Below are 115343 nucleotides of genomic sequence, written 5' to 3' on the forward strand. Positions count from 1 at the left end.
TGATAGAACTATTATTATTGCTATACTTTAATATACAAAAGAATAAACAGAATAGATTGGAAAGCGGCAAAACAACAATAGCGAAAATTATTAAGAGAAATGAGCCGGGTGGAAGAGTGCCTATCTGGCTAATGCGTCAGGCTGGCAGGTCTCTTCCTGAGTACCGCAAAGCAGTAGAAAATATGAATAATTTTATGGAGATATGCTACAACACATATTTAGTGACAGAATTGACGTTACAGCCGGTGACAAGATTTGACATGGATGCGGCGATAATTTTTTCAGACATTTTAATAATAGCTGATGTTTTGGGTTGTGACGTGAATTTCGTACGCGGTGTAGGTCCAATAATAAAACCCGTGGAAAGTCCTAAGGAATTGAAGGGTCCACAAGAAATTGAAACTAAAACCTTACCAATTCTAAACGCTATAAAAAAAGTCAGAAGCCAATTACCAAAAGAAAAATCTCTCATAGGATTTGCTGGTGGACCATGGACAGTAGCCTCATACATCATAGAAGGTGGGAGCAGCAAAACTTTTTCCAAAGTATTAAATTTTTATCCTTCGTGTTTGAAGGAAATAATTGAACGAATAACGGAAGTAACGATTATTTATCTAATTAAACAGATAGAATTTGGAGCAGATGTTATTCAGCTATTTGACAGTAATGCTGGTGCGTTATCGGAACCATTGTTTAAAGAATATGTTATCGAACCAACAAAGAGAATTATCTTGGCAATAAAGGATAGATTTTCTGATTTTCCAATAATAGGTTTTCCAAGGTCTGCTGGAAATCTTTATAAAGATTACTGCGAACAAACAGGTGTATCTGCAGTAAGTATAGATTATAATGTTCCAATAAAATGGGCGAAAGCGAATCTAAACATCCCTCTACAAGGAAACCTTGATCCTAATCTTTTAGCCTATAATAAAACGGAAGCAATCAAAGAAGCAAAACGTATAATAGATTGCTTTAGAGATTTACCCTTCATATTTAATCTCGGACATGGAGTACTCCCTGATACTCCAGTTGAAAATATTGCTGCGTTGGTAAACCTGGTAAAAAGCTACTAATACAATACACAAAATTCCTAGCTTTTTTGTTGTACGGGGTTTATCATTTAAATTTAGCTTCAGTAAAATATGTCAGACCTTGCAAAAAGAATGTTCCTAATAAAACCATCACCTACGATTGCTGTAACTGATAAGGCAAATAAGTTGAAAAATGAAGGAAAAAAGATCTGTGTTTTAGCTGCAGGAGAACCGGATTTTGATACTCCAGATCATATAAAAAAAGCAGCTATTCAAGCAATAAGTGAAGGTAAGACTAAATATACTGCTGTTGATGGAACGCGTGAGCTGAAAGAAGCAATAATTAATAAGTTAAGAAAGGATAATAACCTCGAGTACACGCTTAACCAAATCTGTGTTGGTACAGGTGCTAAGCAGGTGTTATTCAATTTGTTCATGGCAACAATTAACTCTGGAGATGAAGTTATTATTCCAGCTCCTTATTGGGTTTCATATGTTGATATGGTAAGTCTTTTTGGCGGCTTGCCAGTTGTAGTAGAATGCAAACAAAATTTTAAACTGACAGCGGAATTATTGAAAAGCAGGATAACTAAAAAAACTAAATGGTTAATTCTTAACTCACCGAACAACCCTGCAGGAGCTGTGTACACATGTGATGAATTGAAAGACATAGCACAAATATTGCTTGAATATCCACATATGAATGTCGTTACAGATGATATTTATGAGCATATAATATACGACGAAAAGTTTTTTACTATCGCTCAGGTTGAGCCGAAGCTTTATGATAGAGTTTTTGTAGTCAATGGAGTATCAAAAGCCTATGCAATGACAGGCTGGAGAATAGGGTATATTGCAGGTAGAAGTGATGTGGTAAAAGCTATCTCTACGCTGCAGTCTCAAAGCACTTCTAATCCAAATTCGATAGCACAAGCAGCAGCAGCAGCAGCATTAAACGGTGATCATAGTTTTTTGAAAGAAAGAACAAGGATTTTTAAGAGTCGTAGAGATTTTATGGTGAAAGAGCTAAATTCTGTCCCGGGATTATCAGCGTCTGTTCCACAAGGTGCGTTTTATTTATTTGTCTCATGTGAAGGATTGCTCAGTAAAAGCACAAAAAGTGGTAAGATAATAAATAATGATTTAGATTTTACTGAATACTTACTGGGAGATCATTTGGTTGCTGTGGTTCCAGGAATTGCATTTGGTCTAGAAAATTTTATCAGAATTTCTTATGCAACCTCTCAGGAACAATTAGAAATTGGATGTGATAGTATTACTAAAGCGTGCCAGGAGTTAAAATGAAATAGACTATCCATTAATTACCCATTTCACCGCGTCAAAAATATTCACTAAGGTTATCTTGAATGCTCTAATTTGTGTTTTTCTATGGAAGGCATTTTTATTGATTGAGCAAGTGTCTTTCTAATATTGAATTCCTCATTTTTTTCATTTTGTTGCAGTAAGTTAATGTTATTTATTTTATTTACTAAATCTTTCCCCTTTTCCAGAGTCTTTAAATCACTTTCGTTAATGTGATGTTCATTGTAAAATTCTGCAACAATTTCTTTTCTTTTCGGATAAGTATTTAAAAATTCCAACACCTGATGTTTAGCAACAGCTTGAATAAATTTCTTATTAAATCTTGAATCGTTATATAGATCTTCTAAATTTTCATCGTAGTGTTTTGCTTCATTTACAGCAAGCTTTATTATCTCTTCTATACCACTTAGAAGTTTCCTATACAATTTGTCGTATCTATTGCCTAGCACGTGTGTAGCGAATGTTTGTTCAATGTATTTTGTTATGTAATTTTGCAGCGTATTATCTATCGTGCTTATATTCATCAGCCTGCTTTAATATTATATTAACTATTTTACACATAAAAAGGTTAATATTGAATTAATAGAATACTTCTGAAGTCAAATTTTACTGAAAATTATGGTATTTAAGATATAATTGTCAGCATGAAATAAAAACATAAATAAAATGGATCTTGTAACAAAAGTGAAGCTCAAGATAAAGATGAATAAGGGTAAAATCATAAATATACTTATCATTTGTGGTGTAATTTTTTTTATATACCTTATTCATGAGCCAGTTGTAGATATGGTAGAAAAAATTATAAGTAAAATAAAAGGTCTCTTTTAAAAATAGAAAAAGTGAACTTTTTCCATCATCCAAACTTGAACCTGGAAAATTTAGTTAATGCATAAACTACTTATGTTGGCTATGAGTTCAACTGTATAAAATTCCGGTAAATTAAAATAAGTATTCATAAAAATATTGTTTTCTATAAACAGAGTATCTATAATACTAGCTTTGGGGTAAAGTATTGCAGAGGAATTTTTTAATCTGGTTGTTGGCGTCACTGTTTTATGCATACCAATATATATTACGCGTAATTCCAAATATTATAATTCCTGAATTGGTAGTAAGGTTTAATATAGGAACAACAGAAATAGGACAATTTTGTGGACTGTATTATGTAGGTTATGTGTTAGCACATATTCCTGTAGGTATTCTTTTAGATAGATTTGGTTCTAAAATTGTTATACCGATTTGTATTGCATTAACATCTTTAGGTGCTTTACCTTTAGTCAGTTCTAATGATTGGAGTTATTCTATTATTGGAAGGATAATTACTGGTATTGGATCCTCTGCTTCAGTACTTGGACTCTTTAAAATAATAAGTATTTATTACCGTAGAGAAAAATTTGCCATGATGTTTAGTATATCAGCTATTATTGGCATCTCAGGTGGTGTATTTGCCACTAAACCGTTACATATCTTATTTAATAAGTTTGGGTGGGACTATGTGTTTGTTACATTTATAACACTGGGATTGTTGCTTGCTCTTGTTTCCTTTATGTTTATACCCAAAATTGATACTTCAGAAGAAAGATTAAATATTAAAAGTTTAAGTGAAGTTATATTCAATAAAAATGTTCTATTAATAAGTTTATTTGGTGGCTTTATGGTTGGACCATTGGAAGGGTTTACAGATGTATGGTCTGCAACATTCTTGCATGAGATGTATGCTATAGATAGACAGGTTGCATACAATATTTCAAAATGGATACTGATAGGCTTTGGTTTTGGATATTTATCACTTTCTTACTTACTAGAAAAAAAACCAACCAAACACTATGAGATAATAATTTCTTGTGCTATGGCTATGATAATTGTGTTTTTATTACTTTTTATATGTAACATTAATTCACTTTTAGCATCCATATTACTATTTATAGTTGGTTTTGCTTCTGCGTACCAAATTGTTTTGACTGCCAAAGTTGTAAATCTTGTGAAGGATGATGCGGTAGCAAGTGCAGGATCTGTAAGTAATGCTATAGTTATGAGTTTTGGCTATTTTTTTCATACCGTTATTGCAAATATAATGAATTTTTATTGGGATGGTAAGATCGTTGATGAAAAACCGCTTTATGGAGCCGATGTAATGGTTAAATCTATGTTAATAATACCTATATGTTTACTAATAGGTATGATAGGCTTTTGGCTACTTAAAGTTATAAGCTGTAAAAAGAGCTAAGCAGATTTAGATGATTAATATAGTATTGTTTTTTATAACTAAAGTATCTATAATCCTAAATTTTAGCTGAGATTCATGTTGCAGAGGAATTTTTTAGTCTGGCTGTTGGCGTCACTGTTTTATGCATACCAATATATATTACGCGTAATTCCAAACATAATTGCGCCTGAATTGATAACAAAATTTAACATAAGTATTACAGATGTTGGCCAGTTTGGTGGGTTATACTATGTAGGCTATACGCTGGCTCACATACCTATTGGTCTTGCTCTTGACAAATTCGGGCCAAAATTTGTTTTGCCTATTTGTATTATCTTAACATTTACCGGAACATTACCACTTATATGCTTTGATGAGTGGTATTATTCAATACTTGGCAGAATAGTCGTTGGAATTGGGTCATCCGCTTCAGCAATTGGGCTTTTTAAAGTTGCAAGCATGTATTTTGCGCAAGAAAAATCAGCAAGAATGGCCAGCTTATCTATAATTATAGGAATTTTGGGAGGGATATGTGGCGGGTTACCTTTAGACTTCTTACTCGATAAATTTGGCTGGAATTATGTTATCTATACATTCTCAGCATTTGGGTGTTTACTTGCTCTGTTGCTGTTCTTAGTAACGCCTGAAAGCAATGCTCAACAGGAAAAAGTTAGCATTAGAGACTTAAAAAACATACTTTTCAACAAGCATATTATTCTAATTAGCTTTTTTGGTGGACTCATGGTCGGTCCAATGCAAGGTTTTGCCGATGGTTGGGTGAAAGCATTCTTTTTTGAAGTATATAAAATGAATGAAGACTTGGCATCTTCTCTCTCTTCCGTAATATTGATAGGAATGTTAATAGGATCATTCTCTTTGGCTTATTTATTGGAAAAATATAAAAATAAGCATTATGAAGTAATAATTGCATGCTCATTTGCAATGATCGCTAGTTTTCTTTTGCTTTTTACTCAGATTGGTGGCTTGTATGTTGTATTACCTACGCTTTTTATTATTGGCTTCACATCTGGATATCAGGTGGTTACCATTTACAAAGCGATAAGTTATGTAAATAATAACTTAGTAGGCCTGGCTACAGCTGTGTCAAACATGATAGTTATGGTTTTTGGCTATTTTTTTCACACTGGGATCGCAAAAATAGTAGATTTGTGTTGGGATAGAACAATAATACAAGGAAATCCTGTGTATGGTGCTGAATTGCTGATAAAAGCAACATCAGTTATTCCTGTATGTTTGCTGGTGGCTGTTTTTGGGCTCTTATGGTTAAAAAATAAAGATTTTAGAGAAGTTGATTGTAATAAGTAGATAATTTATCGAAGGCTCGTATGATAAAATCGTTAGATGTACTAATTTAAGGCTCTTGTTATTATGAAATATAATACTTTATTTTACTTTGATATTTTTGTTTTAATTGTAATTGGGTTTTATTAGGTGGTAGGTATGTCGAAAAGTAATTTTTTTGTATGGTTGATAGTATCTCTTTTCTATGCATACCAGTATGTGTTACGTGTCATGCCAAACATAATTGCGCCTGTATTAATAACAAAATTTAATATAAGCATTGCAGATTTAGGGCAATTTAATGGTCTCTACTATGTGGGATTTACACTAGTTCATATCCCTGTTGGTCTTTGTTTTGATAGATTCGGTCCAAAAATTGTTTTACCTATTTGTGCTGTCTTGGTGTCTATTGGAACATTACCTCTTGTGTGCTTTGATGAGTGGTATTATTCAGTATTAGGTAGAATAATTGTTGGGATTGGCTCGTCTGCGTCAGTAATAGGAGTATTTAAAGTTGCCAGTATGTATTTTTCGCGAGAAAAATCAGCAAAAATGGCAAGCATATCTGTTATTATAGGGCTATTAGGGGCAATATATGGTGGTCTACCAATAGAACTTTTGCTTGATGAGTTTGGTTGGAATTATGTAATTTATATTCTTTCAGGGTTTGGTTTCTTACTCGCTTTATCTTTATTTTTAGTTATTCCTTACAATGCTTACAACTTTCGAAAAGAAAAAATTAGCATGAAGGATCTAAAAACTGTGCTTTTCAATAAATATATCATTCTAATTAGTTTTTTTGGTGGCTTAATGGTAGGTCCACTAGAAGGTTTTGCTGATGCTTGGACAAAAGCTTTTTTATGTGAGGTATATCAAATGGCCGGTGATCTAGCGTCTTCAATTTCTTCTGTTATATATGTAGGATTTGCAGCTGGATTGCTCTCTTTTGCTCACATATTAGAAAAATATCCAAATAGACATTATGAAGTTATTATTGTCTGTTCCTTTGCAATGATTGCTAGTTTCCTTTTACTTTTTACACAGGCTGGCGGATTGTATATTGTATTGCCTGCACTTCTTGTTATAGGTTTCGCTTCTGGATATCAAATAGTAACACTGTACAAAGCATTAAGTTATGTAAATAATAACTTAATAGGATTAACTACAGCTGTGTCAAATATGATAGTCATGGTTTTTGGCTATTTTTTTCACACTGGGATCGCAAAAATAATAGATTTGTGTTGGGATAGGACAGTGATACAAGGAAATCCTGTGTATAGTGCTGAATTGCTGATAAAAGCAACATCTATTATTCCTGTATGTTTGCTGATAGCTGTTTTTGGGCTCTTATGGTTAAAAAAGCAGGATAAGCAGTCTTAAAATTGCTTGTGCATCTTAAAATTAAAGCGAGGTTTGATCTATGATGAGTGTTTTAAAAAAAATCTGTGGCTCTAAAAATAGTTTAAAGTCTTTTGATAACGAGGTTTATCAGTCTATAGAAAAAGAATTACAACGCCAAAAATCACAATTGCAATTAATTGCATCAGAAAATTTTGCAAGCAAAGCGGTAATGGAGGCACAAGGCTCTTTTCTGACTAATAAATACGCAGAAGGTTATCCAGGTAAAAGATATTACTGTGGTTGTGAGCATGTGGACAAAATTGAAAGTCTGGCTATAGAGAGACTTTGTAAGTTGTTTGGTGTAAAATTTGCAAACGTTCAACCTCACTCTGGTTCTCAGGCGAATCAAGCAGTGTTTGCTTCACTACTTGCTCCAGGTGATACGATACTTGGATTGTCACTGAATTGCGGTGGGCATCTAACTCATGGTGCGGCACCAAGCCTTTCTGGTAAATGGTTTAAGTCAGTTCAATATACAGTGAATAAAGACACTTACTTGCTGGATATGGATGAGATAGAAAAGCTGGCGCTGGAGCATAAACCGAAATTGATCATAGCTGGTGCTTCTGCTTATCCGAGAAAAATGGACTTCAAACGCTTTCGCGAAATTGCAGATAAAGTTGGTGCTTATTTGCTTGCAGACATTGCTCACTATGCAGGGCTTATTGCAGCGGGCGAATATCCATCCCCTGCTGAATATGCACATGTTATGACTTCCACAACTCACAAAACTTTGCGTGGTCCTCGTGGTGGAATAGTGATGACCAATGATGAAGCATTACACAAAAAAATTCAATCTGCAGTTTTTCCAGGATTGCAGGGCGGGCCACTTATGCATGTGATAGCTGCAAAAGCTGTTGCATTTAAAGAAGCATTAGCACCAGAGTTTAAGACTTATAGCAAGAAAGTCGTGGAAAATGCGAAAGTGCTGGCTCAAGAATTGCAAAAGCATGGACTTGACATTATAACCGGTGGCACTGACTCTCATATAGTGCTAGTTGACTTAAGATCGCAGAAATTAACTGGAAAAGACGTTGTAGATAGCCTTGAGAGAGCCGGTATTACCTGTAATAAAAACTCTGTACCATTTGATACAGCAAAGCCGACCATCACTTCAGGGCTCCGTTTTGGCACCGCTGCTGAGACAACACGCGGACTTGAGGCAGAAAATTTTAAAGAGATAGCTGGTCTAATAAATGAAGTAATTCAAGGATTAATCAGCGGAAATAGCTCAAGTGTCGAAAAAGCAGTAAAAGCTAAAGTTGAAAGGATTTGTAGTAATTTTCCTATTTATTAATTTATGTGGTGTCATCCAAGTAGCTGGTAGAAACGAAAAAACTTACTTGACACCCTTCGCCAGCCCTCTTATCATGAAACTGAAGGTATTCATTTATCTTCAATCTGTGCAGATTAAACGACAACAGTATTACGTAATTGGCGTCTTATTTTTAATTTTTTGCACTATGCGCACCCTACGTCTTCACAACATTTCTGGGTTTTTACCTATATAAGCTGAAACGCGCTTATAAAGCGTTTAAGACAGTATAGCACGCCAATTTGCAGGATTAGAGAGTGACAACTAGCTAATACGGGATTTCTTTTGCCTTTTTTTCTGCTTAGTAAATTTCTTAAACATTTAAACTAAGATGAGTTGCATTTAAAAGCAGCTAAATTGCAGTGTTTAAGACTTAAAAAACGCCAATACTGAAAATAGACAATGACTAGGGCTTCTTTTGCCTTTTTTCGTTTGGTAAATTTCTTAATGTTTGTAGCTAACATGAACAAACATTTGAGAGTAACTTCTGCTAGTAGGGTGTCATCCCAGTGCCCAGACACTGGGATCCAGGAATTTTATTAAGTTGGTAAGCATAAAAGTAGCCGTTTTATGTTAAAATACAACATTTTAATGATTATGAAAAGGCTGGATTCCAGCGTCACGCGCTGGAATGACATTGTAGGGTGTTATCCGAGTCCTTTTTCCGTCATCAGAGGACCATATGACGTCATCCAAGTAGCGTGACTACTTGGATCTAAGCTGTATTACCAAGTCCAATTAAGTGCAGCATCATCACTTGTTGGAGGCTCAAAATACGGTTGTGACATTTCCTCTTGCACAGCTCTTTTAAATTCTGGACTTTGTATGCTTATCTTTGTTACATGCTCTTGTAAGGCTTTCTCAGCAGCTATTTCAGCAGCTGTTGGACTTTTACCATCTGCTCCTGTCTCCCCTGTCTCTCCTTGTGGGCCTTGAGCTCCATCTTTACCATCTGCTCCTTTAGGACCAGTGGCTCCTGTCTCCCCTTTTAGCCCTTTACCTCCTAAGAACACCTTTGCTGTTTGATCATTTTTGTCACCATACGCTGTGTCAGTAGCATCAAGAAATCCTCCTAATTTATCCACTAAAATTGATTTGTCGCCGTCTTTTGCATCAAATATAGCATTCACGACATCTTTCGCTGCAGCTTTTGTTTTAAGCTCTGTAGCTTTAACAAAAGCAGTCTCTGCAGCAGTTTTAGTGTAAACTTCATCGGCTGGAGCAGCTTTAATATATACCTTATTTGTAAAATCAGGAGAAGCAGTTATAGCATCCACAACAGGCTGTTTTACTACTTCTGTTTTTAGCGTATCTGTAAGTCCTAAAGTTTTAACAAATGCATCATCAACACCTTTTTTGGTATAGATACCTTTATCATCAGCACCTTTTGCTAATTCTGGTATTAAAGCATCCACAACAGCTTTTTTTGCAACTTTTGTTGCAAGATCTGCAGTTTTAACAAACGCAGTATCTGCATCATTTTTAGTGTATACTTTATCGGTAAAATCAGTAGAAGCAATTATAGCATCCACGACATCTTTTGCTGCAGCTTTTGTTTTAAGCTCTGTAGCTTTGACAAAAGCAGTATCTGCATCAGTTTTAGTGTAAACATCTGCAGTATTAGCTTTGTTGGCTAGATCAGCTGCACCAGCTTTCTCTCCTAGCTCAGCATCGACGTAATTCTTGTCAGCTTTTTTTGCCAACTCATCATTTACATTTCTTTTAGTGTAAACATCTGCAGTATTAGCTTTCTTTCTCAACTCATCATCCACACCTTTTTTAGTATATATACCTTTATCATTAGCACCTTTATTGAGTTCCACTATCAATTTTCCTAAAAAATTTTTGTTAGTTGCAAGGTTTTCTATTGTATCTATTGTACTCAATTTTTCACTCAACGCCATATCACCCTCCATTAATTACAAAAACCATAGCATGCATGAAAATAGTATAATTTTCGTTAATGTTAGATTTTACATAAGATTTCCTTGAAACTTGTTGTTTCAGAATTCTTCTCTTGTCATTCAAGTGTGTAGCAGATGATGTCATTCCAGTCTGGAATCCAGCCTTTATTATGCAGCCACTTATTTAAAGTTAAGTTTTCTGGATCCCAGTGGGCTTTGTTGCATCGCTAGCTATGATGGATTAAAGATAAAAAAGATAGGGAATATCAGTAGCTTATTATTCTGGTATTTATAACAAGAACGGTCAGTGAATACCTAAATTTGAGTAAAAGAAATTTTACTACCACTCACTAATCTGGCTAAAATTCAAGAATTTCAATGCTTTAGCTATTTTCAATAGAATTAAATTTATTAATATAAATAACAAATTACTATTCTTAAATTTGATCAGATTGATTGCAAAAAAACAAGATTTTCAATAGGTTGCTTATAATCCTAACTATAGTTAGCCTTTCATAAGTAGCGATGCAACAAAGCCATCCCAGTGTCTGGGCACTGGGATGACACCGAAGGGGCTACTCGGATGACAAACCCTGTCATTCCAGGGCGTGACGCTGGTTTCCATCCAAGACGGCAGTGCTTGACACTGGAATGACAAGAAGAGGGCACTGCCCTCCTTGTATGTATTAGATATAGGCCGAGTTGTGGTCGTGATAAATGTGATCGCTTGCGCAATCGAACATTTTCACAAAACCATTCTCTAGATAAAGATTATATTCGTGATGTTGATCTGATAATACAATATTATCTTGCTCCTCTGAATTGAAATGACTTGAATCTGACAGCAATTCGTAATTTGGATTATCTATTTTACTAATGCTGCTTATTACTTTGCCATTACCACTTGATATAGCTAAACTATAACTATCACCATCCTTCATTATCTTGATGGACACCTTATCTTCAGGTAACACTATAAGCTTTTTCGTATCACTATCGTGGATTACGAATTTGCCTTTTTCAAAATAGTATTTGTCTTCCGGCAAAGCACCAACCTTGTATTCTGATGTGTGCAGTTTGTTCCAAAAATCTAACACAGATTGCTTTTCTGCTCCTTCCGCTCTATCATATAAGGCTTTTACATCATTATAATCTATCGTTACATTTGCCTTATGCTTCCCTTCTGAGTCCTGCTCGTAGCTCTTTTCTATTTTGAGAATTGTGTCTTTTAATACTACCTGTTCTTGCTCTTTCTCCTACACTGAAGCTGACCTTTTTGCCCTTGTTGGAATTTGTGGCTGGTCAGACTGCATTTCACTATTGTCGTTTGATGCAGTTTTCTCTTCAGCAGCTTGTGCAACAACATTAGTAGTACTATGAACTTCTGTCTTAGTTTCACTTACTTGCCCTTTTGGACTTTCGGTTTTTGTATATATTCTCTGATAGTCCGTGTAGCCTCTATTAGTATCACCGATATCACCACTACCTTGATCGAAAGTTATTTTTTTACTTCCATTTCCCATATCCTCAATTTCAACTTGAGGAGAAACAGATGCTAGGAAATCGTTATAACTGTAGTTGTAGTCAGCAGAAAAGAATATTTTACCTTTGAAGTTATGGAAGTTATTAGATAACATTCCAATTTCTTCGTCGCCATCAAACAATTTTACTTTAGTGAAATATGTTTGATCTTTTATTCTAACTATTTCACCGCTAGAGTTTCTTTGTATGTGGTAATCATTTGGGTCGTACTTTATAGCAAAAAGTTTGCCAGAGCCATATTTCTCTAAGTTTATAAGGCCCACATTTACATGTTTATGGGAATAATCTCTCTTTTCATATTCATGTGCAAATATTGGATCTATGTATCTATATTCATCTGATATATTTGGCATACCTATTGGATGTTCATTACCATCTTTTGTCACCGGAACAAGCTTATATGCTCCGTCTTTTTCCACTAATTTTAGATGAGTAATACTTTGTGGTAGTTGAAACCTTACATTTGCTCCATGGTCATGAATAAATAGATCACCTTTCTCGGTAATATAAAAGCCCATATTTTTAAATTCATGTAAGCGCTCGTCTCCTTGCTTTACGACAGCTTCATATACATCATCGTCTGTCCTATCTGTTCCCTTATTATCCAGTAATTTTCCTTTTTCCACGATTACTCCATTTGCCTTTTGCTCATCAGAATATTGTGCATGTTCTGAATCCTGATGATTCAAAATTTTGGTACCTCTAAGAAGCAGAGAATCTAAATCTTTTTGGATGTGTCCAGTGCTAGGATGCAACAATTCATTTTCATGTAAATGCGCTTCATCAAAGTATTCATCGCGTTCAACTGTTCTGCCATCTATTAGGGAAGCTTTATAATGACCATTTTCTTTTGTAACTGCCATGTAAGCACCGCCTTCGTATGAAACATTTAAGTTGTGTAATATATCCTCAAAAACGAAAGTTTCTTTAGTTTGGCCTTCAACTTGCTTAAAAAATCCTGATTCGCTCAATAATTCTCCAAGCTTTGTATTTCCGTCATATATAGACAGTGCACCCATATCTCCTTGACCATGAGCTTGCATAGAAAAAATCTTACCTTCTTGTAGATCAATATGATTTGTACCTCTTATCAAGTTTGAATCGATATTGATCATCTCTTCTAACATCTTTTCTACATCGATGTTCTTAGTCGCTTTTACTTGTTCTAAGCCAGTGTTTATGGTTTCATCAAGTAAGGTACTTTTTAATTCCTCATATTTGGAGGGAATTGAATAATATTTGTCTGAATACTCTTCGTAAGAAATCTTCCCTTCGCTATATTCTTTATTTATCTTGGGATATTCCATTTGCCTCTGCTCATCCAGATTTTTTAATGCATCATCATAAGCTTTCTTTAAATTTTCATCATACTTTGATAGCATTCTAAAAGCCTGATTTTTATACTCTAGACTGTTTCGGTACTCATTACCTTGTTGGTCAGAGTAAGTTAGTTTATCTTGTCCATCGGAAGTTTTTACTACCTTGAGGAAATGATATTCCTTTGATATATCAAGTGTATCATTTGTTGCCCTATTTATAGCACGAGCAACATCATAAAATGCAACGTGTTCTACAGGAGAAAAACTTCCAACGTTTTCTCCATCCATTTTTTCTATATTTGCTTTATAGTAGGATACGTTTTTAATTTCTCCACCCACTATTTCTTGACCAGTTGCTATGAAATCTCCTTTTGTAACTTGCAAAGCGTTGAGATGTTCCATTGCAGTTTCTGTATCATTCTCAGCAAGCCAACTTTTGAAGTCAGTATCGTGTCCTTTTATGTCTTTCAAGAAACTTTTTGACTCATCTGAGTTACCTTGACGTAAAGCATCTAGGTAGTCTCTTAATAAACTAGGATCTTTTTCCTGTAAGTACATTATCAACGCATGACCTGTTTTATAAACTAGGCTATTTGCTTCGCTGTCCTTTGAGTATTCTAAACTTAAAATTTTATCTAAATCCAAATTTGCAGCTTCGGTCTTGTCAATACTTGATCCTTGAGAATTGAATTTATGATCTGAATGATGCTCAAAGTAATCTGCAATTCCTTCCATTAATACTGTAGGTAAAGATTTGCCTCCTGTAGCCAAGTAAGTTAAACCATGTGCAAATTCATGCTGAAGATTATGAACGCCACCTTGCTGGTAGACGTACATTTCAGCAAAAACATCAGCTTTCCCTTTGTAGTAACATTTACCACCTTCGTCTCCAAGGTAAGAACCGAAACGCTCGCTTCCACCAAGGTGAGTGTAATCATCCTTGTCATCAAACATGTAAATTTTAAATGTTTGTTCTGAACTGCCGCGTTCTAACTTGAATGTATCTTTAAAACTAGTAGCTGTTTCTCTTATCTCACTTTCAATGTTAGCAACTTTACTTGCTCTTAAATTGTGAGAATAAACCTCTACTTTAATATTTAAATCTTCAACTTCTATAACATGTGGCGAATTAAACCCTTTGCCGTTATTGTTGAAGTATTCTTCTTTAGTTATATTTTTATTTACTTGTTGATTGATTGCCATGATTCTAACCTATAATTTATTAACTCTTCAAATATCAAGCATAAAGTAATTTCCCTAAAAAAAACGTAAATTCCTGTATTAATATAATTTATATCTTAATAAATAAAGTATAGATAGTTAACTTAATATGTAAAATTTAGAATATGGCTGAAATTCTATACAGCTATATTTCGGAATCACATTGGACAAGGACAAAAGCAAAGTGGTTTATTGACTTTCATTCCACCAAAGCACTATACTAAAACCACGATGGGTAATTAGCTCAGTTGGTAGAGCACTTGCTTGACGTGCAAGCGGTCGCTGGTTCGAACCCAGTGTTACCCACGTTTTTGTTCATGAAAAGATTTTATATGACAGCAGTGCATAACGGTAAACACTCAGCAGCGCAGTCCAAGCGCTTAATCTATTCCATAATAATAGTTGCGATAACAATGTTTATGGAAATAGTAGGTGGAATAATTTCACATTCGCTTGCTCTATTATCAGATGCAGGGCATATGCTCACTGACCTCTTTGCCTTGGTTTTAAGCTGGTTAGCACATAGGTTTTCAGCTAAGAAATCCGATTTGCAGAGATCATACGGGTATCATCGGTTGCAGATAATTGCAGCATTTGTTAATGGTTTAACTCTATTCCTCATTGCAGTAATCATTATAATTGAGTCAATAAAAAGGTTTATTTTTCCAGTCAATGTTGAGTGGAAAGTAATGTTAATAATTGCTACACTTGGCCTGATCTCTAATATCATAGTCTTTTTTATATTACATAGTAAATGCGAGAGCAATATAAACATAAAAAGTGCTGTACTACACGTTATAGGAGATATCTTAGGTTCTGTAGCTGCTATACTTGCATCCATAATTATCATGCTTACTGGATGGCAAATAGTAGATCCAATCTTATCAGTATTTGTTAGTGTGATAATTCTAAATAGTGGCTACAAAATTCTAAAGAATTCTTGCCATATACTCCTTGAAGGTACACCTGAGGGTATATCTGCTGAAGAGATAAAAAGTAAGATCACATCAGAATTACCTGAAGTGATAGATGTGCACCACATACATACATGGTCGCTGTCTGATAATTATTTTATAATTACCATGCATGCTAAAATAAAGCAAAATGTGCAGCACACCAATGTTTTATATGAAATAAAAAAAATATTGCTAGATAAGTTCGAAATAGCACACTCTACAGTTGAAATCGAGTATGATGAATGTGCGGATAATAAGATACTTAAACATTGACGTTTTAAATTATTATGCTATTACTAAAGTGTAATGATGTTGAAGGTAAGCTATGATAGGTATTTCTCAAATACAATTTCCTTCAAAGGAATCTAGCAGGCTAAAGTTTGTTAGTTATTTTGCAACTTTTGTTTCTTTAAGCATTATCACTAATCCCGTTAATGTTCTTTTTTCTCTTGGTACTATATTCTTCAGGTCTGAAATTAAAACTCTTTATATCTACAAAGAAATAAAAACGGCAAAACAGCAAAAGATGAGCAAAAGGGAATATTGGGAAATATTTTTTAAGAACAATACAATCAAGGTAGCAGCCTTCCTCTTGTTTTCTGCTTTTATAACATATCTAACTTTCACTACCACTTTTTTGCTTATTTCGTTACTGGGAACTATACCACTTACAATGCTATTGGTTTTATTGCAGAGTGAACTGAGACCAAAAGATTTTAACCCATTTACGCTGCTTAAAGCTTCTATAAATTTCTTTTTGGAGGGTATAAAAGAGAATTTACGTGGTATGGTTAATAGTTTTGATGTTAAGCTTGAACATTTACTGCCCCATCAATTAAATGATGATATCATTAAAAATATTGATAAATTAAAAGATAAGTATGGTGAAAAAGTATCCGAAGACGTTATTAATGATAGAGAATTTAAGCAATTTATTGAATATATAAATGATTTAAATGAACTTAATTATCGTCAATTTAGTGATGAGGATAAAGGAAGAGTAATTACATTTTTAAATGACTTTTGCAAAGATGATCAAAAGCATAGCTCCGGCTTTACAGGTGGACAGATTTTACTTTTAGTTCTGAAAGCCTGCAATGATGGAGACAGAGAAGCTGTAAAAAATAAAAAAGACGCGTTAATTACAAATTTGCTTGATAGCCAAACTTTCTCTAGAAAAGAGCGAATCCCTAACACCTGTTTTACCGGTATTGTCTACAGAATGTTAAGCACACTAGAGGGTATTCATCCTGATCCAGAAATTAGATTTACTGCTCCGCAGCAAATATCAATTTCAGAGGCAAAAAATGAAGCACGTAAGTTCATGTTAGACAGGTTAAAAAACAAAAAAAACAGTAAAGAAATTCTTAAGGCTTGGTACAAAGCTCAGAATGACCCTAACGATGAAAGTCAGAAGATAGTTGATAATTTTATTTCAGAAGTAAGTATTCCTTTAATGAGAAAATTATTGAGTTTCACTTCTCAATATAGTGAACAAATTGTGCTGATGTTAATGAAAGATATTAGTTCTATAAAGTTAGTAGAATTCTTGGATGAGCGCTTATCTTTTTATATTGCACAAGAAACAAACACAAGATGTTGTGCTGATATAAAAGAAAAAGTTTTTCTAGAGCTTTTAAACCAAAATTTACTCAAGACAGATTTTTCTCTCAAGGATTCATCTGTGGATGAAGCTAAAAGAATAGCTAGCAAAATAATAATAGGAGAAGTCGAGAAATTTAGGTCAGAAGCTGTTGAAAAGGCTAGGAAAGTTAACCCTATAGAAGTTCAAGTAGATGCTACATTGCAAAATCTGTCAGCCTTGCCACGAGAAAAGAAGTGTTGCATTGCGTATAGCAGACTAAGTAGCCAGTATAAAGGTGATGAAAGAGAGATAATGGAGAACATCTTACTAAAAAAATTAGAGATAACGAAAAAAGAAATGAATAAGATGCTAGAAGAGAATGATATACGTAAGCTAAAATTAGCACTTGATGATGCATGTAAGAAAAGTGGAAAAAGCATGGAAGAAATGATAAAAGAAGTAGAGGAAGTAGTCTCAAGTCGTTTCTCGCATGAAGTATCTGTTAGTAATATAGCAGCAGAGTCAGCATGCTTATAAAAATTTATTTTCCTTACCTTGCAGAAGATTCACAATATTTCTGTGGTGCTTTAAGAAAACTAGTGCTCCTATAATTAGTAATGTTAAGAACAAATTCCTCTGAAAAAAAAAGGACCATGCTACAGCCGTTGAAGTAGCACTGAGTGAAGCAAGGGAAGAGTATCTAAAGGCAAGAAAGACTATTATCCAAATTATTACGAATACTAAAGTAATATCAATGTTAAATGCTATCAGTATCCCTAGAGTGGTTGCAACGCCCTTTCCTCCACTGAATTTTAGCCATACAGGAAACATGTGTCCTAAAACTGCTAAAATTGCAGATATGTATATACAAAGATTATCATCAAAAAATTGTTGTGCTATATAAACGGCAATAAATCCCTTAAAGGAATCCAGAAGTAATGCCAAAGCAGCAAGAAATTTATTTCCTGTTCTTGCAACGTTTGTAGCACCAATATTACCTGAACCTATTTCTCTTAAGTTTATCCCTTTTATTCTTGTAATGATTAAGCTAAACGGTATTGAACCGAGTATGTAGGATAGTATAAGGATTACGTACCTCTCCATCATATCCACAGTTGTTGTAATTTGAAGGCAATTTGTTGCCTTGAACGACGTCGTTCCAGCGTTTCTTTTCGTATCATCTGAGTACCAGAAGGGTGTCATTCCAGTGCTTGACACTGGAATCCAGATATAAAAGTATTTGCAAATTATGCAGTTGACAACGGATTCTAGGAGCATATCTTAAAAATAATGTCCATGATGAAATAGACTGGATCCCAGTGTCACGCACTGGGATGACAAGAGAGAGTTCTGAGGTAACAAGAAGATGGTACTGAAATGACATCTGTTGTTGTACCTTCATATGCCAAAATTTAATTAATTTTATTATTCCTCAGCCTTTTTAGGTAGCACTGAACTTCATCGTTAATCTGATTGCTAAACAGTATAAGCGCTGTCATGTTGATCAAAGCTAAACAAGAGAACAAAGTTCCACCGATATTGGCAATAGCCATTATATCTTTAGAAAGGCCAGAGAAAAACGCCACAATTATTACCGCTATGCGGTATATCACTATACTTTTTGCACCGAATAAATATAGCCACCCCATTTCACAACAATATACAAATGAAATTACCGAAGAAAATGCAAACAAAGGAGCAGCTACTGTTAGAAGGATAGGAAACCATGGAGAAACTGTCTCAAATGCCTTTTGAGTAATTAATATTCCCTCACCAACACCTGTTTGGTATGCACCTGTTATTACTATCGTTATTCCAGTTAAACAGCAAATGAGCATTGTATCAAAACACGGCTCTATCATTGCAACAAGCCCTGTTCTTACTGGTTCTTCATCTTTAGTTGTTGCATGAGTAATTGAAGCAGAACCAACACCCGCTTCGCTGGCAAAGATTGCCCTTTGAATTCCAGCAACAAATGCTCCTACCATCCCTCCGCCAACAGCATTGAAATCTATCATAGTGGAAAATAATATTTTCAACGTATAACCAAGGTTATGAATATTAAATGCAATAATAATAATACAACTAAAGATATATATAAGTGACATAATAGGCACTAGTGCAGAAGATACTCTAGCTATCCTTTTAATTCCACCAATAATCACTAGAGCAAGCAGCGCAGAGATTATGGAAGAAAGAAACCAAGAGTGACCATCTACCCAACTTGAATAGCCAGATAATATGGAAACCATTTGGTTGGTTTGAAACGCTACACTTCCACCAAGACCTGATAATACAAAGAATACTGCATACATGGCAGCCAGCACAATACCAAGTTTTTTAAATCCAAATTCCTCCAGACCATTCCTTATATACTGAAAGGGACCACTAAACAATTGGTCCTGATCTTCTGTTCTATGTCTAAACGCCAACGTTACCTCAGCAAATTTTGCTGACATACCAAAAAAACCTGTAATCATCATCCAAGGCACCGCTCCTGGCCCTCCCATTGAAACTGCAATTGCGACTCCAGCAACAGTTCCAAGGCCTACTGTGCTTGAAAGTGCAGTCATAAATGCCTGAAAATGCGTAATATGACCATCATGGTGATTCGTGTCATATTTTCCACATAAAATAGCAAATGCATGCTTAAACATTCTTATGTTGAGAAATCCAAAACGTAATGTTAGAAACACATAACCAAAAACTAGTAGAAGGATTATAAATGGCACGTAAAGGATCTTGAAAAACAGCACTTCATTCATGAAGTTATTTATTCCATTCAACACAGCGTCATAACTTTCGTAAAAACCTGAAGCAGCATGCGCATCATTAAACAATAGACAAAATAACACCATACAAAGTAATCTATAAGTCATGTTTAATACCTTTTAGAATTGTAATAGGAATCTATTGTACTCAAGACTTCCCTTCTCAGTAGATATATTGCAACAGCATTTGGAATCATAAGGCACATAAACAAACTGTCACCTAGATAAGATATAAATTCTATATTCTTTGACATACAACTGATATACACTGAAACCACTATAAGAATTTGGAACGGTATCAGTATTTTTTTACTACCAAATAAATACAGCAAAGCAACTTCACAGTAGTAACAATAAGCTATTATTGTGGAAAATGCAAAGGAAAACATCATTAGCGGAAAAACTAACTTGCTGAACAAGGGCAAAGCTGTTGAAAATATCGAACTAATTAGTGTAATATCACCCACGTTATCAGTGCTATGCATACCAGTGATAATTATCACAATACCAGTCAAAAATGAGATTAATATTGTGTCTATAAGTGGTGCAATCATTGCAACGCACCCAACTTTAATTGGATCTTCTTCTTTTACAGCTGAATGTGCTATAGCTGCTGTTCCGGTACCTGCTTCGTTAGCAAACACTGATCTTCTCACTCCGGCTATTAATCCGCTCAATACTCCGCTTCCTATAGCTGATTTATTGAAGATATCTTGGAATATTATGGATAGAGCATTCAGCAAATTACTTCCGTTTACATAAATTAAATATATACACATACCCACATATAGCACTATCATAATTGGTGCTAAGCTCGTTGAAACGAAAGCAATGCGCTTTATTCCTCCCAATATTACAATAAAGACAAGCAGGGATATAATAATGGATGCGTTGTATTCTAGGAGGTTATTTGATAGTGCTGCTATTTGATTTGCTTGAAATGGTATACCGCCCAAAATCATTGCAATAAGTAGCATAATCGCATAAGTGAAGGCAAGAAATCTACCAGTTTTTGCAAATCCAATTTTTGCAAGCCCGTACTTCATGTAATAAAAAGCCCCGCCAGTTGTATTTTCAGAGCGATAAGTAAATGCAAGCACCACCTCGGCAAACTTTATCGACATACCAAGTATTCCGGTAATTACCATCCAAAAAACTGCACTTGGGCCCCCTATTGTGATAGCTATTGCAACTCCTGATATTGTTCCAAGACCAACTGTTCCTGAAATTACTGTTGCAAACGCTTGAATATGAGTGATTATGCCATTGTTGCTGTTATTACACTTTAGATTGAATAGCGTCTGTATTCCATATTTAAGTAACCTAAAGTTAATGAATTTGAACTGGGCAGTACAAAAGATTCCAGTTGCAATTACCCAAATAATTATAAATGGAATGTTGAATATCTTTATATACAGAAATGAATTTAATAGTTCACTTATCTTCAAAATCATGCAGTTTTCTATTTTTTGTTAGCTAACGAGTTTTATATGTAAAATATATGTAAAACCCGATGCTTATTGGAATAGTAAGTGTATACACTATACCTAAAATTGGTAGAGTCATCCAGGGCTTACTGATGAAAAATACAATAAGTACTCCAAAAAATGACACAAATATATAGGATAGGCTTTTGGGAATATAAATATATTTTGCAGAGAAAGTTGGAATGTGACTTATCGAAAAAAATGAAATGGCCAGAAAGTAACAAGCTACGTTTCTTGTGTTAAAAAATCGCTCTATGAGAAGTAAGTATTCACTCTCATGAGATTGAAAGGTAATAATTATTGGTAACAAAGAAAGTAAAGCACACACTGGAGCTGGAACACCAGAAAAGAAAAATTTTTCCCAGTATGGTTGTTCTGAGTGTAGCGAAACATTAAATCTTGCAAGTCTTATTGATATGCAGATTACGTATATCATTACTAAAATCCAACCTATGACTTTGATTTCGTTTAGCTTCCAAAAATACAAAAGAAATGCAGGCGCTGCACCAAAATTTAGAAAATCTGCAAAAGAATCAAGCTGGGCTCCAAAATCGCTAGTTGATTTTAGAATTCTAGCTATTCTGCCATCCATTCCATCTATTATTGCTGCAATGATGATAAAAATTACTGAGAATTCCCATTGTTCATTAAATGTAAATTTAAGTGAAGTGAGACCAGAACATAAACCCAATAAAGTTATAAAGTTTGGGAATAATTTAGTAATAGGTAAGAATCTACTGTTACTTCCATCGTTATTCATATAACGTCAAAAGTAAGCTTCTCTTGAACGTTTTCCTTATTTAAGTTTGCTATAATTGTTTCACCACCAATAACAGTTTGCCCTTCTGAAACTCTGACTTCTGTATCAGCAGGAACATAGATATTCACTCTACTGCCAAACCTTATAATTCCAAACCTTTCACCTGCTTTTACGTTCTGGGATATTCCTAAATTACAAACGATACGACGTGCAATTAATCCAGCTATTTGCTCCACAATAATTTCTTTCCCCTTTTCGTATTCAATTACAATAACCTGCTTTTCATTTTCATTACTAGACCTATTGCTCATTGCGGATACAAACTTGCCTTTTTTATAACTCATTTCCTTTATCGTACCAGATATTGGTATACGGTTCACATGGACGTTCAAAACACTTAAAAATATGCTAACAAGCGTAAACTTCTTCTCCTCTCCGTTTTCTGCTGATAAAGGATAATTAACTTCTTCAATTTTTGAAATCACACCATCAGCAGGACTTAATATAAGATTCTTATTGTTTGGCACAGCTCTTGCTGGATCACGAAAGAAATAAGTACACAATAATGTCGGAAACAAGCACGTAACGCCAAACCCCCAAGATATAGAGAATGCTATACACGTTACTATAAAGGAAACTACTATAAATGAATAACCTTCCCTGTTTATATTAGGTAAACCAAAACACATAATCTTATTAACAATAACCTATTGTTAACAATTTATCATTTATAATTTCTCATGAAAAGCTTTTTTTAACTGCTTCAGCAAAGTCTTTTTGATACAAGGTAACATTACAGATTGTTATATTAGCACATAGAATTACCGTCATACTGTAACAACCCGTCCAACACAAAATCTAATGCCTAAGTTTAGATCAGAAAACTGATTCTTCTAAAAGTTGCTCACTATCCTCGTCTATTATGATAGAATTATCATGATTTCTGAGTAAATCTCTGATTTTCGTTTCTATTTCATTTGCGACTTCTTTGTTTGTTTTTAGGTAAGTTTTTACATTCTCTCTTCCTTGCCCAAGACGTGTGTTGTTATATGAATAGTAAGCGCCTGCTTTTTCAAGCACACCAAGCTTTGCTCCCATATCTATTATTTCTCCGAGTTTTGATATACCTTCATTGTACATTATATCAAATTTCGCTTCTCTAAATGGAGGAGCAACTTTATTTTTTACAACTTTAACTCTTGTTTCATTACCTGTAATATTTTCTTTGTCTTTTATTACACCAACTTTTCTTATATCAAGCCTTACAGAAGTATAGAATTTTAATGCATTTCCACCCGTGGTAGTTTCAGGATTTCCATACACTACTCCTATTTTCATACGAATTTGATTAATAAATATCAATACACAGTTCGCTTTTGAAACGGCAGAGGTTAGTTTCCGTAGCCCATGACTTAGAAGCCTTGCTTGCAGCCCCATATGTTGATCACCCATATCACCTTCAATTTCAGCTCTTGGAGTTAATGCTGCGACAGAGTCAATAACTATCACATCAACCGCACCAGAACACACTAAATACTCAACAATATGCAACGCCTGCTCTCCAGTGTCTGGTTGTGAAATCACTAAATCATCAGTGCTTACCCCAAGTTTACGAGCATATAAGACATCCAATGCATGTTCTGCATCGATAAATGCGCATGATCCTCCTTTTTTTTGTGCTTCAGCAATCACGTGCAAGGCAAGAGTGGTTTTACCAGAACTCTCGGGGCCAAATATTTCAATTATACGCCCTTTTGGCAGACCTCCAACACCTAGAGCCGAATCAAGCGCAATTGATCCTGTGGATATTGTGTCTATTTTTTCTACAGGGTTTTGCTTCAACTTCATTATTGCACCTTTACCGAATGCTTTTTCAATCTGGCTTATTGCGTTATCTAGCGCTTTTTGTTTATCACTATTTCTTTCTTCTGGGTTACTTGCCATAGATCATTTATTAATTTATATAATTCTCTATGATAATCAAACGCGAATAACCTGCCAAGGTTTTTCTAGTATTTATGTATTATTTCAATGAAAAATATTAACGTTTTCATAAAGCAGATATTTGTTTGCCTTCGTTAGTAACACACTATACTTTAGTGTACGAACGTTGCAATTTGCAGCATAGCAGGTGGTGTCATCCAAGTAGCCAACACTGAAATGACTAAATTCGAAATGGCTACATGAATTTATTGTAAATTACTACCGTATAAGGTGCGATGCAACAAAGCCATTCCAGTGTCAGCTACTTGAATGACACCTCTTAGATGGGTCAGCTACTCAGATCTGCCATGAAAACTGCAACCCTAAATGTTGGAGCACTGTCGTACACTAAGCGCTGTAATGACAATTTTAGTCGCTTCATACACTTATCATGCTAGTCATAACAGAAATAATTTTTACCAAAGATATTTATGAAATAATTGACATAGTTTGGAAATATGTATATTATAGAACATTAATAGTTAGTTAATTTGTAGGTGTAATGTGGCTAGAAATGTTTTGAATGAAAATGAGTACCACGCTTTAAAGCAGTTGTTTTTAACATTTAATATTCAAAAGGAGGATGTGGTAAATTCTGACATTAAGAATATTAAGAAAAAGCTTAGTCAACAATACCGTAAATTATCGTTAAAATATCACTCAGATAAAAACCCAAACAATAAAGAAGCGGAGGAGAAATTTAAGGTTATTGCATTAAATAAGCCATTTTTTGAAGAATTTATAATAGAGCCATTGGAGAAAGGTCTCAATAAAAGAAATAATTTAATAAAAGAATTACGCGGTAAGTTGTGGAGTCGCAGTTATGAAGAATTGCAAAAATACTTAGATGATAAGTGCAGAAATAAACTCTATAATAAGCAGCAGTCAATTAACAATAATGTAACTGCTTATGTAAAATATTCTTCTTATTCAAATTTCTTAGGAGTTCTTTTAGTATCCTTCACATCAATTGCATTTTTAATAATTAATGGTATTTCTTCTAATGTACCAATAGCAGTAGGTTTTCTTGCTCCCTTGTTAGCAGGATCTATTTTGAGTCTAGCTGTTAAGAGCATTTATACTAGAAATGGGAAAGAGTTTAATCATCAGACTAATATTTTATTATTGTTTAACTTTGACCAAGAATGCGAAAATTTTTCAAAGAGTGATAGGACTAAATTAAAGTGGCTAAAAAATTCAGTTATTTTGAGCAACACAATCTGTACATCTTTAATGTTTTTCGGTGTGGGATTAGATTTAGTTGCCAACGGCTTTGGTATAACTAACTCTATGATGTTATCCGGCTTATTACTTTCATTACCATTCACGCTTTTAATTGTTACTTCACCTATTTTAAATGCTGCAAGTAATTATATTCTCAAAAAGACAGCTATAAATTCAATTGAGGAGCAATTTAAAGGTGATGATCAGTTTATAGAAGTCGATAACGAAAAGCCAAGCAGTACTATGAGCAATCAAAGTTATTTCCCCATCGGTCAGTTAATATCATCAAAGTTAGCTATTCTCCATAGCGAAGTCTCTAGCTAGGAACAATGAGCCACAGATTAGTATGGTTTTGACGTTTTGGATAGAGGCTTTTAATATGTGATTTGATATTGCATCGCCAATTGACTCACACTCAATTGCTTTTATTCCTATGTTATTGGCTTTTTCCCTAATCAAGTTTGTATTTGTTGCTTTGGGCTCAGACTTAACACAAACCGCACATAGTAGCTTGATATATGGCTTTAAGTGCTCTAAGAACTCTTCCACATTTCTGTTACGAGTAACACCAAAAATTATATAGATACCTTCAGCAAAATTATCTTTTACCCACTGAAATAGTACTCTAGCACCATCATTATTGTGCGCACCATCTAAAAATAATTGCCAATCTTTTGGTAGTAAAGAAATTAAATTGCCCTCTTTTATACGCTCCAGTCGTGCAGGCCAATAAGTGCACTGTAAACCTGAAGTGATATCCTCTTCTCCAATATCAAATCCATATTTTCCACTCAAAATGCTACATGCTGCAATAGCATTGCCTGCATTGATTATTTGGTGATCACCCTTTAAAGACGGCAAAGGAAATTCTATTGATTGAATAGCTGATTGGAAAACCATTTTGTTGTTCTTTTTTTTGCAATTCCATTCAAAACCTCCTCTATATAAGGGAGATTTCTTATTTATTGCGTGGTATTCTAGCGTGTTCATTATAGATTTTTCTTGTGGTGCTATCACGCAAGGAACATTAGGTTTCATTATTCCAGCCTTTTCACCTGCTATAATTTCTATAGTAGGGCCAAGATATTCCGTATGATCAAGTGCAATGGAAGTAATTATTGTTAAAATCGGACTATCTATAACATTTGTTGTATCAAGTCTTCCACCCATACCCACTTCAATTAAAGTTATATCGGCTTTGTGACGAGAAAAAGCTAAAAAAGCTGCAATAGTTGCAGCTTCAAACAGAGTGATAGGTTGTTCTGCAATTACGGCACGGCATTCTTCTAACAAGCTATATAATTCATTATCGTCGATATAACTGCCTGCAATAACTATTCTTTCATTAAAATTCACCAAATGTGGAGAAGTGTATGCGTGTACCTTATACCCTGCTGCTTGCATTATATATCTTATAAATGCTAGTGTTGAGCCTTTCCCATTAGTTCCAGCTATATGAATTACGGGAGGCACTTTTTTCTCGGGATTATCTAGTTTACTAAGAAAGCTTTTTATGCGATCAAGAGAAAAATCATTCGGCCTGCTACCAAGTGGCTTAGGCCAATGAGGCATATATATCATAGATTATTGTTACATTTTAATTCACCTATCACACTTGCTATGCCATGCGTGTCAATCTTCTCACTAAATTGAGAACGTTGATTAATAGCAATACTTATTCCACTCATTACAACATCACTTATCAAGAAAGAACTGTGATTTTTAGTAACTTTAAAATCAATATTTGTAAATTCTTCATCACCGTAAGAGAACCTTGTGCCAATTAAGCAAGTTTCATCGTCAACTGCTTTTGTACTCATTATGATCATTTCACTATTACTCATGTATTTAGATAAAATTTTAACGCACAAACGTGTAAGATACACTTCATACTCTCTTAAGAAATCTTCCCTTTCCTTCCGGGTAGTCAAAACCCAATATTTTCCCATGACAAATCGAGATATTTCTTTGAGGTTAACATTATTCTGAATGACCTCCTGAAGCTTTTCGTGTACATGCTCTAGGTTTTTTCTATTTCCTTTTGTAGATATGCTGTCTACTTGTTGTTTCATAGTATGCACAAAAATTTTGTGATCTGTACAATTAGTGTAAGCACTTGAAGAAATTACAATAAAAACAATAATGATTAAAACTTTAGTAATATTCATAAGATATACTTAAAATGCAAAGTTTAATAAAGATTAAATAACAATTACTGACTTTAATATACCTATAGACATGCCCTGTGTAAATCATCTATAATTCAAGTAGGGGTCTGTGCTATGCGTTATGAGTTAAGTTAAATTTCCCGAGCGATAATTTCTAGAGAAGGGAATTGCCTCTGCTGGTTTCGTTGAAACTAATATGCGATGCCCACCTTAACTTCAGGTCTCAGGAATCTACTAAGGCTGACGGTAGATACGGATCCTTTTTTGATTGGTACTAAATTTATGCTTCATCAATACAGAGAACAAGGTACCTTCCTATGTTCGCCTAATGAAGTATTCCAAATTGTAATTGATGTTGAAAGGTATCCTGATTTTGTTCCTTGGTGCAAAGCCGTTTATATAAAAGAAAAAATTGACAATCAAATGGTTGTGGACCTTCTAGCAGCTTTTCATGGAATTAAAGGAAGATATACATCAGAGGTAACCTTTCTTTCTCCAAGTAGAACAAACGAAGGTTGGATAAAAGCTGTATCATCAAATGGAATATTTAAACATCTATGCAATAAATGGCAATTCATTCCCATAGATGAAAATAAAACTATGGTAAAGTTTTATATAGAGTTTAAGTTTAAGTCCAACTCATTTTCAACCCTATTAAACTCAGTATATAAATATACACAAAGTAAAATAATTGCTGCATTTAAAGACAGGGCTGAAAGCCTTGCTAAACAAAAGTTACCTTGACACTATTTATATAAATATATAATTTTTTTAGTAAGTTAAGTATTTATATCGTAATGATTTTTAGACTATTGCTTTTATCAATTTTTATAAGTGTTAATTCTTATGCAGTTGTTAACCAACATATTCAAAAAGAAACTAATGAAATAACATCAAAGGAGTTACTATCACTATTACCCGATGATAAATTATTAGGAGATCCAAAAGCACCAATTCTAATGATAGAATATGCTTCATTAACTTGCTATCACTGCTCTCTTTTTCATAAGAATGTTTTTCCTAAAATAAAAGAGAAATATATAGACACAGGTAAGATGTTATATATATTTCGTCATTTTCCTTTGGATTACAGAGGGCTAAAGGCTGCAATGCTAAGTCATTGCTACGAAAAACAAGAAGACTACTTTAATTTTAACAAAGCTGTTTTTAACTCAATAGATTCGTGGAATTACTACAATTTAAGTGATTTGACTTTACTACAAAGAATTGCTGCACTAAGCAACTTAAAGCAAGATGCATTTAACCAATGCATTAATGATAAGAAAATTATGGATAAAATCATAAATGATAAATCACTGGCAATTAATAAACTTGGTATCACAGCTACCCCAATATTTTTCATCAAGCTTAACGATGGTAAGTCATATATAGAGCATAATAAAGTTAAACATGAAGGGTATAAAGAGCTGAAATACCTCACTGATGTAATAGATAAATTATATGGAAAAGCTATAGTGAAGTAATACCACTGTAGCTTACCATATAAAAGACTCTATGCTGAGTCATTGTTTTTTACGACTGTTTGTTGTTTTTTACGCTCAAATTCTCTTTTTTTACTGTGCCAAGCGTAGTAATACATAGCAATTTTATTCTCTATTAATACTATTGTTCCATCATAAAACTGAACCATATCCATAACTTTTCTCTGAGCTTCATCAAAACGTTCTTTATACTTTTCACGATAAGCTGGATTATTTAGTAACATAACCCCTTCATTCTTGTTAGATTTTTTGTTTAACGTTTCAACTTCGCTAGCAATAGTATAAGACATATAACCCCCTCTAATTGATTATAAAAATTATATTTTAATAAAGAGAAATGCGCATAAACAATCTCTTTAATTCCAGCACAATAATCGACTGCTTATTATACTAGTTAACTATAGTACAATATATAATAATTCTTGTCACTTAAAATTTTATACTATGAAATAATAACTTAAAATAAATGTTTTTATTATTTCAAACTATATTATTATATTTATAAATTGTGTATGAATTAAGCTTCCCTAATTTATAATCTATGCGTAATAATTTTAGTATAAAATTGTCATACATAAGAAATCTATTTGCAAAAGAATTTAAAACAATAGAAGAATATTGTATTCTTGAAAAAAAGCAACATATTCAGATCGGCCATGAAGAAGGAAAGCTATTAAGTTTATTTATAAAAATCCATAAAATCAAAAGTATTGTTGAGATTGGCACGTTATACGGTTATTCGTCGATTTGCATGGCAAAAGCTCTACTGGAAGATGGTCACATATATACAATAGAAAATAACCCTCAATACTCAAGAATAGCAAAAAAAAATTTTAGTGCTTTTAATCTGAGTGATAAAATTACTCTAATAGAAGGCAATGCATTGGAAAAACTTAATGAATTATCAGCAAAAGCACCATTTGACATGATATTTATCGATGCTGATAAAGGTGGTTATCCTAAATATTTAGATTGGGCAGAGTCATACATTAAACAAGATGGGCTAATCGTTGCAGATAACACTCTATTGTTTAACACAGTATTTTTAGAATCGCCTCCAAAAGAAGTATCAGAAAAATCATGGCATGCTATGAGGGAGTTTAATAATAGATTATCAGATGAAAAAAAATATTTCTCTATATTGATTCCAACTGATGAAGGAATGACTGTAGCTTTAAAGCTAACATAAGTTAAAAATCAAGGTCAGCATAATGTTTAGGAGGGATTAAACCAGAAATCCTCTCTAATAATATCTCACGAAAACAAGGCTTTGATTTAACAATGGAGTACCATTCTTTTAAAATTTTACTTTTTTCCCATGGAAAACTACTTACATAGTCTATTACAGAAATATGCGATGCTAAAGTAATATCAGCCAAAGTGAACTTATCGGTTGCAAGCCAAATGTTCTTGTTAATTAAGTGTTCAACATATTCTATATGGCAAAGCAGATTATGCTGAGCTGCATAGATAAACCTAGAATCAGGGCTGCGGTTAGTAATTACTTTTTCATTCATAATATACTTAGTAACTTCATTGTAAAATTTGTTATCGAACCAATTGATTAGAGCGCGTATTTTAGACTTAATAATAGTGGATGAACCAAATAATTTGACGTCGCTATTGTAAGTTTCTTCTATATATTCACAAATGGCATTACTATCCGCTATTACAAAGTTATTATCTATTAATACTGGTACTTGCCCGGTTGGATTGATCTCCATAAATTCATTCCGTTTTTCCCACGGATTTTCATACACTAGATCACAGCCCAACTTTTTTTCTTTGAGAAGGGCTCTAACTTTTCGTGAAAATGGACAAAGAGGAAAATGATATAAAATCATAATATTCCTCTTTTGTTATCCCAGTACCTATAGGTTGTTATTCCAGTGTGTGACACTGAAATCCACATCTTTTTTCTCTGGATCCAAGTTGGGATGACAAGAGAAGAGTATTTTAGGTAACAGTTGTTTACTCCAAAGTAATGTTGCAAGAGGTCTAACATATAAATTATAAGACTAATATAGGATATACCTTGCTAAATAAAAAAAAAAGTATAATATTTTATAAGGTATGCAGGCAAAAACTCTGTAATTTGGTCAGATCAGAAATGAAGCAGCCATATCAGAACCTTTTTGGGTTGCATACCTACTTCATTATTTGTTTTATCCGAAGCTGTGAATATAGCATTAAAACATCGTCCTAGTAGCTTTAAAGATCTAGTAGGTCAAGATATATTAGTGCGTGTATTAGAAAATGCTTTTATTTTAAACAAAATCCCACAATCTATACTGCTCTCTGGTAGTAGTGGAGTTGGTAAAACCACCACTGCAAGGATAATAGCTTTATGTTTGAATTGTTCCCTGGGGCCAATTTTTGAACCTTGCGGATCATGTGAAAATTGTCTAGCAATAAAAAATTCAAGCCATCCAGATGTGATTGAAATCGATGCAGCAAGTCACACTAGCATTGACGATATTAAAGTAATCCTGGGAGATATTTGCTATTCACCTATAAGCTCTAAATTCAAAGTCTACATTATAGATGAAGTACATATGTTATCCAGCAGTGCATTTAACGCATTACTTAAAACCCTAGAAGAGCCACCATCTAGTGTAAAATTCATTTTAGCAACTACGGAAATAAAAAAGATACCGATAACTATTATTGCACGTTGTCAAAGATTTGATTTACACAACATTCCTGTAGCTAAAATAGTGGAACGTTTAAATGATGTTGCACAAAAAGAGAGTTATTCTATTGAAAAGGGAGCATTAGAATTAATTGCACGACACTCTGGAAATTCAATGCGTAACGCCTTGTTTTTGATGAATCAAGCAGTGCTATATAGCAAAGATGGTGCAATATCCACTAAAAATGTGACAGACATACTTGGCCTAGTGGATAAAGATATTATATTTGATCTATTAGGGGCAATATTAGAAGGTGATTTACAGAAAGCTCTATCAGTGTTTGACAAGGCGATAAAAACAGCAAACCCACTTAGTATTTTTGAAGGTCTATTGCAAACAATTCAGTTAGTATGCCGTTTTTTAATTACGAAAGAGATTGATAGTGCAGTTACAGAGTATGAAAAGAATAGGATAAAAGATTTAAGTATAAAGAGATCTTTAATATTTTTTTCAAGATTGTGGAAGGTGTTGCTTAAAGGTATTCAAGATATAAAAACTTCAACATGCAACGATGTTGCTGCTGAAATGATGCTAATTAGTCTTTGCTATCTCTCTGATCTACCTTCTCCAGAACAGGTGATCAAAAAAGTTCTTTCACAAAATGTAGAGCAAGGAAATAGACAGGGCAGACCTGTTGCACCTTCCCCCTCTGTCATCCAAGTAGCTGACTACTCAGATCCAAAAAAATATGTGGAAAGTAAACAACAACCCCACTCTGTCATCCCAGTGCGTGACACTGGGATCCATGTGGAAAATAAACAACAAAATTACGATTTTGATAAGATTTTGCAACTATTAAGGCGGAGTAACCAAATTTATCTTTACAAACAACTGTGTAATAATCTACAATTAATAGATTGTAAACCTGGGTATTTAAAATTAAAAGCTGTATCTAAGTTGGACAGTAATTTTTGCAATGATTTAAAAAATTACTTAAACCAGGCAACTCAGCAGGAGTGGGTTATTACAGTTGATACGGGTTATATAAACAGGGAAGTGAGTAATTTAAATTATGCACCTGCAGTCAAGGATATACTTGACATGTTTAAAGGTGCAAAAGTAGTTAATATAGAAAATAAGGAGTAAGTTGTGGATTTTAGTCAAATAATGAAACAAGCGCAAGAGATGCAAAAAAAGCTTGCAGAAGCTCAAGAAAAATATATTGGAAAAGAGTTTCAAGGTATTTCTGGTGGTGGCAAAGTTTCTGTATTAGTGGAAGTCATAAAAATAGGTAGCTATAAAGCTAAAAAGGTGAACATAGACTTAGAACTTATGAGAAATGAGGAAAAAGATATAGTAGAGGATTTAGTAACAGCAGCGTTTAATGATGCCGTTAAAAAAGCAGAAGAAGATATGGCAAATGCAACTTCTGATCTCGCAGGTATGATGGGTTTACCACCTGGATTTAAACTTCCTTTTTGAATTTACTACTGAAGTTTCTTTTAGTGTAAGTATTTTTTTTCTAATACTAGACTTCTTTATATAATGCGCCTATAGCTAGCACAGCCCTATGTCATACCGCAATTCATTCCACAACTGTACGAACATTGCAATATGGCACATAGTAAACGATGTCATTCCAGTCTGGAATCCAGCCTTGCCGTAATCTCATCAAGAACGTTGTGTTTTAACATAAAACGGCTACTTTTATGCTTACCAACTTAATAAAATTCCTGATCCCAGTGGGCTTTGTTGCATCGCTCAAGTGAAAAGAACTGGCAGTTACTGACAAAATTCATTATAAATAGCCATTTAACTGTTGAAGAAAAAATATGCCACAAAAAATGAGAGTCAGTAACTGCCATGAATATAACAAATTTCTCCAAGAAAGAGGAAGCATTTTTTGTTATATCAATGACGCCATAGAAAATTGGTACGAGAATTGTCCAAAAATGCAGGGCGGCAACTATATTTATAGTGATAAAGTTGTGATTTTGGTGCATATAATCGTCAGTTTCTTTAGAATTGGTTTAAGACAAACAGTCGGGTTTATAAAAGGGTATTTGCAACAAATAGGAAGAGATTTGGCAGTTATCAGCTATTCACAAGCATCAAGAAGGTTTAAGAAACTTAATATTAAGATAAATGATTGCAGAAAATAATATGGAAGATATCGAAATTGCTATAGACAGTACAGGAATTAGTATATACAACAACACTCCTGGTCACAGCAAGGAAAATAGCACTGACAGAAAATATCGTGGCTATGAGCAAACGAGAAAATTGCACGTAATGTTGAATATAAACAACAAAAAAGCCATAGCTGTAAAATACAGTAACGGTGTCTACTCTGATCACTATGGAGCTTGTGATTTGCTAAAAGAAGTTGATTTTCAGCATGCCATAAAAGCACTATATGCAGATAGAGCATGTGATAGGCACAAGTTTTATAAGTTGTGTAACGAATATGATATAAAGACAAAAATTCCACCAATAAACAATGCGGCAGAACATCCAGAAATAGATTATATGTCTGACAGGAATGCTGCTATTAGGTTAATAAAATTATACGGTGAAGATGGCATGAAAGAATGGAAAAAAGAAGTAAATTATGGGAAAAGATCTTATATTGAAGGGTTTTTCTCAAGATTAAAGCAAATATTCGGATTTAGTTTGAGGAATAAATCTGAGATAAATCGAGAAAAAGAACTGCTAATCAAATGCTATTTGCTTAATAAATTCACTGATATTGGTATGGCTAAATTTGAGATAGTTACATGAATTTACCATAAATCACCATCTCATAAAGTGTGATGCAACAAAGCCGTCTGGAATCCACAACTGTACGAACGTTGTAGTTTGGACCACCAGTGGGGTGTCATCCCAGTGCCCAGACACTGGTTCTATGCAACTTAATTAAAAACGTTTGTTTTAGTGTAAGACAATTACCTTTAGCTTATCAGCTCAGTTATAAGCAAAATTTCTGGATTCCAGACTGGAATGACACCATTTGCTGTGCAATTTACCTTCAAAAATGAATGTTCGTACAGTTGTGAACCTGTGGCAGGTATTACATAAGAGCATTTCCCTCTTCTAAATTAAAACGCACTTTTGCCTCCTTTGCAGTCTATACTTTAGATGTATTTAATTTACAAATACTAATTATTTATTAATAATGGTGATATGTAAATATAGTTATAAAATAATTGTTACACTTGAATTCCTTCCTGGTTTCTGTTGTTATCAGAACATTTAAAACACTTTAAGAAAGCTGCTTAGTTAAATTAACTTAGACAAGTAAATAGCAGTTTTGCAGCCTGTTTTTATGAATGATGATAAAATGTTGTAGCCAAATGCGCTTTCAGCATTGTGCTGAATTGCAATATCTTTGTGCTCTAACTCCTCGTCGCGAAATTTACTTATAGTTTCTCTTAATTTCCCATCTTCTAAATGTGAAACTTGCTCTTTGTAGTGCTCCCCGATAACTTCTTCAACTGCAGCAGTGCAAGCCATAGCAGCTTTTTTGCCCATAATGGCAGTTGCAACGCCAAGCGACACTCCTAAAACACGCCAAACAGGCAACAAAACAGTAGGACGAACTTTTTGCTCTTTGATTTTCTCATTAAAATAGTGAAAATGCTTTTTTTCCTGCTCTTCCATTTCAATTATTTCATTGATTATAGAAGATTTCTTAAGAATAAATTTTTGACCAGAATAAATGCAAATAGCTCCATATTCTCCAGCGTGATCTACTCTAATTGCCTGTTGCAAGAACTGATTGTTGCTGTACCTTAAATTATTTAGATTTCTTTCTTTCTCCACAATACACCTTACCTGATACGAACAGAGCTACTATGAGATAAATTAGATTCCATGTTGCTAAGGAAACACCTAGAACGTAATGAGGTCTGTCACAAGATGGAGAGTAATTAGGATTTAGTAGATTATTTCTGAGCTCTTCTATACTAACGTTACCACTTGCTTGCTCTGTACAACCTAAAACATCATGAAATAAGTGGAGTTCAAGACCTATATGATAAAAAGATATTACTGCACCTATGAGGTAGCTGCAAAACATTGCATAGATTAGAATTTTGTTGTCTTTAAGCATGCACGCTACTGCAAGTAATCCGGCGATATAGTAAACTATTCGCTCGTATGTACATAACTTGCATGGCAGCATGTTGAAAAAATATTCTAGCACATATGCAAAAATTAGAGCAGCGGCACTCGACAGCAGAAAGATTGCAGGAATTCTGGAATTATTACACATAACTTTAAGTAAATTATCCCTGAAAGTATAAAGCAGAGTATTCATTTTACATAGGGATTTTTATTTTTTTTCAAAAGCAATCTAACTGGCACACCGTCTGCAAAGAAATTTTTTCTGAGATCGTTAATTAAATAGCGTTTGTAACTTTCATCAACACTTTCAGGTATGTTACATATCAAAGAAAAAGCTGGAGGTTTAGTACCAATTTGAGCGATATACTTCATTTTAACTGCTTTGCCTTTTACAAGAGGGTGAGAATGTTTTCCTACAGCATCTATGAGCCACTTATTCAGTTTTGCAGTGCTGATCTTCTTGTTCAAGGATTCACTCACTTCAAGACACTTATCTATCACATCACCGCAGCGCATGCCTTTTAACGCAGAAATTGTTATAGTTGGCACTTCCAAGAATAACCTGGTTACTTCCTGTTGTTTGACAAATTTTATTAACCTGCTTCTGTCATCCTTACCTATTAAATCCCACTTATTTAAAACAACAATAATCCCTTTCCCTCCCTTAATTGCAGCTTCACCAATTGATAAATCCTGCTGCTCAATACCAACTAGGGAGTCTAGCATTAAAACTACCACATGAGAGCGCTTGATTGATTCCATGCTTTTCTCAACAAATCTTGATTCTAAGCCATCTACAACATTCGCCTTTCTGCGGATTCCGGCAGTGTCAATTAGAGTAATTAACTCTCCATCATGATCATATGTAATATCCACAGAATCACGTGTGGTACCTGGCTCTGAACTTGTTATTAGTCTGTTTTCTGCAAGTAAACCATTTAAAAAAGTTGATTTTCCAACATTCGGACGGCCGATGATCGCGATCCTCAGCCTACTCAGTTCATTGTTAGGTAACTCAGTGTTCTCGTTAAAATTTTCAATAACACCAGCTAATGCATCATAAAGATCAACCATGCCAAGATTATGCTCGGCAGAGATATACACCGGGCCAAGAAAATCAAAAAACTGCAAATAATCAACATTTTCGGATTTATGACTCTCGCATTTATTTGCTACTAGTATTACAGGTTTATTTATTTTTCTCTTCAGCCACTTTGCAAACTCTTCATTTCGCTCATTTTGCACTTTTGCATCAACAAGAAAGAAAATTATGTTTGAATTGGATAAAGAAAATTCGATTTGTTCAATAACTTGTAGTGAAAAATTAGTTTGGTCGTTCCATCCTCCTGTATCTATAACTTTAAACTCCAAATCGCTAATTCTCCCCATTCCCTCTCGCCTATCCCTTGTCACTCCTGGAATGTTACTCACTACTGCTGCTTTTCTTCCTACTAATCTGTTGAATAGGGTCGATTTTCCAGCATTTGGTAGGCCTACTATGGCGATTTTTAGCATAATTCAAGGGCATGTTCTATATGAAGTAAATTATAACCGAAACTTTTCAATTTAACTATTGACTTCGTAGATTATATAAGCATACTACAGTTAGAATTTTTTTATTTCGTTATGTAAAATATGGGGTAGTTATGCTAGTGTCAGAGCAAATAGAGAGTGTAGATAGAGAAGAATTAAAGCAACAAAATCATATACATAAAGATACAGAGTGTTCGGAAGAGACGACAATATATGGGCATATTAATCAACATATGGAAAAAAACATCTCAAATACATTGCATGAAATATATGATGCTCTTATGTCATATAACGAATCGGAACAGTCAATGACGTCAACTTAAGAACTTTCATTAGCAAACTCTCCTAAAGACATGATGGCGTTTAGGCTTATCTACTTTATTGCGGCTGTCCCGGTCGGATTTTAACTTTAGCGCGTATACTTAAAAAGGGCTTGAAAGTTTTTTGGCGCAATAAGTACCTGATAGAGTTTCTGCCTCATTACACCAAATAAAACTGAAAAATTTAAACGATACTCAGTAATTTGATCTGGGTTCCAAGGCCCTTGTGCATCACACATATGAAGCGATAATATATTGCACATGACCAAGTTTGCCCAAAATTCTTGTAATACAGCCTCTCCAGAAAAATTCTCTAACTCTGCTCCTACTTTGAGTCGTTTATAGCACTCCTCTATGTGCCACCTTAACACATAAGCTTTGCTCCAAAGTCTCGGTCAAAAACTCTGTTTCTCAGTTGGCTAATGTCAGCACTATAACTCTTACTTTCTGTCCTTTCATTTTATTTTTTAGCTTTTCATTTTCTAATATAAAATCAAAATCTAATTCGCCAGCGTTCCCATAGCTTACTATAATTTCTTTTTTGCAAGCGAAAAATAAAATCTACTTCCAAATCATAATGCTGCTGAATGAATTTTACTGAAGACGATCATAGATAAATAATAATTTCTCTTGATTTAATAAACGCATTTGAGTGATAACTTCGGGTAATTGCTCTGCCGCCAACGTTTGTTCACCTATATTCCAAGCTGCAAGACGAGCACTACAAATTAGCGAAGTACACAAATCAACAAACAAATTGCCAATGGTGCCTGTTGTTCCATTTGGTTCAAACTCGGATACAATTTCCCCAGAGCTGGGTAATCTCATACCAGAACCATCTTCTGCAATAAGTCTATAGCCTCTCCAACTCAGGTTCATCCTGATAGGCTGTTTGGATGCTTAAATTCTTGAAAGCCTGTATGGCAAATCTTATACCTTGCTTTAGAAAAAGCTTGCTTTGAGGGTACATGTCAATGGCTCCATAAGTTCACATTCTATTCCCAAACTTTTTTTAACTAACTTTAAAATCATAGAAAATACTGTCGAAAAAGGAAGTTTTCTTGTTCGTGTAAAACTCAACACAATGGATTTTCTGAAAAGTTTTCGAGTATATTATATTTTTAATTTGTAGAATAAGGTTTTTTCCTTTTTGCATATTTCACCTAAAAAGGACACATTTTAGACTTCTTTGTTGAAATAAAACAGAAACAAAAGTGCTGTCCCTTGCACTCTTTGGATAATTTAATGATAAAAAATTTAGAGAGAAATTTTATATACTATCGCTGATATTTTTCCTTAAGTTGACGCCATTGCCTGAACGGATACAACTTAATTTTTAATCTGCAGGAGTCAAGTTGAGAATGTCCAATTTTCCACTTTCTTTATAGCATAACATACTTCAGCGCCTCTTGCTCCTCTTGAAGTCCAATGGGCTCACCACTTATGTGTAAATTAATCGTTAATGTTGTACACGTTCTTTTCTTTTTCTACTCTCTCTTGCTCTTCAATACAATATATAGCAAGCGGATTAGCTTTAAGTCTTTCGACTCCTATTTCTTCTCCTGTTCCATCGCAGTAACCATAAGTGCCTAATTTTATTTTTTCTAACGCCTCCTTAATTTTTTCTTTTCTATCTTTTCGACGCTTGATTAATTCCTCGTTTCCACTATCTTCATCAGAATAGTATGTATCAATACTATTATCTTCTAGTTCTTGTTTCTCTAACTCAGCGAGTATTGATTGTAACTTTAAGCTGAAGTATTCCAGTTGTTTTACGCTCATATATTCTTCATCTTCTGAAGGAGTGTAATCTTCTGGTGACTTTATTTTTGGTAACTTTTCCATAATTGCATTATCAAAAAAATAATAAAACCTATATAATTTATGAACAAAAAATTATACTACCTCAAAGTAAACACTATAATTTATAATAAACATTTAAAAGCCTAGTATGATCGACTCAGTAAAAAAATTAGTAATAGATGATAAGAACTTTACCTATATAGTATGTATTTTTATCATAATGTTAAGTTTATCTTCATTTACACTTAAAAACAACAATAAACAAGAAGTTATGTTAACATTAACATGGATATGTGCTACATTTGTTTTGCAGATTTCTACAAATAATTTGTTTACATCTGATTATCATGATGGAATATTAGAGCAAATCTTTGTACAGCCACTCTCTTCTAGGCTTATAGTTGCTTATAAAATTTTCGCTCACTGGTTATTATTTGGGTTACCGATTTCAGTAATTTCTTCCATATTCAGCTTTGCAATTCTAGGCAATAGTATTGAACACTCAATAGCAGTTGGAGTGTCTTTATTATTTAATACGCTGATAATCACTAATATTTCAGCTACTGGAAATGCATTGATGATTGGTCAAAACAACTTAGCATCAGGAGTATCGCAAATTCTTGTTTTGCCAATGATAATGCCAACCTTTGTGTATTTTAAAATGCTAACTCAATTTGAAAATTTATCCTTGAATATTTATACACTACTAATCACCATCTTAGTTTTTGTTATTTTGATTGTTAACAGCACTGTAACTACTCACATGGCACTAAAATTTGCTGTGGAACAGGATTGAAAAATCTTACTGTTATTCAGTAGACTTCTTGCATAACCTAGAAAAAAGGCAAATAGTTATTATAGATTTAGGTTTATCGACAATTTGAAAAACCTTCATTTCAGCATCCTTCCCTGTCATCCAAGTAGCCCTTCGTTGTCATCCCAGTGTCAAAAACTGGGATAACAGCTAACCTGACAACCGTCATCCCGCTACTTGTTAGCGGCTAAGAGATACCGTGACGGTATGACGGTTCGCGGTGGCATGACGATAAGCCTCATCATCCCGCTACGTGTTAGCGCCGCGGCGGTATGACGATTCGCAGCGGCATGACGAGAAAGGGGCTACTTGGATGATACCTTTTTTCTACTTAGTTTGGGTTATGCAAGAAGTCTATTCCTTCATAAGGAGAAGTAGTTAAAGGAATTTACTCTATTTCTCCCTCTTTTTTTATTATTTTTAATCTATAGTTAACGTAAAAGAGATATGCAAAAACTCTATTGATCCATAGTCTGCAAATTATTAATAACACTTACTTTAAAGAACCTCACTTTACGCTGATCTTTGAGCGCTCTTCTGTGGTATTTTGTAAGAGTATAACTTGTGAAATCGTCTTCCCTATAGATTAAAGAGTTACACTGCTTTATATGTGATGCTATCCACTCTGCATAGTCCTGATGATCGGTTGCAATGAATATTTCCCCTGTTATAAGTATTTTTTTTGCTAATAAATTTAAAAATTCCGTATTAATTAATCGTCTTTTATTGTGACTTCTTTTTGGCCATGGATCTGGAAAGAGAATAAAGAATCTTTCAACACTGTTATCAGGAAAATTTGCAATCAATTCTCTTGCATCTTCTGTCCACATTAAAATATTTTTTATGTTCTGTATTTCTATGTTTGTCAGCAAGCGAGAAACCCCCTTTAAGTAGGGCTCACATCCTATAAATAATAGATCAGGTTCATTGAGCACCTGGTAAAGCATATTTTCACCGTTGCCAAAGCCTATTTCTACCCATATTCTTTTTTGTGAATTTACAATTTTCTCTATAGATTCCTTGCTGTTTTGAATAGAATATTTTTCCAATATTTCATCAACATCAGGTTTTAGCCTGGACCTTCTGGAGAACGATCTAATCCACTTGCTATTCTTAAATAGCATATTCTTGATACATATATAATTTTCTCACTATATTTTATATAGCTTAAACAATTCTCGAAATGAGTTAATGAAAAATTACTTGTCAATAATTGTTAATATTATATAATATATGAGTTCTAATAAAGTTTAAGTTAAAGGTATGAATAATAATAATCCAGTCGTAAATCTACCGGTTACTATCAGAAAGCTATCATCAAACAAATTTATAGAAGAGATATGTCAAGGCCAATTTGAGGATCAAGATAATACCTTGTTTGAAGATTCTTTTGTTAACAAAATTAAAGAAGGAGATGTGGTAGAAGGTGTAATTACAAGAATAAACCCTAACGACGTTGTGGTTGATATTGGTTTAAAATCTGACGGGAGAATTCTGATCAAGGAACTCGGTTGTAATGATGAGGTCATTATTGGCTCGAAAATCAGAGTTTATGTGGAAAGAATTGAAGATTATCATGGTAATGTTGTTCTTAGTCGTGAAAAAGCAATTAGGGACGAAAAATGGAATAAGTTGGAAGAAGATACAGTTACAAGGGCTGAAGTAAGCGGAGTTATTAAACGCTCAATTAAATGTGGCTTTATTGTTGATCTTGGTGACGGAATAAGCGCTTTTTTACCGCTGAGTCATGTGGATTTGAAGCAAGTAAAAGATGCGAAGCACCTTATTGAAACTGAACAAAAGTTCATCGTGCTTAAAATGGATAAGAAGCAGGGCAATATTGTAGTATCAAGAAAGCTGGTGTTAGAAAAATTGCACGCTGGTGAAAAAATTAAATTTTTAGAATCTTTAAATGAAGGCGATATAATAGAAGGGAAAATAAAAAGTATCACTCATTACGGTGTATTTGTCGGTATTCATGAATCAGATGTAGTGGGAGTTATAGATGGATTGTTACATATTACAGATATCTCTTGGAGTAGGGTAAGTCATCCGTCTGCAGTTTTTACTTGTGGTCAGACTATAAAAGTTAAAATTATAAAAATAGATAAGGAAAATGCTAAAATTTCCTTGGGTGTGAAGCAGCTAGAAGATAGCCCTTGGCAAGATGCAGAGTCAAAATATCCAGTTGATAGTGTGAATAAGGGTTATGTAACAAGCATAGAAGATTATGGATTATTTGTTGAGCTTAGACCTGGAATTGAAGGTTTAGTGCACTCGTCAGAAATAACTTGGGTTAAGAGTAATTTACCAGTTAGTAGTCTCGTAACAAGGGGACAAGAAGTATATGTAAAAATTCTCAGTATTGACATTGCTAAGAGTAGGATGAGTTTAAGCATGAAAAGGTGTGTAGACAACCCTTGGCAAGTATTTATCAATAAATATCCTCCTGGTTCTATTGTTTCTGGTGAAGTGAAGAATAATACCGGCTCATATGTATCTGTTGCTTTCGGTGATTCTGAAATAGATGAGAACGTAGAAGGGACAATATATGTGAAAGATTTTAGTTGGTCTAAAAATGGTTCAGATGAGATAAAGAAGTATAATGTAGGTGATAAAATAGAAGCAAAAGTAATAAGGGCTAACGTGAATCGGGCAAGAACTTATCTTGGAATAAAACAAATAGAGTATGATCCTCTTGAAGAACTGATAAAGAAAGTTAAGGTAGGTGATAAAATACAGGTTATTGTAGGTAAGAGAGAAGATAATGGACTAGTCGTTGAAGTTGAGAACGATGTAACCCTTCTAATAGATCAAGAGCATTTACCAGAGAATAAAAAATTCTCTATATCAGAAAAAATAGAAGTTGAAGTATTGGGTGTTGAAGAATATAACATAGCATTATCTGCTAAGTGATAAGGTTTACTTATTTTGGCTTCATATAAATGGCAACAAAGTCTGATATAATAGCGAGGGTAGCAAAAAGACATCCTTTTTTAGATAAGATTGTTATAGCAGCTATAGTTGATAGATTTTTTGGGATACTTTCAAGCACATTGAAACATCATAATAGAGTTGAAATTAGGGGGTTTGGTTCTTTTTCAGTTAGAAGTTATAACTTGAAAGAAACAAGCCATTTAATGTTACAGAAGTTTACAAAGAATCAATACTTTAAAACATATTTTCGTAGCAGTAAAAAATTATCTGATTTGATAAATGAATAAAAATTTATACCATAAATAAGATGAAAGTAGGGGTTTGAGTTTATACTGTACGATAGAAATTTTTAGCACCATATGCAAGTAGTAGAAATAGTTATACGTAATAACACATATAAAATATCTTGCGAAAGTGGGAAGGGGAATCATTTATTACGCCTTGCTAATAGTTTTGACAAGTTAGTTAGTTCTGTATCTCAAAAAACTGGAGGTAAGGGTTCGGATGCATTAAATTTCTTACTTGCAGCACTAATTCTTGAGGATAAAATTTTAGAATTAACAAAGCGATTAGATGAAGTAAATCAAGAGCGCGAAAAGTATAGAAACGAGAAAAGAATAGAATATACTGAGGTACTAGATAAGGTAAATAAGATTATCACTAATCTTGAGTGCATAAAGGATTAGCTTCAATAAAGCAAGCAATTAAATTGACTATCTGACTATTCAAGCCAGGAGGGAGGTTTGTCTTACGAGTTATGTAACAATATAATTCGTAATCATCAAGATCAACTATTTTTTCGTATTCGATTAGTTCGCTTAAGGAAAATTTATCAAGATATTTCAATGCGAAATGCCCTAAAAGTATATCGGTTTCTTTGCAACCCCTATGCCAGCTTCTATATATTAATTTTCTTCTGAGTAGTGAGGTATCTGTCATTACAATTAAACTTTTTTTAATTTAAAAGTTAAACTAAATACTTGTCAAGCGAGGCGCATTTTAATATACTTAACATTTTGTTAAGATCTAAATATACAGGTGGAATTAATTTCTAATCTTATCCATCAATTTAGCGATGGAATATATTATTTTTTATCATTTTCTTTAATAATTTCTGTCATAGTATTCGTGCATGAATATGGGCATTATGTTGTTGCCAAAGCATGCAAAGTTAAAGTTGAATCTTTTTCCATAGGTTTTGGTCCTGAAATTTTTGGTTTTAACGATAAGTCTGGAACTAGATGGAAATTAAGCGCTGTTCCATTGGGTGGTTATGTTAAAATGCTAGGAGATACTAATGCAGCGAGTGTCCCAGCTGATCAACAAGAATTAACGGAAGAAGAAAAATTGTATTCATTTCATACAAAACCGCGTCATAAAAAAGCAGCAGTAGTTTTTGCAGGGCCTTTTGCAAACATGGTATTTGCTGTTATAGCTTTTACAATATTCTTTAGCATAGCAGGTTATTATCGCACTCCACCGGTGATTGAAAATGTAATCGAAGGTAGTGCAGCTAAGCAAGCTGGTTTGTTGCCAGGTGACACTATTACACAAATCAATGAGCATAAAATAAAATACTTTGAAGATATTTCACGTGTGATAATGTCGAATCCTAAAACAAGAATGGAGATTGAGTATAGCAGAAATAATGAGAAGCACAGGACCAGTTTAACTCCATTAATAATCAAGGACAAAGACGTTTTTGGCAAAACAATAGAAAGAGAAACTATAGGGATTATTTCAGTCAATACATTAAAGCAGTCGTCTTTTCTTGGGGCTGTGAGCTTATCAGTAAGTGAAACTTACCACACTATGTGCTTAACGATCAAAGCTCTCTTTCACATTATTGTTGGTAAAAGGAGTATCAATGAAATAGGTGGACCAATAAAAATCGCAAAATATTCAGGACAATCAGCTAAAAAGGGATTTATTATGGTTCTATATTTTATGGCAATCATTTCAGCTAATTTAGCTGCAATTAACTTGCTGCCAATACCACTGCTAGATGGTGGGCATTTATTTCATTATATCATAGAAGCGGTTATACGTAGGGATTTAAGCTTGAAATGTCAAAAATATGCAGCTATTTTTGGTGCTTTAGTGTTGTTTTTGCTTATGGCAACTGGAATGTCAAATGATATTAGGGATCTTTTTTGAAATAAAATATGAAAAAGCTATTTTATATACTGGTAGTGGTTTTTATTTCTTTTCCTGCCCTGCTTGTTGCTTTAGGAACTGCGGAAAAAGTGCAGGTGAAAGATGTCAAATGTATTGGTAATGAGAGGGTAAGCAACCAGACAATAGGGTTCTATATAAAACTAAAATCTGGTGATTATATAAACGACGATGATATAGACTCAATTATAAAAGATCTATATAAAACAAAGTTATTTGCTAGTGTTAATGCTTACATAGATGATAAAAAAAATTTGGTAATAAAAATTCAAGAAAATCCACTAATTAACAAGATAATATTAAAGGGTAATAAGTTATTTAATAGCAAAGAGTTACTAAATAATGTGATTCAGTCAAAATCGCTAACTATTTTCACTGAAACAAAATTGCAAAACGATTTAATGAATTTAATCACTACTTATAGAAATAACGGTAAGGTTGGCGTTAAAATTGAATATGAGTTGGAGAAGCTCGATAGTAATAGGGTCAATCTAATTTTCAAAATAAAAGAAGGCAAAACCTCTAAAATTAAGGATATAAGATTTATAGGCAATAAAAACTTTTCTGAAAATGAGCTAGAGCAAGTTATTAAAAGACATAGTAATGACATATTTAGTAAGTTATTTAGAGCCATTTTTAAAGGCGAAAATCATTATTCACCGCAATATCTATTGATTAACACAGAATTGCTCGATCGTTTTTATTCGTCTAAGGGATATATTCAAAATAATATTCAACCAATTGTTGAGGTTGATAATAACAATCAAACAGAGTTAACTTTTTTGATTGACGAAGGACAGCAGTATTTGTTTGGAAATAATGAGGTTAATATTGAAACTGAAATTCAGGATTTGAGCCTAAAAGAAGAAATATTGGATTTTATAACAGAGGAAAACGATAAGATATTTAATAGAGTTAAAATTAATAATACAGTAGAAAAAATAAACAAATATTTAAATGAAAAAGGATATATATTTGCAAAAGTTAATCCAGAGTATGCACAACGTGACAACGTTGTAGATGTAACCTACAGAGTGCTGCCGGGTAAAAAGATTTATATAAATCAAATTACAATTGATGGTAACGATCGCACTTTAGATAAAGTGATCAGAAGTAAGCTAAGTGTAGCAGAAGGTGATGCGTACAATATATCTGAGATTCAAAAGTCACGTAAAAAACTAATGAGTAGTGATTTTTTTGAAACAGTGAAAGTAAATAGTTACGCAGTTAATGACAATACAGTAAATCTTGACTTAAATGTTAAAGAAAAAAACACTACTTCGTTGTATTTGGGAGGCGGTGTGTCTCTTCCTGGTGGAGCATTGATTAAAATTGACCTCAAAGACCGTAATTTATTTGGTACTGGAAAAGAGCTCTCTTTTGCTCTTGAAAAAAGTCAATACGTATTTTCTACTGATTTAGAGTTTGTTGAAAATAATTTTAATGATTCTGATACGTCACTAGGTGTAGACGTATTTTACGAAAAACAAGATAAGCCAAACACTACTTTTGATAGTTGCGATATGGGATTTTTTACAAAGTTATCATATAAAGTCACAGAGAACTTAACTAATTCCCTTCGCTATTCTTATAAGTATAATCATATACACATGGATAATAAGGGTGGACAAGACACCGATATCTCTGAAATAATACTGGACCGAAAAGGTGAACATCAGATTTCATCAGTGGGATACACGTTGGCACATAATAAACTGGATAACCTCTATACTCCAAAAGAAGGGTATTTACTGAGCTTAAGTCAGGATATTTCAGGATTGGGAGGAAACGTGAATTTCCTAAAATCTGAATTCTTATCTTTTTATACGCACCCTATATTAAGCAAAATTGACGATGATATAACTCTACGCTTTAAGATGGCGGCAGGTCATATTTTTTCTTATACTGATGAAAATCTAAACATTGGCCAGCACTTTTTTAAAGGGGGTAATGAGATTAGAGGGTTTGACCTTTCCGGTATTGGACCAAGAGCAGAAGACAAAAATAAAAGCTCATTAGGAGGCAAAACTTATTTTAATCTAACACAGCAAGTGGATTTTCCTCTACCAAAACTATATGACTATGCTGGTATCAAAGGCTCACTATTTGTTGACTATGCGACACTTTTTGGCTTAGATGATAAAAATAAGAAGTATGAAGGGAAATACTATGATAGCAAGCTTGTGAGAGTGTCACCAGGTTTTGGCTTTTCAATGCTTTCTCCTTTTGGTAGACTTAGATTGGATTTCGGGTTTCCTTTAGTAAAGGAATCTTATGATATAATACCATCACCAAATGTTAAATTTTCTATTGAAGCGGGGATTTGAATGAAATATATACAGTTATTTATATCAGTTATTGCCTTAATTATTTCCTTATTTGTGGGGTATAAGTTTGTAGGATATCAACCTCAGAACACAAAGGCTGCCATTATTGATAGTGATAAAGTTATCAATGAATCTCTTGCTCTGCAAAACATACAACAACAAATAAAGGAGCAGAATTCTAGATTACAACAAGAATTTGAAAGTGAGTTAGAAAAACTTAAGCCATCAAAAGAAGAATTTGAACTTTTGTCAGAAGAAGCAAAAAAAGAAAAGACAGAACAGTTTAATAAGCACACTGTAAATACTAGAGATAATTACGCTAAAAAAATGTTACATTTAGAAGAAAGCTATAGAGACGCAGTAGAGAGTGTTTTTAACAAGATAAAAGAAGTCGCTAAAAAAACGGCAGAAAAAAACAACATAGATTTGGTACTATTTATTTCAAAAAAGAACCAAGTTTTATACTCCATGGATGAAGTTGATTTATCAGATGTGGTATTAAACAATATAAACAAGAAAATACCTGAATTTGCTTTGAAAGGCATTGAGTAGGCTTATGCAATTTAATATCAGTGATATTATAAAAATATTACCACATTCTTATCCGTTTCTCTTAGTAGATAGAGTTATAGAGTGTGATCCTGGTAAAAGTATAAAAGCAATCAAAAATGTGACTTTCAATGAGCCATTTTTTATTGGCCACTTCCCTGGTCATCCGATAATGCCAGGAGTCTTGATAATTGAATCTCTAGCTCAGGCATCTGCTATATGTGTTCTAGGTAAAGAAACAATAGAAAATAAAGTTGTTTACTTGAGATCCATTGAAAATGCAAAATTCAGAAAGCCAGTTACTCCAGGGGACACATTGATTCTTCAAGCTAACATTCAAAGTGTGTGTTTAGGTGTACACAAATTTAGGTGTATTGCATCTGTTAGCGAAGAAAAAGTTGCAGAAGCAACAATCTCAGCAGTATTGCAAAATAAATAAAATCTTCATCTGTAAGAAACAGCATGTACACTGTATAGTATAGCAATGAAGCTGAATTTCAAAATCTCATTTTCGAATCTATATACTCGCAATGGATTAATAAAATTAGATGAGACATTTTTGAATTATATCAAATCATGTGATGAGAGCTTGTTTTGTTCATTAATTGAAGCAAGAGAAAAAGCAGCTTCTTCTTCGATGTCATCCCAGTGTCACCCCCCGTCATCCCAGTGCTTGACACTGGGATCTAGAAAACAAGAAGGACGGTCAGCTACTTGGATGACAGATAGTCAGTTAATAGTAGACCTCTCATATTTACTTGATGAATTTATTGCAAAACTTTTCAATGTTGAAAAAGAAATAGAGGAGCTAAAGAAAAAGCACAACGACTTTGCTGTAATATATAAATGCAAAAGGTTATTTGTCCAACGCTATGCATTGAAGAAATACACTAATGTGGCGAATATAGATATTACTAACAAACTAAGTCATTTTCTCACTTTGCCAACAACAGAAAAAAATTTTGCTGAGCAGGTGATGCATTGGTTTGAAGATAAAGAAAATCACAAAGAAGAAATAGAACTTGCAGCACAATATGCAGTGTGGAGAGTAAAAAATAAACAGAGTATATTATTCAGTATTCATAAAAAAATCGACCACGAAAACCTCATACCATTTTCTAAAAAAGAAGTGGACAAAGTTGAAGTGCTGTATTCAAATGAAGTAAAAAGACGATACGGTTTTGATCTAACAAGCAAAAAGGTGAGTTTGAATAAAGCACTAGATAATGCTCACTACTGCATATTTTGTCATAAGCAAAGTAAGGACAGCTGCTCAAAGGGGCTAATTAATAACGACAATACTTTTAAACAATCTCCACTAAAAGTTGAACTGCACGGCTGCCCACTAGAGCAGAAAATATCAGAAATGAATCTGGTGAAAAGCGAAGGGTACAGCATAGCAAGTCTTGCAATTGTGATGATAGATAACCCATTATGCGCAGCCACTGGGCACAGAATATGCAATGACTGCATGAATTCGTGCATATATCAAAAACAAGAACCCGTAAATGTGCCAGCAATTGAAACAAGGATTCTGGATGATGTGCTCAGTTTACCGTACGGATTTGAAATATATTCTCTGCTCAGCCGTTGGAATCCTTTAAATTTTCAGCGTTCATTGCCAAGAGGAAACACTGGAAAAAACGTTCTAGTTGTAGGCCTTGGTCCTGCTGGTTTTAATTTAGCTCATCATTTGTTGAATGATGGGCATAACGTTATTGCCATTGATGGACTAAAAATTGAGCCTTTGATCGATAATTTCCAGCTAATTAAAGATTTCAAACACGAAAAATTGAGTGAACGCATGGCAGGAGGGTTTGGTGGGGTGGCAGAATATGGTATTACTTCTCGGTGGGATAAGAATTACTTAAAGATTATTAGATTACTGCTGGAAAGACGTGAGAATTTCGTACTTTATGGAGGCATTCGTTTTGGTGGCACGATTAATGCTGATGACGCGTTCAACTTGGGTTTTGATCACATCGCCCTAGCACTTGGCTCTGGTAAGCCACGAATGATCAAAATAAAAAACATACTAGCTCGTGGAGTACGCATGGCATCTGATTTTCTGATGTCGTTACAACTGACTGGCGCTCTTAAATTCGATTCTATAGCAAATCTGCAAGTTCGTATGCCGATAGTTGTCATAGGTGCGGGGCTTACTGCGATTGACACTGCCACTGAAGCTTTAGCGTATTATCCAATTCAAGTAGAAAAATTTCTTCTTCGTTATGAGATATTAGTTGATAAGTATGGAAAGGACTGTGTTGAAAAAGATTGGACAGAAGAAGAGCGCGAAATTGCGAATGAGTTTATATCGCACGCACAATTGATCCGAGAAAAGCAAAAGTTAGCAAAAAAAGAGAATAGAGAAATAAAAATATTAGAGTTAATGCAGAGCCTCGGGGGAGTGAAAGTTATATATAGAAAAGAGCTAAAAGATTCACCAAGTTATCGATTAAATAGCGAAGAGGTGCAAAACGCATTATCAGAAGGGATTTACTTTATTGAAAACTTAGAGCCAGTTGAAGTTGTGACGGGTAAATATAACCATGCTGAATTAATAAAACTGATAGACACAAAATCCGGCGAAATCAAACGTATAAAAGCACGTTCTATTTTTATAGCAGCAGGTACTGAGCCAAATACAGTTATTGCAACAGAAGATAAAAAGCATTTTAAATTAAGTAATGGGTATTTTACTCAATTGAATTCATTGGGAAAAGAAATAGATCCAATATTTTCTCCAAAAATGCAAAATAAAGATAGAATATTAGTGTATAAGCAAGGCAATAAAACAATCAGCTTTTTTGGTGATCTTCATCCTTCGTATAGCGGCAGCGTTGTGAAAGCTATGGCAAGTGCTAAGAACGGCTACCCTATTATTTCCCAGCTTTTGAATAGAGTTAATAGCTTCGTTTCTGTCATTCCAGTGTGTGATGTTGTGGGCCAGAAAAAAAATGCGTGGCCAAGTGTTGAAGACCTGGCTAATAAAGAATTATTTAATAGAATCAAAGAGCAATTCACTGCAAAGGTTATAAAAGTTCAATATTTAACAGACAAAGTTGTGGAAATAGTGATCAAAGCACCACTTGCGGCAAAGAATTTTAAGCCTGGGCAATTCTTTAGATTGCAAAATTTTGAAACCAATGGCAGAAAAGCCAATAATACAAACCTTGCTATGGAAGGTATAGCCGTAACCGGCACTGAAGTAGACAAAAAAAAAGGAATTATTTCCACTATTGTGCTGGAAATCGGCGGCTCCACTAATTTATGCAGACACTTAAGAGAAGGCGAGCAAATAATTCTTATGGGCCCAACTGGCAGACCTACTGAGGTTTACTAAGTCTCAATATTAAAGTGATGTCAAATTTTATTTCAAAAAGTAAATAATTTACTAACGCTCGTGCACAAATTAAAAATAAATTATGCACGAGTGTAGCGTTATGAATTAGGAGTGCTATATTAAAGCTTACCTCACTATTAAAGCTATCGGTCAGATTAGATTAAAAACCTAATCTGACCGGTTTCTCTATAACCCTCTAAACTCTGATATAATTATATGATAATTAGTTTAATTAGTGGTTAATATGCAAATTGATTTTATTCATATATTGAGATAGCATAAACCATATTGGTTTTAATTATTGTGCAACTTTATAAATCGTCACTGTTACTTCTACTGACTGTATTAATAGTTATAGTCCTAAAATTACCTGAAAATTTGAGCATTGCAGTAAATTGGTCTCTCCCAATTCTAGATTTTGATTTATCTTTTCGTACCATACTAATATCTTTTTTATCAGTTGCATTTTTAGCTGTTCTACCAGCACAAAATTTGACTTTTTCAGAGATGCTATCTTTTGCTGCTTACACTATTAGTTCACTTTATGCAGTTTTATCTGAACATATGATATTGGTTATAATATTCTGTGAATTAATGACCATCAGTGCATTTTTTATTATCGCAGCTAGCTGTAGAGATAGTGGACCTGCAATAAGGTACGCTTGTGTACACTTTTTCGTTGGAGTTATATTAATAGCAGGATTGGCACTTCAAAGCACTAACCTGATAATTTTGGGTTTATTGATAAACTGCGCTTGTTTTCCTTTTTCATTTTGGGTTGTTGATGCATATCCTGCTGCATCGCTACATGGCACCACATATCTCTCTTTATTTACCACTAAAGTCTCTTTTTTAGTGATGCTTTTACACACTTATAACCTATGGCAAGATTGTACTGAAATATTAGCGCTTGTAGGCACCATCACTGCAATTTACAGCATTATATTTGCTTCTCTCGAGCAAAATATTCGTAGATTTTTATGCTATAACGTTGTAGGACAAATGGGCTTGCTGATTATTGCAGGAGGTTTACTCAGCCCTTCGGAAAAGGCAATACCAATTTTGATACTGCATATAATCTTCTCTCTTGTTTATCAATCATTATTGTTTGTAGTCAGCAATTCGATTATTTCACGAACAAAAACAATTAGTTTTAATGGAGTAGGCAAACTGATGTCAGTGGAAGGCATGTGTGCTATAATCGCAATACTTACAATGGCTGCATTTCCTGGAACCGCTGGATTTATTAGCAAATCATACATTACAGCCGAGATTGAAGCAAGTGGTGCTAATTTAGAAGTGTATAAAAACTTATACAAGATTCTAAATTTACTGCTTTATTTAAGCGTGGGGCTCAAGTTTCTTTACTACATATTTATTGCAAAAAGTAAGTCAAAACCTTTAGCAGAGAGGGGAGGCAAAATGACTATGATTATTTTAGCATTTATATGCGTAATTGCTGGCAACCCTTACTTACCTATTTACAATAAACCTTCGATTTTCGATTTTGTGTACAACACAAAAAATATTTTGTCGCAATTTAATTTGTTATTATGTACCACTTTATTGTTCATTCTTTTACGCAAGTTATTTTACCCGAGAATAAATTTTAAAATGGATGTTGATTGGATTTTTAGAGCTTTCATACCCTATATTATCTTGCTGTTCAATCAATTGGTCTTTAAAGTGAGAGAAATGTCTGCCAACGTACTGCAAAACTTGACTAATTCACTTACTAGTTTATACTTTGATAATATTACTAAACTTAAGGAAGTGCTGGGTTATAACTCAGTGAGTTTTGTTTCAGCTTCTTCTCTCTTTTTAATGAGTATTCTACTAATGCTATTATGTTTAAGTCGTTAACCGAAAGTTTAAATTCTGTATTTAGTAAACTAAGAGGAAAGTCGATCATTTCTGAAGATGATTTTAATCTTGCCATGCGTGAAATACGCATAGCCTTAATTGAAGCTGACGTTTCACTTGAAGTTGCAAAAAAATTCATCAATGACATTAAAGATAAAGTGATTGGGGAAAAAGTCATAAAAAGTGTTTCTCCAGCACAAATGATAATTAAAATTGTGCAGGATAATTTAGTTGCAGTTCTCGGATCAGAGAAAAGTGACTTAAATCTAGCAGTTAAACCCCCTGCTGTGATTATGATGGTGGGCTTACAAGGTGCAGGTAAAACAACCACCTCAGGAAAGCTTGCTTTAAAGCTAAAAAAGCAAAAGAAAAAAGTGATGCTTGCCTCTTTAGACATTTATAGGCCGGCTGCCCAAAAACAACTTGAAGTGCTAGGTAAACAAATAGATGTGCAAACTTTACCTGTAGTAATAGACGAGAAGCCCATTACAATTACAAAAAGGGCACTAGCAACAGCAAAGAACGATAATTGTGATGTATTAATACTAGATACCGCAGGCAGGCTTCATATTGACAATAATATGATGAATGAGTTGAAAGCCGTAAAGGAAATAGCTTCACCTGCAGAAGTTATTTTAGTAGCCGACGCAATGATAGGCCAGGATGCGGTCAACATTGCCAAATCATTCAATGAGGTAATAGGTGTAACCGGCATTATTCTTACCCGTGTTGATGGTGATGCACGTGGTGGTGCTGCTCTTTCTATGAAAATGATCGCCGATTGTCCAATTAAATTTATTGCTTGTGGTGAAAAATTAAGTGGCCTCGATGATTTTTATCCAGATAGAATTGCAAAAAGAATACTTAGCATGGGTGATGTTGTCTCATTGGTTGAAAAAGCTGCTGAGATTGTTGGTCAGGAAGAAATTGATAAGTTACAAAAGAAAGTGAAAAAAGGTAAATTCGACCTAAACGACCTAGTGGGAATGTTAAAAACTCTGAGTAAAATGGATGGCATTAGCAACATAATGAAATTCATTCCTAGTTCATTTACAAAAAAGCTAAGTAGCAGTGTGCCAGATGACAATAAAGTGAAAAAATATATAGCCATCATAAACTCAATGACTGAAAAAGAAAGGCAAAATCCAGATATTTTAAATGGCAAAAGAAGACTTAGAATTTCTAAGGGGTCCGGAACAACTGTAACTGACATTAATCTTCTAATTAAGCAGTATAATCAAATGAGCTCTATGGTAAATAAGTTCAGTAAAGTTGACCATAGTAAACTCAAAGAATCTGATTTGATGGATATGCTAAGCAGAAAGTAAGTCAGCAGGTAGTGGAATGAGACAAATCATCAGTAAACCTTTAGCTATATCAAAAGCGGCTTAGGTCTCGCAAAAAAATTTACAGCTTCTTGCTAGCCAAGAAATTTATTATTAATTTTAAGAAATACTATAGCTGACCCAAGCAACACGTCATACCGCGATTCATTTCATAACTGTACGAACATTGTAGTGTGGGCCACCAGTGGGGTGTCATCCGAGTAGCTTGACTACTTGGATCCAGAAAAAAGAATGGTGTCATGAAAGTAGCCTCCTTCTCCTGTCATCCCAGCGCCCAGAGGTGTCATCCTTTTTTTTGGATTCCAGACTGGAATGACAGCAGTCCTACGTCATGCCACCGCGAACCGTCATACCGCGATTCATTCGCGGTATCTCTAGATCCCGCTAACAAGTAGCGGGATGACGAGGTCAGGGTGTCATGAAAGTAGCTGACACTGGTTTCCATCCAAGACAGCAGTAGCCCCTTCGGTGTCATTCCAGTGCCCAGACACTGGTTTCTATCCAAAAGGGTGTCATCCCAGTGCCCAGACACTGGGATCCAGGAAAGTTTGCTTGTGGGCAAGCAAACTAGCACAGAAAGTGGTTACAACATTTTCGATGAGATTGCAGAAAGGCTGGATTCCAGTGCCAAGCACTGGAATGACAGCAGTCCTACGTCATACCGCGATTCATTCGCGGTATCTCTAGATCCCGCTAACAAGCAGCGGGATGACGAGCTTATCGTCACGCCGCCACGAACCGTCATACCGCCGCGGCGCTAACAAGAGATCCCGCTAACAAGCAGCGGGATGACGGTTGTCGTTTAGCTACAAACATTAAGAAATTTACCAAATGAAAAAAAAGGCAAAAGAAGCCCCGTAGTGCGAGTTTTGACTCTCTATTACTGTAAGTGGCGCTGTAATAATGTGCTAACGCTTAAAATAAGCGCGATTTGGCTGAATGTAGAAAAATTTTAAAAGACATGCAGCCGCTATAATTTTATGTAATCCGCCAAAAAATACCCTGAGTTTTTACTGAATTTTGTCATTGAGCCTGCAGGTCAAAAACAAGTTTTGAGTCATAAATACCCTTAACACTATAATAAGGGGGCTGGCGGAGTTTGTCAAGCAAGTTTTTTCGTTTCTATTGTAATGACAGTTATGGCCTGTGCAAGAAATCTATTGATTTACAGCAGGTTCTTTGTTACAGTTCGTAGTTATGCAAAGAAACTTAAAGCCTCATGAGTTTATTTACAGCCAGTGGTTTACATAATTTGGAGCTGTATAGCTGAGTATTGTATATGATAATATTAATAACAAACGATGATGGTTTTGGAAGTGAAGGAATAAAATTACTCAAAGAGATTGCACGGAATTTTGCGTCAGAAATATGGATAGTGGCACCAGATACTGATAGAAGCGGGGCTGCAAGATCTCTTGATTATCCAGTGAAACAATCTATTGGAATAAACCAACATAGTGAAAGGGAATTTAGTGTGTCTGGTACTCCTGCAGATTGTGTCATTATTGCGCTAAATAAAGTTATGAATAAAAAACCAGACTTAATATTGTCCGGAGTAAATATTGGATCAAATGTTGGGGACGATATTTGTTATTCAGGAACAATTGGTGCTGTAATGGAAGGTGCTGCAAGGTCTATACCTTCTATTGCACTGAGCCAAGTTTATCATGATAAAATAGACTGGCACAATACAAAGGTTTTTGCACCAAAGGTTATTGCCAAGCTAGTTAAGGTTGGTTGGCCTAAAAACATAGTGATGAGTGTAAATTTTCCTGCTACGGAAAAAGTAAAAGGAGTAGAATTTGCTGAACAAGGTGAATATAACATTGATGGGGATTTAATTTTTACTGAAAATTCGAATGGCTCTTTTAGCTTAAATTGGTCTCGAGAGCACTCAGGCAGTGGTAGTATAAATAAAATAAAAGAAGGATTTATTACTATCACACCAGTAAAATTAGATTTTACAGATTATGATACATTGAATGCTATGAAAAATTCTTGTGCAGACGAATTTTCTTCTATAGCTGACTGAGAAAAACATTTGCATTGCTCCTAATTAGATGTTTTCTATTGTGTTATCGCGAGCAATTATTTTTTCTTCACCTGTATCCATATTTTTTACTTTAACAGTATTGTTGTTTAACTCATCATTCCCAAAGATCAATACAATTTTAGCATTTGCTTGACTTGCTTTCTTCATGCGATTTTTAACTGTTCCACTGTGTTCGTAACTTACATATAAACTATTTCTGCGCAATTCATTTGCAAGTGTTAAAGCATGTTTTTCAGCCTCTCTACCGATTGGAATTAGGTAAATAGGTCGCTCTTCTTTCGGAGAATAATTGATTAACTCCATTATGCGCTCAATACCCCCTGCAAATCCTATTGCTGGAGTGTGTTTTCCACCTACTGAAGATACTAAATTATCGTATCTTCCACCGGCAAAAACTGCCCCTTGTGCACCTAAATCCTCTGTAACAAACTCAAACACTGTGTGGCAATAATAATCCAAACCTCGAACTAGTTTATTGTTTACGGTATAAGGTATATCAAGAATTGTTAATCCATTTAGTATTTGTTCAAAGAAATCTGAGGACTCTTTCGTATAATAATTGCTGATTTTAGGCGCATCAGAGATTATTAATCTATCTTTCTCATCCTTAGAATCTAGTATTCTGAGTGGATTTTTGATCAACCTATTTTTGCTATCTTCTGATAGATCATTTTGATACTTTGTAAAGTATAAGATCAAAGCTTCTCTATACTTAGTTATTGTCTCACCATCACCTAAAGAGTTGATTTCCAGCTTTACATTTTTATTGATGCCAAATTCAGTTAGTAAGTGCTGAGCGAGTGATATCAATTCAACATCGGCTTTTGGATCTTCTATGCCAAAAACCTCAAAATTTATCTGATGAAATTGCCTTTGTCTTCCCTTTTGCGGTCTTTCATAGCGAAATGCAGGCCCTGTTGAAAATAATTTTATCGGCGTTTGCAGTTTTTTTTCAATTAATAGCCTGACAATCGCTGCAGTGAACTCAGGACGTAAAGTTATGCTCTTTCCCCCTTTATCATTGAAGCTATACATCTCTTTAGTGATGATATCTGAGCTATCACCTAAAGTTTTTGTAAAAACCTCCGTGTACTCAAATATTGGAGTTTGGGCGGGCAAAAAGCCGTATAGACTTGAGATTCTATTTGCTGTTTGCTGAATGTATTTAAACTTATACCACTCATCAAATAGAAGGTCTTTCGTTCCTCTAACTGTTTGATTAGTCATAGTGTGGTCTCTATACCTGCAACCTCTGGTATGTGGTAGCTCAGCATATTCTGCACTCCTTGCTTTAAAGTAATTGCAGCACTTGGGCATCCAGAGCAAGCTCCTTGTAATTCAACATAAACTATTCCATCTTTATAGCCACGAAATTTGATATCGCCACCATCTTGAGCAACTGCAGGTTTGATATAACTTTCCATCAATTCTTTTATTCTATTTACAATTTCTATATCACTTTCATCAAAAAATTCCTCATTTGGTATGTTATTATCATTCACTCCTTCTTTATTTAGCGCTTTTCCACCTGAAGTAAAGTGATCCATGATTGTAGTTAAAATTTCTACTTTTAATGTATCCCAATTAATTTCACCCAATTTTGTTACTGAAATAAAATCATGACCAAAAAACACTCTTACCACATGTTCTATTTGAAAAAGATTTGCTGCTAGTTTAGAATTTTTTATCTCATTTGCATTTGAAAAATCAGCCGTTTCTCCTTCGTTTAGAATTGCAAATCCAGGGAGAAATTTCAGTGTGTTTGGATTAGGTGTTTCTTCAATCTGAATGAACATGTTATTTACCATGACGATTATAATTGTTACTATTTAATCATAAAATGATAAAAAAATATACATGTCATTCATCTTTTTCCTTTTTTTGATATTCATAGTAGTTACATTTGTCTTGCCTAGCGTTGTTATATTTTTTCTTTTCCTGACAAAAAAAAATAATATGAGTTTCATGATGAACTCTATATTGAGTAAGTTTTTGAACGAATTTAGTAGCAGTAGAAGTTATACTGAAAATTACACTGGTGATAACATGTCCAAGGATGAAGCATTAAAGATACTGGGGCTGAATCCTGAGGCAAGTCAAAATGAAATCAATAAAGCATATCAAAATTTAATGAAATTAGTTCACCCAGATAAGGGAGGCTCGGAATATTTTGCGCAAAAGCTAAATGCGGCACGTGATAAATTGTTAAAAAAGTGATCTTAAAAAAAGTTTTCGTTTAACGAATTTCTTCCTTTGCTTTTTCTAAATACTCCAATATTGCTTCATGTAGTGCAGTCCATGTTATCTGTTCTTCCAGGGAAGGTATAAATTCTTGTCTCCAAGCATTCTTAAACTCCTGAAACCACTGTTTTTCAAAACCCTGAAATTCTAAAGAAATATCTACTTTAAAGCTATCAATTAAACTGGAAACTTCTGCAGCTTTAGAGCTATCTAGTGATTTTAAAGATAACACTCCACTCTTTAAAATCTCTAACTCTTCCAATACATTAAGCTTAAATGGTTTATAGAGTGAAGACCATATGCGATATCTTAAATAAGAATCATAGTATAACTTAATTTTGTACATTAAAGTGGTAGATGCATCAGGAGAAATGTTATTCTCATATTGTGCAAGAGAAGATAATAAATTCTCATAATCTACTTTGCTTAAACATGGTTGTAGAGTCGATTTAATTTTTTCACTAAAGGTTAGATAACTAGAAGAAATGCCATGACTATATTCACTAAAGAATTCAGGAAATATATCTGCTTGTTCTAGTTTAAGAGGTAGATCTTTTCTAATTTCTCTTGGTAAATTATGTATTGAAAACTGATAAATAACCCATACAAAATTCTCATCAAACTCATCTGAGTAATCAGCATTATTATCAGGAAAAATTACATTACCTTTCTTATCATTCCAAGGTTCTATCTTATAGAAAAATCTGTTCAGCCTTTGTTTTAATTTCAAAATACCTTCATTTCTATCACCTGCTTTATACAATGTTTTGCCCATTTTGTGTTTAGCATCTTTAGGGTTTATTCTGTCACTTATGTGCAATCCAATTTCATTTTTCTCTAATAACTCCCAATCAAACAATTTGTGTGGATCTGGTTTACGCATTGTATAGCCAAGCTCTGGATCATACACTATAGTTCCTATTTCAGAATGACTAAATATCATATCCCTTTTAATTTTAAAACGCTCCATAAGGTATAAAATCAGCTCTTTAACAGATCTCATTTGCTCTTCCGGAAAAGGCTCAAGTCCTGTGTTTACAATTTCAATACCTACAGAATAGTTGTTAAGCTTCCGTAACTCTTCAAGCTTACTATCTACCTTAACTCTTGCATAACTAATACCAGCATGCCATGCTTCTTTCTCTAATGGAACCATTAAGGTGATGCTGCCATCCCTATCGACAATAAAATGAACTGACAATCCTCTAGCATTCAGCGTATCTTTTGTACCTTTTAGTGTTGATGTTTCAGTATGGTGAACTATAACCATTAACACTTTTTTACCTGCCCTATCACCATAATTTAAAGCTGAAGCTGGATCTAAAAATAACAAATCCTGATCTTTCAATAATGGTAATTTTTCTTGTAAATCTTGAAAATCATTCTCGATATTGCTTGAACTGGATACTTGCCCAGATATGAGAAATGCTGAGACAGTAATCAGTAAAACTAATAAATATTTGTTGACTTTAGATAGTTGGATTTTCATACCATCTTCATAAACACTTTGTAGATAATTTTTCATTATATAGTTAGAATAGGGTTGTTGAATAAATTTACAAGACAAAATCATACTAGTCTGGTAGTAGTAACATGTTCAGAGATGGAGCATTTAAAGTGCTAGGAATAGATTCTGGAGCGAACCAAAATGAAATCAATAAAGCAATCAAAATTTAATGAAATTAGTTCACCCAGATAAAGGAGGCTCGGAATATTTTGCACAAAAATTAAACGCAGCACGTGACAGGTTGCTGAAGAGGTAATTAATATTGCTTTAAAGTTTTTATTTGTGCGTAAAGGATAAGTTGCTACAATAAAAAAATAAGATAAAAGTAGCAATGGACATGTGTTCAGAAAGGTTTAAGTTATGCAGGAAGATAACAAAAAAGAAACAATAAAAGAAGAAAAAGGCATATTAGGATGGATAGAATATAGATTGCCTATATTTTCTTTTCTAAGACACACTGCTTCTTACCAAGTGCCAAAAAACTTAAATTATGCTTGGAACTTTGGCTCTTTGGCTGGTATAGCGCTGATTTTACAAATAATAACAGGTATATTTCTTGCTATGCACTACACTCCGCATGTTGATTATGCGTTTAATAGTGTAGAGCGCATAATGCGGGATGTGAATTACGGGTGGTTAATACGCTACACTCACGCTGTTGGAGCATCGCTCTTCTTTATGGTAGTCTATGTTCATATAATGCGTGGATTATATTACGGATCTTATAAAAGACCGAGAGAGATGGTGTGGTTTATTGGAATATTTATATTTTTTGCAATGATGGCAACTGCCTTTATGGGATATGTATTGCCTTGGGGACAAATGAGTTTCTGGGGTGCAACAGTTATAACCAACTTATTTTCTGCTATACCTTTAATTGGCAATAAAATAGTTATATGGTTATGGGGTGGTTTTTCAGTGGATAACCCAACACTTAACCGTTTTTTCGCTCTGCATTATCTTCTGCCTTTTGTTATTATTGCTTTAGCTATGCTTCATGTGATAGCTCTGCATAGGTTTGGCTCTGGTAACCCAAGTGGAGTGGAGGTAAAATCAGATAAGGATACCATCCCTCTCTATCCTTATTATATAGTCAAGGATTGCATAACTTTTGGTCTGTTTTTTGTAGTTTTGTTCGCATTTGTTTTCTATGCTCCCAATTATCTTGGGCATCCAGACAATTATATAGAAGCTGATTCTATGGTCACTCCGGTACATATAGTGCCAGAGTGGTATTTTTTACCTTTTTATGCAATGCTACGTTCAATTCCAGATAAACTTACTGGTGTGCTTACCATGTTTGCGTCTATTTTAGTGTGGTTTTTGTTACCTTGGCTTGATAAATCAAAAGTTAAAAGTGGTGCTTATCGCCCGGTGTTTAAGAAATTTTTTTGGGTTTTTGCAATAAATTTTGTACTTCTTGCCTGGCTTGGAGGACAAGAGGTAAAAGAGCCTTACATCACTATGAGTAGGCTATCTACTCTTTATTACTTTGCATACTTTGTGATAGTTTTACCACTGCTTAGTAAGTATGAAAAGCCAAAAGAACCACCAAAAACCTTAAGTGATTCTGTGCCGGAGATGAGGTGATGTCAATTCAAAGCAGATCTCTTACAAAATTCTCTGTCATCCCAGAGCTCTCTTCTGTCATCCCAGAGCCCTCTTTTGTCATCCCAGTACTTGACACTGGGATCCAGAAAAAAAATAAATGGATTCCAGCATCATGTACACAATTGTATGAACGTTGTATACAACACACAGTGTCATTCCACTATCTTCCGTTGTCATCCCAGTGCTTGACACTGGGATCCAGGTATAAAAATACTTACAAATCATGCAATGGACAACAGATTCTAGGAGTGCATGATAACCATAATGTCAGTGATGAAATAAGCTGGATTCCAGTGTCAGCTACTTGCATGACATCAATTCGAAATTTACTAAAACAGTGGTTATGCATGGGATCTAATGTATTTGCAATCTTCTGCATGTTATTTCTATCTAGTCTTATATCTGCAGAAGAATTTAAATCATCACCAAATAAGAAAATAGACTGGAAATTTGATGGAATTGTCGGATCTTTCGATAGAGAGTCAATTCAGCGTGGCTATAAAGTGTATAAAGAAGTCTGTGCTGCTTGTCATTCAATGAATAGGGTAGCATTTCGTAATTTGCAAGATGTCGGTTTTTCTGAAGAAGATGTAAAACAAATAGCAGCTTCTTATCAAGTTAAAGATGGTCCGAATGATTTGGGTGAAATGTTTGACAGACCTGGAGTACCTTCGGATTATTTTATTGCGCCTTTTGATACAAAAGAAGCAGCTGCAGCAAGCAACAATGGTGCAGTCCCACCAGACTTATCATTAATTATTAAAGCAAGGCATGATGGTGCAAATTATGTCTATTCATTGTTAACAGGCTATCAAAACGGCGAACACGATGAAAATGATTTATATTTTAATTCGTATTTTCCAACAGGCAGATTAGCTATGGCGCCACCACTTTCTGAAGGAATGGTGGAATATGATGGTGCAAGGCAAGCCACAGTTGAAAATATGGCGTATGATGTGATAAATTTTTTACAATGGGCAGCAGAGCCAGAATTAGAGCGCCGGCATAAACTTGGATTAAAAGTAGTGGCGTATTTTATAATTTTAACAGTGTTTTTTGTATTAACTAACAACAAAGTTTGGAGCAAGCTCTATAAAAAGAAGTGATAGTCAATTTTGCCTCAAGCACAATGGTTGTCATCCAAGTAGCTAACACTGGTTCCTTTATGACGGTGTCATCCGAGTAGCTGACACTGGGATGGCTTTGTCGCATCGTACCTTATACGGTAATAATTTACGATAAATTCATGTAGCCATTTCGAATTTAGCCATACCAATGTCAGTAAATTTATTAAGCAAATAGCACTTAATGAGCAGTTCTTTTTCACGATTTATAGCTCTTTTCATAGAAGTCCGGATGTGATAAGGATAGATAATGATAAGGAGGTTGAATGCCAGCAGCATATAGTTATGATTTAAGAAAAAAAGCAATGGAGGCGCTAGACGAAGGAGAAAGCAGAGAAGCAGTGGCAGCAAGATTTAAGATTGGACGAACTACTTTATGGGAGTGGCAGCACTGTAGGCTTGACCATAAATTATGTTAAGATAGAAAATGACTATTTTAGATAGAGCTTGATGTAATGCAGTGCGATACAAAATAACGGTAGAATATAATGGTAGTAGTTTCTCTGGTTGGCAAAAACAGCAACACTCTGCTAACTCAATCCAGGAGAAGATAGAAAATGCTATATTTAATTTTAGTGGTGAGAAAATTGCCTTGTACTGTGGTGGAAGGACCGATGCTGGGGTTCATGCTTTAGGACAAGTTGCTCATTTTGATATGGAAAAGAAATGTGAGCTTTATAGAATAAGAAACGCAATAAATTATCATTTAAAATCAATTCCTATAGTTGTGCTTAATGCAGAAGTTGTAGATGATGCGTTTCACGCACGGTTTTCAGCAAAAAAAAGATATTACGAATACAGAATAGTTAATCGCTATGCTCCTGCCGCTCTGGAGACGGGTTATGTATGGCAAGTGTTTAACCCACTTGATGTAAATATTATGCGTGAAGCTGCTAAACATCTACTTGGAAAACATGACCTTTCAAGTTTTCGTTCAAAAGATTGTCACGCCGCAAATCCGATAAGAACAATTGATGATATCGATATAGTACAAAACGGGAATCATATACACATCAAAATATCTGCTATTTCCTTTTTACATAACCAAGTGAGGATTATTGCGGGTACTTTAGTTGAATTTGGAAAAAATAGAACCAATCCGCAAGAAATGCTACATATATTAAGCCAATGCAAAAGAAGTGCTGCTGGGGTTACCGCGCCGCCTTTTGGCTTGTATTTGGTAAAGATAGATTACTAATTTAATAAAAAGTAACGTTCTTAGTGAAATAAGTGTCATACCGCCGCAGTATCTCCAGATCTCGCTAACAAGCAGCGAGATGACGAGTTTAAGTTCTCATTGGCATCACTACATATAATACATTTGAATCATCTTCATCAGTGATAATTGTAGCACTATTACCATCGGCTAAGCTAAACTTACATTTATTTTTTATGCAAGATAGAACATCAAGCAAATAACGCGAGTTGAACCCTATTTCTATAGGGGCTTCATTGTAGTCCACTTCTATGGATTCAGTTGCATCACTGCACTCTTGGGAGTTTGAATGCAGAGTTAGCAGCTTTTCTTGTAGTGAGAATTTAATGGATTTTACTTTATCAGATACAACAACGGAAACTCGATCTATAACATCTGAAAGTTTTTTACTTTCAATAATCATATGCTTATCTTGAGATGCTGGAATAACTGCTTTATAATTTGGAAAAGTTCCATCTATTAATTTTGATATTAGAATATATTCACCGCATGTAAACTTGATTTTTCTGTCTGAGAGTTTTACTTTAATTTCATTACAATCGTCCAATATTTTTAACAACTCCATAACAGTTTTACGTGGAATGATCACACCGAATTCGCCATTGATATTTCCAGGCTTTGGCCTCTTTATACACGATAAACGATGGCCATCAGTTGCAACACAGTACAGAAACTGCTCATCTGTATGTAGATATATTCCATTTAAATTATACCTTGTATCATCTAGTGATACAGCAAATTTTGTTTTGGTTAATAAGTCTATCAGGTCCGTATTGAGTAGAGTAAAATCATATTTATAATTGTCTTCTTCAAGAGCAGGAAAACTGCTTGAAACTACATTCGGTAAAGAAAAGTTTGCATTTCCGCAAGACATCAATAATTTTCCTTGGTTGTTTACTTCAAAATTGACATCCAAATCAGCGGGTAACTTCTTCACTATGTCATGTAAAGTATGCGCTGAAATTTTTACTTCTCCTTCTGTTAATACGGTTGCAGCAAGTGAGGCAAACATTGAAATGTCAAGATCAGTTGCCATTAATTTTATGCTGCCATGTTGTGCTTTGATATTTATACATGCCAAAACATCTATTGCATTACGCCTTTCGACCACTCCACTTACTCTGGATAATGTATTTAAAAGACTTGTGCGGCTCACGCTAAAACGCATCTGCTCGCACACAGAATTTTGCTTTTTGATTTCTGTGTCTACACCTGCAACCTCTGACATTACTAACTCTCAAAAATATATTTTAAATGATATCCGCATTCCATATAAAGTAAAGTGCTATTCATTGAAAGAGTAGTCTATTTTATACTATAGCTGGGTATTCTGTTACAATAATTTACTTTGTATGGCATGAATCATGCATTTTTTGATACGCTTTTTGAAACCCAAGTAGGGAATAAGTATCATCAATGGTCACTGTTTTTGTTTTCCCATTCACTACCATTGATAATCCCTGCTTCATTTTTAGAATGAGATCTTGATCTATTTTTGTATGCTCTGCCCACGCAAAACTTCCCTGTATTATAGGCAGTGTATATTTAATTTTTTTGTCGATATTGAGAGCTACAGGCTCCTTATCATACTGAAAACCAGAGGTAACGCTTACCTCATCTGCTTTTTTATCAACATAACTAACCATTACATATGGCTTTCGGTTGGTTGTATAATGTTCGCTTTTTTTTTTAGGATAGGATACAATATAACATACCTTCTCTCCATCTTCCAATGCAGTATACACGAGCCAATCTTTATATTTTTCCTTCAATTGCACATCACTAACTGATGCAAAAGCGCCTATTGAAAAAAATATTAGAAATATAAAAAAACTACGCATGCAAACCAAATTTCAAACTTTCTGATTGTATATATTGTTTTACCTTAGCCATCGCCTGCTCAGCCAACTGCCTTATTCTTTCTCTTGAAACACAATATTTTTTACTAAGTTCATCCAGAGTTTGAGTGTTTTCAGACAAATATCTACTGATAAAAATGTCTCTCGCCCTTTCGTTGAGACTTGCTAGTGCATTGTTTAAAATTGTTTCTTTTAATTCTTTCTCTTCATGATTTTGGTAAGTTACTTCTTGACTGACCAAGTTACATGGGATCATATCTTGTAGCTCCCTTTTAGAGTCATCACCTATTTTTATGCAATCGTTTAGCGACTGATCCTTACAAGCCAAACGGTAATTCATCTGTATAATGTCTCCTTCGGATACAGAAAGCTCATTAGATATTGCTTTTATTTCTTCATTATTTAAAGTTTCTCTGTTTGTATACTGTAAAATTCTTTTTTTTATTTTACGTAAACTAAAAAATAATCTTCTTTGTGCTTGCGTTGTGCCTATTTTCACAAATGACCAAGATTTCAATATAAAGTCTTTTATTGAAGCTTCAATCCACCACACTGCATAAGTTGAAAAACGAAACCCTAAATCAGGATTAAACTTTTTTACTGCATGCATTAAACCCATATTCCCTTCCATGACCAGGTCCATCAACAATAGTCCATAATTTTTGAATTTCATTGCAATTTTCACTACCAAATTCAAATGGCTGGTAATCAATTTATGAGCAGAAGAAATATCCTTGTATTGGTTCCAATTTTTTGCTAGTTGTACTTCTTCCTCTTGAGACAGCATGGGAAATTTTCGCACCCTAGCAATATATTGCATGAGATTGGTTCTGCTATCGACACATAAGCTTGCCATTGGGGTCAACATAACAACTTAAATTAAAACTTCATGCATATAATATATTGATTTTCCAGCAAAAATTCAAGCTTTGATTTGAAAAAAGTACAAATTTTCCATCTAATTTCTTGGAGACAGTAGGCCGCAGTGTTAGCTAATTGGATAACATTATGTAACTTTAGATGATATTCTACCAGTACAATGGTAAACGTTATAGCTTAAACACATAGCAAATAGTGTTATTCCAGTGCCTTGACACTGGAATCCACATTTCTTTTTTCTAGATCCCAGTGTCATGCTACTTGGATGACAAGAAAAAACCCACTGGGATAACAAGACTGAGATAGACTAGAAATTAAACGCTACTCCAGCTTCTGCACCAACAGTGCTGTAAAGAACTTTGAGTTCCCCCTTGTCTTTGCTTGCTGCAGCAGTATCTTTATCAAAATGAGCACCAAAAGAACCGAAATAACGAGCTCCAGCGTAGAGTTTGATTTCTGGAGTTATGTCATAGCTGACACCAGCTCTTGCTTGACCAGCAAAAGCAAATTTACCATTTTGACTACTCACAGCGGTTGCCAAAGGTGTGCTAATATACGCTGCACCAACACCAACACCAACATATGGAGTGATAGGCATATCTTCAATTGCTATATCGTAATAAACGTTAACTAATCCTGAAAATGCTGTTAAACTGTCTGCAATTGCTGGAGTAGGAGCTACATCAAGTGTATCCTTGCTTAGCTGCGAATAAAGCCCTTCAACATCAACTCTGATGTCGTCCATTTTGTAACCAAATGCACCACCACCAGCCATAAAAGAAGCTTTATAAAGGTCAGTAGTTGTATCAGTATCCGCAGTCTTCTTTTTAGCACCTGTAGCACCATCAACTTTTGTGAAAAGAGGTAAAATTTCACCGTTGTATTGCAAACGAACGTAGTAGCTAGTTTCTTCATCACTTATTGGACCAACAGGATCTGAAAAAGCAGAGTTTGATAAACTTAGCAACGTTGCTAAAGCGGCTGCTGAAAAAAACTTTTTATAATGCATAATTGTCCTCGTAAAAAAAATTAAAATTCCACTTTAGCAGTCTAAGTAACAACTAAAGTTAAGTCAAGTGCTAACTTAATAACACAAAATATTCTACATTTTAACTAATTTTTAGGAGAAGACAAAGATTTTATTAATGAATAAATACGACTTTTGATTTTTTGGTATAGCTAACACAGGTAAGATTTACTATCGAAAGACCTCGTCATCTCGCTGCTTGTTAGCGGATGAGAAATCCACAACTGTACGAACATTGCAATTTGGGCCTACCAGGAGGGCAATGCCTCTTATCCAAGTACCCTCTTCTTGTCATCCAAGTAGCATGACACTGGGATGGCTTTGTTGCATCACACTTTATGAGATGGTGATTTATGGTAAATTCATGTAACTATCTCAAATTTAGCCATACCAATATCAGTGAATTTATTAAGCAAATAGCATTTGATTAGCAGTTCTTTTTCTCGATTTATCTCAGATTTATTCCTCAAACTAAATCCGAATATTTGCTTTAATCTTGAGAAAAACCCTTCAATATAAGATCTTTTCCCATAATTTACTTCTTTTTTCCATTCTTTCATGCCATCTTCACCGTATAATTTTATTAACCTAATAGCAGCATTCCTGTCAGACATATAATCTATTTCTGGATGTTCTGCCGCATTGTTTATTGGTGGAATTTTTGTCTTTATATCATATTCGTTACACAACTTATAAAACTTGTGCCTATCACATGCTCTATCTGCATATAGTGCTTTTATGGCATGCTGAAAATCAACTTCTTTTAGCAAATCACAAGCTCCATAGTGATCAGAGTAGACACCGTTACTGTATTTTACAGCTATGGCTTTTTTGTTGTTTATATTCAACATTACGTGCAATTTTCTCGTTTGCTCATAGCCACGATATTTTCTGTCAGTGCTATTTTCCTTGCTGTGACCAGGAGTGTTGTTGTATATACTAATTCCTGTACTGTCTATAGCAATTTCGATATCTTCCATATTATTTTCTGCAATCATTTATCTTAATATTAAGTTTCTTAAACCTTCTTGATGCTTGTGAATAGCTGATAACTGCCAAATCTCTTCCTATTTGTTGCAAATACCCTTTTATAAACCCGACTGTTTGTCTTAAACCAATTCTAAAGAAACTGACGATTATATGCACCAAAATCACAACTTTATCACTATAAATATAGTTGCCGCCCTGCATTTTTGGACAATTCTCGTACCAATTTTCTATGGCGTCATTGATATAACAAAAAATGCTTCCTCTTTCTTGGAGAAATTTGTTATATTCATGGCAGTTACTGACTCTCATTTTTTGTGGCATATTTTTTCTTCAACAGTTAAATGGCTATTTATAATGAATTTTGTCAGTAACTGCCAGTTCTTTTCACTTGAGCGATGCAACAAAGCCATTCCAGACTGGGATGACACCCTACTGATGGGCCCAAATCACAATGTTCGTACAGTTGTGGGTCAGGCTATAGGATGACAGAAATTGACTTTATTAGCTATAGGTGGTATGACACTCAGTCAATTTAAGTAAGCAGATGATCTTAGCTACAAAAGTATTTTTTACCTCATTTGTTTTTGGGTTTATTCTTTTTCCCTATTTTATAAAGCTTCTAAAAAAAATAAGCAAAGATGGGCAACCAATTAGATCATGTGGACCAGAAAGTCATTTAATAACAAAAAAGAATGTACCACCTATGGGCGGAATAATAATACTGACTTCTTCTTTATTACCAATTTTACTCTGGGTTCAGTTAACACCAGAAATTTTGCTGCTGATATTGATAACTCTATTTTTTGCTCTACTTGGATTTATTGATGATTATTTAAAATTGAAGACAAATCACTATCGAGGTTTAAGTGCAAAAACCAAAATACTTATTCAGTTTATTGTTGCTCTGGTTGGTGTGTTTATACTTAAGCTATACTCTGCTGAATGTTTTACAAAAACGTCCCTATTTAAAGGAGTAATAATAGATTTTGGCTATCTATATGTTCCGTTTGCTGCGTTTGTAATTGTCGGCTCTTCTAATGCTGTGAATCTCACAGATGGTTTGGATGGCCTTGCTGCAACTCAAGTCATCACTTCCTTTGCTTTTTTGGGGCTAATTGCATATATAACTCAAGCAGATATGAATATTACTTTATTCTGCATTGCATTTATAGGAGCTATTCTAAGTTTCTTGTGGTTTAACACACATCCAGCAAAAATATTTATGGGTGATGTTGGTAGCTTGTCGGTAGGCGCAGCCTTAGGGTTAACTAGTGTCCTAATTAAAAGAGAAATGCTTTTTGCCGTTATTGGAATAATTTTTGTAATAGAGACTCTATCTGTTATTATTCAGATATCATATTTTAAATATACAAAGTTTAAATATGGAGAAGGAAAAAGAGTTTTCCTTATGGCACCAATGCATCATCACTTTGAAAAGAAGGGATGGTCAGAAAATGTAATCGTTATGAAATTTTGGATAATTTCTATTATCTGTTCAGTTTTTACTATAACTTTCTTATTATAAAAACCTATGAAATACCCAGACTTTACATTAGAAAATAAATTATCAGGAGTGATAGCAGGAGTGGATGAAGTTGGAAGAGGTCCGCTAGCTGGTCCAGTAATATCCGCAGCCGTAGTGTTTATTGATAGAAATACAATTATTGATGGAATCAACGACTCGAAAAAGTTGACTCCTCAATGTAGGCAAGTCCTATATGAAAAAATAATATCCGTTGCAAAATTTGGTATAGGAATGGCAAGCGTAGAAGAAATAAATTCATACAATATCTTGCAAGCAACAAAACTTTCAATGAAACGTGCGTTGATAGACTTGGACCTAGAATTAGATTATGTGCTAGTTGATGGTAATCAACCACCTGAAGTGAAATGGCAAGTGAAATCCATAGTAAATGGTGATAATTTGAGTACATCAATTGCAGCAGCTTCAATCGTTGCAAAAGTTACGAGAGATCGGCTTATGCAAGAATTGCACAATAAGCATCCTGAATATAATTGGTATAAAAATAAAGGATATGGGACAAAAGAGCACCTTAACGCTATTGGCCTTTATGGAATTACAGAACATCATAGAAAAAATTTTGCACCCATATCTCGGGCATTATAGCCTTTACCCTTTTTTGAAAGGTATGGTTTCATTAAATAGGCAAACTGTACTCGATCCATTCCTTAAGGTAAACACTGAACTTACCCTTTCGATTATCAGGTAGTTATCAACTGTACGGAAATTTACTAAAGACTCATATCCTGCAGAATCAACCATAAAAACTGCCGGAAAATCAGAGTTTATTTTATTGAATTGTAGATATGTAAATTTTCCGTCATCAAAAACCTTAATTGGTATTATTGACTGACTACCTTTGACGTGCGAGATGGAATAATTAAAATTTAATCCCTTCTTTACAACTTCAATATCATTGATATCAGGAATAATGGTATGACTAGCTTGTTCGAAGATATCACCGTTATTTGTTGTGTAAATCTCATCACTGCTAAATAGTGGATAAAGAAACCTTACTTCATATGCTAATCTTGGATCATCTAGTCCAGTTGCTTCTTCAGCATGAAGTTCAAAGTAATAAACTCTTTTATTGGTAATTATAGTTGCATTAGTATCAGCAATATCATCTATGGGCTTAATAAACAATCTGTTACCTTGAGGAAGAAGTTGCCAACCAGTTGAATCACCCATTGAAAGGTTTTGTATTATCTCCCCTGGTTCAAACAATATACTGGACTGATAACCATAAAAACCCGTATACTTATGTATAGCCTGTGGGTTATAATTTATTACCTTTATGTGATTATCTCCAGCTATTGAACGTGGCTCCTGTTTTGCAAGTGCATCACTACCACAGAGGAACAATAGTACGGCAAACAGTAAACCAATCATAATATCAAAATGAATTAATCTTCATTTTATCATTAATAGACATGCACTGCAACTGTTAAGGCACTTTCTATACTATAAACCCCAAAGCAAGCGGTAGAAAAGGCAAGAAATAAGGTAAACTCCTTAAATACTTTAGAACTACAGGAGGCTTCACCTGAACGGGTACACTTGGAATCCTGCCATTTTCACTTCGTAAACATACCAAGAATTCTGTCCATTATTCCACCCATGTTTGCTTCAGCTTGAGTATACTCTATTTTACCACCATGCAAGATTAGTTTAATATCTGATCCAGGTGATATATTAACAAATTTACTGCCAACAACTCCACTGCTAGTGATCAGAGCTGAACTATCAATTGGCAATTTTATGTCTTTGCTTATACACATATCGATTCGTGCTACGTAGGTAGCTTTGTCAAGTGATACACCAGTTATGCTTCCAACATCTACACCAGAGATCTTGACACTATCACCAACTCCTATACCGTTAGCGTTAGCAAAAAGACCATATATTTTATAGCAATCCTTATAGTTTTTCTTTATGTAAGATAGCTTATCAATAGCAAAGAAAATCAGAAAAATAGTAAAAATTAATACAAATAATCCAGCGGTTATTTCAAGTATATTTGACCTTCGCATCTTTAGTTATCAGGACTCCAGCTTTTATAGTAATTTTTCACTTTTTGGTTTGGATAGTATGCATCTTTTGTACCCGTTAAATTAGGAGTATGTTTTACTTTTCTTTTTTTATTATTAACTGGTACTACATTATCAGTATAGTGAAGCCATATATGCCATTCCGGAGGCACTGTTGTAGGCTCAGAAACACTGCTATACATAACCCACCTTTTTCCTTTACTTGATTCATAGTAAGAATTTCCATTTTCATCTCTTCCTACAAATTTATCTTCTCTTCGTAATAGGCGTTTTATTGCATTACAAATTTTAGATAACATAAGGGTATTAAAACAAAAAGTATTATATATACTAATACTTTAACGATATATTAACAACAATTTAATGCAATTACCAATCTTACAAGTTATTATCCCAATAATTGCATCAATGTTTTGCTTTCTTGCCAAGAAACACAAGGTATCTTGGTTTATTTCTTTTATTGCAACAACAATCACTCTTATCATTTCATCAATACTACTCATTAAAACATATAAAGGTGAAATTATAACTTATCACCTTGGAAATTGGGCTCCTCCGTATGGAATAGAGTTAAGAATCGACGTGTTAAATTCCTTAATTCTAACCCTAGTGAATTTTATAGCGCTGATTAGTGTGCTTTATAGCTTTTATATTAACGAAAAAGAGATTAGCAAAAACAAAATCACTGGTTTTTACTCTCTATTTCTACTGTGCTTAAGCGGACTGCTCGGGATTCTAGTAACAAACGACATATTTAACCTTTACGTTTTCTTGGAAATTTCATCTCTTTCTTCTTATGTATTAGTTTCAATGGGAAGGGATAAAAAAGCCTTGGTTGCAGCATTTGAATGTCTAATTAGTGGAACAATAGGTGCAACATTTTATTTATTTGGCATCGGGCTCTTGTATTCAATGACTGGAACGCTCAATATGTCTGACATGGCTGAAAGAATAGTTCCATTATACGATAACAACATCATAAAACTTGGCACGTTGTTCATTTTTGTTGGTCTCTCAATCAAAATGGCACTGTTTCCATTAAGCAGGTGGCTGGTTAATGCATATAGTGAGGCGCCAAGTTTCATTAGCATATTCTTTTCAGGCACAGTGACAAAAGTGATGATATATGTTTTCATCAGAATCTTTTATACTGTTTTTCATCAAAATTTTTTCTTGTTTAAGCCGCTACTGGACAATGTGATAATTATCCTCGCACTTTGCGCTATTGTATTTGGGTCGATATTTGCAATAACCGCAAAAGACATAAAAAGACTGCTTGCTCACTCTAGTATTAGCCAAATTGGTTATATAATTTTAGCACTGAGTTTTAACTCAAAAACAGGTGTATTTGCAGCAATTCTTCACATAGTAAACCACAGCATAATAAAAACATCTTTATTTATGGCTGCAGGATGTATTTCTTACAAATTTGATACAACAAAAATAGAGAATTTATCGGGACTCAAGAAATCAATGCCTTATACAGCACTTGCGTTCACTCTATTCAGTTTAGCATTAATCGGTATGCCTTTAACAAATGGCTTTATAAGCAAGTGGTATATAATGAAAGCAATTATCGAATCTCATGCGTGGATTTCCCTTGTAACATTTGCTGCTGGCTCTTTCCTTGCATTGATATATATGTGGAAGATGGTAGAGAAAATGTATTTTGAAAATGATGCAACGTCACGCACTGGAATGACACCGGACAAAATTAATGATGTGCCATTTCCTATGCTTTTCTGTCTATTGTTTATGGCAGCTTTAACAGTAGTAACTGGAATATATAGTACTTCAATTCGGTTAGTAGTTGAGAAGTTGGTTTTTTGATTTTTATCTTTGTTTCATATTTTACTATACTTTAAGGTTATAAGGTCTTTATTGTGGATAGGCTGAAGAAGATTCATTGGTTGTTAGTCATTAACGTGATAGCGCTGTTTTGCGTTGGCATTGTTGTTCAATACTCTTCTGCTGGAGGAAAGTGGGTGCCATTTGCGATTCACCAACTGGTCATATTCTCCTTCTTTTTCCTATTCGCTATAGCTATGTCATTCATAGAGCTAGATTTTTACTTGAAGTACGCCTACTTTTTTTATATAGCAGCAGCGATTTCGCTATTAGCAGTAAATTTTTTTGGCTCACACATAATGGGTGCAACAAGGTGGATAAGAATTGGATCAATTAGTTTGCAGCCATCAGAATTTGCAAAAGTAGGCTTAATACTTGCGCTTGCTCGCTATTTTGATAAGCAGAGTGTATATAAAATGATGGAATTTAAAATATTGCTTAAGGCACTTATAATTATTTTCTTACCCGTGTTCTTGGTGTTAAAGCAACCTAATTTAGGCACAGCTGTGATAATGTTATTTATAGGGATATCAATTATATTCACAGCAATAATAAAAAGATCTCATTCGGTAATATGTGGAACGCTTGGCATTTTTGCAGTACCGGCTATTTGGCCTTTTTTACGTCCTTATCACAAGCAAAGGATATTGTCGTTTTTGGATTCATCAGTGGATCCACTTGGGATAGGTTATAATGCGCAGCAATCTCAGATAGCTATTGGTTCAGGAGGTTTGCTTGGTAAGGGCTTTGTTAACGGAAGTCAAACTCAACTTGGATTTTTGCCGGAAAAGCGTACAGATTTTGCTTTTGCAGTGCTGAGTGAGGAGTGGGGCTTTTTAGGTAGCATGGCTTTAATTTTGCTTTATACCTCATTACTTGGCATAATTTTCTCTATCGCTTATAGGTCGAAAAATTATTTTTCTAAGTCGTTATCTATCGGCATTTTCGCCTTTTTTAGCGCTCATTTTTTTATAAACATCGGAATGACAATGGGCCTCTTACCTGTGATAGGCGACCCATTGCCATTTCTTTCCTATGGAGGAAGTACAACTGCTGCAAGCTTGATATGCATAGGATTATTGCTGGCAATAAAAGCAGATGAACAACAAAATGCTTGTATTTTACCTATGCTAAAGTAAAATTAAACTTTACTTAATAGTTTTTATGCTAGATGAAATGCGTGAGGAGTGTGGGGTATTTGGCATAAGTTGCAACCAAAGTGCTGCTTTTAACTCTATACTTGCTCTCCACGCTTTGCAGCATAGAGGTCAAGAGTCTTTTGGCGTAGCAACCAGTAACAACGATAAGCTGCACTCTTATCACTTTCAAGGTCAAGTGAGCAGCGTATTTGATGATATAGATGAAATAAAGAAATCCTTACCTGGAGATTGTGCAATAGGTCATGTTCGATACTCAACAAGTGGTAGTAAATTTGGAGTGCAGCCCATGTTTGGCAAAAGTGGCAAATTTGGGGATTTTGCCATAGCACATAATGGTAATTTAATTAATATTTCTCCGATACGCAAACAATTAATTAAACAAGAGTGCGTTTTTCAGTCAGATATTGATACAGAAGTAGTAGTGCATCTGACAGCAAGCGGTGAAAAAGATAGCTTCTTAGAGAGTTTTATATATGCATTAAAGCAAATACAAGGTGCTTATTCTTTTGTGGCAATCAATCAAGAAGTAGTTATTGGAGTACGTGATCCGTCTGGAATCAGGCCTCTTGTTTTAGGAAAGTTAAACGGTTCTTACGTTCTTGCATCTGAAACTTGTGCTCTTGATATAGTAAATGCAGAGTTTGTTAGAGAAATAGAACCAGGTGAGTTAGTCACCATTGATCGAAATGGTAATCTAGCTTCAGCATTTCCTTTCCCACAGCAAAAATCAAGTTTTTGTATTTTTGAATACGTTTATTTTTCAAGACCAGATAGCATAATGGAGAATAGGTCCATATATGATATAAGAAAAGAAATAGGAAAAATACTTGCAGAAGAGAGCCCACCAAAAAACAATGTAGATATGGTTGTACCAATACCTGATTCTGGAATACCTGCAGCTATTGGATATGCAAAGCATTCAGGATTACCTATGGAACTGGGAATAATTCGTAATCATTACATAGGAAGAACTTTTATACAACCAACCGCTGAAGTACGTAAAGTTAGAATAAAATTAAAATTCAATGCTAATAAGCACACTTTGAAAGGTAAAAACATAATTTTAATAGATGATAGTATAGTGCGTGGTAGTACGTTAACAAATATAATAGTTATGCTAAAGGATGCAGGAGTAAAAGAGATTCACCTCAAAATTTCAAGCCCACCAATTAAGCATCCTTGTTTTTATGGAATAGATACACCAGAGTGCAAAGATTTAATTGCTGCAAATAAATCTGTAGAGGAAATTAAGGAAGTTATAGGAGTAGATAGCCTAGCCTTCTTGAGTATTGATGGACTATATCAGGCTGTTAAAGGAGAGGTGCGTAACAATGCTACACCACAATATTGTGATGCTTGTTTCACTGGTGATTATCCGATTGGCAAATAATCTACGTAAGATCACTGGAGCTCAGATCTTAAACCGCCAAAATTTCTCTTGGCCTTTACTAATTCCGATTCTCGGGGTGCAAATATAATCTGGTTTGAGGTGAGATTCATAAACACAAAATTTGTGGCTTATAGTAAGGTCCTGTTTGTTATGTTCTTTTGTAATATTTAATCTTTTACACAATATTCCTGGCCCACCTAAATTTGCTTCAAGCGGTTCAATGAGCTTTAATCCTCGTATTAACACTGCTGCTGGGAATCCTTCTGCTTCTGTTACAATATTTAGACAATAGTACATCCCATATATAAAATATACGTACGAAAATCCCGGCATACCAAACATTACTGAAGTTCGATTAGTATAGCCTCTTGCCGCGTGACAAGCTGGGTCATTCATTCCTATATAGGCTTCAACTTCGGTTATTACTCCACTAAAGTTAGAAAATTTAAGGACTTTTCCCAATAACTCTCCAGCTACAGTTAAGGTCGGCCGCTCGTAGAAATTTCTTGGTAGTATTATGTTGCTCATTATAAGAGTATAAGTTACTTGCAGGTGCAAGCAACTTATACTAATTATTACTTTTGTTTTTTCTTACTTACTCATTTGAGCAGCAGGAGCTTGATGCTTTTGTGTTGTGCTCTCTGTTACATCTGTTGAAAGTTGCTCCAAGATTTTACTTCTTCAGAACTTTGTTGTAATTGTGTTTGTGGCAATTGTGATGCTAATGCTTCATGTAAAGGCTTTGCTTCATATTGCCTTCCCACTTTTACTTCTTGGTTTGCACGTAACTGTTCTTCAGTTACGCCATTACCCTCGATGGGCTTTATAGTACCATCATCACTAATGAGGATTTTAATTTTGCATTCTTGTCCATCAACATACCACTTTAGAGCCATTTGATATGATCCATTAGCCACTTCATAAATTCTTGCCCCATCCTTATCAATTTGGCAACGTACCCCCCTTGTTTTTTGGTCAGGTAGTAGCAACGTAACTGTCTTTACATCGTACTTTTTGCACATATTACCACTTAGAATATCATGCAAGTTTACTTCTTTTATATAATCGTTCAGCGCAATTCTTATGACAGGCTTAACACTGTTATCTATATTTTTAGTTTCTCTTAATTTTATAAGCTTTGCATCAATATTTTTAGATATCTCTTCTTCAATTTGTTTAGCAGCTTTGCCTACAATTTCCCGACCATGATATTTGGTCTACTCAGCAGTATATCTATACATACCATCGCTATTCTTATGAACATGAGGTTTCACTATTACTTTATTAGTAGTATTCGTAGAAGGGTTGTTCTGATCTACAAAGAACCTCTTCCATGTTTCTTCATCATCAAGAGTGACGTACCTACATTTATCCTTATTCGGTATTGACCCAGATACGCTACCAGCAGCAATATTTTGATCAACAATCAAAGATACAGTTTCATTACTATCTAACATATATGCCTCCATTATCCTTAATACACAAATGTCAACATACGAGCATTATCTCAATTAGTCAATATAAATTATGACGTTTAATGTTGAAAGCTCAAATACTCCTTTGCTTGATCGGTTAGAACGCGCCCTCTTGGTGTGCGCTTTACAAAACTAATTTTGATTAAATAAGGTTCTACTGTTTCTTCAATATTGCCAACATCTTCGGATAGCGCAATAGATATGGTGTCAATTCCAACAGGGCCTGAAGTGTTGAATAAAAATCTTAGATAATTCATATCAAGTTTATTGAGTCCCATTTTATCTACACCTAATTTTAGTAATACAGAATCAGCGACTTCATAAGTGATTTTTTTATCATCTTTCACTTCAACAAAATCCCTTATTCTTCTGAGTAACCTCAAAGCAATTCTTGGAGTACCGCGCGCACGGCAGGCAATTTCCCGTGCAGCACCCTCTTCAATTTCAGCAGAAAGAACTCTTGCGCCTCTTTTTATAATATCGACTAGCTCCTCAAAAGAATAAAACTCAAGATGCAAAGGAATGCCAAAACGATCTCTGAGTGGCGCAGAAAGTAATCCAAGCCGTGTAGTTGCTCCAATTAGCGTAAATGGTGGTAGATCTATCCTTAAAGTGCGAGTAGATGGACCTTCACCTACTAATATGTCCAAGCAAAAATCTTCCATAGCAGTATATAAAACTTCTTCGATGCTGCGATTTAATCTATGGATTTCGTCGATAAATAGGACATCTTTTGCATTTAAAGTGGTAAGCACTGCGGCCAAATCTCCAGCTTTACTGAGCAATGGACCAGAAGTTGCGCGGAAGCTGACCCTTAATTCTTTAGAGACAATTTGTGCTAAAGTTGTTTTGCCAAGTCCTGGAGGACCGTATAATAAGACGTGATCTAAGGCTTCAGTTCTCGTCTGTGCAGCGTTTATAAACACTTTTAAATTTTGTATTAAGTCTTTTTGCCCGACAAAATCATCAAGTTGCTCAGGCCTGATGTTGATATTGCGCACATCTTCAGTATATTCTTTACCGCACGATATTGATTTCATAGTATTGAAAGCTCCTTAAGCGCTATGCGAATAATATCCTTAGTGTCCAGATTTGACGATTTGTCTTGTATTTTCTTTATCGTATCATAAGCTTTCACTTTTTCATATCCAAGATTGATCAATGCTGAAAGGGCATCTTCATTAATTGGATTAAAGTTATTGTTATTTATTTCTAGTTTACTCACTTTGCCACTCAATTCAGTGATGATTCGATTTATGAGTTTCAGGCCAAGTCCACTCATCTTGAGTGCTACTTTATCCTCATTCATAATTGCCAAAAATAGCTGTTCTGGAGTTAATTTACTCAAAATTGACATTGCAGTTTTATAGCTAACGCCGCTTACTTTGACAAGCAACCTCAAGCACTGCTGTTCTTCTTCGCTTATAAAACCATATAGCTGAGTAGTGTTTTCTCTGTTATTTGCATAGGTTTCGATAAGTAATTTGATTCTACTTCCAATTGCACAAGCACTTAAAGTTTTGGCTGAAAGATACACCATATAGCCAACATCATTCACATTCAGGATTATGTGATCACTGCGCACTTCATCAACTATTCCGCTTAGATTTCCTATCATTTTTAACACTATATAGAGTTCAGTTTAAATACTCCCGGATCTTAGGTCAAGCAAACGAACATTATAACAGGGAAACGTGGCTAAAAAACCACTTGACAAACTCCGCCAGCCCCCTTATCATAAACACTGAAGCTATTTATTTATCTTCTCTGTACAGATTAAATGACAAAAAAACTCACGTATCTGGCGTATCATGTTTAATTTTTTGCACTATGTGCACCTTATGTCTTATAAAATTTCTACCTACATAAGCTGAAACGCGCTTATAAAGCGTTTAAAACATAAAAAAACGCCAACTTAAAAAATGGATAGTGAATAACTAGCTACCCTAGGGTTTCTTTTGCCTTTTTTTCTGTTTAGTAAATTTCTTAACGTTTATAATTTAGATTAGTTGCGGTTTAAAAGTAGCTGAATCGCGGTTATTAAGTGTTTAGAATAAAAAAACGCCATACTTGAAAGTATAATGTAAGTAATTAGCCAATCATGGGGCTTTTTTTGCCTTTTTTTTCGTTTGGTAAATTTCTTAATGTTTATAGCTAAACGACAACCGTCATCCCGCTGCTTGTTAGCGGGATCTATGCTAAGAGATACCGCGGATGAATCGCGCGGTATGACGGTTCGTGGTGGCATCTCGTCATCCCGCTACGTGTTAGCGGCTAAGAGATACCGCGGCGGTATGACGTCTTAGCCATAGATTACCTGATCTCACCATCTTTCCGGTTGTTTTATACATAATTCTCGGATTTTGAAAGTTCACTTTGAATAAATTGCTCATATTCTTTATCCTCTAGTTCTTCAAAAATCTCAGGATAATGTTTACTGGAACGAGTAATTATTGAAATTAGCTCTTGCTTTGTTTTTCTTAGTAAAACCTTTCAAAGAGAGTCTGTTCATCTGGGCGCGCAGACGATCGATACTCCTTTCTATCAAGTGCAACCAAAGCAAAACCTGTTGCAGCCATATGCTTACATGGACCATAATACACAAATGCAGGACAGGAACATGTTCCACTCAAAAGAGGACCATCGTGCTTTAGTGTTACTCGATATACATTTGATCCAACTACCTTTGATTTAGCTTGAGATTCATTAACAGATATAATCTGTACCTTTCTTTTGTCAAAATAATCCCTTCCTCTGGAGCGGTAGGGTTCTTTGATAAGACCTGTGATATCTTTATAATACAGTCTCATTTTTACCTCCTTTAAAACCCTCAATTTTCTAATATATCCTTTCTTCCATAAAAATTTATTAACTCACCACAACTTTTATATGGCCCTGCGGACAATTTTATAGTGCTATAGCTAACTCAAGAAAGGTTTCCCTACGTCATACCGCGATTCATTCCATAACTGTATGAACATTCATTTTTGAAGGTAAATTGCACAGCAAATGGTGTCATGAAAGTAGCTGACACTGGAATCCAGCCTTGCCGTAATCTCATCAAGAACGTTGTGTTTTAACATAAAACGGCTACTTTTATACTTACCAACTTAATAAAATTCCTGGATCCCAGTGGGCTTTGTTGCATCGCTACTTATGAAAGGCTAACTATAATTAGGATTATAAGCAACCTATTGAAAATCTTGTTTTTTTGCAATCAATCTGATCAAATTTAAGAATAGTAATTTATTATTTATATTAATAAATTTAATTCTATTGAAAATAGCTAAAGCATTGAAATTCTTGAATTTTAGCCGGATTAGTGAGTGGTAGTGAAATTTCTTTTACTCAAATTTAGGTATTCACTGACCGTTCTTGTTATAAATACCAGAATAATAAGCTACTGATATTCTCCACCTTTTTTATCTTTAATCCATTATAGCTAGCGATGCAACAAAGCCATCCCAGTGCTTGACACTGGGATGACAAGAAGAGGGTACTTGGATAAGAGGCATTGCCCTCCTGGTAGGCCCAAATTGCAATGTCCGTACAGTTATGGATTCATTCGCGGTATAGATTCCGCTAATGAGTAGCGGAATGACGAATTTGTTGTTTTTCAAATTGTAGGTAAACCTAAGCCACTTTAGCTATATATAATAGAATTTCGCTTTCTACTATCTTTCCAGTTGTTTTATACATAATTCTCGAATTTTGAAAATTTGCTCCATATCTAATTTCTCACTTGTATAAAATTTGTTTTCTTACTTCGAGACCTAATCTACCACAACTTTTATATGGCGTTTCTTTCCTGCAGATAATTTTATAAATGGCTGATCTTTAAAGCTTTCGAAATTTATTACATGATCAATATTGTTTACAACATTATCATTAATCTTGCATCCGTTGCCCTGTATTAAACGCTTTGCAGCGCCTTTTGAAGGTTCAAAACCGGTGTCATGTAGTAGGTCTACTAAGGATATGCCGCTTGCAACTTGTTCTTTTTTTATGATGTAATCAGGAAGTAGTGAGCTATCTTCATTCTCAAAAGCAGAAATTGCAGCAAATTGTGCAAGTTCCGCTTCTTTGTCACCATGACATATTTTTGTCACTTCTGTTGCCAAGACCTTTTTTGCTTCATTTATTTCTTGATCCTTTAAAGACTCTAATTTTCTAATCTCATCAATTGGCACATCAGTGAGCAATCTTAAAAAACGTCCAACATCTTGATCATCAACGTTGCGAAAATATTGCCAGTAGTCGTAAGGCTTTAGCATATTATCATCAAGCCACACTGCTCCACTTTCAGTTTTGCCCATTTTTTTTCCTTGTGCATTTAATAAAAGAGGCATGGTAAGGCCAAATAGCTCAGGTAAATTCAACTTTTTTCCAAGTTCAATTCCGTTTACTATATTTCCCCACTGGTCTGACCCTCCAATCTGCAGACGACAATCATATTTTTTGTTTAATTCAATAAAGTCGTAAGCTTGCAATAGCATGTAATTAAATTCCAGAAAGCTTAAGGTTTGCTCTCTATCCAGCCTGGTTTTCACACTATCAAAACTTAGCATACGATTTACAGAAAAATAAGCTCCTATATCACGCAAAAAATCTATGTATTTTATGTTATCCAACCAATCTGCGTTATTTACTATCATTGCACCAGTCTTGCTGTCATTAAAAGACACCATTTTCTCTAATATTCTCCTTATACTGGATGTATTTTGATTGATGTTCTCTACAGGCAAGATGCTTCTTGCTTTATCTTTGAAGGATGGGTCACCAATTTTTGTTGTGCCACCTCCAAGTAAGACTATCGGCTTATAACCAAATTTTTGTAGGTGACAGAGCATCATAATCTGAATTAGGTGACCAGCATGAAGACTTGGTGCTGTGCAATCAAACCCAATGTATGCAACTATATAATTGCTCTGCAATAATAATTGATCTAGTCCTTCAATGTTTGTGCATTGGTATAGGTACCCTCTTTCTTGGATGAAATTTAAAAATTCAGATGCGTGTTTCATTTTATAAACCCCAGTCTATCCTGTCATTAATGCTGAAGGTAACCCTAATAGAGAAGCCAGTGCCCAGACACTGGAACTTAATTATAAACAAGCACACTATACAACGTTTTCGATGAAATTGCATGAAAAACTGGATTCCAGTGTCAGCTACTTTCATGACACCACTACCTGTGCAGGAGTTGCCTTCAAAATTACAACGTTTGTGCAATTGTGTACCAGCTATCTGGATAATCAATTCCATAACTCTTCTATTTTATAATACTCCCTTACTTCCGGCCTGAATATGTGAACCATTATGCCTTGAAAATTCAAAACCACCCAATTGCCTTCATCCATACCTTCTACATCTATTTTATCATGTGGCTTGAGGCTTTTTATTACGTGCTCAGCTAAAGCTTTAACGTGACGGCTTGAATCACCAGATGCAATAATCATATATTTTGCAATAACGGTTTTATTCTGCACATCAAAAGTTACTATATCATGACCTTTATTTTGATCTATTATCTCTTCAATTGTACTTCTTATCGATTTCATATCGCTAAGCATTGTTTACAGGTTATATGATTCATTTATAATTATATACTCAAAATTTCTAAATATGAACTATTTTCAACCGTTAAAAAGGTGTTACCTGCATCTATTTTATCATCATGTTTTTAGCATGTACAATGTATATACTTTTATGTATAATTGAGAATAGCTTTTTACTAGTATTCATTATGGGCAAGACTCTCATCTACTTAATCGGCTTTCCAGGTAGTGGTAAGTTTACTACTGCAAAGGAACTGTGTAAAATCATTGATGCGGTGATAGTAAGCAATAATCTATTCAATAATATTATATTTGATATTGTTAAATTACAAAACGCTGAAGTTCCAGATGACCTATGGGAAAAAATTTTTGCAGTTAGGGAAAATGTATTAGCAATACTGGAAAAACACTACGTAAAATCAAAACATTATATATTTACAAATGAATTGATAGAGGGTGATCCCTATGACCAAAGATTATATAACTCAGTGGTAAATTTAAGTAAAAAAATGGACATGGAAATTTTTTCTGTAGTATTACATTGTAATAATGAAAAACTAGTAAGACGTGTCCAATCAGAAGAGAGATATCAGGAAAATAAAATTACTGATCCGGATTTTGCTATAAAGAAAATTGAAGGGAAAAGGCTATTTATACCTGAGGGTTCGCTTGAAATTGATAACTCGAACTTGAGTGCAAAGGAAGTTGCAAAGAAAATTGTTGAAGAGATGAAGAAAGAAAAAAATGGAAAATTAATTAAAACTTCTGTAACAAATCATTTAAAAACAGAGCGTACTCGTGGTTGAGCAGAAAGATAAGTACCGTCCTTGTGTTGGCATAATGCTATTTAACAGACAAGGACATGCCTTTATTGGAAAACGCTTTGATAGCGATTCTTACTGGCAGATGCCACAAGGAGGTGTTGATGATGGTGAGGAACTGGAACAAGCAGCGTTACGTGAGTTGCTAGAGGAGGTTGGTACTAATAAAGTAAAGGTTATAACTAAAAGCAAGGATTGGATATACTACAACTTGCCTGAAGAAGTTATACCAATATGCTGGAATGGAAAATATTCTGGTCAAAAGCAAAGGTGGTTCTTAATGAAGTTTTGCGGAGAGGATGAGGACATTGATATTAATTATACTGGTCATCCAGAGTTCAAAGAGTGGCGTTGGCAAGGTATAGATAGTTTAGTAGCCAGTGCTATATCATTTAAAAAAGAAGTTTATAAAACAGTGATAGAAGAGTTTTCTTCTATAATAAAAGCCTCAACAATAAGCTCATGATAGTAGATTCTCATTGCCACTTGATTTATTTTTCTGACGATGAAATACCAAAAGTAATTTCAAGGGCAGAGCAAAATGGTGTAAAGGTTTTGCATAACATATGCGTAAGCATTGACGATGTTCCTAAGTTATTAAAAATTTCTTCATCCTATGATCAGGTCTACTCCTCTGTTGGTATACATCCGCTTGATGCTGCTATAGAAAATGGTGAGTGTATACATGTTGATGAATTAGTTGAATTTACCAAGAACCAAAAGGTAATTAGTATCGGTGAAACCGGGTTAGATTTTTATAAATCTGACAACAAAGACAATCAGAAAAAAAGTTTTGCATTACATATAGAAGCGTCAAGAATAACTGGACTACCTTTAGTTATTCACACAAGAAGCGCTGATAATGAGATGATCGATATGTTAAGGTCAGAAATGAAAGCCGGTGCTTTTAGTGGAGTAATGCACTGCTTTGCTTCCTCTAAAGAACTTGCTTATCAATCTATAGATTTGGGGTTATGTATTTCATTTTCTGGAATTATTACTTTTAAAAATGCGAGCTTACTCAGAGAAATTGCACAAAATGTACCACGCGAGCGTGTTTTAGTCGAAACTGATGCACCATATCTATCACCTGAGCCTTATAGGGGAAAAAAGAATGAACCAGCAATGGTGAAATACGTTGTTGATTGTTTGGCAGAGTTGTGGAATGAGTCACCAGAACAAGTAGCGAAGGTAACCACAAGCAACTTTTTTAGGCTGTTTGAGCTATAAAGAAGTTCTATAAAACCATTAATTTGCTTATGAACCTAAAGATTTCACCAGCTCTCTCACCGAGTTTACAGACTTATTAAACATTTCTTGTTCACTATCATTCATTTTAACTTCTAGGATCTTTTCAATTCCGTTTTTTCCAATAATTACAGGAACACCAATAAACAACTCTTCTACACCATATTCACCATTAAGGTAAGCAGCACATGGTAATATGCGCCTCTTATCTTTTAAATATGATTCTAACATGCATATAGCTGAAGATGCAGGAGCGTAGTATGCAGATCCAGACTTAAGCAGATCAACTATTTCTTTACCGCCATTGCGAGTGCGTTCAACTATTTCATCGACTTTTTTCTGTGTGATAAGACCCATATCGATAATTTGAGTAAGTGGAACTCCAGCAACTGAAGCACAATTGATTAGTGGTACCATAGTGTCGCTATGTCCTCCAAGCACAAAAGCAGATATATCTTCAACTGAGATATTTAACTCACTTGCAAGAAAGTAACGAAAACGGGAAGAATCAAGCACTCCTGCCATGCCAACAATCATATTAGTTGGAAGGTTTGAAAATTTATGCACCACTGAAACCATGGCATCCAAAGGGTTGGTAACCACTATTACAAACGCGTTTGGAGAATATTTTTTAATATTTTCGCCAACCTCCTTCATTACTTTAGCATTGGTTTGCAGGAGGTCATCCCTGCTCATTCCAGGTTTTCTAGCGATGCCAGCGGTTATTATAATTGCATCGGAGTTTTTTATATCTTCATACCTATTTGTGCCAGTAATATTGACATTAAATCCATCAATAGGGGATGATTCTGCTATGTCGAGTGCTTTACCTTGTGGTATTCCATCACTAATATCAAGTAAAACAACATCACCGAGTTCCCTTAGTGCAATCATATGGGTGAGAGTTCCACCGATATTTCCTGCACCGATTAAAGATATTTTTTTTCTTTGTACTGTCATTTTCTACTCCTTTGTATTTACTTTTATGGTTTTACCTTCCCAAGGCGATAAGCTATCAAACATACGAAAATCTTGCGGTAAATCTATAGGATTATACACAACCTTTTTTGTCTCTATATCATATCTTACTTCCTCATAACCAGTGAGAGGGAAATCTTTTAACATTGGATGACCTTTGAATCCATAGTCTGTTAGAATCCTACGCAAATCAGGGTGATCAGAAAACTCTATTCCATACATATCAAACACTTCACGCTCAAACCACAAAGCCGTACTAAATATCTTCGCTACACTTGGAGGCATGTCGCTTTCACATAACTGAAGCTTTATGTGTACTCTAATATTATGCACAATGCTGAGCAGATTGTATATTAGCTCGAAACGCTTCTCTCTATTTGGATAGTCAACCCCAAAAATATCAACTAATAGTTCAAACCTACACTTTTCATCATCACGTAGAAAGAATAGGTGCTTTTCAATTTCATCTAAAGTTGAATATATTACAATAATGCCATCATCTTTTTGAATGCACTCGCATTTGGTCTTTTTTTGTATATACTTTGCAGTTTTATCCATTCCGAGTCCGTTTTATTTTGTTTTGTAGGCATAGCATTCCATATAGCAACGCCTCAGCGGTTGGTGGGCATCCAGGGACATACACGTCAACTGGCACAATTCTATCACAGCCTCGGACCACTGAATAAGAGTAATGGTAATAACCACCACCATTTGCACAACTTCCCATGGAAATAACATACTTCGGGTCTGCCATTTGATCATAAACCTTGCGCAATGCTGCTGCCATTTTATTAGTTAGTGTGCCAGCAACAATCATCACATCTGATTGACGTGGGCTTGCACGAAACATTATACCATATCTATCAAGATCATAACGGCTGGATGCAGTATGCATCATCTCAACTGCGCAACATGCAAGACCAAATGTCATTGGCCACAATGAACCAGACCTTGCCCAATTCATTACATAATCTGTTAAATCACCAAATTTAGTGACAAGAAACCCTTCTTTTTTATAACGACCCCAGTCATCATTAGATAGAATTTGATTTGTCATAAACTACTCCCACTCTAATGCACCTTTACACCATTCATAGATAAAACCTATAGTGAGTATTGCAAGAAATACCATCATAGACCAAAATCCACCATAGCTTATCTTAGATAAAGAAACAGCCCAAGGAAAAAGAAAAGCAATTTCTAAGTCAAATATTATAAATAATATTGAAACTAGATAAAATTTAATGTCAAAATTTTTTCTTGCACTGGATAGTGGATTGAAGCCACACTCATATGTGGAAAGCTTTTCACCATCTGGCTTACTCACTGCAAGAAACATAGGCAATATACCTAAAGCAAAAGATACTACAATTGATACGCAGATAAAGATTACTATGGTTAAATATTCGCTCATTTAACAAAACATATAACACTATGAGTTTACATGCTTTCCTAACTTTTTACCACCTAAAATATGCACGTGAAAGTGTGGTACAACCTGCTCTCCATTTTCACCGTAGTTAGTGACTAATCTATATCCTGTTTTTTCTAGATTATATTTGTGTGCTATCTCTCTTACAGTTTTGAAGAAATCCGCTATTTCCTCTTCAGGAGCTTTTAGAATGAAATCATCATATGAAATATATTGATTTTTTGGTATAACTAAAATATGAACTGGTGCGTCAGGGTACTTATCATGAAAAGCTAGTACATTTTCATTTTCATGTACCTTCTCACAAGGTAACTCACCTCTTAATATTTGAGCAAAGATGTTATCGCTATCATAAACTTCATTGCTCATATTTTAAGAGCGACCTTTCCCTCTTTCTTCGTTTTTCTCTACATTAGGTGTAGATAGTGGTTTTATCGCTTCACCAGAAGCATCTTCAAGATTTAAAGAGCTTACAAGTTCCCTTACTTTTACCATGTCCTGCTGTTCTTTCAAAAAGGGTTCTATTCCACTTACCCTTTTTCCAGTAATAACTCCTGGTTGTAAGTGATACATATCCCCAGGAACAGTTAGACTATGATGTCTTTCCTCTATTTTTTTAGCTTCACTCATAATACTCCCCTATAACTTATTTTTGCATTCCACAACTTTGCGACTTACCTGGCTTTATAGCTTCTTGCGCCCATTTTTTCTCACCTGAAGCTATAGTTTCTGAAGGCTGACCAACATCAGACTTCACAACTTTGTCTGATGACTGCTTTTGATTATCATATTCCTTATACAATTTTTCTGCAATACCATTCAGCAATTTTAAGTCTGTATGAATTTTAAATTCTCCACCAGTAATTCCTGCCAGCTTCTTAAGGTCGCCATTAATGCTATCAGCAATTCCTTGAAGAGCAAGCTTTTTTATCTCCTCTGGACTCTTTCCTTTATTTTTAGAGTCAGTTTTAATGTCTTCAATTATTTTTTTAACATCAACTTCAATTACAATTTTATTTTCTTCTCTAAAAATAGTTACATTCGGTAAATCTTTTTTTATTTTATCTAATTGCTCTGGGCTCAAATAAGGTATATCTCCCGTAAGAGTCCTTGATGCTAAAAAACTTACCTTTCCTGTCCCTTTCTTTTGCTCTGTTATTTGTACGCCAAGATCCTTACTAGCTTGTGTGGTTTTTATGGGTGGATCATATTCTTCATGTGGGTTGCCAATAATAGAACGCCCGCCATTTTTTATGTCGTGCCGCATTTCATCCCAGGACTTAAACCAATTCTTTGGCCATATAGGGTATATTGCACCCTTGACTAGGACTTTTACACCTCTACCCAGAAAACTCCCTACTCCCGAAGCTGCATTACCAACTTTAGCTAGTATAGAAGTAGATTTTTCATTTTCTCTTGTTAACATACATACCTCCAAGGTACTTTCTATAACTAAATACATTTTAATTATAGACGAAAAAATTTAAACTTCTATATCCATTATAAGATAGAATTATAGGGATTGCAACCATTATTTGCACATTGTCTAAAACATGTAGTATTCTCGCTACTTTTATTGTTCAATTTATTATAAAGAATACTCTAAATTATGTTTAAATGGAACACAAATAATATCATTGATGCAACTGGCGGAAGAGACGTAAATGGTTGTAATTGGATACATAGCTCAAATATTTCAACGGACACAAGAAGCATAAAAAAAGGTGATTTATTTATTGCACTCAAGGGAAGGAATTTTGATGGCCATAATTTTTTGCATGAAGCGTTTTTAAAAGGGGCTGTCGCTGCAATAGTAAGTGAGGGTAAATATAAAAATTTCCCTCTCATTATTGTACAAGATACCCTGAAAGCTTTGCACGATATGGCATCATACTACATTAGAAATGTTCTTATTGACGCTAAAGTTATTGCAGTTACAGGCAGTGTCGGAAAAACCACTACAAAGGATATGCTACACACTGTTTTATCGCAATATGGAGTGTCCCATGCAAACGAAGGTAACTTAAATAATAATATAGGGTTGCCTTTGACAATTCTAAAAGCTCCAAAAAACTGCCAGTACTTAATCCTTGAAATGGGAATGAATAAAGCTGGTGAAATAAAAGAATTATCAAAGATTAGTAATCCAAATATTGCAGTTATTACCAACATCGAACCTGCACATACTGAAAATTTTTCATCACTATTTGACGTTGCACAAGCGAAGTTAGAAATTCTGTATGGTATGAAAAATAACGGTACTTTGGTTTTAAGCAGAGATAATAAATATTATGATTATCTCTCATCACACGCCAATAGAAATGTAATAAGCTTCGGTAAAGATAAAAATGCTGAAGTTTGTTTACTAAACTTAATAAGAAACGATGAATCTTCTGTCATTTCAGCACTATCTTCTGTCATCCCAGTGCTTGACTACTTGGATCCAGGAAGTTCAATTGCAAATGAGCATATCAGACGGTTGTATAATAAAGACTGGATTCCAGCGTCACGCGCTGGAATGACATCAAACCGAGTTGCTAATAGATTAAGTTTAAAAATCAGGCTGAGTGATAATCAAATTATAAACTGTAATTTACGTGTACAAGGTGAGCATTTTGCTTATTCGCTACTTGCTGTTGCAGCAGTTGTGCAAAGCCTCGGACTTGATTTATCAAAATTACCACTTGCACTTAAGAATTTTAGTGTAGCGAAAGGTAGAGGCAATATTCATAAGATCAAATACAATAGAAAATATATACATTTAATTGATGACTCCTATAACGCCAGCCCTGCTTCGATGAAAACTGCAATAAAAACTTTGAGTACATATTCTAATCAGAGAAAAGTAGCTTTGCTTGGTGATATGTTGGAACTTGGTGATGAAAGCATAGAGTTTCATACAGATTTGGTTAAGATTATCACAGAAAATAATATAGATAAAGTTTATACAGTTGGTAAATTTATGTTAGAATTGCATGAGCTTTTGCCAGATAATATAAGAGGCACGCATTTTAATGATTCTAATCAATTGAAAAGTGATTTAGCTAACATTATTCAGAATAATGACGCAATTCTAGTTAAAGGCTCACGAGGAATGAAAATGGATCTTATTGTACGGGAATTCGTAATAAAATATTAAGCGAAATCATTGTATTAATTTACAGTAACAAATTATTAGGAACTTTAATTGTGACAAAACGTGTAATTATTTTTGGTGGAACGGGGTTTATAGGGAAACACATCGTAAGACGCTTGGCAGCAGAAGGATATTTAATAAAGATATTCACTCGTAATCAGGAAAAAGCTGCTTGTTTAAAATTGTGTGGCAATTTAGGACAAATATCAATATTTAAAGGCGATTTTTTTGATGAAAAATCAGTTCTGGATGGTATGGAAGAATGTGATGTAGCTATAAACTTAGTGGGAATATTATATGAAGCAAAAAAGCACGATTTTTACGCTGTTCACGTTAAAATAGCTGAAAGGATAGCAAAAGCTGCAAAAATGAAAAATGTACCTATGATGATACATTTTTCTGCTATGGGAATAGAAAATAGCAAGTTGTCAAAATATGCCAAAAGTAAATTGGAAGGTGAAAAAGCTGTAACTTCAGCATTTCAAGAAGCAATAATAATTAGGCCAAGCCTTGTATTTGGTAAAGAAGACAACTTCTTTAATAAATTTGCAAGATTAGCAACTATTCTTCCTTTCTTACCACTAATTGGCAATGGAACAACTAAATTTCAGCCAATATGTGTAACAGACTTAGCTGAAGTGGTATATCGTATTATCAGTTTTAATAAGCAAGACAAGAAAATTTATAACATGGGTGGACCAAAGGTTTACTCTTTCAAAAGCTTATTGAAGTTTATTCTGAATGTTACTAACAGAAAGTGTTTGTTGGTCAATGTATCTTTTCCAATGGCAAAGTTAATAGCTTTCTTTTTAGAAAATAAAATTATTTCTATGCTGCTAAAACCAATAACCGGAGATACGAACCCTATGCTTACTCAAGATCAGGTGAAAGTTATGATGAATAGTTCAATCGAAAAGTCAGTTGACCTTGAAACAATGAAGGTTCGACCATTAGCAATTGAAAATGTGGTGCCAGAGTACTTGAAGATTTATAGAAAGTATTGATAAAAGAGTGTGCCCGGTGGGATTCGAACCTACGACCCACAGCTTAGAAGGCTGTTGCTCTATCCAGCTGAGCTACGGGCACACAACATATATAAAATGCTTCTTAGTACAAGTGAAGTCAAGTACTTCGTGTGAATATGATGTTTATCTTGCGACACCTTGTCATTGCAGTTGTGTGTCGCGCGCTGCCAAAATTGGATGCGAGAAGTCTATTTATTTTAGAAAATATTATATAGAAACTTACTTGACACCCTTCGCCAGCGCCCTTATCATGATAGTGAAGCTATTGTATTTGCTTTCGCCAATCTGCAGATTAAAAGGTAAGGATTACTTAATGTATCGGCGTCTTATGTTCAATTTTTTGCAGTATATAGATACTGTATGTCTTTACAAAACTTCATCTACATCTAGATTTTTATCTAAATAAGCTGAACGCGCTTATAAAGCGTTACAAGACATCAAAAAATGCCAATACTCGACAGAGATAGTAAAAGACTAGCTAACTCGGGGATTCTTTGTCTTTTTTTCTGCTTAGTAAATTTCTTAAACATTTGCAGCGTAAGTTAGTTGCAATTAAAAGCGGCTGAATCTCGCTTGTCAAGCGTTTAAAACATAAAAAACGCCAATATTTTAAAGCGGATAATAACCCCAGGGTTTCTTTTGCCTTTTTTTTCATTTGGTAAATTTCTTAATATTTATAGCTAAACAACAACCGTCATCCCGCTACGTGTTAGCGGGATCTATGCTTTGAGATACCGCGAATGAATCGCGGTATGACGGTGTAGATGATGGTTAAGTAATTCGTCATCCCGCTGCTTGTTAGCGGGATCTATGTTAAGGTATAGTAGGGGATCTATGCTTTGAGATACCGCGAATGAATCGCGGTATGACGGTGTAGATGATGGTTAAGTAATTCGTCATCCCGCTGCTTGTTAGCGGGATCTCTTGTTAGCGCCGCGGCGGTATGACGTAGGATTGTTGTCATTCCGCTACTTGTTAGCGGCTGAGATACCGCGGCGGTATGACGGTTCGCGGCGGCATAGTAATTCATCATCCCGCTGCTTGTTAGCGGGATCTAGAGATACCGCGACGTCTCACCTATAGCCTTCAGTGCTCCTTTTTTTGTCATCCCAGCGTCACGCGTTGGTTTCAACATTATATCATGAACTTTCTAAAATTCATTGAACTGTGCTTTCAAACGGTAGTGCCGGGGTGTGAGTATAACGATTATCAGTATATAAAAGTCATAGCAGATAGGCTGGAAGCAGCGAGCGCTGGTGAAGTGAAACGAATAATATTCAATATGCCTCCGCGCTCGATGAAGTCCATGTGCATAAGCGTTGCGTGGCCCGCATGGATACTGGGAAACCAACCAACTGCGAGAATAATAGTTGCAAGTTATTCTCAGCGGCTCAGCGAAAAGCACTCGCTCGACACCAGGTGCGTGATGCAGTCTAGTTGGTATAGAGCGCTATTTCCAGAGATAGAACTATCCAAAGACCAGAATACCAAATATAAATTTCAAACAGTGCAGAGAGGATACAGAATCGCAACATCAGTTGGTGGAACACTAACTGGTGAAGGTGGTGATTTTATCATTGTGGACGATCCGCTCAGTTCTGCTCAAGCTTTGAGTGAAACGCTTAGAAAGCGTGCCACAAACTGGTTTGATCAGACTTTAGTAACCAGGCTGAACGATAGAAAAAAAGGAGTCATCGTTCTTGTAATGCACAGGCTACACCAGGAGGACTTAACTGGACACCTTCTCTCCAAGCCAAAAAACATATGGCATCATATTTGTTTGCCAATGATTTCTGAAAATAAGCAGGTTATTTATTCAATCAAAAAGCCAATACCTCCCGTTCCTATCATCCGAGTAGCTCAGCACTGTGCGACCAGGCGATTATATAATAAACCAGCGTCACCTGTAAGGATATTATATTCAAGAGAAGAAGGTCAGTTGTTATATCCCCTCGATGGAGGAAAAGAAGAAGTTGAGATAATAAAAGCTGAACTTGGGAGTTACGCTTTTGCTGCTCAATATCAACAAAACCCTCTGCCGCTTTCAAGTGGTATAATTAAACCAGAGTGGTTGAAACGCTATAAAAAATTTCCTGATAACCTCTCGCATATAACACAAAGTTGGGATACTGCGGTTTCAACAAGTAACATGAGCAACTTTAGTGTCTGCACCACCTGGGCAAAAATAGATAATAAATTCTATTTACTCGACGTATATCGCGCAAAGCTTGAGTATCGAAAGCTTAAAGAACAGGTTTTGTCACTAGCTGCAAGATGGACGCCACACGCAATTTTAATCGAAGCAAAAACAAGTGGTCAACAATTGGTGCAAGAGCTAAAGACAAACAGTGATTTACCGATTATTGAAATAGTGCCACATGATGACAAGCTCACTCGATTTCATCAAATTGTTCCGATTATAGAGTCTGGCAAGGTTTTTCTGCCACATCAAGCAGTATGGCTGAACGATTTTGAGTATGAGATTTTAATGTTTCCTGAAACGCGCCACGACGACCAAGTGGACAGTACCGTGCAATATTTGCAGTGGGTGAGAAACAGTACCTCCAGGGTTGCAGTTATACGAGCATTGTGATTTGAGTCTACCAGTACTGGGATGACAGCTAGGAGACAACCGTCATCCCGCTACTTGTTAGCGGGATCTATGCTAAAAGATACCACGGCGGTATGACGTAGAACTGCTGCTTGTTAGCTGATGAGATACCGCGAATGAATCGCGGTATGACGGTTCGCGGCAGCATGACGGTAAGCTCGTCATCCCACTACTTGTTAGCGGGATCTCTTGTTAGCGGATGAGATACCGCGAATGAATCGCGGTATGACGTAGGACTGCTGTCATTCCAGTGTCAGCTACTTTCATGACACCGTCTACTTTGTAAAATTCACAAGAACCATTAAAATATTTTTTTACTTTTCATTGTATATTTCTCAACATATTATCTTTAAGTACTAAAATAATTAACAATATGGCATTATTAATAGTTGAATCACCTGCGAAAGCAAAGACAATAGGTAAATATTTGAGTAAAGAGTTCAAAGTAGCTGCATCCTTTGGACATGTGAGGGATCTTCCAGCAAAAAACGGTTCTGTCGATCCGGATAATGATTTTGCTATAAAGTATGAAACCATTGAAAAAGCAGAAAAGTATATAAAAGAGCTAGTAAAAGCCGCAAGCAAAACATCAGATATATATCTTGCAACAGACCCAGACAGAGAAGGGGAAGCAATGGCTTGGCATGTGATAGAGACATTAAAAGAAAAGAAAGCAATCAGTAATGAAAACAACATTTATAGAGTAGTCTTTAATGAGATAACAAAAAGAGCAGTACAAGAAGCAATAAAAAATCCACGTGAAATTAATATGGATTTAGTGCGTGCACAACAAGCACGTAGAGCTTTGGATTATCTAGTTGGATTTAGTTTGTCACCACTGCTGTGGACAAAATTGTCGGGAAGCAAGTCTGCAGGGCGAGTGCAGTCTGTTGCATTAAAGATTATATGCGAACGAGAAGATGAAATTAGTAAATTTATAACACAGGAGTATTGGAGCATAAAAGCAGAAATGCAAAATAGCAAAGATGAGGCTTTTTTTGCTATGCTAAGCCACTATGACAATAAAAAGCTAGAAAAATTTGATATTAAGAATGAAGAAGAAGCAAAGAACTTAGTCAGGGAGATTGAATCAAGGCAATATGCTGTAAGCACAGTAGAACGCAAGCAAGTTAAGAGAAACCCGCTTCCTCCGTTTATTACTTCAAGTCTTCAGCAAGATGCAGTGAATAAACTGTATTTTAATGTGAAAAGTGTTATGCGCATAGCGCAAAATTTATATGAAGGTATCGATATTGGTGGTGAAACTGTAGGGTTGATAACTTACATGCGTACAGATGGGTTTCATATTGCAGATGAGGCTATAAACTCAATTAGAGGGTCAATTAAGTCATTATATGGTGATAAATATTTACCGCAGTCTCCTCGTAAATATGTAAAAAAGGTCAAAAATGCTCAAGAAGCACATGAAGCAATTCGTCCAACTGATATCAATAGAACGCCGGGTAGTATTAAGGATTACTTAACGCCAGAGCAATTTAAATTGTATGATTTAATCTGGAAAAGGACCATTGCAAGTCAAATGGAGTCGGCGATTCTTGATCAAGTGGTAGTCGAAATTAGTTCTACTGACCAGAAAGTAATTCTGCGAGCAAGTGGATCAAGTATATTCTTTGATGGTTTTTATAGAGTCTACCAAGATAACATAGAAGCCGAAAATGAAGGCCTGCTACCTGCCATGAAGGAAGGGGAAGCGTGTAAGCTGATTTCAGTTGAGCCAAAACAACATTTCACTCAACCGCCACCTCGTTATAGTGAAGCAAGTATCGTAAAAAAAATGGAAGAAATCGGTATAGGTCGACCATCAACTTATGCAACAATTATTTCGGTATTACAAGATCGTGAGTACGTTTCATTGGATAGCAAAAGGTTTATTCCAAGCAGCCGCGGTAAAATCGTTACTATATTTTTAGAAACTTTTTTTCAGCGTTGTGTAGAGTATGATTTCACAGCACAAATGGAAGAGAAGCTTGATTTAATTTCAAATGGACATGCAGATTGGAAAAAAGAATTAGGCCACTTTTGGGTGCCATTTTTTGGTCATGTAAACTCTGTCAAGCAAATGACGCATGATGAAGTTTTCAGCGGCATTCACGATTTGGTAATCGATTGGTTTTGTTCAGAAGAAGGAAAAAAAGAGGTGAATACAAAATGCCCTGCTTGCTCTGATGGCATATTGAAATTGAACTTTGGAAAAGCCGGGGTGTTCCTTGGATGTTCTAATTATCCTGAATGCAACCATACAAAAGAAATTACGGGCAGTAACGACAATTCAGAATATCCAAAAAGTTTAGGTATAGATGATATAACAAACCAAGAAGTGATGATCAAAAAGGGTCCTTTTGGACTTTATCTGGAGTTTAATAACGAGTTAAAAAAGAAAAAAACGGTTTCCATACCAAAAGATATAAATGTTAATGAGATTGATCTGAGCACCGCTACTCAGTTACTTTCCTTGCCAAAAGTAATCGGAGAACACCCTGAAACCGGAAAGGAAGTAAAAATAGGCCTTGGGCGATTTGGGTACTATATTTTCTATGATGGTAGATACTTTTCTCTTAAGAAAAGCTCCAAAGAGGTGCTGAATAGAGAATTGAGCGAAGTTGTACAAATTATTGCAAACAGTCCATGCAAAGAGTTAAAATCTCTCGGGGTTAATGAAAAGGGAAAAGAAGTTTTTATCTGCAACGGTAGGTACGGATTCTATATAAAATGCGGTAAAACAAACGTTGCTTTGGGCAAGAGTGCAGATATTGAAAGTATAGATCTGGAGAAGGCTTTAGAGTTGATTAAGAATAAGAAGTAGACTTTTATTGAAATATTAGGTAAAGTTAAAATATACTCTAATAATGCGGTGGGATAAATGATATTTTACACACAGGGCGACACTCCAGCTTTATGTAGGTTAGATTACACGGATGTAAGTAAGTTAGTAGGCATACCAAATATCACAAGACTTGATTTAACTGAGTGCAAGATTAGTGTTGAAATTGTAAAAGAATTAGCTGAGCTTATAAATCTTACTTCACTTCATTTAGGTAAGTGCAAGATTAGTGTTGAAGTTGCAAGAGAATTAGCTAAGCTTATAAATCTTACTTCACTTGATTTAAGTGAGTGCAAGATTAGTGTTGAAGCTGCAGGAGAATCAGCTAAGTTCACAAATCTTACTTCACTTCATTTAGCTGGGTGCGAGATTAGTGTTGAAGTTGCAAAAGAATTAACCAAACTTACAAATCTTACTTCACTCAATTTAATTGGTTGCAAGATTAGCAATGAAGTTGCAAAAGAATTAGATAAACTCAAAAAAAATCTTCCTTCACTTAATATAATTGGTTACAAGATTAGCGGTAAAGGTGCAAACGTAAAATTGCAGGATGAGGTATCAAACTCGCAAGAAAAACTTAAAAGCAGTAGCAAATACTATATTTGTGGAGCAACAGTTGGTTTAGTTATTGGTCTAGTTGCAGCATATTGTTTAGGGGCTGCTGCTTTAACTCCTGTTGGTGTTTCTGTTGCAGCGTTTATTGCATCTGCTGTGGTTGGCGCGTTACTCGGAGCTGGGGTGGGTTATGCTGTGAGTACATATCTTGAAAGCACTGAATTAAACAATATGCAACCACGAAGGAGTTGTTGAAGATCCGTGTTAAATTCTAGTACAGGAGCTTTTTTCTAATGCTAAAGTTTACAGTTGAAACAAACCACCTGGCCACGTGGAACTGATTTCAGTTTATCAGTTGAAACTTGATTTGAGCAGAGTATGCATTTTATTGTGTTGCTTGGAGTAAGTGAGTTATCAACAGCAATTCTATCATCAAAAACAAAACACTCACCTTCCCAATTATCATTTTTATTATGAGTTTTTTCGAGGTAAGAAAGAATGCCGCCTTTCAGGTGGTACACATCGTTAAATCCAAGATTTTTCATGTACGCTGTTGATTTTTCGCATCTAATTCCACCAGTGCAGTACATAGCTACTTTCAGGTCTTTACTCTCAGAAAATGACTCTGTCCACTGAGGAAACTCACGGAAACATTGTGTGTGTGGATTAATTGCATTCTTAAACTTGCCTAATTTCACTTCATACTCGTTTCGTGTATCTATTACTAAAACGTCAGGTTGAGAAATAAAATCATCCCAATGCTCTGGATCAACATATTTACCCTTCAGGGAAATATCAAGATTGCTTACACCAAGATTCACAATCTCTCTTTTTAATTTTACCTTCATCTTGCTAAATGGTTGATATTCTGCTGCACTCTCTTTCCATGTAAGGTCCCTTAGCCTATAATCAGAACGTAGAAAATCGAATATTTTATCAATTGCGTTTCTTTCACCAGATATTGTTGCATTAACACCCTCTTCTGCAAGGAGTATAGTGCCCTTTAACTCAACGTTGTTGCATGTAGCTTTTATTTCGTCTTTCATGTCATAATAATTAGAAAGTTCTACAAAATGATAGAAAGTTGCAATGACGAAGCTCATGATTATTCACTTATCAACTAAAAACATGATATACAAAATTATAAAGATATTCAATAGTACGGCTGTTAATTACTGGATATCTTCAGTTTTTACATATAACATTTTAATATAAAATATAGATTCAAATTAATGTTTTTAAGAGTATTTAAAAATATATTCTTATTTCTAGTAAGTATATTATTCGTCTGTCCAATATTATCATTAATATCAATTCTATTTACAGATACAGCAAATTCCGGATGGGTAATCAGCACACTTTTCCCTGAATATATACTGAGTACGTTAATTTTGATGATAGGAGTGGGGGGAATATCTTTCATATTTGGAGTAATTCCAGCGTGGCTCACCACATTTTTTTCATTTCCTGGAAGTAAAATTTTTGAGATTGCTTTGTTCTTTCCGATATCGATTCCTGGATATATAGTAGCGTTCGTCTATGTAAATACACTAGAATTTTCAGGTCCAGTGCAGAGCTCATTAAGAGACATTTTAGAGTGGAGCAAAGGTGACTATTGGTTTCCTGAAATAAAATCCCTAGGTGGTGGAATATTAGTAATGGGATTTAGTTTATATCCATACGTTTATATGTTAGTCCGCTCAAGTCTAAAGAATGTTAGTAACTCAGTCACTATTGCATCAACACTTGGGTTCTCCTCATTGAAGAGCCTGTTTTCTGTCATCATACCCTCCATACGCCCATCGATTATAGCTGGGTTGTCTTTGGTACTAATGGAAGTAATTACAGATTTCGGCACACCACAGTTTCTTGCTATCGATACTTTTACGACGGGAATATATCGCACCTGGTTTTTACTGCATGACAAATATTCAACTACTGTTTTAGCAGTTGCAGAATTAATTTTCGTTGTGATACTAATAGCTATCGAAAAAAAACTACAAAAAAAAGGAATATCTTACTCTTCAATCAATACCAATTCAGATTATCACAATAAACGGAGTATAAGTGGCGCTATACCGTTGATCTTTGCTTATCTTATGTGTGTATTGCCGATATTAATAGGTTTTATTTTGCCAATGATTCCGCTCATATATTGGAGCATAGAGAAGGGGTTTTTCATATACGAAGCAAGATTCTATAACATAATAGCAAATAGCATTAGTTTATCATTTATCACCGCATTAATCTCAATTAGCATTGCAATAATGATTGGATATACGGCGCGTAAAAATAAGGTAATCAACAATATAGCGCGTCTCATTTCTTTAGGCTACGCAATTCCAAATGCAATTATCGCAATTAGTATAATAATATTTTTAAGCAGAATATCCTCTTTCATTACTCAATATGTTGTGGAAATTAGCTTAGTAGGAACTATTGGCGCATTAGTTTACTCATATTTATTCCGTTTTTTTGCTATATCTTTCAAGGCGGTAGAGTCAGGGCTCAAAAAAACACCAAATGAAATTGAGTGGACTGCATATACCATGGGTCACGGACCTATTTCCACATGTTTGAATGTTCATATCCCTCTCATCAAGAAGAGTATATTATCGGGATTTTTGCTCGTATTTATGGATACTATCAAAGAGCTCACAGCAACACTCATTATAAGACCATTTAATTTTGAAACTATATCAACTAGAATATATGAACTTGTAAGCGATGAGCGCTATAGAGAAGCTGCCCCATTTTCGTTAATAATAGTTATAATAGGCTTAATCTCTACAATAACCTTATTTACACTTGATGATAAGGATAAAAAATAAACGTAACTGTTCACAGATTTCCACTTAATTCTTCAATCTCACTAATAGAAAGGCCAGTAAACTTAACAATAGTGTTGACATCAACATTATTAGCCAGCATTGCTTTTGCGACTTCAATTTTCCCTTCAATTTTCCCTTTCTCTATACCTTTTTGTATACCTTTCTCTTCAGCAAGATCAAGTCTGTATTCAAGAATAGCTTCTTCTTTGCGTAGATCCATTATCCTTTCTTCATAGGCTACTAAATCTTTTTCGTTCCAACGAAACTTGTCTAATTCATCATATGCTAGCTTTATTATTGGCGCTTTTTCTGCTATCTCTTTTAAGTCCTCTTCTGTTGTTTCTTCTGCGTATTTAAAAAAGAAACACCACCTTTCTACTATACTTTCTAACTGCTCTACTTTATTTTTTGCGAATTTAGGCAACTCAATAAAGACAAACTGAAAATCTTTTAAGTAATGGCCGTTAGTTTTTATATCACGTATATTGTGAGTAGAAATATAATCAACTTCTTCAGGAAGTAAGTTACAATTTGATATAGCAATAAAGAAGACTTTCTTTAAATCAATGTAGTTGCCAGATTTATCTAATTGTCTTGAGTAGGCTTTAGCAGCATAGAGTTGTGCGCGCTTTTCAAAGCCCTTGTCTCTAGCGAGCTGCATTTCTGCTATATATCTATTTCCGTGAGAATCCTTGCAGAGAACATCAACAATACTTTGTTTATCAGAGGCAACTTCGGGATCCATAATAGTGCTAAGAAACTCAACTTCTTGTATTGCATTTATCTCAGTAAACCCTAAAATATCGTTCAAAAAGTGGGTCAGGATATTCTTATTTTTTTCCGTTCCAAAGATTTTTTTGAAACACAAATCATTGCGAGGATCGAGAAATTTTGAAAGAGCCATAGCCAAAGTGCTTAAAAATATTAATAATTATACACTATTATTAACAATTATTCAACCATATTTTTGAAGATAGCTATAGCTAACACGTCATAACCGCCACGAACCGTCATACCGCGATTCATTCGCGGTATCTTAGCATAGATCCCGCTAACAAGTAGCGGGATGACGATTGTGTATCGTGCTTTGCTAAAAATCACAGAATGCAGTCTGGTTACAAATAAACTATTTTGATAGTTAATGGGGTCTAGTTTTGACGTATGGACTATCCAAAGAAAAGGGTGGTATCATAACCTCAAAAATTTTTATGCTTTCTTCATTCAGAAATTCATACTTACCCTGCATTATTCCTGACGGTGCATTTAAGTATGTTCCACTTGTGTATTTGAATACCTCTCCAGATTTTATCACAGGTTGTTCTCCGATAACACCAACTCCGGCAATTTCATTTACTTTTCCCTTATAATCTATTATTTGCCAATGACGACTTAACAATTGAATAGTTGATTGGCTTTTGTTTTTTATCTTAACGTTATACATCCATACATAGCAATTTTCATAAGGAATGGATTGCTCTTCAATATAAATTGGTAAAACTGTAACTTCAACAAAGTTGGTAGTTAGTGTGTATTCTAGAATCATTATAGAATATTCATGATAAAAAGATAGTATCCTAATTATATACTTTTTTCATAGATTTTTCAAGTATACTCTAATTAGGAAATATCAATTTATAGTATGAATGAACCAGATGCGCTTAGCAAAAAAGTAATAGGAATAATAGGTGGTGGACAATTAGGTAAAATGACTGCTATCGCTGCAACAAAACTTGGACAAAAAACACATGTTTTTGCCAGTGCTAAAGACGATCCGGCTTGCTCTGTTGCTGATGATTTCACAATAGCAGATTTCTCTGATAAGAAAGCGCTTGAATCTTTTGCACAGAGTGTGGATTTGGTCACTATTGAGTCTGAAAATATTCCATGTAGTGCAATTAATATCGATGTAAATTTTTATCCGGGTAAAAAAGCGTTACACATTGCGCAAAATAGGCTTAGAGAGAAAGATTTCATTAGAAGCTTGAGTATAAAAACTGCTGAATACAAAAGTATACAAAATTATAATGAGCTACTGGAAAGCAGTAGAGCTTTTGGCTATCCAACAAGGCTGAAAACAACAGAAATGGGTTATGATGGAAAAGGGCAATATGTGCTTGAGAATGATTCTGAAGTGAAGCAATTTGCTTCCTTTGATTGGAATACAGAGTACATTCTTGAAGCAAGTGTTGATTTACTGAAAGAGGTTTCAATAGTCGTTGCAAGAGATAAAAACGGTAAAGTAGCTTTTTTTCCTATAGCAGAAAATTACCACGTTGATGGAATACTTGATACTTCAACAGTGCCAGCTAAAATAGATAGCAAATTAACTCAAGAGGTACAACGAGCTGCAAAGAAAATAGCAAATGCGCTTGATGTAATAGGAATTCTGGCTATTGAATTTTTTGTTACTAAAGATAACGAATTGTTAGTTAATGAACTAGCTCCCAGACCTCACAATTCTTGCCACTGGAGCTTGGATGCATGTAACGTTAGTCAATTTGAACAGCTGGTTAGGATAATATGCGGGCTACCTATGCAGGAAGTAGTATTACGCTTTCCTTGTATGACGAAAAATATAATAGGTAATGATATATATGATTCTCATAAGTATTTGAGCAACGAAAAAGCTAGTTTAACCATATACGGGAAAAAAGAGGTTAGAGATAAGCGTAAAATGGGACATGTCAATATAGATTTAAGTTAACAGTTTTTCTACGTTATACCGCCACAACTGTACGAACATTGTGATATGATGAGATGTTACATAGTAAACGGTGTCATTCTAGCACCTCTTTTCCCGTCATCCCGCTGCTTGTTAGCGGGATCTCATTTCACTTTGTGAAGGTGTCATCCCAGCACCTCTTTTCCCGTCATTCCGCTGCTTGTTAGCGGGATCTCATTTTACTTTATGAGGGTGTCATCCGAGTAGCCCCTTTCTCGTCATCCCGCTGCTTGTTAGCGGGATCTCATTTCACTTTATGAAGGTGTCATCCGAGTAGCCTGACTACTTGGATCCAGGAATTTTATTAAGTTGGTAAGCATAAAAGTGGCTGATCTTATGTTAAAACACAACGTTCTTGATGAGATTACAGCAAGGCTGGATTCCAGCGTCAGCTACTTGAATGACAGCAGTCCTACGTCATGCCGCCGCGGTATCTCTAGATCCCGCTAACAAGCAGCGGGATGACGGTTGTCGTTTAGCCACAAACATTAAAAAATTTACCAAACGAAAAAAAAGGCAAAAAAAGCCCCGTGGTTGGCTAATTACTTACATTATACTTTCAAGTATGGCGTTTTTTTATTCTAAACGTTTAATAACCGCGATTCAGTTGCTTTTAAGCCGCAACTAATCTAAATTATAAACGTTAAGAAATTTACTAAACAGAAAAAAAGGCAAAAGAAACCCTAGGGTAGCTAATTATTCACTATCCATTTTTTAAGTTGGCGTTTTTTAATGTTTTAAATGCTTTATAAGCGTATTTCAGCTTGTGTAGGTAAAAACCCAGAAATTTGATAAAGACATAAGGTGCACATAGTGCAAAAAATTAAACATGAGACGCCAGATACGTGAGTTTTTTTGTCATTTAATCTGTACAGAGAAGATAAATAAATAGCTTCAGTTTCATGATAAGGGGGCTGGCGGAGTTTGTCAAGGAAGTTTTTCGTTTCTATTTCCAATAAAAGTTTGTATGCAATAACACAGAAGCATGTACAGCTATTCCTTCATTTCTTCCAAGAGAACCTAATTTTTCTGCAGTGGTTGCTTTGATATTTACAAATTCATCATCAATTTCTAATGCTTTTGATATGAATTTCTTCATTTCTACTTTGTAAGGCGATATTTTAGGCTCTTCACAAACTATAGTAATATCTAAATTAGATACGCTGTACCCTTTTTCTTTTGCTTTTTTAGCAGCAAAGTCAAGGAAGTGAGATGAATTGCAATCTTTCCATTCAGAGGAACTAGGAGGAAAGTGCTCTCCTATGTCGCCATATCCCAGTGCTCCGAGTATTGCATCAACGATTGCATGTATTGCAACATCACCATCAGAGTGCGCTTCTATTGCCATGTTGTGTTCAATTTTCACACCGCAAATTTTTATAAAGCTTTCAGCACCGTTTTGAACTTTAATGAACTTATGTATATCATAACCGGCTCCGACACGAAATTTTGGCTCTTCAAAAAGAAGCTTTGCCATATTGATATCCTCTTTTGTGGTTAACTTAAAATTGCTTTTCTCACCTTTAATAATCGCAACATGTTTTTTGTGCTCTACCATTAGTGATGAATCGTCAGTAAATTCTTTGACTGATTGATGGCATGATAATAATTCTTTGAAATTAAAAATTTGAGGGGTTTGTATGGCTCTGAGCTTTCCTCTTGAAATCGTAGATTCAATAAAACTATTACTCACCAATGACATAGTGTCTTCAACTTCTATTGCTGGAACTACTCCTGTATATTGATCATTAATCATAGATTCAACCAAGTTATCTATCAGAACATCTGACACAAAAGGCCTACAAGCATCGTGTATAACTACAAAATCTGGGTTAACTTTTTGTAAGCTTTCAAGCCCTAGTTTAACTGAACTTTGCCTGTTTTCTCCTCCGTATACAGGGCTTAGTAATTTAGTGTCTGTAATTAGTGATATAGCTTTCTCATAGAAACTTTCATGGTCTCTATTAATTGCTATTCTTATGTAATCTATATATTGGTTAGCCAGAAATCTTTTAATTGTATGAAATAAAACAGATTTACCTGCCAGTTTTATATATTGCTTAGGAATCGTAGAATTGCATCTACTGCCTACTCCCGCTGCAACTATTAATGCTGCTATTTTGTATTTCTTAGCGCACATATTTCTTTTTGTAGAAGCTTTCCTCTCTATCCAAGATTCTTTCCGAAAAATAAAATTTCTGACATCATATAAAAGTTACTTCCCCTATTAACTAGCATAATTATAATAGCAAAAGAGATATTTAGAGAGCTCAAAATCTATCTTTGCCTGCGGATTAAACAACTAAATTTTAGTAAAAAACGATAGTATTACAAATCGTAAAATACTTTCAACATAGGAAAAATAAATTGCATATTTTTCAGTAAATTAGCTATGCTAAACACATGCAAAAACGTCATATAACTATTTGTTTCATACTGCTTTTTATAATAGGGATGTTATTCCTGATGCGTCCTATGATTTTTCCATGTTTAATATCTATTATTATTGCATATTTGTTTAATCCGCTAGTAGTTAAGTTTGAAAAGTATAGAATACCGCGTTCATGTTCTGTAATTTTTATAATACTTATTTTATTAATAGCTTTTATACTAGTCATAACATTTGTTTTACCTATTATATATGTTCAAATTACTTCAATATTAAATTTCTTAGTGAGTAAAGTGCCTTCATTAAAGCTTAAAGTAATCCCCTCTGTATTAGAATTTCTTAATATAAAAATCGAGGATAGCTTATTTGATCACTTATCTAAAAATCTAGCAGAAAATTACAGCAACTATGTATCTTATTTCATGAATGCTCTTGATATTGCTAGTAACTTTATAATCCAAGTGTTAAGTTCAAGCTTTAACACGGTATCATTAATGGTGATTACTCCTGTAGTGTTTTTCTACATATTACGTGATTGGCCTTTAATTATAGAAAAAGCTAATAAATTAATCCCTATTCCTTACAGAGGAAAAATTGCAGATTATTTTTCCAAAGTGGATTTCATTATATCTAATTATCTAAAGGGGCAGGTAAATGTATGTATTGTCATGATGGTCTTTTACTCTGTGAGCCTGAGCATAATCGGATTGGAACACTCTATTGTTATTGGAATTTTATCAGGAATGTTAACGTTCATACCTTACGTAGGGCCATTATTATATACCATTATTGGGTTTTTGAGCGCTATCACTCAATTTAGTGGATGGTTTGAAAGTGCTGCCGTTTTGCTATTATTTGGTGTTGGACAATTAATAGATTCAAATATATTAGTTCCTTTATTAATAGGAAAAAAAGTTCATATACATCCAACTGTAATTATTCTGGGAATTACTATATGCGCTTCATATTTTGGATTTACAGGTATATTACTTTTTATTCCAATAATAGCAATGTTCAATGTATCAGTAGAATATGCAATCAATAAATATTTTAAAAGTGAGCTTTATAAAAACGGCTAACAGACCTTTTGCATAATCAATTTATGGTAAGAGGAGAAATGAGCCCAGAATACCTGACACATTTGAGGAGCGTAAGTAAATTTCTGCGCAAAAATTACTACCAGAAAGAGGTTACGTAAGAGGTTCAACGTGCAATTAAATTTATTTAACAACAATCAAGCTGATTATAGCCGGCAAAATTACATCATCTTAGATGAAAATAAGCACGTATATAATTCGGTAGTTAATGATTTATCTTGGAAATGTCTGATTCTTTTTGGACCTAAAAGCTCCGGTAAAACTCATCTTGCTCATATTTGGCAATCAATAAACGATGCAATCTTTATCAATGTGAATAACTTCGTAAGCGAGATTAGGTATAGCGATGCTTTTATTTTAGAAGACGTACAAAACATTAAAGATGAAGCAATGTTATTACATTGTTACAATTACATGAAAGAAAACGACAAGAGGCTGCTAATCACTTCTTCAATTTCACCAAAAAAGCTTAACTTCAAACTAAGAGATTTAAGTTCTCGAATATTATCAACTATCAGCGTAAAAATTTTGCCTGCAAGCGAGGAATTATTAAGAATTATGCTAATAAAACGATTTTCAGATAAACAGTTAAAAATTGATTTAAAAGTGATTAATTATATTTTAGCAAGAATAGAACGTTCTTTCTATAGCATTGATAAAATTATAGAAAAGATAGATAATGAATCTATAGGGTCAAATGTGACCGTTCCTTTTATTAGCGCTTTATTAAAAAAAGATGCCATTTGATTTCTTCTTTTGTAAAGGTGTATATTAAAAATTTATTAACACCCATAACACTAACGTAATTGGAATCTCTATCTGTCCATGTTAGAATTATAATCAATGTTATGTTATAATAAATATAGATAGATACAGCTAAGAAGTATTCTATATTTATAGTAGAGCTCACTTTATAAGGTGTTTTTTATAGATTTAACGTTATAATTTAACTATGATAAGAGTAAGATTAAATTTAAGAAAAAGGTTAAAGCAAAAGTTTGTGATGTTCACTCTATTGATAAATGCTTTATTTGTCTCATATTTTCTCATAAGAAACACAGGGAACACTTCTAATCAAATTATAGCCAAAGAAATAAATATAGGAACTGATAATGAAAAATAAACAGTCGCAAAATAAAAAAGAAAATCTTTACATAACATATTACATAGATGCTTTAGCTTCAGAGAGGTTCGCTGCACAAAATACTCTGGAAAGTTATCGTTCGGATTTACACCAGTTTGAAGAATTTTTATTGGAAAGCGGCACTACCTTGGTTGGTGTAAACAAAACCAATATTAAAGATTATGTGAAATCTTTATGTACACAAAAAAAATATAAAAGTAGCTCTATATCAAGAAAAATATCCGCTATGAAAAATTTTTACAAGTGTCTATTTAATGACGGAATAATAGATTTTAATCCAGCGCCGGCTAATGATGCTGAATTAAAGAATCCAAAAGTTTCTCGTCCTTTGCCTAAGTATTTAAGTGTCGAAGAAATATTTTTGCTAATGGACACAGTGAGAAAATCAGCAAGCGAATCGAATAAAGAGATAAGCAGTAAAAGGCTATGTGCGATTTTAGATATCCTTTACTCTTCTGGAATGCGTGTTTCTGAACTAATTAGTATGAAATTATGTGAAGTGTCACATTTAATAAACAGTAATAACAAAGAATGCTATATAATAATAAAAGGAAAAAGTGGTAGAGAGAGGCAAATTCTTTTTAATGAACAAGCATTGCAGAGCCTTAGAAATTATTTATCAGTTCGTGATAATCTGATCTCTAAAGAAAAGGAATCCGATTGGCTATTCCCAGGTGATAAACCTAATAAACCAATTACAAGGCAGAGGCTCGGTCAATTAATGAAGGAGTTGGCAAGAAAATGCAATATTGATGAAAATAAGATCTCTCCACACGTGATTAGGCATTCTTTTGCTACCCATCTACTAAATAGCGGAGCAAATATTGTGTTGATACAGAAAGTTCTTGGCCATACTAACCTTTCTACAACACAAATATATACTCATATTGCTAACGAAAAGTTAAAGGACAAATTAGCTGATTCGCATCCTATTACTCAGATGATCAATAATTAAATTTATTGTTTTTAATTTGTAATAAAGTTAAATTTAAATAAATTTATGTGAGTTTGTGATTTCAAGTTTATTGTTTAATTTCTTTCTTATATTATGGGAGGTATTCTATACTTTCATTACTCTCCCTGTAATTTTCTTTTCTGAGTGTGTAATAACCATTTTCCTCGTCTGTTCGGTGAGAGTTGTATTATTCATGCTGCGTTTATTATGTGGCATTAAATATGAAGTGAGGGGAATGGAAAACATTCCTAAGCAACCTTTTATCATTGCATCTAAACACCAATCTCCATTTGAAACATTTATTTTTATACTACTATTTAGAAAAGCGGTTTTTATTTTAAAACGTGAATTGAAATGGATTCCATTCATTGGTTTGCATCTTATAGCGCTGAAAATGATTTTTATTAACCGTTCAGATGGTATCAGTTCTATACGCCATATAATCAAACTAGCAAAAATGCGTATAAAAGAAAATAGAAGCATAATAATATTTCCTGAAGGTACAAGAACAACTATAAACCAAAATATAAAATATCAACCAGGTATTGCTGCTTTATATAGCGTATTATCTGTTCCTGTGTTACCGGTTGCTTTAAACACTGGTTTGTTTTGGCCAAAAAGCATACTTTCTCTGAGAAAGAATCCCGGAAAGGCAGTAATAGAAATATTGCCCCCAATATATCCTGGGTTAAACAAAAATGAATTCTTGCAAAGTTTAGAAAAAATTATTGAAGAGAGAAGCAGTAGATTAACCATAGGAAAAACTGATATTGCAAATTAACAAAAAAACTTTATAATTAAAAGAAAAGTACAGTATTTTAGGTATTAATATATGGCAAATCATAAGAGTGCTAAAAAAATGATAAAGGTAATAGCAAAGCGCACTTTAATAAATAAGATGCGGAAAAGTAAAACTCGCACCTCTATTAGAAAATTGGTTGATATAATCAAGTCTGGCGACAAAGAAAATGTTGTTCTGGCATTTCGGAATGCTGAATCTAATTTACACAAGTGTGTGAATAAAGGTGTTATTCATAGGAATACTGCTGCGCGTAAAATAAGTCGCTTAAATGCAAAAGTAAAAGCATTGATGACCGCTTAATACGGTTAATGTAAAGTTAACTGTATTAATATATACTCCTCAGTTTGTATATTCTGTATAAAATTTAAGTAGCTTAAGTGATGGATAAAAAAGTGCTATTAGAACTAAGTAATGGATTAAAAATCGAGCTACCTGTATTAAGCGGAACAACAGGTCCTGATGTGTTAAATATCAAGGATTTATATAAGATGACAGGATTATTCACTTACGATCCAGGGTTTGTTTCTACAGCTTCATGCTCTTCTACAATTACATTCATTGATGGAGATGAAGGAGTTCTTAAATATAGGGGACATAATATAGCTGATTTGGCAGAGAATAATAATTTTACTGCTGTGATTTATTTATTGCTCTATGGTGAATTACCCAGTTCAGAGCAACACAAAAAATTTCTTCTCAAAATACAAGAATCATCCAAAGTATCAGAGCAAGTTACAAATGTAATTAAAGCATTTCCAAAAACTGCTCACCCTATGTCAATCTTAGTTGCATGTTTTGCAAGTTTGTCAGCATCTTATCATGAAAAGCATGGCAACAATGTCAATGGTGAAGACCTAGATTTTGGAATTTCTGCAATAGCGCAAGTTTCCACAATTATTGCAATGATTTATAGGCATATCAACAATCAGGAATTCATAAATGCTAACAATGAATTAAGTTACAGTGAAAATTTCTTAAAGATGATATTTGGCGATGCTGTTGATAATGATAAAAGCGCCCTTTTTGCAAAAGCTCTGGATAAAATATTTACTCTCCATGCTGATCATGAACAGAATGCTTCTACGGCGGCTGTCAGATTGGTGGGATCGGCTGGTTCTAATCTGTTTGCAAGCCTCTCTGCAGGAGTTGCTACACTTTGGGGACCAGCACATGGTGGAGCTAATGAGGCAGTTATAAATATGCTAAAAGAGATAGAGCAAAGTGGAGATATAGATAAATTCATCGAAAAAGCTAAAGATGATAAAGATCCATTTAAATTGATGGGATTTGGACATCGTGTTTATAAAAATTATGATCCGCGCGCGCGTATATTGAAAGGCGCTTGCCATGAGGTTCTAAGTAAACTAGAACAAAATAATGAACTGCTTAAAATTGCAAAAAAACTTGAAGAAATAGCTTTAAAGGATGAATATTTTATCGTGCGTAAGTTATATCCAAATGTTGATTTTTACTCAGGTATAATAATGAATGCTATTGATATCCCCTCAAATATGTTCACGCCTATTTTTGCACTTGCAAGAACCACTGGTTGGGTTACTCAGTGGTATGAAATGATAAATGATAAAGAAACTAAGATCTGTAGACCAAGGCAACTCTATTTTGGTAAATAAATTTATTTTCACTTCATTAGACTTCTTGCATAACCCAAACTAAGTAGAAAAAAGGTGTCATCCGAGTAGCTGACACTGGTTCCTTTACGACGGAAGTGTCCAGAGGTGTCATTCCAGTCTGGAATCCAGAAAAAAGGATGGTGTCATTCCGTATCCGTTCAGTCAATGACGTCAACTTAAGAACTTTCATTAGCAAACTCTCCTAAAGACATGATGGCGTTTAGGCTTATCTACTTTATTGCGGCTGTCCCGGTCGGATTTTAACTTTAGCGCGTATACTTAAAAAGGGCTTGAAAGTTTTTTGGCGCAATAAGTACCTGATAGAGTTTCTGCCTCATTACACCAAATAAAACTGAAAAATTTAAACGATACTCAGTAATTTGATCTGGGTTCCAAGGCCCTTGTGCATCACACATATGAAGCGATAATATATTGCACATGACCAAGTTTGCCCAAAATTCTTGTAATACAGCCTCTCCAGAAAAATTCTCTAACTCTGCTCCTACTTTGAGTCGTTTATAGCACTCCTCTATGTGCCACCTTAACACATAAGCTTTGCTCCAAAGTCTCGGTCAAAAACTCTGTTTCTCAGTTGGCTAATGTCAGCACTATAACTCTTACTTTCTGTCCTTTCATTTTATTTTTTAGCTTTTCATTTTCTAATATAAAATCAAAATCTAATTCGCCAGCGTTCCCATAGCTTACTATAATTTCTTTTTTGCAAGCGAAAAATAAAATCTACTTCCAAATCATAATGCTGCTGAATGAATTTTACTGAAGACGATCATAGATAAATAATAATTTCTCTTGATTTAATAAACGCATTTGAGTGATAACTTCGGGTAATTGCTCTGCCGCCAACGTTTGTTCACCTATATTCCAAGCTGCAAGACGAGCACTACAAATTAGCGAAGTACACAAATCAACAAACAAATTGCCAATGGTGCCTGTTGTTCCATTTGGTTCAAACTCGGATACAATTTCCCCAGAGCTGGGTAATCTCATACCAGAACCATCTTCTGCAATAAGTCTATAGCCTCTCCAACTCAGGTTCATCCTGATAGGCTGTTTGGATGCTTAAATTCTTGAAAGCCTGTATGGCAAATCTTATACCTTGCTTTAGAAAAAGCTTGCTTTGAGGGTACATGTCAATGGCTCCATAAGTTCACATTCTATTCCCAAACTTTTTTTAACTAACTTTAAAATCATAGAAAATACTGTCGAAAAAGGAAGTTTTCTTGTTCGTGTAAAACTCAACACAATGGATTTTCTGAAAAGTTTTCGAGTATATTATATTTTTAATTTGTAGAATAAGGTTTTTTCCTTTTTGCATATTTCACCTAAAAAGGACACATTTTAGACTTCTTTGTTGAAATAAAACAGAAACAAAAGTGCTGTCCCTTGCACTCTTTGGATAATTTAATGATAAAAAATTTAGAGAGAAATTTTATATACTATCGCTGATATTTTTCCTTAAGTTGACGCCATTGCCTGAACACTTACCTAATGATGAAGCTATCGAAAACATAGCAAAGAGACTTCAAAAATCTATAGACGATGCAAAAAAGCACAAGGTCATGTTTAGTGTTGATGTATTCCAAGGAGAAAAAAGTCATCAATAATAGATTATTCGATACTGATCTTATACCACCTCATGGAGCAAGATAAAAATGTTACTGAGACTGGAAAAGAAAAACTACGGCCTCTTATGTTAGAAATGTTTAATCTAGTTTCAACAGGCACTGATGTGAGCCAAGAAGTTCGGAGATTATTGCCAGAAGATATACTGAAAGAACGCGGCGAATATTTGTCACGTCTAAAACAAATTGTAAGTGATAGTATTGAAAATGACAAAAAAAAAGAAATTGTAGTAGAAAGAGATAATAAATTTTATTATGTACAGTGTCCAGAAAAAAGTGTGATCACTCCTGCAAAATTTATGAACTCCCCGGAATTTAAGGACTTAGAATATGGTGCATTGCGAATAGGAGAAGGAGATAATCTAATCTGAATAAAAAGCTGGCAATATCATGATATGCAAGGCAAAGTAAAAATGACCTTTAGGGTAGGCGATGAAAAGATCGAAATGATTTTATCTTCTGAAAAAGCTGAAAGTTTTGGTAAAATAATGGTACATATGGATGACAAAAGTTGTGAAATCTTCTCAAAGTACCTAAAAGAGCTAGAAAAAGAACCTCGTATAAGCAAGGTTGTTGAAGCTGCTAAAAGTTTTGCACAAACAAAAAGCAGTGCAGTTAGTCCACCTCTTTCTAATATGAAAAGTGTTGACACATCGCAACATTTTCAAAGTAGTGACCATGAATCACCAGAGCATTAACAATTATCATACATACATTGTTGCATATAGCAATAGTGTATGTGTATAGTTAGTAGGGTTTGTAAACTTAATAAAGTCTACAACTAATTTGAAAACTACTTTATTGTATGCAAGACTTTAAAATACTAGAAAATCTAAAAACCAAAGCACTAGAAGCTGAAAAAGGAGGCGGTTCTGACAGGATTACCAAACAACATGAAAAAGGGAAATTAACTGCTAGAGAAAGGCTCAGTATATTGCTCGATGAAAGTTCTTTTGCAGAATACGATAAATTCGTAAAACATCATGCAAATGATTTTGGCATGCAAAATGCTAATTTTTTAGGTGATGGGGTAGTGATTGGTCATGGTACTATTTATGGCAGAAAAGTTTTTGTTTATTCTCAGGATTTTACTGTCTTTGGTGGTTCACTTGGTGCGTCACATGCAAAAAAAATATGCAAAATTATGGATATGGCAATTAATGCCAGAGTTCCAATTATCGGACTAAATGATTCTGGTGGAG

General features: G+C 34.5%; 109 protein-coding genes, 2 tRNA genes, 2 other RNA genes and 4 pseudogenes (1 of these 117 running past the window's edge). 63 read left to right on the forward strand and 54 right to left on the reverse strand.

The annotated features are described in order from the left end of the window. Positions 1-56: 56 nt before the first annotated feature. Together hemE and AAGD59_RS00010 are read left to right on the forward strand one after the other, a co-directional pair. The gene (hemE, locus tag AAGD59_RS00005) at positions 57-1073 is read left to right on the forward strand and encodes a uroporphyrinogen decarboxylase (RefSeq protein WP_341812965.1); all 1017 of its coding nucleotides are present in this window, start codon (positions 57-59) and stop codon (positions 1071-1073) included. Positions 1074-1142: 69 nt separating this feature from the next. Beyond that, positions 1143-2336 carry a pyridoxal phosphate-dependent aminotransferase gene (locus AAGD59_RS00010; protein ID WP_015589340.1) on the forward strand — a complete coding sequence of 398 codons (1194 nt, stop codon included), beginning with the start codon at positions 1143-1145 and terminating at the stop codon, positions 2334-2336. A gap of 53 nt (positions 2337-2389) precedes the next feature. On the opposite strand, the gene AAGD59_RS00015 is transcribed toward AAGD59_RS00010, so the two are convergent. Next, positions 2390-2878, reverse strand: a complete 489-nt coding sequence (locus AAGD59_RS00015) for a hypothetical protein (protein WP_015589341.1) — start codon at positions 2876-2878, stop codon at positions 2390-2392. 488 nt (positions 2879-3366) lie between these two features. On the opposite strand from AAGD59_RS00015, the gene AAGD59_RS00020 reads away from it, so the two are divergent. The 4 genes from AAGD59_RS00020 (at position 3367) to glyA (ending at position 8560) form a co-directional block, all read left to right on the forward strand. After that, complete coding sequence (locus AAGD59_RS00020; protein WP_015589342.1) at positions 3367-4581, forward strand: MFS transporter; 1215 nt, start codon at positions 3367-3369, stop codon at positions 4579-4581. 75 nt (positions 4582-4656) lie between these two features. Further along, entirely contained in the window at positions 4657-5886 is a 1230-nt protein-coding gene (locus tag AAGD59_RS00025; RefSeq protein WP_179949600.1) for an MFS transporter, read from the forward strand. Positions 5887-6021: 135 nt separating this feature from the next. Continuing rightward, on the forward strand, positions 6022-7242 hold the full coding sequence (locus tag AAGD59_RS00030) for an MFS transporter (protein ID WP_141457298.1): 1221 nt from the start codon (positions 6022-6024) through the stop codon (positions 7240-7242). Between the two features lie 40 nt (positions 7243-7282). After that, positions 7283-8560 carry a serine hydroxymethyltransferase gene (gene glyA, locus AAGD59_RS00035; protein ID WP_015589344.1) on the forward strand — a complete coding sequence of 426 codons (1278 nt, stop codon included), beginning with the start codon at positions 7283-7285 and terminating at the stop codon, positions 8558-8560. Positions 8561-9303: 743 nt separating this feature from the next. Here glyA and AAGD59_RS00040 read toward each other — a convergent pair. Then, positions 9304-10482 (reverse strand): collagen-like protein, encoded by a 1179-nt coding sequence (locus tag AAGD59_RS00040; protein WP_265027895.1) that lies wholly within the window; start codon positions 10480-10482, stop codon positions 9304-9306. A gap of 686 nt (positions 10483-11168) precedes the next feature. Continuing rightward, positions 11169-14546, reverse strand: a pseudogene (locus AAGD59_RS00050) (peptidase M2). A gap of 251 nt (positions 14547-14797) precedes the next feature. Here AAGD59_RS00050 and AAGD59_RS00055 point away from each other — a divergent pair. The 3 genes from AAGD59_RS00055 (at position 14798) to AAGD59_RS00065 (ending at position 17642) form a co-directional block, all read left to right on the forward strand. Beyond that, positions 14798-14870, forward strand: a tRNA-Val gene (locus AAGD59_RS00055). Between the two features lie 26 nt (positions 14871-14896). After that, entirely contained in the window at positions 14897-15793 is an 897-nt protein-coding gene (locus tag AAGD59_RS00060) for a cation diffusion facilitator family transporter (protein ID WP_015589346.1), read from the forward strand. Positions 15794-15845: 52 nt separating this feature from the next. Next, positions 15846-17642, forward strand: a complete 1797-nt coding sequence (locus AAGD59_RS00065) for a hypothetical protein (protein WP_015589347.1) — start codon at positions 15846-15848, stop codon at positions 17640-17642. On the opposite strand, the gene plsY is transcribed toward AAGD59_RS00065, so the two are convergent. From plsY to recA, 6 genes are all read right to left on the reverse strand, one after another. Next, positions 17637-18209, reverse strand: coding sequence for a glycerol-3-phosphate 1-O-acyltransferase PlsY (plsY, locus tag AAGD59_RS00070; RefSeq protein WP_015589348.1), 573 nt, complete (start codon positions 18207-18209; stop codon positions 17637-17639). The genes AAGD59_RS00065 and plsY overlap by 6 nt on opposite strands. A 308-nt stretch (positions 18210-18517) precedes the next feature. After that, positions 18518-19984, reverse strand: a complete 1467-nt coding sequence (locus AAGD59_RS00075) for an alanine/glycine:cation symporter family protein (RefSeq protein WP_015589349.1) — start codon at positions 19982-19984, stop codon at positions 18518-18520. A gap of 2 nt (positions 19985-19986) precedes the next feature. Continuing rightward, positions 19987-21330, reverse strand: a complete 1344-nt coding sequence (locus AAGD59_RS00080; RefSeq protein WP_015589350.1) for an alanine/glycine:cation symporter family protein — start codon at positions 21328-21330, stop codon at positions 19987-19989. Between the two features lie 22 nt (positions 21331-21352). Beyond that, positions 21353-22123, reverse strand: coding sequence for a CDP-alcohol phosphatidyltransferase family protein (locus AAGD59_RS00085; RefSeq protein WP_015589351.1), 771 nt, complete (start codon positions 22121-22123; stop codon positions 21353-21355). Beyond that, positions 22120-22812 (reverse strand): phosphatidylserine decarboxylase, encoded by a 693-nt coding sequence (locus AAGD59_RS00090; RefSeq protein ID WP_007548750.1) that lies wholly within the window; start codon positions 22810-22812, stop codon positions 22120-22122. Before AAGD59_RS00090 ends, AAGD59_RS00085 begins: the two co-directional genes overlap by 4 nt. Positions 22813-22999: 187 nt before the next feature. Beyond that, entirely contained in the window at positions 23000-24067 is a 1068-nt protein-coding gene (gene recA, locus AAGD59_RS00095) for a recombinase RecA (protein WP_341812922.1), read from the reverse strand. 624 nt (positions 24068-24691) lie between these two features. Between recA and AAGD59_RS00100 the strand changes: the two genes are divergently transcribed. Beyond that, entirely contained in the window at positions 24692-25654 is a 963-nt protein-coding gene (locus tag AAGD59_RS00100) for a J domain-containing protein (protein WP_265028068.1), read from the forward strand. On the opposite strand, the gene AAGD59_RS00105 is transcribed toward AAGD59_RS00100, so the two are convergent. Together AAGD59_RS00105 and AAGD59_RS00110 are read right to left on the reverse strand one after the other, a co-directional pair. Next, positions 25622-26911, reverse strand: coding sequence for a bifunctional folylpolyglutamate synthase/dihydrofolate synthase (locus AAGD59_RS00105; protein ID WP_264953985.1), 1290 nt, complete (start codon positions 26909-26911; stop codon positions 25622-25624). The genes AAGD59_RS00100 and AAGD59_RS00105 overlap by 33 nt on opposite strands. After that, entirely contained in the window at positions 26908-27498 is a 591-nt protein-coding gene (locus AAGD59_RS00110; protein ID WP_015589354.1) for a phospholipid-binding protein MlaC, read from the reverse strand. Before AAGD59_RS00110 ends, AAGD59_RS00105 begins: the two co-directional genes overlap by 4 nt. Positions 27499-27599: 101 nt before the next feature. Between AAGD59_RS00110 and ssrS the strand changes: the two genes are divergently transcribed. From ssrS to AAGD59_RS00125, 3 genes are all read left to right on the forward strand, one after another. Next, positions 27600-27761, forward strand: a non-coding RNA gene (ssrS, locus tag AAGD59_RS00115) — 6S RNA. A gap of 19 nt (positions 27762-27780) precedes the next feature. Continuing rightward, positions 27781-28242 carry a type II toxin-antitoxin system RatA family toxin gene (locus tag AAGD59_RS00120; protein ID WP_041573611.1) on the forward strand — a complete coding sequence of 154 codons (462 nt, stop codon included), beginning with the start codon at positions 27781-27783 and terminating at the stop codon, positions 28240-28242. Between the two features lie 53 nt (positions 28243-28295). Beyond that, positions 28296-28982 (forward strand): DsbA family protein, encoded by a 687-nt coding sequence (locus tag AAGD59_RS00125; RefSeq protein ID WP_015589356.1) that lies wholly within the window; start codon positions 28296-28298, stop codon positions 28980-28982. A gap of 29 nt (positions 28983-29011) precedes the next feature. Here AAGD59_RS00125 and AAGD59_RS00130 read toward each other — a convergent pair whose 3' ends face one another. Next, a complete protein-coding gene (locus AAGD59_RS00130; RefSeq protein ID WP_007551133.1) occupies positions 29012-29290 on the reverse strand; it encodes a DUF2671 domain-containing protein in 279 nt (92 codons plus the stop codon). Between the two features lie 251 nt (positions 29291-29541). Here AAGD59_RS00130 and AAGD59_RS00135 point away from each other — a divergent pair, with 251 nt between their 5' ends. Next, complete coding sequence (locus AAGD59_RS00135) at positions 29542-30189, forward strand: O-methyltransferase (RefSeq protein WP_015589357.1); 648 nt, start codon at positions 29542-29544, stop codon at positions 30187-30189. Between the two features lies 1 nt (position 30190). On the opposite strand, the gene AAGD59_RS00140 is transcribed toward AAGD59_RS00135, so the two are convergent. Beyond that, entirely contained in the window at positions 30191-30844 is a 654-nt protein-coding gene (locus tag AAGD59_RS00140; protein ID WP_141457290.1) for a glutathione S-transferase family protein, read from the reverse strand. 222 nt (positions 30845-31066) lie between these two features. On the opposite strand from AAGD59_RS00140, the gene ffs reads away from it, so the two are divergent. The 5 genes from ffs (at position 31067) to AAGD59_RS00165 (ending at position 34414) form a co-directional block, all read left to right on the forward strand. Then, positions 31067-31156: signal recognition particle sRNA small type (gene ffs / locus AAGD59_RS00145), an RNA gene on the forward strand. Positions 31157-31177: 21 nt separating this feature from the next. Next, positions 31178-32779: a DNA polymerase III subunit gamma/tau gene (gene dnaX / locus AAGD59_RS00150; protein ID WP_141457288.1), complete on the forward strand. Its 1602-nt coding sequence runs from the start codon at positions 31178-31180 to the stop codon at positions 32777-32779. Between the two features lie 21 nt (positions 32780-32800). Beyond that, positions 32801-33115 (forward strand): YbaB/EbfC family nucleoid-associated protein, encoded by a 315-nt coding sequence (locus AAGD59_RS00155; RefSeq protein ID WP_041573540.1) that lies wholly within the window; start codon positions 32801-32803, stop codon positions 33113-33115. 350 nt (positions 33116-33465) lie between these two features. Continuing rightward, entirely contained in the window at positions 33466-33795 is a 330-nt protein-coding gene (locus AAGD59_RS00160) for a transposase (protein ID WP_141456678.1), read from the forward strand. Further along, complete coding sequence (locus AAGD59_RS00165) at positions 33779-34414, forward strand: transposase (RefSeq protein WP_265027790.1); 636 nt, start codon at positions 33779-33781, stop codon at positions 34412-34414. Before AAGD59_RS00160 ends, AAGD59_RS00165 begins: the two co-directional genes overlap by 17 nt. 498 nt (positions 34415-34912) lie before the next feature. On the opposite strand, the gene AAGD59_RS00170 is transcribed toward AAGD59_RS00165, so the two are convergent. The 3 genes from AAGD59_RS00170 to der are packed head-to-tail and all read right to left on the reverse strand — an operon-like array spanning position 34913 to position 37273. Beyond that, positions 34913-35455: a demethoxyubiquinone hydroxylase family protein gene (locus tag AAGD59_RS00170; RefSeq protein ID WP_265027897.1), complete on the reverse strand. Its 543-nt coding sequence runs from the start codon at positions 35453-35455 to the stop codon at positions 34913-34915. Further along, positions 35430-35951 (reverse strand): disulfide bond formation protein B, encoded by a 522-nt coding sequence (locus tag AAGD59_RS00175; protein ID WP_015589379.1) that lies wholly within the window; start codon positions 35949-35951, stop codon positions 35430-35432. Before AAGD59_RS00175 ends, AAGD59_RS00170 begins: the two co-directional genes overlap by 26 nt. Next, the gene (gene der, locus AAGD59_RS00180) at positions 35948-37273 is read right to left on the reverse strand and encodes a ribosome biogenesis GTPase Der (protein WP_010963041.1); all 1326 of its coding nucleotides are present in this window, start codon (positions 37271-37273) and stop codon (positions 35948-35950) included. The genes AAGD59_RS00175 and der overlap by 4 nt, the downstream gene beginning before the upstream one ends. A gap of 131 nt (positions 37274-37404) precedes the next feature. Here der and AAGD59_RS00185 point away from each other — a divergent pair, with 131 nt between their 5' ends. Next, complete coding sequence (locus AAGD59_RS00185) at positions 37405-37614, forward strand: hypothetical protein (protein ID WP_015589377.1); 210 nt, start codon at positions 37405-37407, stop codon at positions 37612-37614. Positions 37615-37623: 9 nt separating this feature from the next. On the opposite strand, the pseudogene AAGD59_RS00190 reads toward AAGD59_RS00185, so the two are convergent. Beyond that, positions 37624-38767: pseudogene (locus AAGD59_RS00190) on the reverse strand (transposase). 296 nt (positions 38768-39063) lie between these two features. After that, the gene (locus AAGD59_RS00195) at positions 39064-39456 is read right to left on the reverse strand and encodes a TraR/DksA family transcriptional regulator (RefSeq protein ID WP_010963040.1); all 393 of its coding nucleotides are present in this window, start codon (positions 39454-39456) and stop codon (positions 39064-39066) included. Positions 39457-39562: 106 nt separating this feature from the next. Here AAGD59_RS00195 and AAGD59_RS00200 point away from each other — a divergent pair, with 106 nt between their 5' ends. Further along, positions 39563-40210, forward strand: a complete 648-nt coding sequence (locus AAGD59_RS00200) for a heme exporter protein CcmB (protein ID WP_015589376.1) — start codon at positions 39563-39565, stop codon at positions 40208-40210. A gap of 476 nt (positions 40211-40686) precedes the next feature. Here the strand turns inward: AAGD59_RS00200 and trmB are convergent, their stop codons facing one another. Continuing rightward, the gene (gene trmB / locus AAGD59_RS00205) at positions 40687-41352 is read right to left on the reverse strand and encodes a tRNA (guanosine(46)-N7)-methyltransferase TrmB (RefSeq protein WP_012673367.1); all 666 of its coding nucleotides are present in this window, start codon (positions 41350-41352) and stop codon (positions 40687-40689) included. 139 nt (positions 41353-41491) lie between these two features. Between trmB and AAGD59_RS00210 the strand changes: the two genes are divergently transcribed. From AAGD59_RS00210 to AAGD59_RS00220, 3 genes are all read left to right on the forward strand, one after another. Beyond that, on the forward strand, positions 41492-43144 hold the full coding sequence (locus tag AAGD59_RS00210) for a 30S ribosomal protein S1 (protein WP_015589375.1): 1653 nt from the start codon (positions 41492-41494) through the stop codon (positions 43142-43144). Between the two features lie 29 nt (positions 43145-43173). Continuing rightward, complete coding sequence (locus AAGD59_RS00215; protein WP_010963035.1) at positions 43174-43452, forward strand: HU family DNA-binding protein; 279 nt, start codon at positions 43174-43176, stop codon at positions 43450-43452. A gap of 72 nt (positions 43453-43524) precedes the next feature. After that, entirely contained in the window at positions 43525-43851 is a 327-nt protein-coding gene (locus AAGD59_RS00220) for a cell division protein ZapA (RefSeq protein WP_010082086.1), read from the forward strand. Here AAGD59_RS00220 and AAGD59_RS00225 read toward each other — a convergent pair. Next, positions 43826-44104, reverse strand: a complete 279-nt coding sequence (locus AAGD59_RS00225) for a succinate dehydrogenase assembly factor 2 (protein WP_006279484.1) — start codon at positions 44102-44104, stop codon at positions 43826-43828. The two genes, AAGD59_RS00220 and AAGD59_RS00225, sit on opposite strands and share 26 nt — an antisense overlap. Positions 44105-44203: 99 nt before the next feature. Here AAGD59_RS00225 and rseP point away from each other — a divergent pair, with 99 nt between their 5' ends. From rseP to surE, 8 genes are all read left to right on the forward strand, one after another. Beyond that, on the forward strand, positions 44204-45322 hold the full coding sequence (gene rseP / locus AAGD59_RS00230; protein ID WP_265027898.1) for an RIP metalloprotease RseP: 1119 nt from the start codon (positions 44204-44206) through the stop codon (positions 45320-45322). A gap of 8 nt (positions 45323-45330) precedes the next feature. Continuing rightward, a complete protein-coding gene (bamA, locus tag AAGD59_RS00235; protein ID WP_341812923.1) occupies positions 45331-47667 on the forward strand; it encodes an outer membrane protein assembly factor BamA in 2337 nt (778 codons plus the stop codon). Continuing rightward, entirely contained in the window at positions 47668-48219 is a 552-nt protein-coding gene (locus tag AAGD59_RS00240; RefSeq protein ID WP_077188197.1) for an OmpH family outer membrane protein, read from the forward strand. It begins immediately after the preceding gene. A 4-nt stretch (positions 48220-48223) separates the two neighbouring features. Beyond that, positions 48224-48655, forward strand: a complete 432-nt coding sequence (gene fabZ, locus AAGD59_RS00245) for a 3-hydroxyacyl-ACP dehydratase FabZ (protein WP_006279640.1) — start codon at positions 48224-48226, stop codon at positions 48653-48655. Positions 48656-48700: 45 nt separating this feature from the next. Continuing rightward, complete coding sequence (locus AAGD59_RS00250) at positions 48701-51562, forward strand: FAD-dependent oxidoreductase (protein WP_341812924.1); 2862 nt, start codon at positions 48701-48703, stop codon at positions 51560-51562. Between the two features lie 303 nt (positions 51563-51865). Next, positions 51866-53425 (forward strand): proton-conducting transporter membrane subunit, encoded by a 1560-nt coding sequence (locus AAGD59_RS00255; RefSeq protein WP_015589371.1) that lies wholly within the window; start codon positions 51866-51868, stop codon positions 53423-53425. Further along, a complete protein-coding gene (gene ffh, locus AAGD59_RS00260) occupies positions 53410-54753 on the forward strand; it encodes a signal recognition particle protein (protein ID WP_341812925.1) in 1344 nt (447 codons plus the stop codon). The genes AAGD59_RS00255 and ffh overlap by 16 nt, the downstream gene beginning before the upstream one ends. A gap of 1297 nt (positions 54754-56050) precedes the next feature. Beyond that, positions 56051-56803 carry a 5'/3'-nucleotidase SurE gene (surE, locus tag AAGD59_RS00265; RefSeq protein WP_015589369.1) on the forward strand — a complete coding sequence of 251 codons (753 nt, stop codon included), beginning with the start codon at positions 56051-56053 and terminating at the stop codon, positions 56801-56803. 24 nt (positions 56804-56827) lie between these two features. On the opposite strand, the gene hisS is transcribed toward surE, so the two are convergent. Further along, positions 56828-58051 carry a histidine--tRNA ligase gene (hisS, locus tag AAGD59_RS00270; RefSeq protein ID WP_015589368.1) on the reverse strand — a complete coding sequence of 408 codons (1224 nt, stop codon included), beginning with the start codon at positions 58049-58051 and terminating at the stop codon, positions 56828-56830. Next, a complete protein-coding gene (locus AAGD59_RS00275; protein ID WP_015589367.1) occupies positions 58048-58620 on the reverse strand; it encodes a NifU family protein in 573 nt (190 codons plus the stop codon). The genes hisS and AAGD59_RS00275 overlap by 4 nt, the downstream gene beginning before the upstream one ends. A gap of 169 nt (positions 58621-58789) precedes the next feature. On the opposite strand from AAGD59_RS00275, the gene AAGD59_RS00280 reads away from it, so the two are divergent. Next, entirely contained in the window at positions 58790-59041 is a 252-nt protein-coding gene (locus AAGD59_RS00280; RefSeq protein WP_223823149.1) for a J domain-containing protein, read from the forward strand. A gap of 19 nt (positions 59042-59060) precedes the next feature. On the opposite strand, the gene AAGD59_RS00285 is transcribed toward AAGD59_RS00280, so the two are convergent. Then, complete coding sequence (locus tag AAGD59_RS00285) at positions 59061-60590, reverse strand: N-acetylmuramoyl-L-alanine amidase (RefSeq protein ID WP_223823148.1); 1530 nt, start codon at positions 60588-60590, stop codon at positions 59061-59063. A 342-nt stretch (positions 60591-60932) separates the two neighbouring features. Here AAGD59_RS00285 and AAGD59_RS00290 point away from each other — a divergent pair, with 342 nt between their 5' ends. The 4 genes and pseudogenes from AAGD59_RS00290 to truA all read left to right on the forward strand — a co-directional run bounded on the left by AAGD59_RS00290 (position 60933) and on the right by truA (position 64505). After that, positions 60933-62162: a cytochrome b gene (locus AAGD59_RS00290; RefSeq protein WP_006280242.1), complete on the forward strand. Its 1230-nt coding sequence runs from the start codon at positions 60933-60935 to the stop codon at positions 62160-62162. A 368-nt stretch (positions 62163-62530) separates the two neighbouring features. Further along, a complete protein-coding gene (locus tag AAGD59_RS00295; protein WP_010963022.1) occupies positions 62531-63289 on the forward strand; it encodes a cytochrome c1 in 759 nt (252 codons plus the stop codon). A gap of 284 nt (positions 63290-63573) precedes the next feature. Then, a pseudogene (locus tag AAGD59_RS00300) lies at positions 63574-63696 on the forward strand (IS630 transposase-related protein); the annotation flags it as partial. Positions 63697-63767: 71 nt separating this feature from the next. Further along, positions 63768-64505, forward strand: coding sequence for a tRNA pseudouridine(38-40) synthase TruA (gene truA / locus AAGD59_RS00305; RefSeq protein WP_341812926.1), 738 nt, complete (start codon positions 63768-63770; stop codon positions 64503-64505). Between the two features lie 88 nt (positions 64506-64593). Here the strand turns inward: truA and dnaN are convergent, their stop codons facing one another. The 6 genes from dnaN to AAGD59_RS00335 all read right to left on the reverse strand — a co-directional run bounded on the left by dnaN (position 64594) and on the right by AAGD59_RS00335 (position 69599). After that, positions 64594-65751, reverse strand: a complete 1158-nt coding sequence (gene dnaN / locus AAGD59_RS00310; RefSeq protein ID WP_041573541.1) for a DNA polymerase III subunit beta — start codon at positions 65749-65751, stop codon at positions 64594-64596. 115 nt (positions 65752-65866) lie between these two features. Continuing rightward, entirely contained in the window at positions 65867-66364 is a 498-nt protein-coding gene (locus AAGD59_RS00315; protein ID WP_015589363.1) for an invasion associated locus B family protein, read from the reverse strand. Continuing rightward, positions 66357-67250, reverse strand: a complete 894-nt coding sequence (locus AAGD59_RS00320) for an RNA polymerase factor sigma-32 (protein WP_015589362.1) — start codon at positions 67248-67250, stop codon at positions 66357-66359. The genes AAGD59_RS00315 and AAGD59_RS00320 overlap by 8 nt, the downstream gene beginning before the upstream one ends. A gap of 318 nt (positions 67251-67568) precedes the next feature. Next, a complete protein-coding gene (locus AAGD59_RS00325; protein ID WP_141457284.1) occupies positions 67569-68270 on the reverse strand; it encodes a P44/Msp2 family outer membrane protein in 702 nt (233 codons plus the stop codon). A gap of 380 nt (positions 68271-68650) precedes the next feature. Further along, complete coding sequence (locus AAGD59_RS00330) at positions 68651-69286, reverse strand: transposase (RefSeq protein ID WP_265027790.1); 636 nt, start codon at positions 69284-69286, stop codon at positions 68651-68653. Continuing rightward, positions 69270-69599, reverse strand: coding sequence for a transposase (locus AAGD59_RS00335; RefSeq protein WP_141456678.1), 330 nt, complete (start codon positions 69597-69599; stop codon positions 69270-69272). The genes AAGD59_RS00330 and AAGD59_RS00335 overlap by 17 nt, the downstream gene beginning before the upstream one ends. A gap of 223 nt (positions 69600-69822) precedes the next feature. On the opposite strand from AAGD59_RS00335, the gene mraY reads away from it, so the two are divergent. Together mraY and AAGD59_RS00345 are read left to right on the forward strand one after the other, a co-directional pair. Further along, positions 69823-70803, forward strand: coding sequence for a phospho-N-acetylmuramoyl-pentapeptide-transferase (gene mraY, locus AAGD59_RS00340; RefSeq protein WP_007548592.1), 981 nt, complete (start codon positions 69823-69825; stop codon positions 70801-70803). Positions 70804-70809: 6 nt separating this feature from the next. Then, positions 70810-71406: a ribonuclease HII gene (locus AAGD59_RS00345; RefSeq protein ID WP_015589381.1), complete on the forward strand. Its 597-nt coding sequence runs from the start codon at positions 70810-70812 to the stop codon at positions 71404-71406. A gap of 3 nt (positions 71407-71409) precedes the next feature. On the opposite strand, the gene virB9 is transcribed toward AAGD59_RS00345, so the two are convergent. The 3 genes from virB9 to AAGD59_RS00360 form a co-directional block, all read right to left on the reverse strand. Beyond that, on the reverse strand, positions 71410-72192 hold the full coding sequence (virB9, locus tag AAGD59_RS00350) for a P-type conjugative transfer protein VirB9 (protein ID WP_015589382.1): 783 nt from the start codon (positions 72190-72192) through the stop codon (positions 71410-71412). 185 nt (positions 72193-72377) lie between these two features. Next, positions 72378-72833 carry an outer membrane lipid asymmetry maintenance protein MlaD gene (gene mlaD / locus AAGD59_RS00355; protein ID WP_007548591.1) on the reverse strand — a complete coding sequence of 152 codons (456 nt, stop codon included), beginning with the start codon at positions 72831-72833 and terminating at the stop codon, positions 72378-72380. A 2-nt stretch (positions 72834-72835) separates the two neighbouring features. Next, on the reverse strand, positions 72836-73150 hold the full coding sequence (locus AAGD59_RS00360; RefSeq protein WP_007548590.1) for an NADH-ubiquinone oxidoreductase subunit NDUFA12 family protein: 315 nt from the start codon (positions 73148-73150) through the stop codon (positions 72836-72838). Positions 73151-73214: 64 nt separating this feature from the next. Here AAGD59_RS00360 and AAGD59_RS00365 point away from each other — a divergent pair, with 64 nt between their 5' ends. The 3 genes from AAGD59_RS00365 to purF are packed head-to-tail and all read left to right on the forward strand — an operon-like array spanning position 73215 to position 77249. Then, positions 73215-74681, forward strand: coding sequence for a proton-conducting transporter membrane subunit (locus tag AAGD59_RS00365; RefSeq protein ID WP_015589384.1), 1467 nt, complete (start codon positions 73215-73217; stop codon positions 74679-74681). A gap of 53 nt (positions 74682-74734) precedes the next feature. Next, positions 74735-75838, forward strand: a complete 1104-nt coding sequence (gene rodA, locus AAGD59_RS00370) for a rod shape-determining protein RodA (protein WP_174516924.1) — start codon at positions 74735-74737, stop codon at positions 75836-75838. Positions 75839-75863: 25 nt separating this feature from the next. After that, complete coding sequence (purF, locus tag AAGD59_RS00375) at positions 75864-77249, forward strand: amidophosphoribosyltransferase (RefSeq protein WP_341812927.1); 1386 nt, start codon at positions 75864-75866, stop codon at positions 77247-77249. 21 nt (positions 77250-77270) lie between these two features. Here the strand turns inward: purF and AAGD59_RS00380 are convergent, their stop codons facing one another. The 9 genes from AAGD59_RS00380 to rsfS form a co-directional block, all read right to left on the reverse strand. Then, positions 77271-77777, reverse strand: a complete 507-nt coding sequence (locus tag AAGD59_RS00380; protein WP_141456676.1) for a DNA-3-methyladenine glycosylase — start codon at positions 77775-77777, stop codon at positions 77271-77273. A gap of 116 nt (positions 77778-77893) precedes the next feature. Beyond that, entirely contained in the window at positions 77894-78271 is a 378-nt protein-coding gene (locus AAGD59_RS00385; RefSeq protein WP_242049553.1) for a hypothetical protein, read from the reverse strand. A 195-nt stretch (positions 78272-78466) separates the two neighbouring features. Beyond that, the gene (locus AAGD59_RS00390; protein ID WP_265027900.1) at positions 78467-78706 is read right to left on the reverse strand and encodes a hypothetical protein; all 240 of its coding nucleotides are present in this window, start codon (positions 78704-78706) and stop codon (positions 78467-78469) included. 77 nt (positions 78707-78783) lie between these two features. Then, a complete protein-coding gene (gene ruvB, locus AAGD59_RS00395) occupies positions 78784-79764 on the reverse strand; it encodes a Holliday junction branch migration DNA helicase RuvB (RefSeq protein ID WP_015589389.1) in 981 nt (326 codons plus the stop codon). Then, a complete protein-coding gene (gene ruvA / locus AAGD59_RS00400) occupies positions 79761-80342 on the reverse strand; it encodes a Holliday junction branch migration protein RuvA (RefSeq protein WP_141456674.1) in 582 nt (193 codons plus the stop codon). The genes ruvB and ruvA overlap by 4 nt, the downstream gene beginning before the upstream one ends. A gap of 862 nt (positions 80343-81204) precedes the next feature. Further along, complete coding sequence (locus AAGD59_RS00405) at positions 81205-81534, reverse strand: SWIM zinc finger domain-containing protein (protein WP_007548583.1); 330 nt, start codon at positions 81532-81534, stop codon at positions 81205-81207. Between the two features lie 963 nt (positions 81535-82497). Next, complete coding sequence (gene tyrS, locus AAGD59_RS00410; protein WP_007548582.1) at positions 82498-83748, reverse strand: tyrosine--tRNA ligase; 1251 nt, start codon at positions 83746-83748, stop codon at positions 82498-82500. 1 nt (position 83749) lies between these two features. After that, entirely contained in the window at positions 83750-83989 is a 240-nt protein-coding gene (locus AAGD59_RS00415; protein ID WP_041573543.1) for a hypothetical protein, read from the reverse strand. Next, entirely contained in the window at positions 83980-84297 is a 318-nt protein-coding gene (rsfS, locus tag AAGD59_RS00420; protein ID WP_015589391.1) for a ribosome silencing factor, read from the reverse strand. Before rsfS ends, AAGD59_RS00415 begins: the two co-directional genes overlap by 10 nt. 173 nt (positions 84298-84470) lie before the next feature. Between rsfS and AAGD59_RS00425 the strand changes: the two genes are divergently transcribed. From AAGD59_RS00425 to AAGD59_RS00435, 3 genes are read left to right on the forward strand one after another with little or no spacing between them, the layout of a single operon-like run. Beyond that, positions 84471-85088: an AAA family ATPase gene (locus AAGD59_RS00425; RefSeq protein WP_141456671.1), complete on the forward strand. Its 618-nt coding sequence runs from the start codon at positions 84471-84473 to the stop codon at positions 85086-85088. After that, a complete protein-coding gene (locus AAGD59_RS00430; RefSeq protein WP_006279569.1) occupies positions 85081-85569 on the forward strand; it encodes an RNA pyrophosphohydrolase in 489 nt (162 codons plus the stop codon). The genes AAGD59_RS00425 and AAGD59_RS00430 overlap by 8 nt, the downstream gene beginning before the upstream one ends. Further along, positions 85566-86333, forward strand: coding sequence for a TatD family hydrolase (locus AAGD59_RS00435; RefSeq protein WP_006280340.1), 768 nt, complete (start codon positions 85566-85568; stop codon positions 86331-86333). Before AAGD59_RS00430 ends, AAGD59_RS00435 begins: the two co-directional genes overlap by 4 nt. Before the next feature lie 27 nt (positions 86334-86360). On the opposite strand, the gene mdh is transcribed toward AAGD59_RS00435, so the two are convergent. The 7 genes from mdh to AAGD59_RS00470 are packed head-to-tail and all read right to left on the reverse strand — an operon-like array spanning position 86361 to position 90187. Further along, positions 86361-87311, reverse strand: a complete 951-nt coding sequence (mdh, locus tag AAGD59_RS00440; protein ID WP_265027901.1) for a malate dehydrogenase — start codon at positions 87309-87311, stop codon at positions 86361-86363. A 3-nt stretch (positions 87312-87314) separates the two neighbouring features. Then, positions 87315-87887 carry an NADH-quinone oxidoreductase subunit C gene (locus AAGD59_RS00445; protein ID WP_007548576.1) on the reverse strand — a complete coding sequence of 191 codons (573 nt, stop codon included), beginning with the start codon at positions 87885-87887 and terminating at the stop codon, positions 87315-87317. Further along, positions 87880-88386 (reverse strand): NuoB/complex I 20 kDa subunit family protein, encoded by a 507-nt coding sequence (locus AAGD59_RS00450; RefSeq protein ID WP_006279574.1) that lies wholly within the window; start codon positions 88384-88386, stop codon positions 87880-87882. Before AAGD59_RS00450 ends, AAGD59_RS00445 begins: the two co-directional genes overlap by 8 nt. Positions 88387-88389: 3 nt before the next feature. Beyond that, the gene (locus tag AAGD59_RS00455) at positions 88390-88743 is read right to left on the reverse strand and encodes an NADH-quinone oxidoreductase subunit A (RefSeq protein WP_006279576.1); all 354 of its coding nucleotides are present in this window, start codon (positions 88741-88743) and stop codon (positions 88390-88392) included. 18 nt (positions 88744-88761) lie between these two features. Then, positions 88762-89130: an HIT domain-containing protein gene (locus AAGD59_RS00460; protein ID WP_015589394.1), complete on the reverse strand. Its 369-nt coding sequence runs from the start codon at positions 89128-89130 to the stop codon at positions 88762-88764. Positions 89131-89133: 3 nt separating this feature from the next. Then, positions 89134-89391: a hypothetical protein gene (locus tag AAGD59_RS00465; RefSeq protein WP_006279579.1), complete on the reverse strand. Its 258-nt coding sequence runs from the start codon at positions 89389-89391 to the stop codon at positions 89134-89136. Positions 89392-89407: 16 nt separating this feature from the next. Then, the gene (locus AAGD59_RS00470) at positions 89408-90187 is read right to left on the reverse strand and encodes a hypothetical protein (RefSeq protein WP_015589395.1); all 780 of its coding nucleotides are present in this window, start codon (positions 90185-90187) and stop codon (positions 89408-89410) included. A gap of 183 nt (positions 90188-90370) precedes the next feature. On the opposite strand from AAGD59_RS00470, the gene AAGD59_RS00475 reads away from it, so the two are divergent. Beyond that, positions 90371-91900: a UDP-N-acetylmuramoyl-tripeptide--D-alanyl-D-alanine ligase gene (locus tag AAGD59_RS00475; protein ID WP_015589396.1), complete on the forward strand. Its 1530-nt coding sequence runs from the start codon at positions 90371-90373 to the stop codon at positions 91898-91900. Between the two features lie 50 nt (positions 91901-91950). After that, on the forward strand, positions 91951-92901 hold the full coding sequence (locus AAGD59_RS00480; protein WP_015589397.1) for a complex I NDUFA9 subunit family protein: 951 nt from the start codon (positions 91951-91953) through the stop codon (positions 92899-92901). Between the two features lie 8 nt (positions 92902-92909). On the opposite strand, the gene AAGD59_RS00485 is transcribed toward AAGD59_RS00480, so the two are convergent. After that, positions 92910-92983 (reverse strand) — tRNA-Arg (locus AAGD59_RS00485). A 1080-nt stretch (positions 92984-94063) separates the two neighbouring features. Between AAGD59_RS00485 and terL the strand changes: the two genes are divergently transcribed. From terL to AAGD59_RS00500, 3 genes are all read left to right on the forward strand, one after another. Then, positions 94064-95515: a phage terminase large subunit gene (terL, locus tag AAGD59_RS00490; RefSeq protein WP_341812928.1), complete on the forward strand. Its 1452-nt coding sequence runs from the start codon at positions 94064-94066 to the stop codon at positions 95513-95515. 391 nt (positions 95516-95906) lie between these two features. Beyond that, the gene (gene topA, locus AAGD59_RS00495) at positions 95907-98357 is read left to right on the forward strand and encodes a type I DNA topoisomerase (RefSeq protein ID WP_141456668.1); all 2451 of its coding nucleotides are present in this window, start codon (positions 95907-95909) and stop codon (positions 98355-98357) included. Positions 98358-98414: 57 nt separating this feature from the next. Next, positions 98415-99185 (forward strand): hypothetical protein, encoded by a 771-nt coding sequence (locus AAGD59_RS00500; RefSeq protein ID WP_341812929.1) that lies wholly within the window; start codon positions 98415-98417, stop codon positions 99183-99185. Between the two features lie 41 nt (positions 99186-99226). Here AAGD59_RS00500 and AAGD59_RS00505 read toward each other — a convergent pair whose 3' ends face one another. Next, a complete protein-coding gene (locus AAGD59_RS00505) occupies positions 99227-100033 on the reverse strand; it encodes a rhodanese-related sulfurtransferase (protein ID WP_265027903.1) in 807 nt (268 codons plus the stop codon). Positions 100034-100162: 129 nt separating this feature from the next. Here AAGD59_RS00505 and AAGD59_RS00510 point away from each other — a divergent pair, with 129 nt between their 5' ends. Then, on the forward strand, positions 100163-101761 hold the full coding sequence (locus tag AAGD59_RS00510) for an ABC transporter permease (protein WP_015589402.1): 1599 nt from the start codon (positions 100163-100165) through the stop codon (positions 101759-101761). A gap of 10 nt (positions 101762-101771) precedes the next feature. Here AAGD59_RS00510 and AAGD59_RS00515 read toward each other — a convergent pair whose 3' ends face one another. Beyond that, positions 101772-102665, reverse strand: coding sequence for an Rpn family recombination-promoting nuclease/putative transposase (locus AAGD59_RS00515; protein WP_015589403.1), 894 nt, complete (start codon positions 102663-102665; stop codon positions 101772-101774). A 234-nt stretch (positions 102666-102899) separates the two neighbouring features. Continuing rightward, on the reverse strand, positions 102900-103301 hold the full coding sequence (gene apaG, locus AAGD59_RS00520) for a Co2+/Mg2+ efflux protein ApaG (protein ID WP_174516854.1): 402 nt from the start codon (positions 103299-103301) through the stop codon (positions 102900-102902). Between the two features lie 99 nt (positions 103302-103400). On the opposite strand from apaG, the gene AAGD59_RS00525 reads away from it, so the two are divergent. Next, positions 103401-104465, forward strand: coding sequence for a 5-(carboxyamino)imidazole ribonucleotide synthase (locus tag AAGD59_RS00525; protein WP_141456665.1), 1065 nt, complete (start codon positions 103401-103403; stop codon positions 104463-104465). 964 nt (positions 104466-105429) lie between these two features. Here the strand turns inward: AAGD59_RS00525 and ispD are convergent. After that, a complete protein-coding gene (gene ispD, locus AAGD59_RS00530) occupies positions 105430-106623 on the reverse strand; it encodes a 2-C-methyl-D-erythritol 4-phosphate cytidylyltransferase (protein ID WP_015589406.1) in 1194 nt (397 codons plus the stop codon). 263 nt (positions 106624-106886) lie between these two features. Here ispD and AAGD59_RS00535 point away from each other — a divergent pair, with 263 nt between their 5' ends. From AAGD59_RS00535 to AAGD59_RS00565, 7 genes are all read left to right on the forward strand, one after another. Then, a complete protein-coding gene (locus tag AAGD59_RS00535) occupies positions 106887-107951 on the forward strand; it encodes an AI-2E family transporter (protein ID WP_141456664.1) in 1065 nt (354 codons plus the stop codon). Between the two features lie 129 nt (positions 107952-108080). Next, positions 108081-108716, forward strand: a complete 636-nt coding sequence (locus AAGD59_RS00540; RefSeq protein WP_341812930.1) for a DnaA ATPase domain-containing protein — start codon at positions 108081-108083, stop codon at positions 108714-108716. Between the two features lie 205 nt (positions 108717-108921). Then, entirely contained in the window at positions 108922-109092 is a 171-nt protein-coding gene (locus AAGD59_RS00545; protein WP_007549057.1) for a hypothetical protein, read from the forward strand. Then, positions 109082-110068 carry a tyrosine recombinase gene (locus AAGD59_RS00550; protein ID WP_174516851.1) on the forward strand — a complete coding sequence of 329 codons (987 nt, stop codon included), beginning with the start codon at positions 109082-109084 and terminating at the stop codon, positions 110066-110068. Before AAGD59_RS00545 ends, AAGD59_RS00550 begins: the two co-directional genes overlap by 11 nt. A 55-nt stretch (positions 110069-110123) precedes the next feature. After that, on the forward strand, positions 110124-110849 hold the full coding sequence (locus AAGD59_RS00555) for a lysophospholipid acyltransferase family protein (protein WP_010963063.1): 726 nt from the start codon (positions 110124-110126) through the stop codon (positions 110847-110849). Positions 110850-110900: 51 nt separating this feature from the next. Then, positions 110901-111170 carry a 30S ribosomal protein S20 gene (gene rpsT, locus AAGD59_RS00560; protein WP_012673338.1) on the forward strand — a complete coding sequence of 90 codons (270 nt, stop codon included), beginning with the start codon at positions 110901-110903 and terminating at the stop codon, positions 111168-111170. 80 nt (positions 111171-111250) lie between these two features. Continuing rightward, the gene (locus AAGD59_RS00565) at positions 111251-112501 is read left to right on the forward strand and encodes a citrate synthase (protein ID WP_015589409.1); all 1251 of its coding nucleotides are present in this window, start codon (positions 111251-111253) and stop codon (positions 112499-112501) included. A gap of 189 nt (positions 112502-112690) precedes the next feature. On the opposite strand, the pseudogene AAGD59_RS00570 reads toward AAGD59_RS00565, so the two are convergent. Further along, positions 112691-113834: pseudogene (locus tag AAGD59_RS00570) on the reverse strand (transposase). 154 nt (positions 113835-113988) lie between these two features. Between AAGD59_RS00570 and AAGD59_RS00575 the strand changes: the two are divergent. The 4 genes from AAGD59_RS00575 to AAGD59_RS00590 all read left to right on the forward strand — a co-directional run. Then, on the forward strand, positions 113989-114123 hold the full coding sequence (locus AAGD59_RS00575) for a hypothetical protein (protein ID WP_255324782.1): 135 nt from the start codon (positions 113989-113991) through the stop codon (positions 114121-114123). A gap of 32 nt (positions 114124-114155) precedes the next feature. Further along, positions 114156-114512: a hypothetical protein gene (locus AAGD59_RS00580; RefSeq protein WP_227738564.1), complete on the forward strand. Its 357-nt coding sequence runs from the start codon at positions 114156-114158 to the stop codon at positions 114510-114512. A 24-nt stretch (positions 114513-114536) separates the two neighbouring features. Continuing rightward, a complete protein-coding gene (locus AAGD59_RS00585; protein ID WP_231115838.1) occupies positions 114537-114839 on the forward strand; it encodes a hypothetical protein in 303 nt (100 codons plus the stop codon). A 107-nt stretch (positions 114840-114946) separates the two neighbouring features. After that, positions 114947-115343: the start of an acyl-CoA carboxylase subunit beta gene (locus tag AAGD59_RS00590; protein ID WP_341812931.1), read on the forward strand. The gene runs 1130 nt beyond the window's last position; 397 of the gene's 1527 nt are visible here — the first part of the coding sequence; the start codon lies at positions 114947-114949; the stop codon falls past the right edge of the window.

This window comes from Wolbachia endosymbiont (group A) of Cephus spinipes (genome assembly GCF_964026895.1).
In the GTDB taxonomy this organism is placed as follows: domain Bacteria; phylum Pseudomonadota; class Alphaproteobacteria; order Rickettsiales; family Anaplasmataceae; genus Wolbachia; species Wolbachia pipientis.

Coding starts and splice junctions, on each gene's coding strand:
- topA (WP_141456668.1), top strand. CDS start 95,907: ATGGCATTATTAATAGTTGAATCACCTGCGAAAGCAAAGACAATAGGT.
- AAGD59_RS00225 (WP_006279484.1), bottom strand. CDS start 44,104: ATGACAGATACCTCACTACTCAGAAGAAAATTAATATATAGAAGCTGG.
- AAGD59_RS00360 (WP_007548590.1), bottom strand. CDS start 73,150: ATGTTATCTAAAATTTGTAATGCAATAAAACGCCTATTACGAAGAGAA.
- surE (WP_015589369.1), top strand. CDS start 56,051: ATGATAATATTAATAACAAACGATGATGGTTTTGGAAGTGAAGGAATA.
- AAGD59_RS00335 (WP_141456678.1), bottom strand. CDS start 69,599: ATGCCACAAAAAATGAGAGTCAGTAACTGCCATGAATATAACAAATTT.
- AAGD59_RS00580 (WP_227738564.1), top strand. CDS start 114,156: ATGGAGCAAGATAAAAATGTTACTGAGACTGGAAAAGAAAAACTACGG.
- ruvB (WP_015589389.1), bottom strand. CDS start 79,764: ATGAAATCAATATCGTGCGGTAAAGAATATACTGAAGATGTGCGCAAT.
- AAGD59_RS00210 (WP_015589375.1), top strand. CDS start 41,492: ATGAATAATAATAATCCAGTCGTAAATCTACCGGTTACTATCAGAAAG.
- AAGD59_RS00525 (WP_141456665.1), top strand. CDS start 103,401: ATGAATGAACCAGATGCGCTTAGCAAAAAAGTAATAGGAATAATAGGT.
- AAGD59_RS00010 (WP_015589340.1), top strand. CDS start 1,143: ATGTCAGACCTTGCAAAAAGAATGTTCCTAATAAAACCATCACCTACG.
- AAGD59_RS00065 (WP_015589347.1), top strand. CDS start 15,846: ATGATAGGTATTTCTCAAATACAATTTCCTTCAAAGGAATCTAGCAGG.
- mdh (WP_265027901.1), bottom strand. CDS start 87,311: ATGACAGTACAAAGAAAAAAAATATCTTTAATCGGTGCAGGAAATATC.
- bamA (WP_341812923.1), top strand. CDS start 45,331: ATGAAAAAGCTATTTTATATACTGGTAGTGGTTTTTATTTCTTTTCCT.
- AAGD59_RS00550 (WP_174516851.1), top strand. CDS start 109,082: ATGAAAAATAAACAGTCGCAAAATAAAAAAGAAAATCTTTACATAACA.
- tyrS (WP_007548582.1), bottom strand. CDS start 83,748: ATGAAACACGCATCTGAATTTTTAAATTTCATCCAAGAAAGAGGGTAC.
- terL (WP_341812928.1), top strand. CDS start 94,064: ATGAACTTTCTAAAATTCATTGAACTGTGCTTTCAAACGGTAGTGCCG.
- AAGD59_RS00455 (WP_006279576.1), bottom strand. CDS start 88,743: ATGAGCGAATATTTAACCATAGTAATCTTTATCTGCGTATCAATTGTA.
- AAGD59_RS00330 (WP_265027790.1), bottom strand. CDS start 69,286: ATGATTGCAGAAAATAATATGGAAGATATCGAAATTGCTATAGACAGT.
- der (WP_010963041.1), bottom strand. CDS start 37,273: ATGCTAAAAATCGCCATAGTAGGCCTACCAAATGCTGGAAAATCGACC.
- recA (WP_341812922.1), bottom strand. CDS start 24,067: ATGGCAAGTAACCCAGAAGAAAGAAATAGTGATAAACAAAAAGCGCTA.
- AAGD59_RS00545 (WP_007549057.1), top strand. CDS start 108,922: ATGATAAGAGTAAGATTAAATTTAAGAAAAAGGTTAAAGCAAAAGTTT.
- AAGD59_RS00200 (WP_015589376.1), top strand. CDS start 39,563: ATGATCGACTCAGTAAAAAAATTAGTAATAGATGATAAGAACTTTACC.
- AAGD59_RS00075 (WP_015589349.1), bottom strand. CDS start 19,984: ATGACTTATAGATTACTTTGTATGGTGTTATTTTGTCTATTGTTTAAT.
- AAGD59_RS00585 (WP_231115838.1), top strand. CDS start 114,537: ATGCAAGGCAAAGTAAAAATGACCTTTAGGGTAGGCGATGAAAAGATC.
- AAGD59_RS00185 (WP_015589377.1), top strand. CDS start 37,405: ATGCTAGTGTCAGAGCAAATAGAGAGTGTAGATAGAGAAGAATTAAAG.
- mlaD (WP_007548591.1), bottom strand. CDS start 72,833: ATGCGAAGGTCAAATATACTTGAAATAACCGCTGGATTATTTGTATTA.
- AAGD59_RS00110 (WP_015589354.1), bottom strand. CDS start 27,498: ATGAATATTACTAAAGTTTTAATCATTATTGTTTTTATTGTAATTTCT.
- AAGD59_RS00500 (WP_341812929.1), top strand. CDS start 98,415: ATGATATTTTACACACAGGGCGACACTCCAGCTTTATGTAGGTTAGAT.
- AAGD59_RS00275 (WP_015589367.1), bottom strand. CDS start 58,620: ATGTTCATTCAGATTGAAGAAACACCTAATCCAAACACACTGAAATTT.
- AAGD59_RS00240 (WP_077188197.1), top strand. CDS start 47,668: ATGAAATATATACAGTTATTTATATCAGTTATTGCCTTAATTATTTCC.
- AAGD59_RS00510 (WP_015589402.1), top strand. CDS start 100,163: ATGTTTTTAAGAGTATTTAAAAATATATTCTTATTTCTAGTAAGTATA.
- AAGD59_RS00025 (WP_179949600.1), top strand. CDS start 4,657: ATGTTGCAGAGGAATTTTTTAGTCTGGCTGTTGGCGTCACTGTTTTAT.
- AAGD59_RS00195 (WP_010963040.1), bottom strand. CDS start 39,456: ATGGAAAAGTTACCAAAAATAAAGTCACCAGAAGATTACACTCCTTCA.
- AAGD59_RS00135 (WP_015589357.1), top strand. CDS start 29,542: ATGCGTAATAATTTTAGTATAAAATTGTCATACATAAGAAATCTATTT.
- ispD (WP_015589406.1), bottom strand. CDS start 106,623: ATGTGCGCTAAGAAATACAAAATAGCAGCATTAATAGTTGCAGCGGGA.
- trmB (WP_012673367.1), bottom strand. CDS start 41,352: ATGCTATTTAAGAATAGCAAGTGGATTAGATCGTTCTCCAGAAGGTCC.
- ffh (WP_341812925.1), top strand. CDS start 53,410: ATGTTTAAGTCGTTAACCGAAAGTTTAAATTCTGTATTTAGTAAACTA.
- AAGD59_RS00015 (WP_015589341.1), bottom strand. CDS start 2,878: ATGAATATAAGCACGATAGATAATACGCTGCAAAATTACATAACAAAA.
- AAGD59_RS00290 (WP_006280242.1), top strand. CDS start 60,933: ATGCAGGAAGATAACAAAAAAGAAACAATAAAAGAAGAAAAAGGCATA.
- AAGD59_RS00175 (WP_015589379.1), bottom strand. CDS start 35,951: ATGAATACTCTGCTTTATACTTTCAGGGATAATTTACTTAAAGTTATG.
- AAGD59_RS00155 (WP_041573540.1), top strand. CDS start 32,801: ATGAAACAAGCGCAAGAGATGCAAAAAAAGCTTGCAGAAGCTCAAGAA.
- glyA (WP_015589344.1), top strand. CDS start 7,283: ATGATGAGTGTTTTAAAAAAAATCTGTGGCTCTAAAAATAGTTTAAAG.
- AAGD59_RS00475 (WP_015589396.1), top strand. CDS start 90,371: ATGTTTAAATGGAACACAAATAATATCATTGATGCAACTGGCGGAAGA.
- AAGD59_RS00250 (WP_341812924.1), top strand. CDS start 48,701: ATGAAGCTGAATTTCAAAATCTCATTTTCGAATCTATATACTCGCAAT.
- AAGD59_RS00315 (WP_015589363.1), bottom strand. CDS start 66,364: ATGCGTAGTTTTTTTATATTTCTAATATTTTTTTCAATAGGCGCTTTT.
- hisS (WP_015589368.1), bottom strand. CDS start 58,051: ATGACTAATCAAACAGTTAGAGGAACGAAAGACCTTCTATTTGATGAG.
- AAGD59_RS00470 (WP_015589395.1), bottom strand. CDS start 90,187: ATGTTAACAAGAGAAAATGAAAAATCTACTTCTATACTAGCTAAAGTT.
- AAGD59_RS00425 (WP_141456671.1), top strand. CDS start 84,471: ATGGGCAAGACTCTCATCTACTTAATCGGCTTTCCAGGTAGTGGTAAG.
- AAGD59_RS00465 (WP_006279579.1), bottom strand. CDS start 89,391: ATGAGTGAAGCTAAAAAAATAGAGGAAAGACATCATAGTCTAACTGTT.
- AAGD59_RS00285 (WP_223823148.1), bottom strand. CDS start 60,590: ATGAAAAATTATCTACAAAGTGTTTATGAAGATGGTATGAAAATCCAA.
- dnaN (WP_041573541.1), bottom strand. CDS start 65,751: ATGTCAGAGGTTGCAGGTGTAGACACAGAAATCAAAAAGCAAAATTCT.
- mraY (WP_007548592.1), top strand. CDS start 69,823: ATGATCTTAGCTACAAAAGTATTTTTTACCTCATTTGTTTTTGGGTTT.
- AAGD59_RS00140 (WP_141457290.1), bottom strand. CDS start 30,844: ATGATTTTATATCATTTTCCTCTTTGTCCATTTTCACGAAAAGTTAGA.
- AAGD59_RS00565 (WP_015589409.1), top strand. CDS start 111,251: ATGGATAAAAAAGTGCTATTAGAACTAAGTAATGGATTAAAAATCGAG.
- AAGD59_RS00220 (WP_010082086.1), top strand. CDS start 43,525: ATGCAAGTAGTAGAAATAGTTATACGTAATAACACATATAAAATATCT.
- fabZ (WP_006279640.1), top strand. CDS start 48,224: ATGCAATTTAATATCAGTGATATTATAAAAATATTACCACATTCTTAT.
- AAGD59_RS00405 (WP_007548583.1), bottom strand. CDS start 81,534: ATGAGACTGTATTATAAAGATATCACAGGTCTTATCAAAGAACCCTAC.
- AAGD59_RS00060 (WP_015589346.1), top strand. CDS start 14,897: ATGACAGCAGTGCATAACGGTAAACACTCAGCAGCGCAGTCCAAGCGC.
- rsfS (WP_015589391.1), bottom strand. CDS start 84,297: ATGCTTAGCGATATGAAATCGATAAGAAGTACAATTGAAGAGATAATA.
- AAGD59_RS00030 (WP_141457298.1), top strand. CDS start 6,022: ATGTCGAAAAGTAATTTTTTTGTATGGTTGATAGTATCTCTTTTCTAT.
- AAGD59_RS00125 (WP_015589356.1), top strand. CDS start 28,296: ATGATTTTTAGACTATTGCTTTTATCAATTTTTATAAGTGTTAATTCT.
- AAGD59_RS00325 (WP_141457284.1), bottom strand. CDS start 68,270: ATGCATTATAAAAAGTTTTTTTCAGCAGCCGCTTTAGCAACGTTGCTA.
- AAGD59_RS00105 (WP_264953985.1), bottom strand. CDS start 26,911: ATGATATATATGCCTCATTGGCCTAAGCCACTTGGTAGCAGGCCGAAT.
- AAGD59_RS00365 (WP_015589384.1), top strand. CDS start 73,215: ATGCAATTACCAATCTTACAAGTTATTATCCCAATAATTGCATCAATG.
- AAGD59_RS00435 (WP_006280340.1), top strand. CDS start 85,566: ATGATAGTAGATTCTCATTGCCACTTGATTTATTTTTCTGACGATGAA.
- AAGD59_RS00085 (WP_015589351.1), bottom strand. CDS start 22,123: ATGAATAACGATGGAAGTAACAGTAGATTCTTACCTATTACTAAATTA.
- AAGD59_RS00295 (WP_010963022.1), top strand. CDS start 62,531: ATGGGATCTAATGTATTTGCAATCTTCTGCATGTTATTTCTATCTAGT.
- AAGD59_RS00165 (WP_265027790.1), top strand. CDS start 33,779: ATGATTGCAGAAAATAATATGGAAGATATCGAAATTGCTATAGACAGT.
- AAGD59_RS00385 (WP_242049553.1), bottom strand. CDS start 78,271: ATGTGCAAAAAGTACGATGTAAAGACAGTTACGTTGCTACTACCTGAC.
- AAGD59_RS00450 (WP_006279574.1), bottom strand. CDS start 88,386: ATGACAAATCAAATTCTATCTAATGATGACTGGGGTCGTTATAAAAAA.
- AAGD59_RS00215 (WP_010963035.1), top strand. CDS start 43,174: ATGGCAACAAAGTCTGATATAATAGCGAGGGTAGCAAAAAGACATCCT.
- AAGD59_RS00090 (WP_007548750.1), bottom strand. CDS start 22,812: ATGTGTTTTGGTTTACCTAATATAAACAGGGAAGGTTATTCATTTATA.
- AAGD59_RS00080 (WP_015589350.1), bottom strand. CDS start 21,330: ATGATTTTGAAGATAAGTGAACTATTAAATTCATTTCTGTATATAAAG.
- AAGD59_RS00380 (WP_141456676.1), bottom strand. CDS start 77,777: ATGAGCAACATAATACTACCAAGAAATTTCTACGAGCGGCCGACCTTA.
- AAGD59_RS00160 (WP_141456678.1), top strand. CDS start 33,466: ATGCCACAAAAAATGAGAGTCAGTAACTGCCATGAATATAACAAATTT.
- ruvA (WP_141456674.1), bottom strand. CDS start 80,342: ATGATAGGAAATCTAAGCGGAATAGTTGATGAAGTGCGCAGTGATCAC.
- rpsT (WP_012673338.1), top strand. CDS start 110,901: ATGGCAAATCATAAGAGTGCTAAAAAAATGATAAAGGTAATAGCAAAG.
- AAGD59_RS00345 (WP_015589381.1), top strand. CDS start 70,810: ATGAAATACCCAGACTTTACATTAGAAAATAAATTATCAGGAGTGATA.
- AAGD59_RS00505 (WP_265027903.1), bottom strand. CDS start 100,033: ATGAGCTTCGTCATTGCAACTTTCTATCATTTTGTAGAACTTTCTAAT.
- AAGD59_RS00515 (WP_015589403.1), bottom strand. CDS start 102,665: ATGGCTCTTTCAAAATTTCTCGATCCTCGCAATGATTTGTGTTTCAAA.
- AAGD59_RS00535 (WP_141456664.1), top strand. CDS start 106,887: ATGCAAAAACGTCATATAACTATTTGTTTCATACTGCTTTTTATAATA.
- AAGD59_RS00130 (WP_007551133.1), bottom strand. CDS start 29,290: ATGTCTTATACTATTGCTAGCGAAGTTGAAACGTTAAACAAAAAATCT.
- purF (WP_341812927.1), top strand. CDS start 75,864: ATGCTAGATGAAATGCGTGAGGAGTGTGGGGTATTTGGCATAAGTTGC.
- AAGD59_RS00460 (WP_015589394.1), bottom strand. CDS start 89,130: ATGAGCAATGAAGTTTATGATAGCGATAACATCTTTGCTCAAATATTA.
- AAGD59_RS00120 (WP_041573611.1), top strand. CDS start 27,781: ATGCTTCATCAATACAGAGAACAAGGTACCTTCCTATGTTCGCCTAAT.
- AAGD59_RS00040 (WP_265027895.1), bottom strand. CDS start 10,482: ATGGCGTTGAGTGAAAAATTGAGTACAATAGATACAATAGAAAACCTT.
- virB9 (WP_015589382.1), bottom strand. CDS start 72,192: ATGATTGGTTTACTGTTTGCCGTACTATTGTTCCTCTGTGGTAGTGAT.
- AAGD59_RS00415 (WP_041573543.1), bottom strand. CDS start 83,989: ATGGAATTGATTATCCAGATAGCTGGTACACAATTGCACAAACGTTGT.
- plsY (WP_015589348.1), bottom strand. CDS start 18,209: ATGGAGAGGTACGTAATCCTTATACTATCCTACATACTCGGTTCAATA.
- AAGD59_RS00280 (WP_223823149.1), top strand. CDS start 58,790: ATGATGAACTCTATATTGAGTAAGTTTTTGAACGAATTTAGTAGCAGT.
- AAGD59_RS00390 (WP_265027900.1), bottom strand. CDS start 78,706: ATGTTAGATAGTAATGAAACTGTATCTTTGATTGTTGATCAAAATATT.
- AAGD59_RS00445 (WP_007548576.1), bottom strand. CDS start 87,887: ATGGATAAAACTGCAAAGTATATACAAAAAAAGACCAAATGCGAGTGC.
- AAGD59_RS00320 (WP_015589362.1), bottom strand. CDS start 67,250: ATGTTGACCCCAATGGCAAGCTTATGTGTCGATAGCAGAACCAATCTC.